Source organism: Haliea sp. E1-2-M8, assembly GCF_030649675.1.
Classification (GTDB): domain Bacteria; phylum Pseudomonadota; class Gammaproteobacteria; order Pseudomonadales; family Halieaceae; genus Haliea.
This window is the reverse complement of record NZ_JAUTDR010000004.1, coordinates 1-115,343: the sequence shown is the minus strand read 5'-3', so window position 1 is coordinate 115,343 and position 115,343 is coordinate 1. Positions and strand designations below refer to the sequence as shown.

Below are 115,343 nucleotides of genomic sequence, written 5' to 3'. Positions count from 1 at the left end.
CACCAGGCGCAGAGGCTTGAACGGCTTGCGCGGAACTGAATTGACCCCGCTGGACACGAAGGCGTCCACCTTGGCCTGATCATCGGGGTAGAGACGGCTCTGGTTGTCCGCCTCATCCTGCTGCATTTTTTGGTCCGACATAACATCCTCCCGGAAGCCAGGACGATATTGTCCTCGCTCCCGGAGTAAAAGTCACTGCGCGCCCGGCCTCAGCCGGCAACGTCGAACAGGGCTTCGGGCATGGTCATGAGGTTGTCGGAACCTGACAGCAGGGCCTGCTTGTGCGACAGGGTCCGCGGCAGCAGACGCTCGTAATAGAACCGCGCCGTCATCAGCTTGGCCTCGTAAAACGAGGTATCGCCCTCCGCCGCGGCGATTTTCTGCCGTGCGAGTACCGCCATCCGGGCCCAGAAGTAGGCCAGGGTGACATAGCCGCTGTACATCAGGTAATCGACCGCTGCGGCTCCCGCTTCGTCCGGATTCTGCATCGCTTTCTCGCCTATTTTCAGCGACAGTTCCAGCCAGTCGTCCTTGTAGCACTTGAGTACGCTGGTGAATTCGGCGTCAGCTTCACCGGCGTGTTCGTCACAGAAAGCGCCGACCAGATCGGTGAAGCCCATCAGCAGCTTGCCACCGGAGCCGAGCACCTTGCGCCCGATCAGGTCCAGGGCCTGGATGCCGGTGGTCCCTTCGTAGAGCATGGCGATGCGTGCATCGCGCACGATCTGCTCCATGCCCCACTCCTTGATGAAGCCGTGGCCGCCGTAGACCTGCAGGCCGAGGTTCGCCGCCTCGTAGCCAGTCTCGGTGACAAAGGCCTTGGCGATGGGGGTGAGGAAGGCCAGCAGCTCGTCCGCCGCCTTTGCTTCTTTCTCGCTGCCCGCGTCGAGGATGTCACCCTTCTGGGCCAGGTAGTAGAGAAACGCACGGCTGCCTTCAACCAGCGCCTTCTGGGTCAGCAGCATGCGGCGCACGTCCGCGTGCACGATGATCGGGTCGGCGGGGCCGTCGGGGTTCTTGGGCCCGGTCAGGCTGCGCATGGCCAGGCGGTCGCGGGCATAGGCCAGCGCGCCCTGGTAGGACAGCTCTCCGTGGGCGAGACCCTGGATGGCGGTACCGATGCGTGCGGTGTTCATGAAGGTGAACATGGCATTGAGGCCGCGGTTGGGTGGGCCAATCAGATAGCCTGTGGCGCCGTCGAAGTTGAGCACGCAGGTGGCAGAAGCCTTGATGCCCATCTTCTTCTCGATGGAGGCGCAGTGAACGCTGTTGCGCTCGCCCACCGTACCATCGTCCGTCAGCTTGAACTTGGGCACGATGAACAGGGAGATGCCCTTGGTCCCGGGAGGGGCATCGGGGAGGCGGGCCAGAACGATATGAACGATATTCTCCGCCATGTCGTGGTCGCCGGCGCTGATGAAGATCTTGGTTCCGGAGATGGCATAGCTGCCATCCGCCTGCGGTTCGGCCTTGGTGCGCAGCAGGCCCAGGTCGCTGCCGCAGTGGGCCTCGGTAAGGCACATGGTGCCAGTCCAGCTGCCTTCGATCAGCCGGGTCAGGTATTTCTGCTTTTGTTCCTCGTCGCCGTGCTCCTCGATGGTCTTGATCGCACCGTGGCTCAGGCCGGGATACATCAGCCAGGACCAGTTGGCGGTGCCGGCCAGTTCGTTGACGATGATGCCGAGGAGGTTGGGCAGGCCCTGGCCGCCGTATTCGGTGTCAGCGGACAGTGCCGGCCAGCCATTGTCGACAAACTGCTGGTAGGCTTCGGGGAAGCCTTGGGGGGTTGTGACCACACCATCTTTCCAGGTGCAGCCCTCATCGTCGCCGGATTGGTTGAGTGGGGACAGCACGTTTTCTGCGAACTTGGCGCCCTCTTCAACGATGGCGTCCATCAGGTCCTGGCTCGCTTCTTCATAACCGGGCAGGCGCTGGTACAGGGCCTCGGACTCCAGCAATTCGTTCATGACAAACCGGATGTCCCGGAGCGGAGCTTTGTACTGCAGCATGCTGATACCTCGCGGTGCGGTGCACTCATGTTTTCGGTGATTACATTTTGCGCGTTTCGCAACCGAAGTCAAATATCTTTTCACGCGGCGGGCGCCGAAGATGTTGCAGGATATGGTTCTATAGCGAGCACCAGGAGTAGAGAATGTAAGTACTCACTTCGTTAATATCTTATCTAAATCAATATATTGTGACGCAATACCTGCGTCAAACGGGGCAATGAAAGGGACCTCCCCCAGCAGCGGTGCGGGCAGCAGGTGCTGCAATGTGTCCAGGTTTTCCGCGTGGCAAGCCATGGTCGCCCCGGGGGTGTTGGCAACCCAGCCCGCCAGGCGCAGGCCGTCGGCGCGGATTGCCTCCGCCGTCAGCAGGGCGTGATTGATACAACCCAGACGCATCGCCACGACCATGATGACATCGACACCGAGGACGATCGCGACATCCGCGAGGGTTTCCCGTGGCCCCAGTGGCACCCGCCAGCCGCCGGCGCCCTCCACCAGCACCAGGTCCGCACCGCTGTGCATGACACCCCGGCAAAGGCCCGCCAGCCGGTCCGCGCTCAGGCTGCAGCCGGCCCGTGCGGCGGCGATATGGGGCGCAATCGCCGGCTGCAGAGCCACCGGATTGACCTGGGCGTAGGGCAGCGCCAGGGTCATCGCCGCCTGTAGCGCCAGGGCGTCCTCGTTGTGGCCGTTCGCATCGCAGCCCGCGGCCACCGGCTTGACCGCCGCCGTGGTCAGCCCGGCCGCCCTGGCGGCATGCAACAGGGCACAGCTGACCGCGGTCTTGCCCACTTCGGTATCGGTGCCGGTAATAAAAAACGTCGTGCTCATAATTTCTCCAGATGCCCGAACAGCACATCGTAGGTTGCCGGCAATCCCTCCGGCTCGCGCCAGTCCTCATAGGCCTGGATCATGGCCGCCAGCCGCCGCCGGCCGGTCAGGCCCCCGCTGCGGCCAGTATTCATGTTGTGTGCGCCCAGGGTCTTGAGTTCGGCCAGCAGTTCCCCGACCCGTTCATAGCGCATCACGATACGCTCGCTGTGCAGCTGCAGCCGCACCCCCCTGACCGCGCTTGCCGCTGCCTGCAGGGCATCCACCGGAAGGAAGCTGTTGACGTGCTGACTGCTGTCAGCGGCGGCCCAGGACTGACGCAACTCCTGCAAGGTGGCCGGCCCCAGCGAGCTGAAAAAGCAGCTGCCACCGGGCTCCAGCACCCGCCCCAGCTCGGCAAACAGCAGGTCGGGCCGGTAGCACCACTGAAAGGCCAGGCTGCTGTAGACCAGACCGACGGATTCGCAGGCCAGCGGTAACGCCTCGGCATCCCCCGCCACCCAGCTGCCGGCACTCGGGTGGCGACCGCGGGCGTAGGCCAGCATGCCCACGGCGATGTCCATGCCAAGATAACGGCTCTGCGGGAAGCGCGTCCGCAGCTGCGGCTGGATATAACCGGTGCCACAGCCCAGGTCCAGCACGGTGGCAGGCTGTCCCAGCTCGCCAATTCGCCCCAGCAGGCGCTGGCCAACGTCCTGCTGCAGGGCAGCCACGCTGTCGTAGCGCGCTGCCGCGCGGCTGAAGGAGGCGGCAATATCGCCCTTCGCAACCGGGGTTGCTGCGGCAGCCGTTGCTGGGGCAGCCCTCGCTGGGGCAGCCGTTGCTGGGGCAGCCCTTGCTGTGGCAGCCGTCGCCGCGGCTGGCGCTACAAATTCCCGCAGCGCATCTGCCAGCAATAGAGGAGCCGACAAGGGCAGGGCATGACAATCGGCATCGAGAACACGAACCGATGCGCGCGATTTGTCGGCCAGCGTCGCAGCGAGCGCTGTGGCCGCCAGCGCCGGCACCAGGGCATCGGTAGCCGCCAGCAGGTGTAGCTGGGGGCAGCCCAAACCCCGCAACAGGGCCCGGGTATCAAGGCTTTTCAGCCACTGCAGCCCGGCTGCAAGTGCATCGGCAGACCAATGCCCGCCGCTGCGCAGCAGTTGCCGGGCCAGTGTGCGCTCAGCGGCGTCGCCGCTGGCCTGGAGGCTGGCAAAGCGGCGCAGCATCCTGGCGGGATTTGCGGCCAGGTCGTCCGCAAAGGTCTGCAGGGTAGTTGCCGGCAGGCCCGGCCACCCGGGCTGCGCCGTGAAACAGGGATTGCTGGCGATGGTGACGTGTGCGGACACGCGCTCAGGCACAGCGGCCGCCACCGCGGTCGCGACTTGTCCCCCCAGTGACCAACCCACATAGATTGCCTGTTCTGGTGCCACGGCGAGAATGTTCGCGACCAGTGCGTCCAGACCATCAGTCGCCGCCTGCCAATCGATCAGGGTAAGGTTGGCCCAGGGGCGCAGCGCCGGCAGCAGCGGCCGCCAGCAATCGCGCCCCCCGGCCCAACCGTGCAACAGCACCAGATCGCAACGGGCGGTACCGGTGGCTGGCAAGTGCTCGAGGCGCAGCGGATTCTCAGGCACGGGGCCAGATTTCCGCCAGCGTGGCCAGTAACCGCTCCACCTGTTCAGGGGTATGGGCCGCACTCAGGGTAATGCGCAGACGGGAGGTCCCCGCCGGCACGGTGGGCGGCCGGATGGCACTGATCAGGATACCGCGATCCCGCAGTTGCTGGCTCAGCTCAACAGCGCGCGCGGCATCGCCCACCAGCAGGGGCTGGATCGCACTGTCCGCTGCCATGAGCGGCAACCCCAGTTCTGCGGCACCGCGGCGAAACGCGGCGACCAGTGCTGCCAACTGGTCCCGACGCCAGGCCTCCTCCCGCAGCAGGCCCAGCGCGGTGAGGCTGGCGGCGGCCAGTGCGGGCGGCATGGCGGTGGTGTAGATATAGTTGCGGGTACTCTGGATCAGGCCTTCGATCAGCAGCTCGCTGCCGGCGACAAAGGCGCCCGAGGTGCCCAAAGCCTTGCCCAGGGTTGCCATCAATACCGGCACCTCCGCCAGACCCAGGCCCGCGGCCGCCACGCTGCCGGCTCCGTCCGCGCCGGTGATGCCAAAGCCGTGGGCATCGTCGACCATCAGCCAGGCCTGGTGCTGCTCACACACCCGGGCAATTGCCCCCAGCGGTGCGCTGTCGCCGTCCATGCTGAAGACGCCGTCCACGGCTACCAGAGCCGGGCCGGTAGCGCGCGCCAGCTTGCGGGCCAGGTCAGCGCAGTCATTGTGGGCGAAGCGGCGCAGGCGCGCCCCGCTGTGCAGGCCGCCGTCCAGCAGGGAAGCATGATTCAGGCGATCCTGCAGTACGCTGTCGCCAGTTTGCAGCAGTGCGTGCAGGATACCGGTGTTTGCGGCGTAGCCGCTGGAGAACAGTAGTGCCCGGGGCCGCCCGGTAAGCTCCGCCAGCGCTTCCTCCAGCGCCCGGTGGGGCTCGCTGTGGCCGCAGACCAGGTGCGAGGCGCCGCTGCCGACCCCCCAGATGCGGGCGGCCGCGCGCAGGCTCTCGATGACTTTGGGATGGGAGGCGAGGCCGAGGTAATCGTTGCTGCAGAAATTCAGGTACTCGCGCCCGCCGAGACGCACCAGTGGCCCCTGGCCACTTTCCAGGGTCTGGCACTGGCGGTACAGACCGGCCGCACGGCGCTCTTCCAGCACCGCCCGGAGACGCTGCGGGAAGGCCTCCATGAATGCCTGGACGGGGCTAGTGCGCCGCCTGGCGGGCCGGGTGGGTCTCCGCCCCCTGCGCCGCGGCGGCGTCGTAGAACTGGGGCGTGGAAACGGCAGGGGGCTGCGTCACCTGGCGCTGCTCGGGACGGATCCCCAGCCGGCTGAACAGGGTCATGTCCTTGTTCGCCTGCGGGTTCGGGGTGGTCAGCAATTTTTCGCCGTAGAAGATGGAGTTGGCGCCGGCAAAATAGGCCAGGGCGTGCATCTGCTCGTTCATCTCCTCGCGCCCGGCGGACAGCCGCACATGGGAGGCCGGCATCAGGATACGGGCCACGGCGATGGTGCGGATAAAGTCGAAGGGGTCCAGGTCGGCCTCGTCCGCCAGTGGCGTACCCTCCACCCGCACCAGCATGTTGATCGGCACGCTCTCCGGGTGCTCGGGCAGGTTGGCCAGCTGCTGCAACAGTCCGGCCCGGTCGCGCTGGGTCTCACCCATGCCGACGATGCCGCCGCTGCAGATTTTCATGCCCGCGTCACGGACGTGGGACAGGGTGTCGAGGCGGTCCTTGTAGGTCCGGGTGGTAATGACCTCGCCGTAGTATTCCGGCGAGGTGTCCAGATTGTGGTTGTAATAGTCCAGCCCGGCATCCGCCAACTCCTTGGCCTGGGCGTCGGTGAGCATGCCCAGGGTCATGCAGCTCTCCAGCCCCAACTCGCGCACTCCCTTCACCATGGCCACCACGTAGGGCATGTCGCGCTGCTTGGGCGAGCGCCAGGCGGCGCCCATGCAGAAGCGGGTGGCTCCGCTGTCAAGCGCGGCGCGAGCCTGTTCCAGAACCTTTTCCACCTCCATCAGCTTTTCCGCTTCCAGCCCGGTGTCGTAGCGATTGCTTTGAGGGCAGTAGGCGCAGTCCTCGGGGCAGGCGCCGGTTTTGATGGAAAGCAGTGTGCTGACCTGAACTTCATTCGGGTCAAAATAGGCCCGGTGAACACTCTGGGCGCGAAACAGCAAATCGTTGAAGGGGAGGGCGTACAGCGCCTCGATTTCCCCGCGGGACCAGTCGTGGCGAATGTCGGCAGGGGCGGGGGCGGTCATGGCGTAATCTCGGCGAAAAGTGTGCTCACATGATAAGTCCACACCGGCCACTGTCAACCCGGGGGCGCCATGAGGGTTAACAAGATTGCAAACTCCCTGCTCGAGGCGGTATTTCCCCAGTACTGCCTGCTGTGTCGGCTGCGCAGTTGCAGCCCCCTGCCCCTGTGTGCGGACTGCTTCACCCAGTTGCAGGGTAACGAACATGCCTGTCAGCGCTGCGCCCTGCCTCTGGCGACAGCTGCAGACGGATTGTGCAGCCAGTGCATCGCCCAGCCCCCGGCCTTTGACAGCGTCATCGCACCGCTGGTCTATGAGCCGCATATCGCCCTGCTGATTTCGCGCTGGAAGTTCCAGCGGGAACGCCGCCTGACCCGGTTGCTGGCACTGTTATGGCATGCCTGGGTGGTCCCGCCGACGGACCGCGACCTGCTGCTGCCGGTGCCCCTGCACTGGCGGCGCCTGCTCTGGCGCGGTTTCAACCAGGCCGCACTGCTGGGGCTGGCGATCCGCGCCCGGGAGCCGCAACTGGCATCCCTGCCCCTGGGAACGGACACTCTGCAACGGCGGCGGGCGACACCCGCCCAGGCCAGTCTCAACGCGCAGCAGCGGAGTTCCAACCTGGAAACAGCCTTCCGGGTACGCGGGGATGTGCGCGGGCTGCGCGTTGCGGTGATCGATGACGTGATGACTACCGGCGCCACCGCCGACGCGATTGCACGGGCACTGAAAGCAGCCGGCGCCGCCGACGTCCAACTCTGGTGTCTGGCTCGTACACCGGCTCCGGGTAGCTGATACAATGCCGCCGGGGTTCGCGGCACAGGGCGAGGCGGCCCCAGGACCGGAGCACGGCAATGAACCACGCGGAGCACCCTTATGATCGCCTGACCCCGGACCGGGTCATCGATGCGGTGGAGTCCGCCGGGTATCCCTGTGATGCGCGCCTGCTGGCCCTCAACAGTTACGAGAACCGGGTCTACCAGGTGGGCATCGAGGACGGCGAGCCCCTGATCGCCAAGTTCTACCGCCCCGGCCGCTGGCTCGATGAACAGATTGCGGAAGAACACGCCTTCAGCCTGGAACTGCAGGCTGCCGAGATTTCCGTGGTAGCACCGCTGGTGGATGCCGACGGCAACAGCCTGCACAGCTTCGAGGGGTTCCGCTTCGCCCTGTTCCCGCGCCGCGGCGGCTACCCGCCGGAGCTGGACAACATGGACAGCCTGCTGGTGCTGGGCCGCACCCTGGGCCGGATTCATGCGGTCGGCGCCAGCGCCCGCTTCAGCCACCGGCCCACGCTCAACATCGAAGACATGCTGACCCGGAACCGGGACTACCTGCTCGAGAACTTTATTCCCAGGGATCTACAGCCCGCCTACAGCACCCTGACCCGCGACCTGCTGACAGAGGTCACCGCCATTTATGGCAAGGTAAGGGAGCCGGACCTGATCCGGGTTCACGGCGACTGCCATGTGGGCAACATTCTCTGGCGGGATAATTGCGCCCACTTTGTCGATCTCGACGACTGCTGCATGGCACCCGCCATCCAGGACCTGTGGATGTGTTTGAGCGGCGAGCGCCACGAACGCGAGCTGCAGCTGGCGGAGCTGGTGGAGGGCTACAACGAGTTCTTTGACTTCGAACCGCGCCAGCTGCGCTGGATCGAATCACTGCGCACCCTGCGCCTGGTCAACTACGCGGGCTGGCTGGCCAAGCGCTGGAACGACCCGGCTTTCCCCCGCAGTTTCACCTGGTTCAACAGCGAGCGCTACTGGGCCAACCACGTTCTGGAGCTGCGGGAACAGCTGTCCGCCCTGCAGGAAGAGCCGCTGCGGTTACTGTAGTACCCTGCCTCCTAAACATCGACACGTTCTGCGTGGCTGGCCGCGGAGGCCGGGTACAGCAGGGACCACAACCAGCGCAGCAGGCTGTTGTGCTGCAGGACTTCCCGATCGATGGCGTCGTAGAACGCTTGCGCCCCCGCGGGATCGGCGAACAGGCTCATGCGTGTGGTAAAGCCCCGCTCCGGGTCCAGCTCCTTGACCACCCGGGCCGGGTTGCCGGCCACCACCACGTTGGCGGGAACATCCTTGCTGACGACCGCCTGGGCTGCGACCACGCTGTTGACGCCGATGGTCACACCTTTGAGCACAGTGGCATGGTCCCCCAGCCAGACGTTATCGCCAATATGCACCGGTGTCGGTTCCGCTGCGCGGGCCGTGCGATCGTACAGGGTATGCCAGTCGGAATCCGTGACATAGGCGCCATTGGCCAGCATCACGCCGTCACCCAGCACGATCTCGTCGCTGGCGCTGATGCGGGAGCCGGGGCTCATCAGGACACCGTCACCAATGCGGATGCGACCCTGCCCTTCCTCCCGGCCCCAGACCCCGATTTCCACCCTGTGCATGGGCTCGCCAATGGCGGTAAAGCAGCGGCCGATGTGGATGTTGGCTCCGGAGATGTGTACGTACCAGGGCTTCATCACCGTATGCCAGGGGCCGAGATAGGTGCAGCGGGGGCGCAGAAAGTAATCCGTATACCAGCGGCGATAGCGCAGGTAGGCCTTCTTCAGCCAGTAGGGGCGCAGATCCTTGTGCATGGTGGTTTCCGAAGTCTGGTTGTGGTGAGCACGGGGATTTATCATGGCGGCCCCTGCGGCGCCGCTCAAGCGCCGCGCACCACTGTTACAGGAGCGGGCGCCAGGTGCAAGCCTCATCGCGGCAAGTGACCAGCAACCAGCCGGGGCTGCACCCCAGGCTGGCGCGCACCGTGCTGCGCCACCTGCAGCACCCCCATCGCAGCCCCCTGGCGGCGCACAACCAGGCCGCCTGGGACGAACTGCTGTCGCTGCTGCAGGCCGACGACCGGCCGCTGGTACTCGATTCATTCTGCGGCACGGGCATGAGCACCGCCCATCTGGCCAGCCGCCATCCGCAGCATTTGGTGATCGGCATTGACCGATCGGCGCAGCGTTTGCACAGGCACAGCGCTGCACCCGGTGCCAACTACCTGCTGCTGCAGGCCGAATGCGAACCGCTCTGGCAGCAACTGGCCGCCGCCCGCAGGCAGGTAGACCATCACTACCTGCTCTATCCCAATCCCTGGCCCAAATCCCGTCATCTGCAGCGCCGGATTCACGGCCACCCCGGTTTTCGCGACCTGCTCGCCCTGGGCGGCCGGGTTGAGCTGCGCTCCAACTGGAAGTTGTATGTCGAGGAGTTCGGGGTCGCCATGTACCTTGCGGGGGTCCGGGGGCTGGTGCGGCAACTGCCGGAGGCACCGCCCCTGACACGCTTCGAGGACAAGTATCGGCACAGCGGGCAGGTGCTGTGGCAGTATCAGGGGCGGATAGGCTACAGTGAGCGCCCGAACAAGAGGAACTGACATGTCACCGAAAAAACCTGATCCGGTCTGGGACCGGATAGTGCGGGAAACCACCCAGCATGCGGCGGAAGAGCCCATCCTCGCCAGTTTCCTGCACGCCACCATCCTCAACCACAACAACCTGGAATGCGCGCTCAGCTTCCATCTCGCCAGCCAACTGGACAGCCCGACGGCCTCCTCCCTGCTGCTGCGGGAAGTGATTCTGGAAGCCTTCCGGGACGATGCCTGCCTGCGCAAATCCATCCGCGCGGACCTGCTGGCGGTGGAGGATCGCGATTCCGCCTGCCACGAGCTGTACATCCCCTTCCTCTACTTCAAGGGATTCCATGCCCTGGAGACCCACCGCGTGGCGCACTGGTTGTGGCAGCGCGGCCGTCGCTCACTGGCGCTGTTTTTCCAGAACCGTGTCTCCGCCGAATTCGCGGTCGATATTCACCCTGCCGCAAAGCTGGGCCACGGCATTTTGCTGGACCACGCCACCGGGGTGGTGATCGGTGAAACTGCGGTGGTGGGCAATAACGTTTCCATCCTCCAGTCCGTTACCCTGGGTGGCACCGGCAAGGAAGACGGGGACCGCCATCCGAAGATCGGCAACGGCGTATTGATCAGTGCCGGCGCCAAGATTCTGGGAAATATCCGGGTGGGCGATGGCGCCAAGGTCGGCGCCGGCAGCGTGGTGCTGAACGAGGTGCCACCGCATACGACCGTGGCCGGAGTTCCGGCCCGGATTGTGGGGCGGCCCTCCTCCGAATCACCCGCCCTGGAGATGGACCACCACTTCTGCTGCGAGGAAGAGGAACAGAAAACGAAAGCGCAGCAGATGTAGTCAGTCGCTGTGGTACTGCGGCGACAGCTCCTGCACCGCGTCGACAAATGCCGTCACGTGGTCGGGATTCACCCCGGGCGTGATGCCGTGGCCCAGATTGAACACATGCCCGCTGCCGTGGCCATAGCCGGCCAGGATCGCCGCCACCTCTTCCCGGATCCGGGCCGGTGAGGCGAACAGCATCGACGGGTCCATATTGCCCTGCAGGGCCACCCTTTCACCCACCAGTTCACGGGCCACGGAGATATCCGTGGTCCAGTCGATGCCCACCGCCTGCGCCCCGCATTCGGCAATCGCTGGCAGCCACTGGCCACCACCCTTGGTGAACACGATCACCGGCACCTTGCGGCCATCCGCTTCCGTCGGCAGGCGGCTGATGATGCGTTGCATATACTTGAGGGAAAATTCCTTGTAGCCCGCGGCGCTCAGGGAGCCGCCCCAGGTATCGAAAATCTGCAGCGCCTGGGCCCCCGCATTGACCTGTTCGGTGAGGTAGTCCGCCACTGCATCCGCCAGCAGTGCCAGCAATTGGTGCATCAGCTCCGGGCGGTCATAGGCCATGCTCTTGACCTGGCTGAAGTCCCTGGATGAACCCCCTTCCACCATGTAGGTGGCCAGGGTCCAGGGGCTGCCGGAGAAACCGATCAGCGGCACCTGGCCATTCAGTTCGCGGCGAATGGTGCGCACCGCATTCATGACGTAGGAGAGGTCGTCTGCCGCCTTGATCGGATGCAGGCCGGCGAGATCAGCCTCGCTGCGCACAGTCTTGCGGAAGCGCGGCCCTTCGCCTTCCTCGAAATACAGGCCCAGCCCGAGGGCGTCAGGCACCGTGAGGATATCGCTGAACAGGATGGCCGCGTCCATGGGATACCGCCGCAGCGGCTGCATGGTAACTTCACAGGCCAGGTCAGCGTTCTTGCACAGGTCGAGAAAGGAACCCGCCTGCTCCCGGGTCGCGCGGTATTCGGGCAGGTAACGCCCCGCCTGGCGCATCATCCAGATGGGGGTACGATCAACGCTCTGGCGCTGCAGGGCCCGTAGCAAGCGGTCATTCTTCAGTTCAGTCACGGCGACTCCAGTCTTGTGGTTATTGGTACGGCCCTCGCTGCTCAGACCTCGAGAAAATCAAGTATGCCCTCGGCGGCCTGGCGGCCCTCCCAGATAGCGGTCACCACCAGGTCGGAGCCACGCACCATATCACCACCGGCGAACACTTTGGGATTGGATGTCTGGAAGCGGAAGGCCTGCTCCTCGGGCGCGACCACCCCGTCCCAGTCGTTGGTGGCCACCGCCAGTTGCTGCAGCCACTCGGGCGGATCCGGCTGGAAACCAAAGGCAATAATCACCGCATCCGCCTCCATGATCTTCTCACTGCCGGGAATGGGTTCGGGCCGGCGGCGGCCACCGGCGTCGGGAGCCCCGAGTTCAGTCTCGACCATCTTCACACCACAGGCGCGGCCGAAGTACTCCACTATTTCCACCGGTTGGCGGTTGAACAGGAATTCCACGCCCTCCTCGCGGGCGTTGACTACTTCCTTGCGCGAACCGGGCATGTTTTCTTCGTCGCGCCGGTAGGCACAGATCACGTGCCTGGCCTGCTGGCGTACCGCGGTACGCACGCAGTCCATCGCGGTATCGCCGCCGCCGAGTACCACCACCCGCTTGCCCTTGAGGTTGACGTAGGCCTTGGGGTTCTGCTCAAAACCGAGGTTGTGGTTCACGTTGCCGATCAGGTAGGGCAAGGCCTTGTGCACGCCCGGGAGATTCTCGCCGGGGAAATTGCCGCGCATGGGCTTGTAGGTGCCCATACCCAGGAACAGGGCATCGTACTCTTCCATCAACTCGGCAACGCTGACGTCCTTGCCGACCTCGGTATTGAGCTGGAACTCGATACCCATGCCCTCGAAGACTTCCCGGCGCCGCACCATTACTTCCTTTTCCAGCTTGAACTCGGGAATACCGAAGGTCAGCAGGCCACCGATTTCCGGGTAGCGGTCGAATACCACCGGTTTGACCCCGGCGCGCACCAGCACATCGGCGCAGCCAAGCCCGGCGGGACCGGCGCCGATAATGGCAACCTTTTTGCCGGTGGCCACGACTTTGGACATGTCCGGACGCCAGCCCATGGCCAGCGCGGTGTCGGTAATGTACTTCTCCGAGGCGCCGATGGTGACCGCGCCAAAGCCGTCGTTGAGGGTGCAGGCACCCTCGCAGAGCCGGTCCTGGGGGCACACCCGGCCACAGACCTCGGGCAGGGTGTTGGTCTGGTGGCTGAGTTCCGCAGCTTCGAACAGATTGCCCTCACTGACCAGCTTGAGCCAGTTGGGAATGAAGTTGTGTACCGGGCACTTCCACTCGCAATAGGGATTGCCGCACTCGATACAGCGATGCGACTGCTCTGCCGCCTGATCAGCGTTGAAAGACTCATGGATCTCGACGTATTCGGTCTTGCGCTCCGCGATGGTCTTCTTCTCAGGGTCGTTGCGCCCGACGTCGAGAAACTGGAAGTTGTTCGATAAACGATTACTCATAAACGCTCGGGCCTCCCGGCACCTAGTCGGTGTTGCGCAGACGCGACAGCAGCTGGTTGAAATCGGCAGCCTTGGGCTTGACCAGCCAGAACTTGCCCACGTAGTCCTCGAAATTATCCAGCAACTCGGCGCCCCAGGCCGAGCCCGTCTCCGCGGCAAACTCACTGATCATGGTGCGCAGGTAGTAGCGATAGGGCTCCATGTACTCGGAGTTGACCCGGTGGATATCCACCAGTTCACTGTTGTACTTGTCGATGAACGAGCGATCCTGGTCCAGCACGTAGGCAAATCCGCCGGTCATGCCGGCACCGAAGTTGACCCCGGTCGGGCCCAATATGGTGACCGTGCCGCCGGTCATGTATTCACAGCAGTGATCGCCGGCACCCTCGACCACGGCATGGGCGCCGCTGTTGCGCACCGCAAAGCGCTCGCCGGCAATGCCGGCGGCAAACACGCGGCCGCCCGTCGCTCCATAGAGGCAGGTGTTGCCTATGATCACGGTGTCCTGGGAACGGAACTCGGCGTTCCCTGCCGGGTAGACCACCAGTTTGCCACCGGCCATGCCCTTGCCGACGTAATCGTTGGAATCGCCTTCCAGATACATGTGCAGGCCGCCGGCATTCCACACCCCGAAACTCTGCCCCGCGGTGCCACAGAGGCGCACGACCACCGGATCGCTTTCCATGTCCGTGTTGCCGTAGCGGCGTGCAATTTCCCCCGAGAGCCGGGCGCCGATGGAGCGATCACAGTTGGTGACAGTGAAGCTGAACTCCCCGCCGCTGCGCGCCTCGATCGCCGGCAGCATTGCCGCCACCATGGCCTCGGCCTTCTCGCCCTGGTCGAAGGGCTCGTTGGCAGCCACCTGACAGAACTCCGGCTGGCCCTCGGCGTCGGCATGCTTGAACAGCAGTGGCGCCAGGTCCAGCCGCTCCTGCTTGACGGTTTCCCCCGGCAGCCGGGCCAGCAGGTCCGTGCGCCCGATCAGCGCCTCCAGCGACGGTACGCCCAGCCTGGCCAGCCACTCCCGGGTTTCGGTGGCGATAAAGGTGAAGAAGTTGGTCACCATTTCGATAGTGCCGTTGAAATGGTCTTCCCGCAGCTTCTCGTTCTGGGTCGCAACCCCGGTGGCGCAGTTGTTCAGGTGGCAAATGCGCAGGTACTTGCAGCCCAGCGCCACCATCGGGCCGGTTCCGAAGCCGAAACTCTCGGCACCGAGAATGGCCGCCTTGACCACGTCCAGGCCGGTCTTGAGGCCGCCGTCGGTCTGCAGGCGGATAACCCCGCGCAGGCCATTGCCGCGCAGGGTCTGCTGCACTTCGGCCAGCCCCAGTTCCCAGGGCGAGCCCGCGTAACGGATGGAGGTCAGCGGGCTGGCCGCGGTGCCGCCATCGTAGCCGCTGATGGTGATCAGGTCGGCGTAGGCCTTGGCCACGCCGGCGGCAATGGTTCCAACCCCCGGCTCCGACACCAGCTTCACCGACACCAGCGCCTGCGGATTGACCTGCTTGAGGTCGAAAATCAGCTGCGCGAGATCCTCGATCGAGTAGATATCGTGATGCGGCGGCGGCGAAATCAGGGTCACGCCGGGCACCGAGTAGCGCAGGCGGGCGATCAGTTCGTTGACCTTGCCCCCCGGCAGCTGGCCACCCTCGCCGGGCTTGGCGCCCTGGGCAACCTTGATCTGCAGAACCTCGGCATTAACCAGGTAGTGCGGCGTGACCCCGAACCGGCCGGAGGCGATCTGCTTGATCTTGGAGCTGCGTTCGGTGCCAAAGCGGGCGGGGTCTTCGCCGCCCTCACCGGAATTGGAGCGCGCGCCGAGGCGGTTCATCGCCGCCGCCAGGGCCTCGTGAGCTTCCGGGCTCAGGGCGCCGAGAGACATGCCCGCGGAGTCGAAGCGCGGCAGGATGTCCGCGATCGGTTCCACCTGGTCCAGCGCCAGCGGCTGCTCCGCCAACACCGGCGTCAGCAGGTCGCGGAGGGTGGCAACGGGCCGCTTGTTGACCAGGTCGGCATAGCGCTGGTAGGTAGCGTAGTCGCCGGTCGCGACCGCCTGCTGCAAGGTGGTGACCACATCCGGGTTGAAGGCGTGATATTCCTGGCCGTGAACATACTTGAGCAGTCCGCCCAGGGGCAGCGGTTTGCGCGGATTCCAGGCCAGCCTGGCCAAACGCTTCTGGTCGTCTTCCAGCTCGGCAAAGCCGGCGCCTTCGATGCGCGAAGCGACGCCGCGAAAGGCCATGTCCACCACCTCGTGGTCCAGCCCCACGGCCTCGAACAGCTGGGCGCCGCGGTAGGAACTGACCGCAGAAATACCCATCTTGGACATGATCTTGAGCAGGCCCTTGTTTATGCCCTTGCGGTAATTCTTGTAGCAGCTGCTGGGCTCACCCAACAGTTCGCCATCGCGGATGAGGTCTTCCAGCACGCTGTAGGCGAGGTAAGGATAGATCGCGGTGGCGCCAAACCCCAGCAGACAGGCAACCTGATGGGAATCGCGGGCGCTGGCGGTCTCTATCAACAGGTTGGCATCACAGCGCAGGCCCTGCTTGATCAGGTGGTGGTGCACCGCACCGGTGGCAATCAGGCTGTGAATCGGCAGACGCCCCGGGGCGATGCTGCGGTCCGACAGAACCAGAATGGTGGAACCGTCGCGCACCGCCTGCTCGGCAGTTTGGACCAGCGCGGCCACGGCCTGCTGCAGGCTCATGGCCGCCGGGTCGTAGGTGCCGTCGATATCACACACTTCGAAGCCGGGGCGCTCCAGCGCCAGCAGGGTATTGAACTTGCCCTGGGACAGCACCGGGGAACTCAGGATCACCCGGTCCGCGTGCTCGGGACCCTCGTGGAAAATATTCTTTTCGCCGCCGAGGTCAGTCTCCAGCGACATCACAATGGCCTCCCGCAGCGGATCGATGGCGGGGTTGGTGACCTGGGCAAATTTCTGCCGGAAGTAATCGTACAGGGGACGTTCCTGGCGCGAGAGCACTGCCATGGGGGTGTCATCCCCCATCGAGCCAACCGCTTCATTGCCGGACTCGGCGAGGGGCCGCAGCACCTGGTCGCGCTCCTCGAAGGTCACCTGGAACATCTTCTGGAAGGGCATGATCATGTCGCGCTCAATGCCCGGCGCCTGCTCCCCGCCAAAAGTCCCCTCTATCCGCCTCGCGTTTTCCTTCAGCCAGCGCTTGTAGGGATGGCGGTTCTTGAGCCGGTTGTCGATGTCTTTGGTGTGCAGCAGCTCACCGGTCTGGGTATCAACCATCAGGATCTGGCCCGGGCCGACCCGGCCCTTGGCGATGACGTCCTCGCTGCGATAGCCGTGTGTGCCCACTTCCGACGCCAGGGTAATAAACCCGTCCTTGGTCTTGACCCACCGGGCCGGACGCAGGCCGTTGCGATCCAGCAGGCAAACCGCATAGCGGCCGTCGGTCAGGACAATCCCCGCGGGACCATCCCAGGGCTCCATGTGCATGGAGTGGTATTCGTAGAAGGCGCGCAGGTCGGGATCCATGTCCTCCATGTTCTGCCAGGCCGGTGGAATCAGCATGCGCAGGGCGCGCGGCATATCGACGCCGCCGGTCAGCAGCACATCCAGCATGTTGTCGAGGCTGGAGGAATCGGAACCGGTGCGGTTCACCAGCGGTGCGATGTCACGGATATTGGGCAGCTTGTCGGTTTCAAACAGCGCCGTGCGCGCCTCGGCCCAGTTGCGGTTGCCGTCAATGGTGTTGATTTCACCGTTGTGGGCCAGCAGGCGAAACGGCTGGGCCAGTGGCCACTTGGGCATGGTGTTGGTGGAAAAGCGCTGGTGAAACACACAGATCGCGGTCTCCAGGCGCTCGTCCCCCAGGTCGGCGTAGAAGCGCGGCAGGTCCACCGGCATCACCAGGCCCTTGTAGGCGATGACCCGGCCGGAAAGACTGCAGATGTAGAACTCGGGATCGGCCTGGTTGGCGTTCTCGGCGTTGCGACGGCTGACAAACAGCCGGGTCGACAGCTCGTCCTGGGTGAGGTCCGGTGCACTCACGAACACCTGTTCGATACGCGGCAAGGCGGCGAGGGCGATTTCGCCACAGACACTGCTGTCGGTGGGCACTACCCGCCAGCCAACGACTTCGAGACCCTGGTCAGTGAGCGCCCGCTCCATCGCTGCCCGGGCAGCAGCTGCCCGCTCCTCGTCGGGGCTGAGGAAAATCTGTCCCACGGCGAACTGGTCACCGAGCTCGGTGGCAAAAGTTTCGCGCGCAAGAGTGCGCATAAAGGGCCCGGGCATCTGCAGCAACAGGCCGCAGCCATCGCCAGTCTTGCCATCGGCGGCTATACCACCGCGGTGGGTCATGCAGGTCAGGGACTCAATGGCTGTCCGCAGCAGTCGATGACTGGCGTCACCCGCACTGTGGACGATCAGGCCAAAGCCGCAGTTGTCACGAACTTCTTCAGGGCTATACAGTCCTGCACTCATACCGGGTCCAAAATAATTAAAGAAAACAGACGGTTACACCAAACAGCCGCGCGCCTCGACAGCGCTCAGGCAAAAAGGGGAGGTCATTTTACACAGTTGGACTGTTGGGAACAAACTGCCTCAGCAGTCGCTTTTGGCGCGCTCTACCGCCTCCCGGAGCAGCGCCTCCAACTCCCCACTGCTGACGTCATCCACCAGCTGGGCCTCACCGATCGCTCGCAGCAACACCAGCCGCAGGCGGCCGTCGACAACCTTCTTGTCGCGTCCCATCAGGTCCAGAAATACTTCCGGTGTCATGCCTACCGGAATCTGCAGGGGCAAACGGGCCTGCCTGAGCAGCCCTTCCAGCACGGGCACTTCGGCGGCGTCCACCCAGCCCCGCACAACCGACAGTCGTAACGCCAGCAGCATTCCCACCGCCACCGCCTCGCCGTGCAGCCAGTTACCATAGCCCTGGGCGGTTTCAATCGCATGGCCGAAGGTGTGCCCCAGATTGAGAGTGGCCCGCAGCCCACCCTCGCGCTCGTCGGCTGCGACTACCCGGGCCTTGTTGCTGCAGGAGCGCTCGATCGCCTCGGCCAGAGCGCCCTCCTCACGCGCCAGCAGCCGGGGCATGGACGCCTGTAGCCAGATGTAAAACTCAGGATCGCAGATAAGCCCATACTTGATCACCTCGGCCAACCCGGCGGACAACTCCCGGGCGGGGAGGGTGTGCAGGCTATCGGTATCTATCAGCACCGCCCGGGGCTGGTAAAACGCGCCAATCATGTTCTTGCCCAGGGGGTGGTTGACCGCGGTCTTGCCGCCAACCGAGGAGTCCACCTGTGCCAGCAGGGTAGTGGGCACCTGAATGAAACCCACGCCGCGCTGGTAGCAGGCCGCGGCAAAACCGGCAATGTCGCCAACCACGCCGCCACCGACCGCAATGATTGTGGTACTGCGGCTGTGGCGCTCCTGCAGCAGACGCTCCAGGATATGCTCCAGCGATTTCAGGGTTTTGTACTGCTCGCCGTCCGGGAGCACGATTTCGGTGATGCGTCGACCCTCGCCCAGGGCGCGGCGAATTCTTGCCACGTAGAGCGGCGCGATCGTCTCGTTACTGATTATTGCCACCTCGCTGCCGCCGACGTGGCGCCCGAGAACACTGCCGTCGGCGAACAGGTCGCGACCGATATACACCGGGTAGCTGCGCTCGCCCAGTTCGACATGGAGGGTGTGCATGATGACAGACACTGACGGCTCCCCGCTGCGAAAGGCGCTATTCTAGCGCCGAGTTCCCGGCCTTGTCTTTAACTGACGACGAGCGCCTGCAGCAGGCGCTGCGCCACGATGCGCGGGCTGCAGCCGTCGGTGTCGATGACGTGATCGGCGATTTCACGATACAGGGGGTCGCGCAGCGCCATCAGTTCGCGCAGGACCTGCTCGGGATTGCCAGTCTGCAACAGTGGCCGCTTGCGGTCATTGCGGGTGCGGCGCGCCTGCTCCGCCACCGTGGCATGCAGGTAGATCACAAAGCCACGCGAACCCAGCGCCTGGCGGTTTTCCGCCCGCATCACTACCCCGCCACCGGTGGCGAGGACGATGTGGTCCATGCGGGTCATCTCTTCCACCACCTGTTGTTCACGCGCGCGGAAGCCGGCTTCACCCTCGACGTCGAATATCCAGGGAATATCGGCGCCGGTTCGATTTTCGATTTCGGTGTCAGTGTCGGCGAACGCCAGCCCAAGATGGCGCGCCAGAAATTTGCCAATGGTGCTTTTGCCGGCCCCCATGGGACCGACAAGAAAGACGCGCTGCAGATCGGGCATTGGGGAAGCGGTTGGCCCCCTAATCGAGCAGGCTGTCAGCGAGAATTCGCGGGGTGATGAAGATCAGCGTCTCCGTCTTGGTCTTGGAGTTAGACTCATTGCGGAACAGGGCCCCGACGTAGGGGATGTCGCCAAAGAACGGGACCTTGCTCACGGACTGGATATTCTCGGTCCGGAATACGCCGCCCAGAACTACTGTCTCACCGTTGCCCACCAGTACCTGGGTGGTCAGCTCCGTGGTGTCGATGGACGGGATGAAGCCGCCCTGGCCACTGGGCACGAGCTCGCCCACCGAATCCTGGGTAATCTTCAGGTCCAGCAGGATGCGGTCGTCAGGGGTGATGTTGGGAGTCACTTCCAGCTGCAGTACCGCTTCCTTGAAGGAGGTGGTGTTCTGGCCGCTGAGCGAACCTTCCTGATAGGGAATCTCGGCGCCGGACTTGATCACCGCCTGCTGCTTGTCTCCGGTGATCACCTTGGGCTGGGAGACGACCTCACCGGTACCCGCAGCCTCCAGCGCCGACAGCTCCGCGGTCAGAAACAGGTCCTCGCTGGTAAAGCCCACGGCAAAGCCGCCGGCCTTGCCGGACACACCGAGATCCACCATCAGGGCGCCTGGAAAGGTAACGCTGGAGGCGGTGCCGTCGATCACCGACTGGTTGAGCGCGGCGACACTCGTCGTGTCGCCGGAGACTGACAAGGCATTACCGTTGAAGTCGTTCTCCACGAAGCCACCACCCCACTCGATACCCAGCTCCTTCTCCAGGTCGGACTGGGCAATCACGATGCGGGCCTCGATCATGACCTGGCGAATGGGGATGTCCACCAGGTCGATCAGCTCGCGAATCTCCGCCAGCTTGGCTGCCGTCTCGGTCACGATCAGGGAATTGGTGCGCGGTTCGACGATCACCGAGCCGCGGGAGGAGATCAGGCTGCCACCCTCCTCGGAGCCCGCCTCGAACAGATTGACCACGCTGGCGGCGCTGGCATAGCGAATGCGGATGAATTCACTCTGCAGGGGGGCCAGCTCGGCGATCTGCTTGTTGGCTTCAATCTGCTGCCGTTCGCGCTCGGCAATTTCCGCGGCCGGAGCCACCATCAGCACGTTGCCGACCTGGCGCTTGTCCAGACCCTTGGTGCGCAGCACCAGCTCCAGTGCCTGGTCCCAGGGAACATTCTGCAGGCGCAGGGTGATGCGCCCGGAGACGGTATCGCTGGCCACCAGGTTGAGCTCGGTGAAATCGGCGATCAGCTGTAGCACTGCCCGAACCTCAATGTCCTGGAAGTTCAGTGAAATCCGTTCACCCACGTAGTCGAATTCTTCCCGGCGATCCTCCTGTTCCTTTCTCGACAGGGGCTTGACTGCCAGCACGTACTGGTTATCGGTCTGGTAAGCCAGGTAATCAAACTCGCCCGCCGTCTTCAGGGTCAGGATTGCGCCGCGCTCGGTACTGTTGACGTCAACGCTGGTCACCGGCGTGGCGAAGTCAGTCACATCGTAGCGCCGCATCAGGCGCTCCGGGACGCTGGTATCCAGGAATTGCACGCTGATATCCCCGCGCTCGCTGAAGACGTTGACGTCGACCGAGGGGTTGCTCAGCTCGAGAGTCAGCCGACCCTCACCGGCTCCAGTGCGCTGGAACTGCAGATCGGTGATACTGGAGCGTTCCCGGGTTACCTCTTCGACCCGGGAGATCAGGCGGTTGGGGTCACTCGACGGCTTGACGTAATCGCCGCTGTCGCCCTGACCGACCACAAGATACAGGCTGTTCCCTTCCACACGGGTCTCGTAGGGCACCAGTTTGACCAGGTTGAGTACCATGCGGGTGCGATCCCCGGACTCCAGCACCACGACCCCGGTGGCGTTGCCGTAGGGCAGGGAGTAGCTCTTGCGCGGCAGGGCACTGCGGGTGCCGGGGAAATCGATCGCGATCCGGGCCGGCTTCTCAATGGTGTAGGCCTGCATTTCCGGGGGAGTTTCGTCGAAATCCAGACGCACCTCGAACTTGCTGCCGGGGCGGGAGGCAAACTCGATGTCAGTTACCGTCGGAGCCGCGTAAACGGCCTGCGCCAGGAGACTGAAAACCAGCATTGCTGCCAGATGTTGCAGTCCCAACCCGCGTCTGCAAGATCCTTCTGTCACGGTATTCTTCCCCAAATTCGCTGTTATATTCAACATGGCTGTCACCAATGGCCCCTGCGTCAGATACCGCTCAATTCGATTGTCCGCGGGCGCTCGACCCACCCGTCCGCGCTACCGTCACTGACTATTTCCACCACGGCGACGTATGTATCCGTCATCTCGACGACCTTGCCGTGATTGCGCCCCAGGAAATTCCCCAAGCGGACGCGGTGTACGCCACCCTCGGGATCCCTGACCAGGGTCCACTGGGTACCACCGCGCTCCAGGGAGCCAACCATCGCAAGCGAGTCGAAGGTAAACTGCTCCAGAAACTCCTTGGCCCGGTTCTCATCGGGCTCGATCGCGCTGATGGCCTGCATTTGGGTGATATCACGCACCTCCACCGGGCGATCGAAGGGGCTGCGCAGGGCAGTGGCACTATAGGAAAATGCCTCATAGGCCGGGAAGGTCGGGATCGGCGCTATGATCCCGCCGGGACGCGCGCGCTTCTCCGCCATGAACGCGTCGAGGTCGTCGAAATTATCCCCACCACAAGCGCTCAGCAGGGCTGCAGACACCGCCGTCAAGGCCAGACGCCACACCTTGCTCATATCAGCCCTCTCCATCCTTGTAGCGGTAGGTCTTGGCAGTGATGCTCAGGTTGAGAGCATTACTGTTGGCGGACCGCGCAGTGATAGAAAAGTCGTGCAATGTCACGATGCGTGGCAGGCCGGCCATCCCGCTGATGAAAGCTCCAAGGTCATGGTAGGAACCGGTGGCGGTAATGGCTATTGGCAGCTCAACGTAAAACTCGCGCGCCTGCTCTGCCTGGAGGTTGATGCTGTTGATTTCCAAACCATTCATCAGGCCCTTGTTGGTAATGTCCTCCAGCAGGCCAGGAACTTCGGTATCGCTGGGCAGCTGGCTGACCAGGGCGCCGAAGGACTCTTCCATTTCTACCATCTGCTCCTTGTAGGCCTCCAGATTGGCTGCCTCAAAAGCCTTCTTCTCGAAATCCTGGCGCAGGCGGCTCTCTTCCGCCTGCACCCGATCGAACTGCAGCTGCAGCTCCTTGATATGGAAGTAATACCCGGCCACCAGCACGGCGATGAGCAACAGCGCGCAGAGCACCACCTTGACGCCCGTCGGCCAGGAACCGATGTTGTCGAAATCGATGTCGTTGACATCAAATTCCTTCAGCGACCGGAGAGTATCTTCGAGTGCCACAACCTATTCTCCCGCGCCGTTGTCGGATGCAGGCAACTGCACCTTGACCTTCAGGTTGAACGTTGCCGCCTGATCCCCATACTGGGTCGCCGCGCGCACCGAATCGAGGTTGGGCTGCTGCAACCAGTCTGACCCATCCAGCCGTCGCATCAGACTGGAGACCCGGTTGTTGGACTCTGCTATGCCGGTGATACTGATCAGGTTGTCCTTGCTGCCAAGGCTGGTGTAGAAAACGCCATCCGGAACGGTTCGAACCAACTGGTCCAGTACCCGAACAATGATCGGGCGGTTGCCCTGCAGTTCCTGGATCACGCGCATGCGTTCCACCAGCTGGTTGCGCCGCCGCTGCAGATCCTTGATTTCCTCAACTTTCTTGTCCAGCACCCGGATCTCTTGAGTCAGATACTCGTTGCGCGCCTTCTGGTGCTCGATCTGGCCGTTGACGATGCGGTCACCGAGCATTACCAGGCCCGCCCCTACGGCGACCACGAACGCCAGCAGGATCAGGAACTCCTTCTTGCGCTCGGCGCGGCGTTCTTCGCGCCAGGGCAGGAGGTTGATTTGCGCCATTAGTCAAAGCTCCGCAGGGCCAGGCCGCAGGCAATCATCATGGCCGGCGCATCGCTACTCAGGGCAACGGCATTGACCCGCGAGGAAATGGTCATTTCGGCGAAGGGGTTGGCCACAGCCGTCGGTGTCCCCAGCTTGTCCTGCACCAGGTCAACAAGACCTTCCATGGAGGACACGCCACCAGCGAGAATGATGTAATCCACATCGTTGAACTGACTGGAGGAGAAGAAGAACTGCAGGGACCGCGCCACCTGCTGCACCACGGCGTCCTTGAACGGGATCAGCACCTCCGGCTCATAGTCGTCGGGCAACCCACCCTGCTTCTTGGCCAATCCGGCCTCTTCCAGGGGCAGCCCGTAGCGGCGCATGATCTCGTCGGTAAGCTGCTTGCCGCCGAAAAGCTGTTCGCGGGTGTAAATGGTCTGGCCGTTATTGAGCACGCTGAGAGTGGTCATGGTGGCGCCGATATCCACCACCGCAACCATGCTCTCCATTTCCAGGTCAAGCTGGCGTCGGATCAGGCCGTAGGCGCGCTCCATGGCGTAGGCCTCGACATCCATGATCCGGGCCTTAAGCTCGGCGCCCTCGATAGCGTCCACCCGGGAATCGATGGTTTCGCGACGGCAGGCCGCAAGGAGTACTTCTACCTGGTTGGCGCGCTCCGGCGAGGGCCCCTGAATTTCGAAATCAATGGCCACTTCATCCAGCGGGTAGGGAATGTATTGATCCGCTTCCAGGGTGAGCTGGGTTTCCAGTTCATCGTCACTGAGCCCGGCGGGCATGTCGATCACCTTGGTGATGACCGATGAACCGGCAACCGCCGCGGCTGCGGTCTTCAACTTGGTTCGGGACTGGGCCACGACGGTGCGGATGGCGTTGGTCACACCCTCGATGTCATTGACGTTTTTCTCAATGACCGCGTCTACCGGCAGCGATGTCACTGCGTAGCTTTCCACCCGGTAACGACCGCCGGACTGGCTGAGCTCGAGCAGTTTCACGGTGGTGGAGCTAATATCCAACCCCAGCACCGGCGCCGACCTTTTCTTCCCTAGTATCCCCAGCAAAACATTTTCCTATGAGTTTCACTCACTTAGGTTGTTTTTATACTCCACTACATTAATTATAGGTATAGCATAATCAATCCTGCAATCAAAAAGCAAAATAAGCTTATAATTACCAATCGATAGCGCTACCCTTCGAACCTACAGTAATACAAGTCACTGCTTTGTAAAGGGATAAATGAAGTTCCTCCGTTTTTTATTGCGCTGCTCCCTGCTGGGAATTCTTGCGGCCAGCTGGCTTTTGGCCGGCGTCTATCTGTATCTCAATCCCGGATTGCCCGACGTCGCGACTTTGCGGGACGTCAAACTGCAGACCCCGATGCAGGTATTCACCCGTGAAGGCGACCTGATCGGCCAGTTCGGGGAGCAGAAGCGCAACCCGTTGCACTTCGACGAAATCCCGGAACAGTTCATCCAGGCCCTGCTCGCGGCGGAGGACGACCGCTTTTTCCGCCACCGGGGCGTGGACTTTGCCGGTCTCATGCGGGCGGTGTCGGAACTTGCGCTCACCGGTGAGAAGGGCTCGGGCGGCAGTACCCTCACCATGCAGGTGGCGCGCAACTATTTCCTGAGTCTCGAGCGCACCTTCATGCGCAAGTTCAACGAAATCCTGTTGGCAGTCCAGATCGAGCGGACGCTGGAAAAAGAGGAAATCTTTGAGCTCTACTTCAACCGGGTCTTCCTCGGCCACCGCTCCTACGGCTTTGAGGCCGCAGCACAGGTGTACTACGGCACCACCATCCGTGAGCTGAGCCTGGCCCAACATGCAATGCTGGCCGGCATACCCAAGGCGCCGTCGCGCAACAACCCGATCAGCGGCCCCGAGGCGAGCCTGGAGCGGCGCAACTGGATCCTCGGCCGCATGCTCGGCCTCGGCTACATTGATCGCGAGGCCTGGTCCGAAGCCGTGGCAGAGCCGGTCAGCGCAACCCATCACGGAGCAAAACTGAGTTTCGCCGCGCACTATGCGGCGGAAATGGCGCGCCAGGAGATGCTGGATCGCTTCGGCATGGCGGCGTACACCGACGGCTACAATGTCTACACCAGCATCAGCAGTGAACTGCAGCAGCTGGCGCAAGATACTGTCGTGCACGGGCTCATAACCTACGACAAACGTCATGGCTACCGCGGCGCTGAGCGTCAGCTACCGCCACCGGCGGAGGGCAGCGCAGCGGAGGCCATGGCCCTGTGGAAGGTCGCGCTGGCAGAGACGCCGATAGAGGCGGGGCTGACGCCGGTCATTGTGACTGAGCTCGGAGACCAGCAGGCCAGCATCCTGTTCCGCGACGGCAGCAGCGACATCCTGCTCTGGGAGAACGGCCTGCGCCAGGCCAGCCCCTATCTTTCGGAGAATTCGGTGGGCCGGGCCCCGCAAAGCGTGAAGGACGTGGTCAGTGTAGGCGACCTTATCCGGGTCCAGCCACGGGAGGACGGCGGCTGGCAGCTGGCCCAGGTGCCGGCCGCCCAGGCGGCGCTGGTCTCCCTGAACCCGGACAACGGAGCGATTGTCAGCATTGTCGGCGGCATGGGTTTCGAGAACAGCAAGTTCAATCGCGCCACCCAGGCCCGGCGCCAGCCTGGCTCCAACTTCAAGCCATTCGTCTACAGCGCCGCCCTGGACGCCGGTTTTACCGCCGCCAGCATTATCAACGATGCTCCGGTGGTATTACAGGACGCCTCGCTGGAAGATATCTGGCGCCCGGAAAACGACGGCGGCCGCTTCTACGGCCCCACCCGCCTGCGCTGGGCCCTGACCCAGTCCCGCAACCTGGTATCCATCCGCCTGCTGCAGCAGATTGGCGTGCCCAAGCTGTTGAACCATGTACAGCAGTTAGGTATCGACACCAGCGAATTTCCCCGGGACCTGTCTATCGCCCTGGGCACCCACGAGATGACCCCGCTGGAGCTCGCAAGCGCCTACTCGGTACTGGCAAATGGCGGCTATGCAGTCACGCCGTGGCTCGTTGAGCAGGTGGAAGATGTCGATGGCAACACGATTTACCAGGCCATGCCGGCCACCGTGTGCCGGAACTGCGAGGACGCTGTCAGCCCGGCGCAGGATGAGCGGGAGCTGCGGATGGAGGAGATTCTGGCGGGCGTACCCGACAGCACCCAACCACCACAGGCCGAACGGGTCATGGAGGAGCGGATCAACTTCATTCTCAACAGCATCCTGCAGGACGTCATCAAACGCGGCACTGGCCGCCGGGCACTGGCCCTGGGCCGCAACGACCTCGCGGGCAAGACCGGAACCACCAACGGACCCATGGATGCCTGGTTCTCCGGCTACAACAGGGATGTCGTGACCACGGCCTGGGTAGGCTTCGACAACTACACCCCGCTGGGTCGACGGGAATTCGGCGGTACGGCGGCATTGCCGATCTGGATCGACTACATGCGGATTGCGCTGCGCGACAGCCCGGATGCGGAACGCCCACTGCCGCCGGGTGTCGTCCACGTCCGCATCGACCCCGACACCGGACTCCTCGCCCGCCCGGGCCAGGAGAATGCCATCTTTGAGTACTTCCGGGAGGAGCGGGTTCCACCACCGGCAGGTGACGGCGAGCAACCGCGCACGGGTGGCAGAACCAATGATCAGCTGATAAAGGATATCTTCTGAAGGGCGGCGGGGTCGCCGCCCGGCAATCTCAGAGCAGGGTGCCCATGGTGGGCGCGTAGCCCACGGGGTAGGGTATCCGGGAAACGCCGCTGTCCACCGCAGCCCTGGCTACCGCCGGCGCAATGCGCTCCAGCAGCCGCGGGTCCATCGGCTTGGGGATAATGTAACGCGGGCCAAAGGACAGCTCGGTTTCACCGCAGGCGGCCAGCACCGAGGGCGGCACCGGCTCGCGCGCCAGCTCGCTGAGCGCCTTCACCGCAGCTACCTTCATGGCTTCGTTGATGGCACTCGCACGGACGTCCAGGGCACCGCGGAAAATAAACGGGAACCCCAGCACGTTATTGACCTGGTTGGGATAGTCGGAGCGGCCGGTCGCCAGAATCAGGTCGTCGCGGACGCTGTGAGCCAGTTCGGGCCGAATCTCCGGGTCCGGATTGGAGCAGGCAAACACCACCGGCCGATCGGCCATCGACAGCAGCATTTCCGCGCTCAGCAGATCCGCGCCGGACAGGCCGACGAACACGTCTGCCCCCTTGACCGCATCGCTCAGGCTGCGCTTGTCCGTATGATTGACGAACTCCTGCTTGTAGGCGTTGACACCCTCGCGCCCGGCATAGATCACGCCGCGGCGGTCGAGCATGTAGATGTTTTCCTGGCGTGCGCCCATGCTCAGCAGCAGCCGCATGCAGGCTATTGCGGCGGCGCCGGCGCCCAGGCAGGTAATCACCGCATCCTGTAGCCGCTTGCCTTGGACTTCCAGCGCGTTGATCATTCCCGCAGCGGTGACAATAGCAGTGCCATGCTGGTCGTCGTGAAAGATGGGTATGCTGCAGCGCCGCCCCAGCTCCGCTTCGATCTCGAAGCACTCGGGAGCCTTGATGTCCTCAAGGTTGATCCCGCCGAAGGTGTCGGCGATGTTGGCGACCGTGTCAATGAAGCTCGCCGCGTCTTCAGTATTGACCTCGATGTCCACCGAGTTGATTCCGGCGAAGCGCTTGAACAGCAGCGCCTTGCCTTCCATGACCGGCTTGCTCGCCAGTGATCCCAGATTGCCAAGGCCCAGCACTGCAGTGCCGTTGCTGATAACCGCCACGAGATTACCCTTGCCGGTGTAGCGATAGGCAGCCTCCGGGTCGGCGACAATTTCCCTGCAGGGTTCGGCAACTCCCGGGCTGTAGGCAAGGGCAAGATCAGCCTGGGTTTCGGCGGGTTTGGTCAACTCGATGCTGATTTTGCCCGGCACCGGCCCCGAGTGATAGTCAAGTGCTGCCTGTCTGAAATCGTTGCTCATATTCGTGATCGCGCTTTTCGAGGCACCTGCGGGAAAGTCGAACGAGAATATAGAAAAGATCCCGGGCTCACAAGCCGCAACAAAAAAGCCGGGACCCTTGCGGGACCCGGCTTTTTTGTTGGGCTGCGCTTCGCGCAGTAGGGCTCAGGACTCCTGGCGTGTAGCGCCGCGAGCACCGAAGCGCTTTTTGAAGCGATCGACACGGCCACCGGTGTCCATGACTTTCTGCTTGCCAGTGAAGAAAGGGTGACACTGCGAGCACACGTCAACGTGAAAATCTTCGCAACGGGTGGACCGGGTAGTAATGAGATTGCCGCAGCTGCAGGTTGCAGTGACCGCCTCGTATTTGGGGTGAATTTCTGCTTTCATGGTGTTGCTCCTGTGTATTGGTGCCGCCACCCGATCCCGTCGGGCACCGCACCGGACTTGTGGAGATGACGTGAAAAAATAGGCGCGAATAGTACCAGACACAGCGCCGGACGCAAGTCCCCCCGCTACTGTATTATTGCCCGCCCCACGATCACCAGCCCCGCCCCAGAGAGGTGCAATGCCAATACTTCGCCTCGCCATCCCGACTCCGCTGCGCTCCCTGTTCGACTATCTGCCGCCGGCGCAGATGAGCCCGGCCGAGATCGCGGCACTGCAACCGGGGTGTCGTCTGCGCGTCAACTTTGGCCGCCGGCAGCTGCAGGGTTATCTGATTGAGGTCGCCACCAGCTCCGAACTGCCTGCCAGCGCGTTGAAGGAAGCCGGGGAGTTGCTGGATACCGAGGCACTGCTGACACCGACCCTGCTCCAGCTCTGCCTGTGGGCGGCGGACTACTACCAGCATCCTCCGGGCGAGGTACTGGAGCTCGCGTTCCCCCCCGGCCTGCGCGACGGCAAACCACACCAACCCCCCGGCGCCGCTTCCTGGACCCTCAGCCAGCGCGGCAAGGGTCTGCCCGAAGGCGCACTGGGACGCTCGCCGCGCCAGGCCGAGGCACTGCAACTGTTGCAGCAGGGTGGCGCTGTCGCGGGCACGGTGTTCAGGGAAATGGGCATCAGCACGGCGATCCTGCGCCAGCTGGAACAAAAGGGCCTGGCTGAACGCTGCATCCTGCCACCCGCAGCCATGGCGCCACAGCCGGGACCGGGCCTCGCGCTCAACCCGGACCAGGCAGCCGCGGTAAGCGGAATCCTCGCGGATTACGGCAGCTTCGCCAGCCATCTGCTGGAAGGCGTCACCGGCAGCGGCAAAACCGAAGTGTACCTGCAGCTGATCACCCACTGCCTGCAGCAGGGCCAGCAGGCGCTGGTGCTGATTCCGGAAATAGGCCTGACGCCGCAGACCCTGGAGCGGTTCCGCAGCCGCTTTGGCCAGGGCATTGTCGTGCTCCACTCGGGCCTCAATGCCACCGAACGCTATGCGGCCTGGGAAGCGGCCCGCACCGGTGCCGCGGGGATCGTCATCGGCACCCGCTCGGCCATTTTTACCAGCCTGCAGCGCCCGGGACTGATTATCGTGGACGAAGAACACGACAGTTCCTTCAAGCAGCAGGACGGCTTTCGCTATTCCGCCCGCGACCTGGCCGTCAAGCGCGCCCAGATTGAGGACTGCACCGTGGTCCTCGGCAGCGCCACACCTGCGCTGGAGACTCTGCACAACGCGCTGCAGGGGCGCTATGGGCACCAGCAACTGACCCTGCGCGCGGGCAGCGGTGAACTGCCGGCGATCGCCGCCATCGACGTACGCAAGCAGGAATTGCAGGGCGGCATGTCCGCCGCCCTGCGCGACGCCGTGCGCGGCACCCTTGAAGCCGGCCACCAGGTCCTGCTGTTCCTCAACCGGCGCGGCTACGCACCGACCCTGCAGTGCCACGACTGCGGCTGGATTGCCCAGTGCCGGGCCTGCGATGCACGCATGACCGTGCACCGGCGGCAACGCCGCCTGCGCTGTCATCACTGCACCGCGGGCGAGGGCCTGCCCAACCAGTGCCCGCAGTGCCACGGCAACCGTCTGCTGACCAACGGCCTGGGCACCGAGCAGACCGAGGACGTCCTGCGCCTGCAATTCGGCGCCTGGCCGGTGCACCGGGTGGACAGCGACTCCATGCAAAGCCGCGGCGCCATGCAGGCGCTGGTGGATGAAGTCGGCACCGGGCAGCCCTGTATCCTGCTGGGCACCCAGATGCTGACCAAGGGACACCACTTCCCCGGGGTCAACCTGGTGGCGGTGATCGACGCCGACGCGCTGCTGTTCAGCGCGGACTTCCGCGGCGAAGAGCGCATGGCGCAACTGCTGACCCAGGTGGCGGGCAGGGCGGGGCGCGCCGGGGACGCCGGCCGGGTCCTGTTGCAGACCCACTACCCGGACCACCCGGTGATGCTGGCCATGCTGCGGGACAGCTACGCTGCCCAGGCCCGGAGGATGCTCGAGCAGCGTCAGCAGAGCGGCATGCCCCCCTGCGGCCGCCTGCTGCTGCTGCGCACGGACAGCGCGGATGCCACTACCGGAGAGGCGTTCCTCGGCGCCCTGCGGCGCAAGGCCCAGGACCGGCTGCCCGCGGGCTGCCAGCTGATCGGGCCGCTGCCTTCGCCGTTGCAACGCCGGGCCGGCAAGTTTCGCAGCCAACTGCTGCTTGCCGCGACCGATGTGCGCCAGGCGCAACAGGCCGCGAGGCTGCTGGTAGCGGAGGCGACGCAGCTGCCGGCGCGCAACGGCCTCAACTGGTCCATCGACGTCGACCCGCTGGATCTGGGTTGAAACCCGCGGCGGTCTGGCCATGGGCAGCCGTTTACGGCGATAATGCGCGCCTGCCAGGCTGCCCACAGCGGCCCCCGACTCCACCAAGCAGGTACTCTCCCCCGAGATGAAGGAACAACTGTCACAGCTGATCCAACAGGCACTGGATGCGCTGGTCGCCGCGGGTGAACTGCCCGCGGATACCCGGCCGGCTATCAATATCGACCGCACCCGGGACCCGAGCCACGGCGACCTCGCCAGCAATATCGCCCTGACCCTGGCCAAAAGCGCCGGCAAAAAGCCCCGCGACCTGGCCGCCAGGATCTGCGCGGAACTGCCCGCCGCCCCGTTCATCAGCAAGACCGAAATCGCCGGCCCCGGCTTCATCAATTTTTTCCTCTCCAGCAGCAGCAGCCAGGCCGTGGTGCAGCGGGTGCTGGAGCAGGGCAGCCGCTACGGCTGCTCCGAGGTGGGCGCCGGCCGTCGGGTGCAGGTGGAGTTTGTCTCCGCCAATCCCACCGGCCCCCTGCATGTGGGCCACGGCCGCGGCGCCGCGGTCGGCGACAGTATCTGCCGGCTCTTGGCCGCCACCGGCTGGTCGGTCGCCAGCGAGTTCTACTACAACGACGCCGGCGCCCAGATCAGCAATCTGGCGCGGTCGGTGCAGGCGCGCTGTAAGGGGCTGGGGCCCGGAGATCCGGGCTGGCCCGAGGACGGCTACCGCGGCGACTATATCGGCGATGTGGCGAACGCCTACCTCGCCGGGGAACAGATTGACGCGGAGGACCGGCATGTCGCCGGCAGGGGCGACTCCGGGGACCTCGACGCCATCCGCGAGTTTGCGGTGGCCTACCTGCGGCGGGAACAGGATCTCGACCTGAAGGCCTTCGCCGTGCATTTCGACCACTACTTCCTGGAGTCCTCCCTGTATGAGTCCGGCGAGGTCGAGGCCACGGTCGCCAGGTTGATCGCCCAGGGCCACACCTACGAGCAGGACGGCGCGCTCTGGCTGCGTACCACCGCCTTCGGGGATGACAAGGACCGGGTGATGCGCAAGCGGGAGGGCGGCTACACCTATTTCCTGCCCGACGTGGCCTACCACTTCAACAAATGGCAGCGCGGCTTCGAGCGGGTGATCAACGAGCAGGGCGCCGACCACCACAGCACCGTGACCCGGGTGCGGGCCGGCCTGCAGGCGCTGGAATCGGGCATCCCCGAGGGCTGGCCGGACTATGTCCTGCACCAGATGGTCACGGTCATGCGCGATGGCAGCGAGGTCAAGCTGTCCAAGCGCGCCGGCAGCTACGTCACCCTGCGCGACCTGATCGACGAAGTGGGCTGCGACGCCACCCGCTATTTCCTGGTGGCGCGGGCGCCCAGCTCCCAGCTCACCTTCGACATTGATCTGGCCATGTCCCAGAGCAACGACAACCCTGTCTATTACCTCCAGTACGCCCATGCCCGGGCCTGCTCGATGCTGCGCAAACTGGCGGAGCAGGGCTGGGATTGGACGCCGGCGCGCAGCCTGGCGGCGCTGGAGCGGCTGCAGGAGGAGCACGAGAAGGCCCTGCTCAAGCGCCTGGACCAGTACCCGGAGGTGGTCGCGGGCGCTGCGCTGGCCAGTGAACCCCACAGCATCGCCAACTACCTGCGGGAGCTGGCCGGCGAATTTCACTCCTGGTACAACGCGCACAAGGTTCTGGTGGAAGAGCAGGAACTGCGCGATGCCCGCCTGGCGTTGGGCGAAGCAGTGCGGCAGGTCATTGCCAATGGCCTGCAGCTGCTGGGCGTCAGCGCGCCGGAGACCATGTAGCCATGGCCCGGGAATACGCAAAAGGCAGCCGCAGCGGGGCGCGCAAGAAGCCCCAGGCCGCCAGCCGCACCCCCGTCCAGGCGCCCGCCAGTCCCTGGCGCTGGTACGGTACCGGAGTCGCTACGGGGGTTTTCCTCAGCCTTCTCCTCTATCTTGGCACCCTCCCCGCCGGCACAGATCCCGACCCGGGGGCAGGCGCGGAAGTCGTCGCCACGGCAACGGCCGCCGCCGAGAAGACCCCACCGAAGCCGCGCTTCGACTTCTACACCATGCTCCCGGAGCAGCGCATTGCGGTCGACGTGGAGCCCGCCCAGGTGGCAACCCCACGCACCGAGGCGGTGACGCAGGGCGAGACATTCCTCCTGCAGGCCGGCTCGTTCCGCCAGCGCGCGGACGCGGATCGGCGCCGGGCGGAGCTGCTGTTGCTGGGGCTGGAACCCCGGGTAGAGGAAGCCAGCGGCGAACACGGACGCTTTTTCCGGGTCTACCTCGGTCCGTTCCAGACTCACGCCGAGATGAGCCGGGCACGCGGGCTCACGACCGCGCAGAACATCGACACCCTGCTGATGAAGCGGGACCGCCCCTGAGCCGGGCGCCCCTGAGCCGGGCGCCCCTGAGCCGGGCGCCCCTGAGCCGGGCGCCCCTGAGCCGGGCGCCCCTGAAGTCAGCCTGGCCTGCCCTCCGGAGCCACCCCGCCAGCGCGCTTGAATTCCTGCCACCACCCCCCATATCCACCGGAACAGGAGACTATTTGTGGAACAGTACAGAGGCACGACCATTCTCTCGGTGCGGCGCGGCAACAGCGTGGTGATCGGCGGCGACGGCCAGGTATCCCTGGGCAACACCGTGATGAAGGGTAACGCGCGCAAGGTACGCCGGCTGCACAAGAACCAGGTGATCGCAGGCTTTGCCGGCGGCACCGCGGATGCTTTCACCCTGTTTGAGCTGTTCGAGGCCAAGCTGGACAAGCACCAGGGCAATCTGGTGCGCTCCGCGGTGGAGCTGGCCAAGGCCTGGCGCACCGAGCGCTCCCTGCGCCGGCTGGAAGCCCTGCTGGCGGTAGCCGACAAGGAAACCTCCCTGGTCATCACCGGCAACGGCGATGTGATCGAACCGGAAGACAACATGATTGCCATCGGCTCCGGCGGGCCTTACGCCCAGTCCGCGGCCCGTGCGCTGCTGGAAAACACCGACCTGGACGCCCGCAGCATCGTGCAGAAAGGCCTGAATATCGCCGGCGATATCTGCATCTATACCAACCACAACCAGACCATTGAGCAACTCGACTACTAGGCAGCCCGCATAATGTCCAACATGACTCCGCGCGAGATTGTCCATGAACTGGACAAGCATATTATCGGCCAGCAGGACGCCAAGCGCGCGGTGGCAATCGCCCTGCGCAACCGCTGGCGCCGCATGCAGTTGCCGGAGGCACTGCGGGCGGAAATCACCCCCAAGAATATTCTCATGATCGGCCCCACCGGGGTGGGCAAGACCGAGATCGCCCGCCGCCTGGCGAAACTCGCCAATGCGCCTTTCGTCAAGGTCGAAGCCACCAAGTTCACCGAGGTGGGCTACGTCGGCAGGGACGTGGAATCCATCGTCCGCGACCTGGCGGATGTGGCGGTCAAGCTGTATCGGGAGCAGGAAATGGAGCGGGTGCGCTTCCGTGCCGAGGAGGCGGCCGAGGAGCGGCTTCTCGATATTCTGCTGCCCCCGGCCAGGGATGGCGACAATAGCGGAGCCGGCGACGGCACCCGCCAGCTGCTGCGCAAGAAGCTGCGCGAGGGGGAACTGGACGCCAAGGAAGTGGATGTGGAGCTGGCAGCCAGCGGCGCCGGGGTGGAAATCATGGCGCCCCCGGGGATGGAGGAAATGACCAACCAGTTGCAGAGCATGTTCTCCAACATGTCGCGGCAGCAGCGCAAGACCCGGCGCATGCCGGTCAAGGCCGCGTTCAAGGCACTGCGCGACGAAGAGGCCGCCAAGCTGGTCAATGAGGACGAGCTCAAGCAAAAGGCGATCCGCGAGGCGGAGCAGAACGGCATTGTATTTATCGACGAACTGGACAAGGTCGCCAAGCGCGGCGAGACCGGCGGCGCCGACGTCTCCCGGGAGGGGGTGCAGCGGGACCTGCTGCCGCTGATCGAGGGCTCCACCGTGACCACCAAGCACGGTGCGATCAAGACCGACCACATTTTGTTCATCGCCTCCGGCGCCTTCCACCTGGCCAAGCCCTCGGACCTGATTCCCGAGCTGCAGGGCCGGCTCCCGATCCGGGTAGAGCTGGACTCGCTCAACGCCGATGACTTCGAGCGTATCCTCACCGAGCCGGACGCCTCCCTCACCGAACAATACCAGGCCTTGCTGGCCACCGAGGGCCTGCAGATAGAATTCACCCCGGACGGGCTGCGGCGCATTGCCGAGACCGCCTGGCAGGTCAACGAGAAAACCGAGAACATCGGCGCCCGGCGCCTGCATACCATCATGGAACGGCTGCTCGAGGAGGTCTCTTTTGCCGCGGCCGACTCCAGCCTGCAACACGGAGTGCTGAAAATCGACGCCGACTATGTCAATGCGCAACTGCAGGCCCTGAGCGAAGACGAAGACCTGTCCCGCTTCATCCTCTGACGAGACGGACCCGCCATGACCGCCAGCAGCCCACGCCCACTGGACATCCACCTCCACCGCAAGTCGCGGGAGCTGGAGCTGGTGTACCCGGGGGCTGAGCGCTATCGCCTCAGCTGCGAGTTACTCAGGGTCTACTCGCCCTCCGCCGAAGTGAAGGGCCACGGCCCGGGCCAGGAGGTACTGCAGACCGGCAAGGTCGGAGTGAATATCACAGAGATCAAGCCGGTGGGCCACTACGCCCTGCAACTGGTGTTCGACGACGGCCACGACACCGGCCTGTACTCCTGGGATTACCTGCACCAGCTCTGCTCGCAGCAGGAGACCCTGTGGCAGCGGTATCTGGACCGCATGGCCGCCGCCGGCGCCAGCCGCGACCCCCAGGTGCAGGTCATCAACTTCCAGCCCTGACCGGGGCGCCGACAACGCGCTACAATACGCGGTCAGCTGTTCGCCGGCGGAGGCCGCATGAGCAAGAAACGCACCACCCATTTCGGCTACAAGGAAGTCGACGAGGACGCCAAGGCGGGCCTGGTCGCCAACGTCTTCCATTCGGTCGCCGCCCGCTACGATCTGATGAACGACCTCATGTCCGGCGGCGTGCACCGGATCTGGAAGCGCTTCACCATTGAACTGAGCGCCGTGCGCCCGGGTCAATCGGTACTCGATATTGCCGGCGGCACCGGTGACCTGGCGGCAAAGTTTGCCGACATCGTCGGCCCCGAAGGCCGCGTGGTACTGGCGGACATCAACGAATCCATGCTCCAGGTGGGCCGGGACAAGCTGATCGATCACGGCTACCAGGGCAATCTGGAATACGTGCAGGCGGACGCCCAGTACCTGCCCTTTCCCGACGACAGCTTCGACTGTGTCAGCATCGCTTTCGGCCTGCGCAACGTCACCGACAAGGACCTCGCGCTGCGCTCCATGCTGCGGGTACTGAAACCCGGCGGACGCCTGCTGGTGCTGGAGTTCTCCAAACCCGACAACGAATTGCTGGGCAAGGCCTACGACGGCTACTCCTTCCGCGTCCTGCCGCTGATGGGCAGGCTGGTGGCCGGCGACAGTGAAAGCTACCAGTACCTCGCCGAGTCCATTCGCATGCACCCCGACCAAGAAACCCTGCTGGGGATGATGGAGGACGCCGGTTTCGTCAATTGCGAGTACCACAACCTGACCGGGGGCATCGTCGCCCTGCACCGGGGCTGCAAGGCCTGACATGGCCGCCGGCCTCGACCCAACCCTCATTACGGCGGCACTGGCGGCGCTGGAAGCTGCGGTCAATCAGGCCCTGACCCTGGACCCGGCGGCGCAGCGGGCGCTGGCCCGGCTCGCGGACCGCACCTTTGCCATTGAGTGCACGGCGCCGGTGTTTGCCGTTTACCTGCAGCCGGGTGCGGAGCGGGTCCGGCTGCTGGGTTACCACGACGGCCCGGTCACCACCCGGGTGACCGGCACCGCTGCGGATTTTACCGAACTGGCGAGTTCCAGCGACCCGGCAGCGACCCTGATCAACGGCAACCTGGCCCTGCAGGGTGACAGCGCACCGCTGATCGAGCTGCAGCAGATCCTAGGCAACCTGGACCTGGACTGGGAGGCGCCGCTGGTGGATGCCCTCGGCGACGTCACCGGCCACCAGCTGGCGGAATTGCTGCGCGCAGGTTTCAGCGGCGGCCGCGTCGTCAGCCGCAGCCTGCTGCGGCAGCTGGAGGAGTTCATCCACGAGGAGGCCCGGCTGAGCCCGTCGCGGCTGGAAGTCGAAGATTTTTATGCCGATGTGCAGGCCCTTGAGCAGCGGGTCGAGCGCCTGCAATCGCGTCTGACCAGGCTGCGCAAGCGTATCGTGCAGGCAGCCCCGTGATCGCCGGCGCTTTCAGCCGCAGCCGCCGGCTGCTGCGCATTCTGCACATCGCCGGCCGCTACCGCCTGCAGGAGTTCATCGATACGGAAAAGCTGCCCGTCCTGCCACGTATGCTGCTGCGCCTGTCCCCCTGGCGCGCCGGGCGCGGGCCGGACCTCGACCGCGGCGAGCGCCTGCGGCAGGCCCTGGAGGAACTGGGCCCGGTATTCATCAAGTTTGGCCAGCTGCTGTCGACCCGACGCGATCTGCTGCCGCCGGATGTCGCAGACGAGCTGGCGAAACTGCAGGACAAGGTGCCACCTTTCGATGAGACCGAGGCCGCTGCGATCGTCGAGACGGCCCTGGGGCAGCCGGTGAGCACCCTGTTCGCGCGCTTTGAGCAGCTGCCGATGGCCTCCGCATCCGTGGCCCAGGTGCACGGCGCCACCCTGCACGGGGGCGAGGATGTGGTGGTGAAAGTGCTGCGACCGGATATCAAGCCGGTCATCCGCCAGGATCTGGCGTTGCTGTATACCCTGGCGCAACTGGTGCAGCGCTACCTGCCGGACGGCAAGCGGCTGCGCCCGGTGGAAGTGGTCGCCGACTACGAACTGACCATCTTCGACGAGCTGGACCTGCGCCGGGAGGCCGCCAACGCCTCCCAGCTGCGACGCAATTTCGAGGGCAGCAAGCTGGTGTATGTGCCGCAAGTGTACTGGGACTACACCCGCAGCAACGTCATGGTCTCCGAGCGGATCAAGGGCATTCCGGTCACCGATGTCGAGACCCTGCACGCCAGGGGCACCGATCTCAAGCTGCTGGCCGAGCGGGGCGTGGAGATCTTCTTTACCCAGGTGTTCAGGGACAACTTCTTCCACGCCGACATGCACCCCGGCAACATCTTCGTCGATGCCAGCGACCCGGTGGACCCGCGCTACATCGCCGTGGACTGCGCCATTGTCGGCAGCCTCAGCGACGCCGACCAGTACTATCTGGCGCGCAACCTGCTGGCCGTATTCCGGCGCGACTACCGGGAAGTTGCCGAGCTGCACGTGGAGTGCGGCTGGGTGCCGCCGTCCACCCGGGTGCAGGACTTCGAGTCCGCCATGCGCGCTGTTTGCGAACCGGTGTTCGAGCGCCCGATCAGCGAGATCTCCTTCGGCCAGCTGCTGATCTACCTGTTCAGCACCGCCCGCCGGTTTGATATGGAAGTACAGCCCTCGCTGGTGCTGCTACAGAAAACCCTGCTCAACATCGAGGGGCTGGGCCGGCAACTGTATCCAGAGCTAAACCTGTGGGATACGGCACAGCCCTATCTTGAGCGCTGGGTGCAGGAACGCTATTCGCCGCAGTCAGTATTCAAGCGCCTGCAGCGCCACCTGCCCTCCTGGCTGGAGCAGTTGCCCCAGGTGCCCGACGCGGTGCTGGACAACCTGCAGCGCTCGCGCGGCGTTCCCGCTGTGCAGGCACAGCAGCTGCATCAGAGCCGGGAGCTGCAGGCTTTCAGGGACCGGCAGCAGCGCCTGCGCCGGCGTCAGCTGGTGGCCGCGTTGGCAGTGATCCTTGCCGTGTTGCTGGCACTCCCGGATGGCATTGCACAGCTTGTAGAGGCGCCCTGGGCAAGCTGGCTACTGGCCGGCGCGGCGCTGGCACTGCTGTGGCCGCGCAGCGGTGACGGCTGATGTGCCCGCCCTGACCCTGTGCCATAATACCGGCTCATGGAGACCATGACGACTATGGCAGATAATCCACTGACCGCGGCTGTGCACTGGACCGAACAGGGCCTGGTGCCCGCTATTGCCCAGGATTGGCAGACCGGCGAAGTGCTGATGATGGCGTGGATGAACCCGGAGTCACTGGCGCTGTCTGTAGCTGAGGGCCGGGCTGTTTACTGGTCGCGCTCCCGGCAGGCACTCTGGCGCAAAGGCGAAAGTTCGGGCAACGTCCAGTTGCTGAAAGAGCTGCGCCTGGATTGTGATGGCGACACCCTGCTGCTGAAGGTAGAGCAGGTCGGCGACATCGCCTGCCATACGGGCCGCCGGCACTGCTTCTACCAGCGCTGGAACTCCGCCACCTGGCAGGTTACGGACAAGGTCCTGAAATCGCCGGAAGAACTTTACGGGCAACCTGAATGAGCGACATTCTGCAACATTTGGACGGCATGCTGGCGCAACGGAAACTGGCGGATCCCGCCAGCTCCTATGTCGCCAGCCTGCATCACAAGGGTCTCAACAAGATTCTGGAGAAGGTGGGAGAAGAGGCGACCGAGGTGATCCTCGCGGCAAAGGACGCGGGCGATGATCCCCGGGCCCTGGTCGGGGAGGTCGCGGACCTGTGGTTCCACACGCTGGTGATGCTGTCCCATCTCAATCTGGATTCCGCCGCGGTGCTGGAATGCCTGCAGCAGAGAGTCGGGGTATCAGGACTGGAGGAAAAGGCGTCCCGCACTTAGGCGCGGAGCGCCGGCAACGGCACCATCAGAAAATACGGAGACAGAAATGGGTATCGGTGGTATTAGTATCTGGCAACTGCTGATCATTCTGGCAATTGTCATCATGTTGTTCGGCACCAAGCGCCTGCGTACCCTGGGCAGCGATCTCGGCAGTGCGGTCAAGGGCTTTCGCAAGAGCATAAAGGACGACGACAGCACGCCAGACAGCGCAGACATAGAGGCTGAGGACGCCACCCGGACTTCCGGGGACAGCAACGGCAAGCCCTGATCCGCAGCCATGTTTGATATCGGTTTTACCGAGCTGATCATCATTGCGGTGGTGAGCCTGTTGGTGGTGGGCCCGGAAAAGCTGCCCGGCGCCATCCGCACGGGCAGCGCCTGGCTGCACCGGATCCGGCGCGGCTTCAACGACATCCGCCAGGAAGTGGAGCAGGAGCTGCACAACGACGCCGTGCTGCAGGAGCTGCGCAAGACCCGCGATGAGATCAAGACCGGCGTGGAAAATGCCAAGCGCGAGTTCCAGGACGACGACGCTGCGATGACCAAACCGGCCGACGAGGCCGCCAGCGGCACGAAAGCTGGTGCCACTCCTGCACCCGGGCAGGAGCCACCCGGCCAATGAGCGAAGATCCGGCCGACCAGCCGCTGCCACTGGTAGCACACCTGACCGAGCTGCGGGACCGGCTGCTGCGGGCGCTACTGGCGGTGCTGGTGGTGTTTATCTGCCTGTTTCCCTTCGCCAACGAAATCTACAGCTTTGTCTCCGAGCCGCTGCGGGACCTGCTGCCGGCAGGCGCCACCATGATCGCCACCGAGGTGGCCTCCCCCTTCCTGACGCCCTTCAAGCTGACGCTGGTAGCGGCCATCTTCATTGCCATACCCTACGTGCTCTACCAGATCTGGAGCTTTATTGCCCCGGGCATGTACCGGCATGAAAAGCGCCTGGCGATACCGCTGCTCGCATCCAGCGTGCTGCTCTTCTACGCCGGCGCCGCCTTCGCCTACTACGTGGTGTTCCCGCTGATCTTCGGCTTCTTTACCAGCGTGGGGCCTGAAGACATCGCCATCATGACGGACATCAACAGCTACCTGAATTTCGTGCTCAAGCTGTTCTTCGCCTTTGGCATCGCCTTTGAAATCCCGATCGCCGCGGTGATCCTGATCTGGGCCGGCATCACGACACCGGAAGCCCTGGTGCAGAAACGCCCCTACATTATCGTCGGCTGCTTCGTCTTCGGCATGTTGCTGACACCCCCTGACGTCATTTCCCAGGCCCTGCTGGCGGTGCCCATGTGGATTCTGTTCGAGATCGGCGTCTTCTTCGGGCGTTTTATCCAGCGCCGGGGCAGCACTGCGGCAGACACGGAGTAATGGCGCAAGCTGGCACTCGCTCCCTGTCACCGCTGCTGGCCATATTCCGGTTCCTGCTGCCCTACCGCGCGCGCCTGCTGGGTGCCGCCAGTGCGCTGATCTTTACTGCCGGAGCCACCCTGTTCCTGGGCCGGGGCATACAGGTTCTGATCGACGAGGGCTTTGGCGGCGGCACCAGCGCCGACCTGCGCAACGCCATCAGCGTGATCATGGTGATCGCGGGGGCCATGGCCATCGGTACCTTCGTGCGCTTCTATCTGGTGTCCTGGCTGGGAGAGCGGGTCAGCGCCGATATTCGCAAGGCCGTGTTCGACAACATCATCCGCCTGAACCCGGGCTTCTTCGAAACCAATCGCAGCGGCGAAATCATGTCGCGGCTGACCACCGACACCACCCTGCTGCAGACCATCATCGGCTCCTCCCTGAGCATGGCGCTGCGCAGCAGCCTGACCCTGGTCGGCGGCCTGGTGCTGATGTTCGTCACCAACGTCAAGCTGAGCCTGATCATCACCGCGGGAGTACCGCTGGTGCTGCTGCCGATCCTGATCTTCGGGCGCCGGGTGCGGCGACTGTCCACCCAGAGCCAGGACAGTATCGCCAACGTGGGCAGCTATGCGGGTGAGATCATCCAGCATATCCGCACGGTCCAGAGTTACACCAGTGAAGACCGCGAGAGCGCGGCCTTCGCCGGCGAGGTGGAACGCGCCTTTGCCATCGCCCGCCGCCGTATCCGGCAACGGGCGCTGCTGGTCTGTGTCGCCATCCTGCTGCTGTTCGGCGGCATGGCGGCCATGCTCTGGAGCGGCGGCCAGGACGTGATCAGCGGGCGCATGACTGGCGGCGAGCTGGGCGCCTTCGTGTTCTACGCGATCATGGTGGGTTCGGGCTTTGCCACCATTTCCGAAGTCTGGGGTGAAGTGCAACGCGCTGCGGGGGCGTCCGAGCGGCTGCTGGAGTTGCTGCACACCCGCAGCGACCTACCGGACAGCGGCGCTGAACGGGAGCTGCCGACGGCGGAGCTGGCGTTGCGCGACGTGACCTTCTGCTACCCGGCCCGGCCCGGGGAAGCCGCCCTGAAAAACCTGACCCTGGAGATCGCCGCGGGCAAGAGCCTGGCGCTGGTAGGGCCCTCGGGTGGTGGCAAGTCGACCCTGTTTCAGCTGTTGCAGCGCTTCTACGACCCCCAGTCCGGCAGCATCCTGTTTGCCGGGGTGGATATCCGCGAGATTGGTTTACAGAAATTGCGTCAACAGCTGGCGCTGGTGCCGCAGCAGCCGGCACTGTTCACCGCCAGCGTGCGCTACAACATAGCCTACGGCAGGCCCGATGCCACCGAGGAAGAAGTGGTAGCGGCGGCGCAAGCGGCCCATGCCGACGACTTCATCAGCCGCCTGCCCCAGGGCTATGACAGCCATCTGGGCGAGCAGGGTGTGCGCCTGTCCGGGGGCCAGCGCCAGCGTATCGCCCTGGCGCGGGCCATCCTCGCCAATCCCCGTGTGCTATTGCTGGATGAAGCCACCAGCGCGCTGGACAGCGAGAGTGAGCACCAGGTGCAGTTGGCCTTGCATGAGCTGATGCGCGACCGCACCACGGTGATCATTGCCCACCGCCTGTCGACCATCCTGCATGCGGACCTGATTGCGGTGCTGGACAAAGGCACACTGGTGGCAACGGGTACGCACCAGAGCCTGCTGCAGGACTGCCCGCTGTATGCGCGTCTCGCCAGCCTGCAGTTTCGCGAACCGGAAGATTCGCCCGCAGAGCGGGCTCCCACCACTTAAATCGTAGGAGCCCGCTCTGCGGGCTAAACCATCGCGCGGAGACCGCGCTCCTACAGGGAAGCACACCGTGGGAGCCCGCTCCGCGGGCGAAACCATCGCGCGGAGACCGCGCTCCTACGGGGAAGCACACCGTGGGAGCCCGCTCCGCGGGCGAAACCATCGCGCGGAGACCGCGCTCCTACAGGGGAACACACCGTGGGAGCCCGCTCTGCGGGCGATTGCGGGCGATCGCCCGCAGAGCGGGCTCCTACCGGATCAGCTGAACTCGCGCACCAACCCGCCGATGCTCTCTTTGGCATCGCCAAACAGCATGCGGGTATTTTCCTTGTAGAACAGGGGGTTCTCGATGCCGGCAAAGCCGGACGCCATGGAGCGCTTGAGCACGAACACGGTCCGTGCCTTGTCCACATTGATCACCGGCATGCCGTAGATCGGGCTGGATTCCACCTCGCGTGCGGCGGGGTTGACCACGTCGTTGGCGCCGATGACGATTGCCACATCGACCGTTTCCATGCGCGGGTTCACTTCGTCCATTTCCAGCAACTGGTCATAGGGCACGTCCGCTTCCGCCAGCAGCACGTTCATGTGCCCGGGCATGCGGCCTGCGACCGGGTGGATACCGAAGTTGACCACACAACCGTTCTCCTCCAGCAACTCGGCAAGCTCCTTGACCACATGCTGGGCCTGGGCCACGGCCATGCCGTAGCCGGGCACTATCACCACGTTGGTCGCCGCTTCCAGGACATAGAACGCGTCTTCCACCGAGATCGGCTTGATCTCGCCTTCCACCACCGTCTGCTCGGTACTGACGCTGCCGAAGCCGCTGAACAGCACGTTGCTCAGAGAGCGGTTCATGGCCTTGCACATGATCTTGGTCAGGATGATGCCGGCTGCACCCACCAGGGCGCCCGCCACGATAAGAATATTGTTGCCAATGGCAAAGCCTGCTGCGCAGGCCGCGAGACCGGAGTAGGAGTTGAGCAGGGAGATCACCACCGGCATGTCGGCGCCGCCAATGGGGATAACCACCATGACGCCGAACAGCAGTGACAGGCCTATGATCAGATACAGCCACAGGCTGTTCTCCGGCTGCAGGCAGAACATCACTGCGCTGGCAAGAATACCCAGCACAATCAGGCTGTTGACGATCTGCTGGCCGCGGAACGTCACCGCACCGCTGCCTATGGTCTCGCTGAGTTTGCCGTAAGCCACCAGCGAACCGGTGAAGGTCAGGCCGCCGATCAGGATCGACAGGACAATGGTGATCAGCACGAAAGTGCTGCCCGCCGTAGCCAGCGCCGCGGCGCCCACCAGCAAGCTGGCCATGCCGCCGAAGCCGTTGAACAGGGCCACCATCTCCGGCATGGCCGTCATTTGCACCAGGCGCGCGGCGCCGGCGCCGATCACGCCGCCGAGCACGAAGCCCAGCAGGATCCACTGGTACTCGACGATGCCCTGGTCCAGCAGTGCCGCCACGATGGCCAGCAGCATGCCCACGGCAGACAACAGATTGCCCTTGCGCGCGGTGGCTGCCGAGCCGAGCAGTTTGAGGCCGAAAATAAACAGGGCCGCAGAGATTACATAGGCCAATTGAATGGCCAATCCGGTTGCGCCCATGATCACTTACCCCTCTTCTTGAACATTGCCAGCATACGGTCGGTCACCATATAGCCGCCCACCACGTTGATTGATGCCAGCGCTACCGCCGCGGCACCCAGCCAGTTGGACAGGTCCTGCTGGCCGGTGCCGGCGAGGCCGATGGCCCCGACCACGGTAATGCCCGAGATCGCGTTGGCGCCCGACATCAGGGGGGTGTGCAGGGTTGCCGGTACCTTGTTGATCAGCTCGAAGCCGAGGAATATGGCCAACATGAGGATAAAGGTCAGAAATACGGCTTCCATATCAGTTGCCCCCCTCCAGGATTTTCTTGATGGTTTCGTTGGTGACCTCACCGCCATGGGTGATGATGCAGCCCGGCAGGATGTCGTGCTCAAAGTCGATCTTGAAGCTGTTGCTTTCCTCGTCCCAGGCATCCTCAACCAGGTTGAACAGGTTGCTGGCATACATGTGGCTGGCGTCGCGGCAGACTTCGTTGGGCAGGTTACCCTTGCCAATAATGGTGACGCCGTTGATCGTTACCACCTCGTTGGGCACGGATCCTTCCACGTTGCCGCCGGTTTCCGCGGCCATGTCGACAATGACCGAACCCGACTTCATCCCTTCCACCATGTCCCGGGTAACAATCACCGGCGGCTTGCGCCCGAACACCTGCGCGGTGGTGATCACCACATCGGATTCGGCGATGGTGGCCTTCTGGGCCTCGCGCTGCGTCTGGATCTGCTCCGGAGTCAGCTCCTTGGCGTAACCACCGGCGGCCTCGCCGGTTTCGCCCAGGTCGATATCGAGAAAGGTCGCACCCAGGGAGTGCACCTGCTCCGCCACCACCGGCCGGGTGTCAAACGCGGTGACCCGCGCACCCAGACGCTTGGCGGTCGCAATCGCCTGCAGGCCGGCGACACCGGCACCGATCACAAAGACCTTGGCCGGCTTCAGGGTGCCGGCTGGCGTCATCATCATCGGAAAAATGCGCGGCAGGTGGGTTGCCGCCTGCAGTACCATCACGTAACCCGCCAGGTTGGCCTGGGAGCTCAGCGCGTCCATCTTCTGGCTGCGCGTAGTGCGTGGAATCATCTCCATACTGATGGCGGTGACGCCCTGGGCCTGCAGCGCCCGCACCAGCTCGTGCTCGTTGAAGGGGTCGAGGTAACTGATGTGGATACAGCCCTGCTTCAACAGCGGGATTTCCTCAGCCCGCGGCTTGCGCAGGCGCAGCAGCAGGTCGGCCTCGCGCAACAGTGCTTCCCGGTCGGTGCTGAGGGTGGCCCCGGCCTCCGTGTACTCTTCGTCGGTGAATCCTGACCCGAGCCCCATACCGCTCTCAATAACAAGGTCGGCGCCGAGACGGCACAATTTCTTGGCTGTCTCCGGCGTGACCGGCACCCGGTTTTCTCCCGGATGTGTCTCCTTGGGAATTGCGATGCGCATAGTGCTTCCTACCCCGTATGTGTAAGCGTGTCGATTGTGGATCTTGCGTAAACGGCTCCCCTGGCGCTGCTGTTAAAGCGTCTTATAGTGACCGTGATCCCCCGCCGGCGACGGACTTTAGCATAGAGACCGGCAAAGCGTAATTATGCCTGTTATTCACCGGGCCGATATATGCGCGGTAAACATCACCCAAAACTATACCGGATTGCCTCCGCCCTGACCCCGCACGGTGCCGCGGAGCGGAGACCCGGCCGAAAAAAAGCCCCCGTCCGGGGGCTTCCGCTTCAACCCGCCTGGAGCCTGAGGAAGGGGTTTAGCCAGCGGTACTTCCAGCCAGTGAACCTGAGCGGCGCATCCAGTACGGCCAGACAGATACAGTCCTCGGACTGCAGCGCCGTGGGCGCGTGGGTGTCACTCGCCTCGCGGTAGAGAAAGTCGCCTTCATGGTAGCTGCCCGCAGCGTCGGAAAAACCGCCCTGCAGCACCAGGGTCATCTCCGAACCGCGGTGGGTGTGCTCGGGAATCCTGCCACCCGCCTTGATATGGTAGAAAGCAAACTCGTGGCTCGGATCACCCGTTTTCAGGTAGCTGATCCGCAGTGACGAAGTCACCTTCTTCCATACCAGCTCGGAAAAGTCGCCCCGCATCAGCCTCTGCAGCACGGCGGGCATCCGCCCCAGGGAGAGATCGTCGACACGCCGGTAGCTGAGCGGTGGCTCCTCGTCCAGACGCGCCAGCACCGAATCCAGCATGGAGTCGCCCACGGGTACCGGTGTCAGGCCGTCGAACATCACCGCGCCGAGGTCCTGCAGCCGGGCCGTCTGCTGCTGGCACTGCTGGCAATAATTGAGATGAGCCGCAATACACGCGGACTGTGCCAGAGGCAGTATTCCAGCCGTGTATTCGGTGAGTAAGTCCACACTTGGATGAAAGTTGGCCATGATGTCTTCTTGCTTACCTGTCTATCTGAATTTGCAGTTTCTGGATTGCCAGTCGCACCCGTGACTTCACGGTGCCCAGAGGCAGATCCAACTCCGCCGCCGCTTCCGCGTGCGACTTCCCTTCCATGTAAACCTTGGCCAGGATCTGGGCCTGGTCCGGGGGCAGGGTCCCCATCAATTCGTGAATCCTGTCGCGACTGCGCCGACTCTGCAGCATCGCAAACGGCTCTGACGGCTCCTGATCCGGGGTGAAATCATCCGCGGCCAGGGGCGTGTCGAACTTCTGCAGCCGACGGAACATGTCCGTGCGACAGTTGCGCGCGATCGTGTATACCCAGGTACTCGCCGCTGCCTTTTCCGGATCAAACGCCCGGGCTTTTTGCCAGACTTTCAACATGACTTCCTGCACCAGCTCATCGGCGTGGGTCGCGGACAGGCTGGAACCCGACAGTGCAAAGGCCTTGACCAGCGGGGCGAAGTGCCGGAACAGGCGCGTGAATGCTGCGCGGTCCTCATTGGCCGCGATCAGGGTCAGGCACTCGCTCCACTCATCCGTGCGCCGACCCGTGGGCCCCTGCCAGCCGGATGACGCACCCTTGTCCTGTTCTTCCACGGCCCTTCTCCACTACTATTCAATGCAGTCGAGGCAGTATACGCTTGGCTACTGGTAGTGGATCAAATCAGTTCATAAAGAAGCTGCCATGATCCAGCAGCCTGCAGCGGGCGTAACTTGGGCAGTAAACATCAACGCACTCGCGTGCGCCCACAGCGGGCATGCCTCTTTCACAGGCACAGGCCCGGAGGAGATCCGCAGTTGGACATAGCAGTTATCGGAGCAGGCATTTCCGGCCTGGCCTGTGCCCACTACCTCGGCCAGAAGCACACCGTCTCCGTGTTCGAGGCGGGCAGCCAGGTCGGCGGCCACACCGCAACCGTGGACGTCAAGCTGGGCACCCGGCGCTATGCCGTAGACACCGGATTCATCGTCTTCAACGACTGGACCTACCCCAACTTCATTGCCCTGATGGAAGAGCTGGGGGTAAGCAGCACGGCCACTTCCATGGGCTTTAGCGTCAGCGACGAGCACTCCGGTCTCGAATATTCTGGCACCAGCATCGACACCCTGTTCGCCCAGCGCCGGAACCTGCTTTCACCGCATTTTATCGGCATGGTGCGGGACATCCTGCGCTTCAATCGCGAATCCGTTGCCGACCTCGAAGCCGGAGCGCTGGAGGAGGGGGAAACCCTCGGCCATTACCTCCAGCGCAAGGGCTATGGTGAAGCCTTTACCCGGCAATACCTGGTGCCCATGGGCTCAGCCATCTGGTCGGCAGATTGCGCCAGCATCAGCCATTTTCCACTCGAATTCTTCATCCGTTTCTTCCGCAATCACGGCCTGCTGTCAGTCAACGAACGACCCCAGTGGCGGGTCATTGAGGGCGGTTCGAGGGAGTACCTGCGCCCCCTGTGCCGGCGCTTCGAACAGCGAATCCACACTGGCGCCGCGGTTGCCCAACTGCGGCGCAGCCCCCAGGGCGTCGAGATTGTATTGCAGGACGGGCGCAGCTTCCGCTTTGACGAGGTTGTGGTAGCCACCCATTCTGACCAGGCGCTGGCCATGCTCGCTGACCCGAGCACCGAAGAGAAGGCGGTGCTGGGCGCGCTGCCCTACCAGAACAATGAAGTGGTACTGCATACCGACACCCGCCTGCTGCCGAAGAATCGCAAGACCTGGTCGAGCTGGAACTACCGCCTGGGCGTGGACGAGCAGCGGGCCGTGGTGACCTACAACATGAACATTCTGCAGGGGCTGCAGGCGCCGGAAACCTTCTGCGTCACCCTCAACGATACCCGCTCGATCAACCCCAACAAGATCCTGGGCACATTCAATTACGCCCACCCGGTGTTCTCCCTTGAAGGCATTGCCGCCCAGGGCCGCTGGCATGAGATCAACGGCCAGCGCCGCACCTGGTACTGCGGCGCCTACTGGCACAACGGCTTCCATGAAGACGGTGTCGTCAGCGCCCTGCGGGTGGTGGAAGCCATCGCCCAGGCCAGCAAGGCTGCCGCGTGAGATCACGGCTCTACCAGGGATGGCTGCGGCACCGCCGCTTCCTGCCCCGGGCACACGAGTTCAGCTATCGCGTATTCATGCCCTGGATCTGCCTGGACGAACTCCCGGAGCTGTTCCGCGGCAGATGGTTCTGGTCCGCCACCCGCTGGGCGCCTGCCCGCTTCCGTCGCAGCGACTTCCTCGGCGACCCCAACCTGCCGCTGCAGGACGAGGTCCGGCGCCGTATCCGCGAGGAAACCGGTGCCATCCACAAGGGCCCGATCTATCTGCTGGCCAATCTGCGCTACTTCGGCTACCTGATCAATCCGATTGCCTGTTACTACTGCTACAGCGAGGATGAAAGCCGGCTTGAGTACCTTGTGGCCGAGGTCACCAGCACTCCCTGGAATGAGCGCCACAGCTACGTGCTTGCGGGGCCCGAAAGCGGCCGCTGGCTGCAGCAGGATTTTGCCAAGTCCATGCATGTCTCCCCCTTCAACCCGATGGGCATGCAGTACCACTGGCGCAGCAGTACCCCCGACGAACAGCTGTCGATCTACCTGGCCACCACCACTGACGCGGGCAAGATGTTCGATGCCAGCCTGTCCCTGCAGGCACTGCCCATGACCGCCCGCAACCTCAACCTCATTCTCTGGCGCTACCCGCTGATGACCGCAAAGGTAGCGCTGGCGATTTACTGGCAGGCCCTGCGCCTGCTCGTCAAGGGTGTGCCGGTTCACGCCCACCCCGGATCAAAAACCTCTGGAGTACGAAATGAGTGACATGAGCGTCAGCCAGGTTCGGCTGCAGACCAAGGCTCCCAGCCGCTGGTCCAACACCCAACTGGCCCGCACACTGCTGCTGCGGGTTCTGGACAATTTCACTGTGGGAAGCATGACCATCCACGACGGCGGCCAGGTTTTTCGCGTTGGCGACCCGGATCGCGACGGCGAACCGCACGCCGAAGTCTATGTGCACAACCCCAAGGTCTATGGCAAGTTGCTGGCGGGTGGCACTATCGGCTCTGGCGAGGCCTACATAGAAGGTGACTGGACCACACCCGACCTGACCGCGGTGACCCGCCTGTTCAGCGCCAACATGGTCACCATGGAGGCCGTTGAGGCGAAGCAGTCCTGGCCCGTGCGCATGGGCCTGAAAATCGCCCACGGCCTCAACCGCAACACCCACAAGGGGTCGCGCAAGAACATTGCCGCCCACTACGACCTCGGCAATGATTTCTTCCGGCTCTTCCTCGACCCGACCATGATGTATTCGGCGGCGGTGTTCGAGACCGCGGAAGCGACCCTGGAGGACGCCTCGCAGGCCAAGCTCGAGGAACTCTGTCGCCAGCTGGAGCTGACTCCGGAGGATCATCTGTTGGAGATAGGGACCGGTTGGGGAGGCATGGCGATCCACGCGGCCCAGCACTACGGTTGCCGGGTTACCACCACCACTATTTCCCGGGAGCAGTACGAGTACGCCCGCAAGCGCGTGGCGGAGCTGGGCCTGGCCGACCGCATTACCCTGCTGTGCGAGGACTACCGCAATCTAACGGGGGAGTACGACAAGCTGGTGTCCGTGGAGATGATCGAAGCGGTTGGCTACCAGTTCTACAGCAACTATTTTGCCCGCTGCAGCGCACTGCTGAAGCCCAGCGGGAAGATGGTCATCCAGGCCATTACCATCAGCGACCAGCGCTACCGCCAGGCCCGTGACACGGTGGACTTCATCAAACGCTTTATCTTCCCCGGCGGCTGCCTGCCGTCACTGGCGGTCATTGCCGACCACATTGCCCGGGACACGGATATGCAGATCATACACCTGCGGGACATCACCCAGGACTACGCCCGCACCCTGGCCAGCTGGCGTGAGCGTTTCACAAACCAGCTCGAGGCCGTGCGGCGCATGGGCTTTGACGACCATTTCATTCGCATGTGGGAGTTCTACCTGTGCTATTGCGAGGGCGGGTTCCGCGAGCGCATTATCGGTACGGTGCAGCTTTCTTTTGCCAAGCCGGGCTACCGGCTGCCGGGGGCGGCGTAATCGCGGTAGGACCACCAGGGCGGCAACAGGGCACGGCAGGCAGGATCCGCGTAGCGGCTGTCGATCAGCAGTGCCTTGCCGCGGTCGGTCTCCGTGCGCACCACCCGGCCGATGGCCTGGCTGACCTTCTGCAAACCCGGGTACTGGTAGGCATGGGCAAAGCCGGCGCCATAGCGGCGTTGGTATAGCTCGCGCAGACGCTCATTGGCGCTGTTTACCTGGGGCAGGCCCACACCGACCACAACCACGCTGCTGAGCTGGTCCCCCGGCAGGTCGATACCCTCCCCGAACGCGCCGCCGAGAACGCAAAAGGCGGCGACATTGCGTTCCTCCTGCAGCAACTGCAGCAGCTCATCGCGGCCCTGGGGAGCACGGCCCTGAATCCACAGACGGCGTTCTCCCGGCCAGCCATCCGCGTCCATCGCCTGCAGACAGGACTGCAGATACTGGTAGGATGAGAAGTACAGCAGGCAATTGCCGGGCTCCGCTGCCAGCCACTCCCGCAGCAGCAGCGCCAGCTGGCCCAGGCTGGCATTGCGCTGCTGATAGCGGGTATCCACATGCGTTGCCAGCAGCACCTGGAGCTGCTCCCGGGCAAAGGGCGACGGCGCGCGCCAGGCCACCGCCGACGCATCCAGGCCCAGCGAATCCAGCGCCCACTGCTGCGGCGACAGGGTAGCGGAGAATACGACCAGCGCGTGCAGCGCCTGTTGGCGCAGAGCCAGCAGCCGCGCCGGATCCAGACAGTGCAGGAGCAACCGCAGGCTCTGCGGTTCCCGGCTGCGCACCAGCTCCAGGGAGAACTCCTCGCCCCAGAGGTCCAGCACGCGCAGGCACTGCAGTGCGACAAAATAGCTGTCCCGCAGCGCCGGACGGGACTGCAGCAGGAACGGGTCCTGCGCCAGTGCGGCCGCCACCGCCTCGGCGCACTGCTCCAGGCTCTGCCCGAGGGAAGGCGGCACCTTATCCAGCCAGTGGCTTTGCGGCTGCTGCCAGTCCAGTTTCTGCAGTTCCAGCAGGCGCCGATTGAGCCTGTCCAGCGCCGGCTTCAGCACCGCCGGCGCCTCCCGCCGGGCAGCCATGATCGTGGCCTTGGGAAGCTCGGCCCCGTACATCTGCCGGGCCCGGTCCGGCAGGCCGTGGGCCTCATCCAGCAGTACCGTCCAGCGCCGGCCATCCTCACTGAGCCGGTCCGCGAGGTTGGCCGTGGGGCTGAAGACATGATGCACATCCGCCACAATCACATCTGCCCAGGGCGCCAGGTCCAGGCTGAGCTGGTAGGGGCAGACCTCGTGCCCGCGGGCAATGCCCGCCAGCGTTTCCGGATCCAGCAGCGGCTCGGCCAGGGCATCCTCCAGCGCGACCGGCAGGCGGTCGTAGTAGCCGCGGGCATAGGGGCAGTCCTCGCCGTGACAGGCGCGGCCGGGGGACAGGCAAACCTGGTCCTTCGCCATCAGGCTCAGGGCATTGCCGGCATAGCCCGCGTCGGCAAAACGCGCCATTGCCTGCTGCGCCGCCCGCCGCCCGCTGATCCGGGTGGTGGCGAAGACAATGCTGTCATGGCGGCCGGTAGCCAGCGCCTTCAGCGCGGGGTAGAGCACAGCGGCGGTCTTGCCGATCCCGGTAGGCGCCTCCAGCAGCAGACGCCCCGCCTGGTGTATGCACTTGTACACGCGCTCGGACAGTGCGCGCTGGCCGGGACGAAACTGCGGGTGGGGGAAGGGCAGGTCCTGCAAACTCGCGTCACGCGCGGCACGGCGCTGTGCCACCAGTGTCAGCCACGCGCCATAGCGCTCCAGGCTGTCCTCCAGAAAGGCATCCAGTTCGGCCCGCGTGTAGGCCTGCTGCAGGACCTGCTCCTCACCGCTATCGATCTGCAGCCAGGTAAGCTGCACCGTCAGTCCCGGCAGATCCTCCTGCGCCGCAATCATGGCGGCGTAGAGCCGCCCCTGGGCCAGTCCCAGGCGGCTCACCGCTTCTGGAATCCGCGCCGGGTCGATGCGGCAGGTCTTGATCTCCTCCACCAGTTGTTGCTCGCGGTCGTAGCCGTCGGCGCGCCCGCGCAGCCGCAGGGCGGGCGTCCCCGCGGCGGGCGCTCCCGCGGCGGGCGCTCCCGCGCGGCTGAATTCGACCGCGAATTCGCGCTGGTAGGAGGCCGGCCGGGCCCGGTAGATGCGCTGGTGCCCGGCAATACCCTGCAATCCGGTGGGCGCGGGGGTAAAGCGATGATCGATGTCACCGCTGCGGTGGCAGAACCGCGCCAGCTCCCGCACTGTCAGCAGAATTTCAGGCACTGGCCCAGCTCACCCGTGCCACGCAGGCGGGCACCGCCTGTTCCGCAAAGAAACGCAGCCAGCGGCGCTGGCTGTGCTGCAACTGGTCGCCGGGGCCTTTCACCTCGATCAGGCAATAGGCACCGGGGGCGTCGCCCAGCGCAATCAGGTCGGGGAACCCCCGGCGGTTCTCGCCCGGATCAAACAGCATCCGCTGCCAGATCGCCAAAAGGTGCTCCCGGGGCAAGCAGGCCAGCACTTGCTCGAGCAGCGGTGCCGACAGCAGCTGCCAGCTGACCCAGCGGCACTGGTAACCCCAATACCGGTGCAGCGCCGTCAGCAGTTCCGGGTACAGGTCCACGGTCGCGAGCTCGGCCAGACGGGCGTCGAGCAGGGTCTGGCGGCGCTGGTAGAAGCCCTGCAGGTACATATCGGCGGGGACGCTCTGAAAGGCGTTGTGGAAAGCACCGGCAACTGGAGAAAATATCTGCTCCCAGAAAGCGAGGCCAAAGAGGCTGTTGAACAGGGCATTTTCCACATAGTGCACGCCGCGCCAGTCCGCAGCCAGATGTCTGGCCACCGCCAGTTCCACCCCGAACTCCACCCTGGGCAGGGCAAGGTCCAGGGTCCGCACCGCGTCCCTGCGCCTTGCCGGCGACGGCTGCCCCAGCCGGCGGTGCAGCCGGGGCAGGATCCGCTGTGCGGCTTCGCGCTCTTCCTCACACCAGGGCTGGTCCAGCAGTTGTTTACACTGTTGCAGCGCCTGCTCGCAGCTGCCGGAATTCTCCAGTACCCGTATATGGCGTTCCCTTGCGGGATGCAGTTGGCTGCGCGCATACAACTGCGCCGCCAGTGCCAGCTCGCCAATCCGCTCCAGATTGCGCGCCAGACGATTGCACAGTTTCCAGTAGCGCCGCTCACTGGTCGCAAAGCGTGGCGAAGTGGCCAGGGTTTGTTCGGCCAGCGCGGCCAGGCCGCCGGCGTCGCCGGCATCCTGCAACAGCCAGTGGGCGTCCGCCAGCTCCCCCCAGTAGCGGTATTCGTCCACCGCTTCGCGGCAACTGAACCGGCGCCGCTGCCGGTCCAGGGGATAGGGATAGTAGCGGGCGATACCCAGGTCGCTGAGCACAAAGTCCGTCAGCCCCTGCCGCCGGTTGCCAAAAAACAGCAGCTGCAGCAGTTGCACCGTGTCTCCGGCAATGGGAGCCACCAGCTGGTCTCCGGTCACCTCCAGCAGTCGGCCGAGCAGGTCGGCATCGGGCCACTGCAGTGCGGCGATCGCGGCGAGCAGGTCCGGCTTGCTGCGGGGCTGCGCCGCTGGCAGGTCCGCAGCGAACGCCCGGCGCCACTCCGCCACGGTGAACAACCGGGCCAGCTCCTCCAGCCCCAGAGCCCCGGATGTGGCCAGCAGGCCGGCTGCAGACAGTTCGGTCAGGGCCGCTGCGAGGTCGCCGATTTCCGCATACGCAAGCTTGCTCCGGCGGAACCAGGGGCCGACCCGGGAAACCAGGCGCACATACAGGCACTGGGCGGGCTCCGGGAGATCGCGCCAGCGCGCCAGCAGGGCGCGCTCATCGGCGTGCAGCAGATCCCCGTACAGGGCTTCCACCGCGTCACACAGTTGCAGGAAATTGTCCCGGTAGTAGCGCGGCACGAGCGCCACCGGTTCAGTTCGGTCCGGTACCGCCATCCCCACTCAAGCCTCCCGCGCCGGTGCCGGGGAGCCCGCCTGCTGCAGCAGCACCCCGGGGATGATCAGCGCCAGCCCCACCAGAGTGGCCGGGTGTATCTTTTCTCCCAGCACCGTGGCAATCAACACCAGGGAAAACAGGGGCGCGAGAAAAATCAGGTTGCCGATCCGGGCGACGGAGCTGGCCAGGCGCAGGGCGCTGGACCACAGCGCAAAGGTGATGCCCATCTCGAACAGCCCTACGTAGAGCGCCGCAGTCAGACCGCGCCAGCCACCGGTGGCGCCGGTGGAGAGCGTGAAGCAGACCGCCCAGGCCGCGGGCACCGCAAGCAGGAAATTCAGGCACAGGCTGACCACCGGGTCGCCCTTGTTGCGGGTGTTGAGAATCCAGTACAGGGCCCAGACCAGGGTACTCCCCAGAGCCAGGGCCACCCCCGGCAGGCTGGTGAAATTCATCGCCAGAGGCTGCCCTTCGGTGGCGATGATCACCACGCCGCTGTAGCCGAGGGCCGCGGCCAGCAGATCCCGCCAGCCCAGGCGCTGGCTCAGTAGCGGCACCGCCAGCAGGGCCAGGGTAATGGCCCAGGTGTAGTTGATGGTCTGCGCCTGCTGCGCGGGCAGCAGGTCGTAGGCGTGCAGCAATACCAGGTAGTACAGCAGTGGATTGATCGCCCCCAGCAAGAGGAAAAATCCGGGGCGCACGCGCAGTGACGACCACAACAGCCCCTGCCGGCCCTGCAGCCATACAATCGCCAGCAGGGCGGCGGCAGACGCCGTTACCGCCCAGGCCACCAGCTGGAACACGTCCAGCTCCCGCAGCGCAAGCTTGAAGACGGTGGCGGCGGTGGACCAGAGCAGCACTGCGACGAGGCCCAGCAGGAGTGCCTTGCGGTCATTGCTCACAGCGTTCGGATCATGCGGTTGGTCTCCGTTGCGGGCGGCTGGCAACTGTACCCGCCGGGTATTTTAAGGCATCCTGCATTTTTGAACCCGACGCTTCCGCGGCGCGCCGCGCAACCAGAGAGTAACCATACTTGAGTGCCGAGCCGCCATCCCAGCCCCTGACTACCACTCTGGCGCTGGCGCCGGTCGTATTCCTCACCCTGTTACTGGCGACATCGGTCTACCTGTTCGGCGCGGACTCCTCCTACGGTGCCAACCAGATCGCCCTGATCCTGGCCAGCTGCGTCGCGGCCCTGGTGGGGAAGCGGATCGGCCTGTCCTGGTACACCGTGCAGGACGGCATTGTCCACGGCATCGCCACGGGCCTCGGCCCGACCTTGATCCTGCTCGCAGTGGGCATGCTTATCGGCACCTGGATTCTGTCTGGCACGGTGCCCGCCATGATCTACTACGGCGTGCAGATACTCAATCCAGCGCTATTCTACGCCGCCAGCGCGGCCATTTGCGCTGTTGTTGCGGTCAGTATCGGCAGTTCCTGGACCGTGGCAGGAACCCTTGGCATCGGCCTGATGGGTATTGCCGGCAGTTTCGGCCTGTCCCCCGCCATCACCGCCGGTGCCATTATCTCCGGCGCCTATTTTGGCGACAAGCTGTCGCCGATGTCGGATACCACCAACCTCGCCGCCGCGGCTACCGGCGTCGACCTGTTCGACCATATCCGGCACATGCTCTGGACCACGGTGCCCGGCTTCACCCTGGCGCTGGTGATTTTCCTGCTGATCGGCGGCGGCGCGGCGGCAACGCCGGAGGAGATCGCGCTGCTGCAATCCGGCCTGACCGAGGAATTCAACATTGGCCTGCACCTGCTGCTGCCTCTGCTGCTGATGCTGGCCCTGATCTACCGTCGCTTTCCGGCGTTTCCCTCGATTGTTGTCAGCGCGCTGGTCGGCGCGGTGTTTGCCATCCTGTTCCAGCCCGAAGCCGTGCGCCAGCTGGCGGGGAACGCTCCCGGCCTGGCGCAGCCCCTGCTGCTGCTCAAGGGTGTCTGGATCAGCCTGTTCGACGGTTATGTCTCCGACAGCGGCAACGCCTTCCTCGACGACCTGCTGAGCAAGGGCGGCATGAGCAGCATGCTGAATACGGTCTGGCTGATCATCTGCGCGCTGGGGTTTGGCGGTGTGCTGGAGCGCACCGGCATTCTCGATTACCTGTTGCAAATGATCCTGCGGCGGGTACACAGTGCCGCCGGGCTGGTCAGCGCCACCGTTGGCACCTGCATCACCGCCAATATCCTGGCGGCGGACCAGTTTATTTCAGTGGCGTTGCCGGGGCGGATGTTCAAGGACGAGTACCCCCGCCGCGGCCTGTCGCGACTGAACCTGTCCCGCACCCTGGAGGACTCCGCCACTCTGACCTCGGCGCTGATTCCCTGGAATACCTGCGGCGCCTACATGTCTGCGACTCTGGGCGTGGCCACCTTTACCTATGCACCGTTCGCCTTTTTCAACCTGATCTGCCCAGTGCTGGCGATACTCTACGCCATGGCCCACTTTGCCCAGAAACCCCTGGAAACCGCAGCCCCGGCAGGACAGCCGGCGTGAGCGTGAAGCCGGCTGGCTGGGACTACCCGCAGCCCTTTACTCTGGAGACCCGGGTCAGCGCCGACGACATCGACGGCCTGGAACACACCAACAACACGGTCTATGTGAAATGGTGCGAGCAGGTGGCCTGGGCGCACTCGGTCGCCCTGGGCCTGGACCTGGAAGCCTATCGGCGCCTGGACCGGGCGATGGCCATTACTCACAGCGAGTATGACTACCTGCAGGCTTCGCGGGCCGGTGATGAGCTGGTGGCGGGCACCTGGATTGTGAGCTGGGACCGCAAGCTCACCATGGAGCGCCGGTTCCAGATCCTGCGGCCGGCGGACGGCCTCACCCTGCTGCGCGGCATGATGCGTTTCGTCTGTATCGAAATCAGCAGCGGCCGGCCACGGCGGATGCCGCCCGAGTTCGTCGCCGGCTACGGCCCCGCGCTGCTCGATTAACGCTCAACTGCGGTCCCAGGGGAAAGCCAGCAGGCGGCGTATGTCGCTCTCCCCGGTCGCCAGCAGCAATAGCCGGTCCACCCCCAGCGCGACCCCGCTGCATTCCGGCAGCCCTGCCGCCAGCGCCGCCAGCAGGGCCTCGTCCAGTGGCCGTTGCGGCTGGCCGCGGGCCTGGCGGCGGCGGTTGTCGACCTCGAACCGCGCCCGCTGCTCCGCCGGGGCACCGAGTTCGTGATAGCCATTGGCCAGTTCAATACCGTCGACATAGAGCTCGAAGCGCTCGCCCACCTGGCAACCATCGCGTTCGCCCAGGCGGGCCAGGGCGGCCTGGCTGGACGGATAATCGTAGACAAAACAGAGGCCCTGCGCCGTCAGCCAGGGCTCGACCGCATGGGTCAGCAGCAGGTCCAGCCAGAGATCGCGGTCGCCGCTCAGGGCGCCGACGTCGACTATCTGGCGCACCATCTGCTGCAGGGTTTCCAGAGAGTCGGCAAAGGGATCCACGCCGATACTGCGCTGGAACAGATCCCGGTAGCTCAAGGCCTGCCACGGCCGTTCCCCCAGGCAGGCGCACACCAGGGCGGCAACTTCGACCATCAACTGGTGGTGATCCATACCCGGCCGGTACCACTCCAGCAGGGTGAACTCCGGGTTGTGCCTGCTTCCCGCCTCGCCGTCGCGAAAGGCCTTGCAGATCTGGTAGATCGGGCCACTACTCGCGGCCAGCAGGCGCTTCATGGCATATTCGGGGGAAGTTTGCAGGTAGCGGGGGCCGGCGCCAACCGATATGCCACCACTCACCAGCAGCGGTTCGATAGCCGGGTCGGTAATGCCGCGAGAGCACAGCAAGGGCGTTTCCACCTCCAACACGCCGCGCCCGGCAAAGAACGCGCGGATGCTTGCCAGCAGCGCCGCCCGTGCCCGCAGCGCGCCCGGCCCGGCGCCCGGGCGCCAGTCAGTCACAGCGAGGCCTGGCCCGGGGGCTTACTTGCTGACGCGGTTCTGGTATTCACCGGTGCGGGTATCGACCCGAACAACCTCACCGATGGTAACGAACAGGGGCACCTTGACCACGGCACCGGTGCTCAGCTTGGCGGGCTTGGTGCCGCCCTGGGCGGTGTCACCCTTGAGGCCGGGATCGGTTTCGACAATTTCCAGCTCGACAAAATTGGCGGGCGCCACGGCTAGCGGGGTGCCGTTATAGAGGGTAACCTCGCAGTTGTCCTGGTCCTTCAGCCACAGATAGGCGTCACCCACCGCCTTGGCATCGGCCTGGTGCTGCTCGAAGGTGTCGGGCTCCATGAAGTACCAGAATTCGCCGTCGTTATAGAGGTACTGCATGGTGCGGTCGACAACATCAGCGCCTTCCAGGCTTTCGCCAGACTTGAAGGTGCGCTCCCAGACCCGCCCGCTCCTCAGGTTGCGCAGGCGCACCCGGTTGAAGGCCTGGCCCTTGCCCGGCTTTACGAACTCGTTCTCGAGAATGCTGCAGGGATCGCCGTCCATCAAGACCTTGAGGCCGGGCTTGAACTCATTGGTGGAAAAATTCGCCATGATCGCTTTTACGCCAGTTTCCAGAGTGGGTGGCAATGATACCGCACACCTGGGCTTTCAGCGATATTCCGGTGGCGATTGGCGCCCCGGATAGGCTACTCTTGCCGCAAACAGAACCACAATAACGGCACAGGGAGATCTGGGGCATGACAGACAAGGCACCCGTCAAGCTCAAAATTCCGCGCCAGGATCTCGACCAGCACAGCCTGTTTCCCCTGACCCTGGAGGGGGTGCAGTCCTGGAGCAATGCACTGCCGGTCACCAATACGCGCGAGGTCGCGCAGCAGCTGCGCGTCGCCATAGGCGAGCTCAACCGGGTGACCCTGCCCGCCGAACAGCGCTATGCCATTCTGGAGGCGATGCGTCCCAACCTGAAGGTGGCGACAGCCAGTCTCTCCCGACGCTTCATCAATCAACCCCTGGTGCTGCCCGCTGAGCCGCAACAGATGGCGGAACTGGCAGACCAGCTGTTCGGGCTCGCCAGTACGGCCTATACCCTGGTTGCGGTCCACGCCATTCGCCACCGCGAGAGCATCCGCGACGTGAACCCGGCTCGCCTGGTGTGTGAGGCGCTGCAGCGGGCGGTCTACTTTACCGGTTGCAAAATTTTTCAGCGCTTCCAGCTATTCCAACCGGAGGAGAATCGCGCCTGGCAAACCCTCCACCAGCTCTACGCCCTGGCAGAGCGGCAACAGCTGACCCAGTTGCGCATCAACGGGATGCTGCAGGAATCGACCACGATCACCGCAACCTGGCTGCAACCGCTGCTGCTGGCTTGCTGTAAACCGAACCAGCTCCGGCAGGGCGATCTCGCGGCCATTTTCCAGGGCCTGCGGCAATGGAGCGGGCTGGCACCGGTATCCGCCGGAGGCGAGGGCCTGTTTGCCGTGGATCTCAGTGGCGACCAGCCACCGACCTACACCAACAGCGTCAGGGCCACGGCGAGCCGGGACCTGCGCCTGATCGACACCGGGCCGCTGGTCGCGCATCTGGGTGAACTGGCTGAGTCGGGCGAAGACAGTAGCCGCCAGGACATCGTGTTTGCGAACGACGTCCGCCTGCACCACAACATCCTGCAGCACATGATCGTGTCCCTGTCCTCCGTCAGCACGCGCAACTTCAGTCGCCAGAGCCTGCAGCAAAGACTGCATGTAGCCCTGGGGCTGAACAGTACCCACTACTTTGTCGCCGGCGGCCTGACCTTTGCCGAAGTACTGAACGGCAAGGGCTACCGTCCGCCAGTGAGTGAGCGGATGGTGACCAATCCGTTTCTGGTGCAACGCAAGCGCCGCGACCCATGGCTGGAAGCGTACGCGGATGATATTTATAGCGGGGAGCAACAGCCGGATCCCGATGACAGCAGCGATGCAAAAAGTGTCGAGGTTGACGAAGATACGCGGGCGGTGCTGCTTGCAGGCCATGACCAGCCACAACCAGAGCCGCAAGCCCAGGAAGAAGAGCGGCACAGGGAATATCAGGTGACGGCCATCAACGCCAGCCCCGGTGGCTATTGCCTGGAGTGGCAGCAGGACCAGCCGGCCGCCATCCGCAGCGGCGACATTCTCTGCGTGCGTGAGGAAGAGGGCGGTTCATGGGTGATCGCCTCCATTCGCTGGTTGAGTCAGCTCGCAGGCAAGAGCAGCATTCTCGGTATTGAACTGCTGAGCCCGCAGGCAGCGGCCTGGGGAGCGCGCATCCAGAACCCGAAGGGAGGCCTGTCAGAACCGATCCGGGTGCTGCTGCTACCGGGGATCAAGCTGGTGGCGCAGCCGCCAACGCTGATTACCCCGCGCAGCGGCTTTCGCGAAGGCCAGAAACTCACGCTGGTCAGGCACGGTGAAAGCAAGAATATCCGGCTGCAGCGGCAGGTAGCCGCCACCGCAATCTACAGCCAGTTTGAGTTTCTTGAGGCCGGCAGTCCGGCACAGGCCAAACCCAGGGAAGAACGCGAATTGCCGGGCTCCGCGTTCCGCTCACTGTGGTCAGAGATCTAGTGTAGTTACTACACCAGACGCTCGGCGCCGGGCTGGTAGCGATCGGATATTCCCAGCAGATAGAGGATCGCGTCCAGCCCCAGCGTGGAAATGGACTGCTCCGCTGATTGCTGCACCAGCGGCTTGGCGCGAAACGCTATTCCGAGCCCCGCAATACTGAGCATGGGCAGGTCATTGGCGCCGTCTCCCACCGCAATCACCTGCTGTAAGTCTATGCCCTCACGGGAAGCGAGCTGACGCAGCAGGGCGGCCTTGCGCTCACCGTCCACTATCACGCCACTTACCTCTCCGGTGACGGCACCGTGGGCGATCTCGAGCACGTTGGCATGCACATAGTCGATCCCCAACTCGCGCTGCAGCCGCTCGGCGAAATAGGTGAAGCCGCCGGAGAGGATGGCCGTCTTGTAGCCCAGCGCGCGCAGGGTGGCGACAAGGTGCCGGGCCCCCTCGGTAATGCGCAGGTTCGCCGCCACTTCCTCCAGGGCGGATTCGGGCAGCCCCTGCAATAGCGCCACGCGCTGGCGAAAGCTGGCGCTGAAATCCAGCTCGCCGCGCATGGCGCGCGCAGTGATCGCGCTGACCTGGTCGCCCACCCCCGCCAGCTCTGCGAGTTCGTCGATGACTTCCGCCTCGATCAGCGTGGAGTCCATGTCAAAGGCCACCAGGCGCCGGTTGCGGCGGTACATGTTGTCTTCCTGGAAGGCGAGGTCCACCTCCAGGGCACTGGCCACCTCCAGCAGTTCCTTGCGGAACGCGGCGCTATCGGGCAACGGACCGCGCAGGGAAAACTCGACACAGGCCTTGCTCAGTGGCGGCAGCTCTCCCAACGGTATGCGTCCCGACAGGCGCGATATGCCGTCGATCCCCAGGCCGTGGCGCGAGAACACGGCGCTGACCCGCGCCAGCTGATCGGCAGTAATCTTGCGCGCCAACAGGGTGGTGATGTAGCGGGCCCTGCCCTGGGCAGCCACCCAATCGCCATAACTCTCCTTGCTCACTGCCTCCCAGCGCAGCTGCAGGCGGTGTTCCGCGGCAAACGCCTGCAGGGCCTGTTCCAGACCGCCCCGGCCAGCATCCTCGGGTATTTCCAGCAGCAGTCCCATGGAAAGAGTTGCGTGAATAACGGCCTGGCCGATATCGAGGACGTTCACCGCACACTCTGCCAGCAGCCCGGTTACGCCGGCGGTGATGCCCGGGCGATCCTCACCGGAAAGGGTTATCAGGACGATGTCGTTCACGGAATGCAGTGTCCAGCAGGCGGCAAAGCCGCGTATTCTACCCCCGCGCCCGTTGCAGCGAAACATTTCGGCCGGACAGGTCGGGCCGCGCAGGTCGGGCCGCGCAGCCTCGGCCGGACAGGTCGGGGCGCGCAGCCTCAATCGGGCAGCGCCCGCCGACCGCGCAGCGGGGTCTGCCATGGTTTATACTCAACCGCTTTGATCACAGGGAAGCCCACCGGCGTGAGCAACAGTTTCCGCGACTCCAGTTTGAGCCACCAACTGGCGCTCATCGCCGCCCTGGCCTGCCTCCTTATCAGTCTCGCCCTGGTCGGTCTTGCGGCCACTTCCAGCCGGCACATGCAGGAAGTACAGCAAGCCAGCTTCGGCAATGCCCTGGCGCAGCAGATCGCCCGGCGCATCAGTGTCGCGCTGGAAACCGGCGATTTGCTCAACGTGGCGGCGTCCCTGCACCGTTTCGTGGAATCCTCGTCCGCCGGCAGGGTGGCGATCTTCGATGTGGAGGGCCGGGCTCTGGGCCAGGCCGGCACAGTCGAGGGCGAGTACCAGCGCGAGTATCGCGCGCCGGTACTTATCGAGAATGATCTGGCCGGGGAGGTGGTAATCACTATCGGCACAGACCTGGTGGAAACCGCGCGCATGCGGTTTTTGCTCAGCCTGCTGGGACTGGCGGTCCTGTTGAGCCTGGCCGTCTATGGCGCCACCCGCCACCTGAGCCAGCGGCTGCTGGCCAACCGTTTGCAGCGACAGGCGAAGGCGATTGCCCTGGACGACAACCGCGCCACCAGCCTGCCTCCCAATGAACTGATGCAACTGCAGTATCACATTGATGCGCTGCCCATGGACCTGCTGCGGGCCCGGACCGGCACCGGGCCGAAAGAGGAAAATTATCGCGACACGGCAGTGCTGTACCTGCACCTGATCAGCCTGACCGCCTACCTCGACACCCTCGATGAACGCTCCCTGCACCGCTATACCGACCGCCTGCATCAGATCGTCTACGCCGCCGCGGGTTTTTACGGCGGCCAGCTGCAGGTGGTGCGGCAGTTTGGGTTGGCGGTATTCTTCAGCGGCGACACCAGCGGCGGCAGCGCCGCTTTCCGCGCGGCTTCCTGCGCCTGGCTGGTCCGCGCCATCAGCAAGGAAATGGAAAAGGAGATGACCCTGTCCCTGAACATCGCCATGGCGGTAGCCCAGAGCGAGCTGGGGCGCGGGGATGAAACAGATATCTACCCGGGGCTGTACATCCAGCCCACCCTGGACGAACTGCAGACCCTGTGCGCCAGCAAGCCGCCGCAAGTCATGCTCTCAGCCGGGGTCTGCGAGGACATCGACGTCAGCAGCCGCCTCGAGCAGCGGCCCAGCGAACTGGGCGATTACTGCATCCTGGAAGAGTTTCTCAACCCCTGGGACGACCTCCTTGAGCGGCAGCTGCGGCTGACACTCAGGCGCCTGACGGCGCCGCTGTAGCAGCGCCATCCCCGGAAATCAGGCCGCCGCCGGAGCCAGCATGGTGCCTGGGCGGGCGCCGGTGCCCTGCTGACCGTCGAAGGTCACCTCCCCGTTCACCATGGTCAGGCGCATCGGCGCCGGGTCCCGGCTCCAGCGCCAGGTAAAGCCGCCGTTGCCGTCGGGCACGTCGAAAACACGCTTCATGTCCCGCTCCTGCACCTCGTCCAGACTGAACACCGTAATATCCGCACGCTTGCCCACTGCCAGGGTACCCCGGTCGCGGAAGCCGAAATGGTCGGCCAGCTTGCCGGTCTGGATGTACACGGCCTCCTCCGGAGTCAGCTCGCCCGCGCGTACAAAATCGGTGAACAGCTTGATGTTCTCGCCGGCACCGCAGAGCATCTGGCCGTGGGCCCCCGCGTCGCTGATGTTGCCCACCGTCCAGGGGTCGCGCATCAATTGCAACACCATATCCCGATCCCGCTCGAAGGGCGGCATGGTTACCGTAGACTGCAGGCCGTTGGCCAGCAGCCACTCCGCCATCGCGTCGGAGGGGTGCGCGGCGCCGATCTTATGCTGGTACTCGCCCAGGGTCAGGTGAGTGGGGCCGACGCCATTGTCCGTATTCATCAGCAGCAGGTGCTCAGCCCGACCCTCGGGGAAGGGCGAAAACTCGAAGGTCTTGGTATCCCAGGATTCGCGCGCGCGCAGGCGCCAGTCCTCATCCCGCAGCAGGACCGCCTTGGCGGCATCGCCCTCGGCCGTCACCACTTCGTGCCAGACGTAGTCATTGGATTGAGCGAAGATCAGCGAACTCTGCACGCTCAGGGTCGAAGTCACGGCCACGTGGGCATAGCCGGTCCAGAAGTCGCGACCCTCGCGCTTGAACTGCTCGTGAATCTCCACCAGCGGCGCCTGGATACCCATCATGTCGCGCTGGAATAGCAGCGTGGGCAGGCCCGCCCACTGCACGCGGATAGGCATACCCTCCGCCAGGCGGCCGATGCGGCGCATGGTTTCGGGCGCGGTCATGTTACGGAAGGTATCCACGATCACCTGCAGGCTCGCGCCCGGGTGGCGGCTGATCACTTCCATCAGCGCCTGCAGCTCGGCGTCATCGGCCTGCAGGGAAGGCACCGGCCGGTCGCGGCCATCGTGATCGAACAGGTTGGAGGACATCCCCAGGGCACCGGCCGCCAGCGCTTCGTCCAGCAAATGGCACATGCCTTCGACTTCGGCCGGGGTAGCCGCGCGGTCCCAGGCGTCCATGCCCATCACCGCGAGGCGCAGGGCGATATGGCCGCAGAAAGCCGCGTAGTTGGCGGGCAGTTTCACATTGCGGACCATGGACTCCTTGTACTCCGGCCAGCTGCGCCAGTCCCAGGGCAGGGAGCTGAAAAAGGGCTGTTCCGGGATGTCCTCGAAAAAGGAAAAAATGCCCACGACTTCCCGCCGCGCAGCCTCGTCATCGGATACCGGGGCGATGGAGAAGCCGCAGTTGCCCATGACCACCGAGGTCACACCATAGCCCGGCAGCGGGTCCAGCTCCTGGTCCCACCACATGGCGCCATCAAAGTGGGTGTGGCTTTCGATAAACCCCGGCGCGACGTAGCAGCCGCTGGCGTCTACCACATCCTCGCCCGGCTCCGGCTGCAGGCCCGGCGCAACCGCCGTAATCACGCCGTCGCGGATGCGCACATCCGCGGAAAATGCGGGGGCACCAGTGCCATCGACCACCATGCCATTGCGAATTACCGTCTTGTTCATCGGTCGCTACCTCGTAGGTTCGGTTCTTATTGACCCGGGACAGGCGGCCGGGTTGCCCCGGCGCGCCCCACTGAGTTTCAGTGTAGGTATTTATAATAAGTATTTCCATAATTATTTCGAGAGACGCTGCAGGTGCTGCTCGAGTCCGTCAACCATGGCCTGGAAACCCAGCTCCAGCACCTGCTGCCGCTGGACCTCCGGCAGGCGCTGGTTGAGTGTAGCCAGGTAGGGCGCGTCCTCGCCGAGTGCCGCCGCGGTCAGCGGCGCCAGGCGTCGGGCCGGGTCCGCAAACTCCTCGATGTAGATCAGGCCCAGGGCCTGGCTGGTGATCCAGGCCAGCAGCAGGGCCGCATGCTGATCGTCCGCTCCGGTGCCCTGCAGCACCTCCAGCAGGGGCGAGAGTATGCGCCGCCAGGCCGGCGTGGCACGCCCCTCGATGGACATGATCCGCAGCGCCACCGGGTGCCGGTCACAGTGCCGGGCCAGCTCGCGCAGCCAGTCCCGCAGCACGGTCTGCCAGGCAGCGTCCGCTGCGGTGCGCGGGATCCTGAACTGGCTGAAGGAATGATCCGCAACTGCCTGCAGCAGGACGCTGGTATTGGGGTAATGGTTGTACAGGGACATGACCGGGATGTTCAGCTTGGCGGCCACCTCCGCCATGCTGATTTCCTCAGGGGCCTTGTCCTCCAGCAGTGACATGGTCGCCTCGACCACGCGCTCGCGGGTGATCTTCGGCGGCCGGCCGCGGCTGCGGCGGGGGGGTGGCACGGGTCTGTGGCTGTGCATGGCGTCTCCCGGCTTCTTCTGTGCGTCAATTGCCCCGCATGTCTTCGTAGGCCCAGGCCCACTCTCCATCCGCCGGTGCATCGAGAATATTCAGGTCCTCGCGAATCTCTGCAATACTGCAATCGAAGTAATCTTCCCAGCGTACCTGGAACAGTGGCCTGCGGATCTCGCGCGCCATGCGCCGTGCCAGGGCCATGGCATCCAGCAGCAGGGGCATCGTGCGCGGGTAATGCAGGGTGGAGCGCATGAGGCCGCAGCTCACGCCGAAGGTCGGCTGCTGGGACAACTGCGCCGCCAGTTCCGGTGTGAGGTGGTCGAAGTACTGCTGGGTATTCAGCTGGATGAGCGCGTATTCGCCGATCGGCGTGACATCCAGACCGGTGACCATGTGCTGGATATCGTGGCTCTGCACAAAGCGCTTCAACCAGTACTGGAAGTCATCTTCCGGAGCTCCCTTGAACATGAAGTCGATATCCAGGCCACTCTCCGCGACAAAACGGTAGACCTGCTCACCGAGGGTGCCCGGGCGATGGTCGCGCAGGTTCTCCGCGGAGAAGTCCGACAGGTAGCGGGCGTCCAACCAGGCGGCGAATTCCGGATTAATGGAACGTTGCGCAGCAAACAGCCCGAGCACCTCGGGGTAATCAGTCACCTCGGCAAAAGCGGCCATGGTCTCGGGAATGAAATACGCCGGCGGCAGATCCGCGCCGTACTTACGCAGCATTTCCTGGGCGACCAGCGTGCGCATGGCTGCGCTGTTCAGGTACTTCGAGGAACTGATCAGGATGCTGCTGTCGGTGGTCAGGGGCATGACACCCCCTTTCAGGTAGGCGGCTTCGTTCTGGTCCACGCTTTTCTCCTCGTTATTGGTTAGTCTGCTCACGCCCATGGCGCTCTTCCTGCGCAAACCCTGCGCATGGCTTACTCCACCCGCATCCCGTCAACCTTCTGAAAACCTCGCGGCAGCTTGTTGCCACGGCGGCCGCGCTCGCCACGGTAATGTTCCAGTTCGCTGAACTTGAGGGTGAGGTGGCGCTTGCCCGCCAGGATTACCAGGGACTGCACCTCGCTGATCACCCGCACAGCGACCAGGAATTCGTCGCGGCTCAGCACCCTCGCCGAGGGAATGCCCATGATCTTGTTGCCCTTGCCGCGGGCGAGCTGGGGCAGGTCCACCAACGGGAACACCAGCAGGCGGCCCTCGTTGGAAACCGCCGCCACCCAGGCGCCCTCGTCCTGCGCGGGAACCGGCGCCGGCTGCAGCACCTGGCCGCCCTTGGGCAGCGAGAGCACGCCCTTGCCGGCCCGATTCTTCCCCTGCAGGTCGGCAAACAGCGCGACAAAACCGTAGCCGGCATCGCTGGCGAGCAGGAAGCGCTGACTGTCGTCCGCCAGCAACAGACCCTCAAAGGTGGCGCCGGAGGGGGGACTGATGCGCCCCGTTACCGGCTCCCCCTGGCCCCTCGCCGAAGGCAGGTTGTGTGAGGGCAGGGTATAGGCCCGGCCCGTGGAATCCAGGATTACCGTGGGCTGGTTGCTGCGGCCGCGGGCCTCCAGCTTGAAGCCGTCGCCGGATTTGTAGCTCAGGCTGCCCGAGTCGATATCGTGACCCTTGGCGGCGCGAATCCAGCCCTTTGCGGAGAGCACGACAGTGATCGGGTCGGCGCTCATCAACTCCAGTTCGCTGAAGGCCCGGGCCTCCTCGCGCTCCGCGATCGGTGAGCGGCGGTCGTCGCCGAACTGCTCTGCCACTGCCTGCAGTTCCTTGCGGATCAGGGTTTTCAGGCGTGTCTCACTGCCCAGGATTAGCTGAAGGTGGTCCCGTTCCCGGGCCAGCTCGTCCTGCTCGCCACGGATCTTCATTTCCTCCAGCTTGGCGAGGTTGCGCAGCTTCAGTTCCAGGATCGCCTCGGCCTGGGTGTCGGTCAGGGCGAAGCGCGCCATCAGCGCGGCCTTGGGCTTGTCCTCGGTGCGGATGATGTGGATCACCTCGTCGATATTGAGGTATGCGACCAAATAGCCTTCGAGAATGTGCAGGCGTTTCAGTACCCGATCGAGGCGGTACTCCAGGCGCCGGCGCACGGTGACGGTCCGGAACTGCAGCCACTCGCGCAGGATCCGGTCCAGGGACTTGACCCCCGGGCGGCCATCGGTCCCGATCATGTTGAGATTGACCCGGTAGGTCTTCTCCAGGTCGGTAGTGGCGAACAGGTGGCTCATCACCGCCTCGAGATCGACCCGGTAGGAACGCGGCACGATCACCAGGCGGGTGGGGTTCTCGTGATCCGATTCGTCCCGCAGGTCAGCCACCATTGGCAGTTTTTTCGCCTGCATCTGCTGCGCAATCTGCTCCAGCACCCGGGAACCGGACACCTGGTAGGGCAGGGCGCGGACGATGATATCGCCGCCCTCGCGCTCCCACACCGCGCGCATGCGCAGGCCGCCGCGGCCAGTTTCATACAGGGCGCGGATCTCCGCGCGCGGAGTGATGATCTCCGCCTCGGTGGGGAAATCCGGGCCCTGGACATGCTCACAGAGTTCGGCAACGGTTGCCCGGGGCGACTCCAGCAGGCGGATCGCCGCCGTTACCACCTCGCGCAGGTTGTGCGGCGGGATATCGGTGGCCATACCCACCGCGATGCCGGTGGTGCCGTTGAGCAGCACATTGGGCACCTGGGCCGGCAGCACCGAAGGCTCCTCCAGGGTACCGTCGAAGTTGGGCACCCAATCGGCGGTGCCCTGGCCCAACTCCCCCAGCAGAACGTCCGCATAGGCGGTGAGGCGGGATTCGGTATAGCGCATGGCGGCAAAGGACTTGGGATCGTCCGGGGAGCCCCAGTTGCCCTGGCCGTCCACCAGCGGGTAGCGATAGCTGAAATTCTGGGCCATCAACACCATGGCCTCGTAGGCGGCGCTGTCGCCGTGGGGGTGGAACTTGCCGATCACATCGCCCACCGTGCGGGCGGACTTCTTGAACTTGGCGCTGGCCTTGAGGCCCAGCTCGCTCATGGCATAGATGATGCGCCGTTGTACCGGCTTCAGACCATCACCTATGTGGGGCAGGGCGCGGTCGAGAATGACGTACATGGAATAATCCAGATACGCCTTTTCCGTGTACTTCTGCATCGATACCTGCTCGATGCCATCGCTGTCGATTTCCACTATTTCAGACATGCAAAAAGAACCTGTTTCTGTTTGTGATTGCCGGGAACAACGGCGCTGCTACTGCCGTGCGGGGCGCCCGGCCAGGGGTGCCCGACCAGGGGCGCGTAGCCAGGGGTAAGCGCTCAGCTGCCGCCGGGCTGGTTACGCAAGCCTACCAGCTGCTCGTTGAGATTGACGATGGAGTTGGCCATATCCACCAACAGGCTGTGGATAGTGGCCGGGTTGCTCCTGATCAGGTCGGTAAACTGCTCGTTCGGGACCTTCACCACGGAACAGCGGGTCCGCGCCCGCACCGTGGCACTGCGATCGGATTGGGTGAGCGCAGCCATGGCACCAAAAATCTCGCCCTCGTTGATGCGACCGACAATCACCTCATCGACTATCACTTCCGCGGTACCGGCGGAAAGATTGAACACATATTCGGCCCGCTCACCCTGGTGGATGATGATTTCCCCTGGCTGATACTCTTCAAAACCGGGGGTAGCCACCGCGTCTTCCCGGGTATTGGCTGCGGTAATCCGCAACATGAGGCCTGCGTAGGTGATCAGCAGGCGGGTCCAGACCTTGACCGCGCTGGGCTCGCTGAACAAGCACTGCATGAACTCCAGGCCGGAATAGCCGTACAGGCTGGCACCGGCCTCACTGCCATAAAATACCGCCATGCCGGCGTGGCTGGTGCCGGCGATGTCGGGCAGGAGCAAATCCCCTTCATCGAGAATATAGACAGTGCGGTCCTGGTAGCGGGCCGAAAGGGAGCCGCTATCGACGAGATAGAACCGGTTGCTGTCAAAGCCGCGGAAGTTGCCCTGCCGGACTGCTTCCACCTCCATCCTGACCGGCGGCAAGTTGACCATGTCGATGAGCGCTGACACCAGCTCCTTGAACTGTTTGTTCAAGCGGGAGAAGTCCTGCGAAAGTTCTGCGTTAACCAGCATCACTGTGCTCTTTGTAGTTGCGACGGGGACTCTGGCGGTCCCCTTGCCCCGGCGGCGAGCGTTATGTACGACCTGTCCGCCCGCGCGCGATCCGTCCGGAATAGTAGCAACTAATCCCCTGCCGGAGAATCGCCAAGCCGGCTTAATTGCACTTTACCCGGGCGCACTGCAGCGGCTCGCATGATAAAATTTCACTTTCCGACCAAGGGGCCCGAGAACGTGAAAATCAGCAATCAGACCGTCGCCAGCTTCCACTACACGCTCCGCAACAGCAGCGGAGAGGATCTTGAAACCTCCCGGGACGGGGAAGCCACCGCCTACCTGCACGGTGCCAACAATATTATCCCGGCGCTGGAGACGGCCCTGGAAGGGCTTGAGGCCGGCGCCCATCTGGAGATAACGCTTACCCCGGAGCAGGCCTATGGCGAGCGTCGCGAAGACCGGGTACAGAAGGTGCCGGTCAAGCACCTGGTCTACCGCGGGGCCCTAAAACCCGGCATGACCGTGCAACTCAACACCGCCGAGGGGCGCCACCCGGTGACGGTGACCAAGGTCGGGCGCCACAGCGCCGAGATCGACACCAATCACCCGCTGGCAGGCCAGACCCTGATATTTGATATCGACATCGTCGAGGTACGCGCAGCGACTCCCGAGGAAATCACCCACGGCCACGCCCACGGCGTCGGCGGCCACCACCACTGACGATGACCCAGCACTGGCTGAATACCCCGTTTGCCTCTCTGGACGCGGCGCAATTGTACGCCCTGCTGCAGCTGCGCCAGGATGTGTTTGTAGTGGAACAGAACTGTGCCTACCCGGACCTCGACGGCCTCGACCGGCACGCCTGGCACATGCGCTGCCTGGAGGGGGATACGCTGCTGGCCTACCAGCGCTGCCTGCCGCCCGGGCTGGCCTATGCGGAAAGCTCGCTGGGCCGCATCGTGGTGAACCCGGCCGCCAGAGGCACGGGGCTGGGGCGGGACCTGGTACAGCACGGCATCGACTTCAATCGCCAGCAGTGGCCGCAGACCGACATCTACATCGGCGCCCAGGCCTATTTGCAGGCGTTTTACTCAAGCCTTGGTTTTGTCGGCGAGGGCGAACCCTACCTGGAGGACGGTATTCTCCACCTGCACATGCGGCTGCGGCTCAGCTGAGCTCCAGCAGGAAAGTGACCGGGCCGTCGTTGACCAGGCTCACCTGCATGTCGGCGCCAAATTCACCGGCGGCCACCCGCGGGTGGCGCTGCCACAGCTCGGCCAGCATCCAGTCATAGAGGGGTTCGGCCTCGGCCGGCGGCAGCGCACTGGAGAAACCCGGCCGCAGCCCTTTGCGGGTATCGGCGGACAGGGTGAACTGGGACACCAGCAGCACCCCACCCTCCACGTCCGCCACACTGCTGTTCATGCGCCCCTGGTTATCGGCAAACATGCGATAGGCCAGCAGCCTCTGGAGCAGGCGGGTGCCCAGCTCGCGGCTGTCGTCCCGGTCCAGGCCCAGAAACACCAGCAACCCGGGGCCGATCTCGCCGACACAGCGGCCCTGCACCTGGACGCTCGCGCGCGCCACTCGCTGCAGCAGGGCCCTCACGCTGGCGGCCGCGGTGCAGCCGGTCGCGACTGCGGCCGTTCAGGAACGGCTGGCGCGGCGGCGCTCATGCTCAAGCAGGAACTTCTTGCGCAGACGGATGCTTTCCGGGGTCACTTCCACCAGCTCGTCGTCCTCAACAAACTCCAGCGCCTGCTCCAGGCTGTGACGGACATGGGGCGTCAGGGTCAGGGCCTCGTCCGTGCCCGAGGCGCGGACGTTGGTCAGCTGCTTGCCCTTGATCGGGTTTACAGTGAGGTCGTTGTTGCGGCTGTGCAGGCCGATGATCTGGCCCTCATACACTTCCACGTTGGGGCCGATGAACAGGCGCCCGCGATCCTGCAGGGTAAACAGGGAGTAGGCCAGGGTCTTGCCCTTGACCATGGACACCAGCACGCCGTTGCTGCGCTTGGCAATTTCCTGGTTCTTCACCGGACCGTAGTGGTCGAACACGTGGGTGAGAATACCGCTGCCTGAGGTCATGGTCATGAACATGCCGCGGAAGCCGATAAGGCCGCGGGCGGGAATGATAAACTCCAGCCGTATCCGGCCCTTGCCGTCGGGAGACATGTTCTCCAGCGAGGCGCGGCGCAGGCCCAGCTCTTCCATGATTGCGCCCTGGTGTGGCTCTTCACAGTCAATCACCAGCTGCTCATAAGGCTCCTGCATCACCCCGTCGATTTCCTTCTGGATCACTTCCGGGCGGGAGACCCCCAGCTCAAAGCCCTCGCGGCGCATATTTTCGATCAACACCGACAGGTGCAGTTCGCCGCGCCCGGAAACCTTGAACTTGTCCGGCGTATCGCCCGGCTCCACCCGCAGCGCCACGTTGTGGATGAGCTCCCGCTCCAGGCGCTCCTTGATATTGCGGGTGGTGACAAACTTGCCCTCGCGACCGGCGAAGGGCGAGTCGTTGACCTGGAAGGTCATGCTGACGGTGGGCTCATCCACGGTCAGCGGCGGCAGGGCCTCCACCGTGGCGGGGTCGCACAGGGTATCGGAGATATTCAGGCCCTCGATTCCAGTAACGCAGACGATATCTCCCGCCTCCGCCACGGGCACTTCGATACGCTCCAGCCCCATGTAGCCCATGACCTGCTGAATCCGGCCGTTGCGGGTCTTGCCATCGGCGCCGATAACCGTGACCTGGGTATTGGGCTTGAGGGTGCCACGGGTAATGCGGCCCACGCCGATGACCCCGACATAGCTGTTGTAGTCCAGGGCACTGATCTGCAGCTGCAGGGGGCCGTCCCGATTCACCGCCGGTGCCGGCACCTTGTCGATCACGGTCTGAAACAGCGGCTCCATGTCCGTCGCCATGTCCTCGTGGTCCAGGCCGGAAATGCCCTGGATCGCGGAAGCGAAGACAATGGGGAAGTCCAGCTGCTCATCGGTGGCGCCGAGGCGGACGAACAGGTCGAACACCTGGTCCACCACCCAGTCCGGGCGCGCGCCGGGGCGGTCGACCTTGTTCACCACCACAATCGGGTTCAGGCCCTGCTCGAAGGCCTTGGAAGTCACGAAGCGGGTCTGGGGCATGGGACCGTCCACCGCATCCACCAGCAGCAGCACCGAGTCCACCATGGACAGTACCCGCTCCACTTCGCCGCCGAAGTCGGCGTGTCCGGGGGTATCGACGATGTTGATCTGGTAGTCGTGCCACTTGATCGCGGTATTCTTGGCGAGGATGGTGATGCCGCGTTCACGCTCCTGGTCATTGGAGTCCATGATCCGCTCCGCGCCCTCGGACCGGCGATCGAGGGTGCCTGACTGGTTCAACAGACAATCCACCAGGGTGGTTTTGCCATGGTCAACGTGGGCGATGATGGCGATGTTGCGAAGCTTCTCGATCAAGGGAATTCCTCGGTCCGGGGACACGACAGTAAAAAAGGCGGCGGATTATACCCCGGCAGGGGCAGCAGTTGCAGTGAGGGATTGTGGTTATAGTGCTGTATTTCGCTTAGGCGGGACCAGTCGCTGCGCGCCGGCCCGGCAACCGGAGCTGCCCGCTGAACCCGGGCTACCTGCTATCCTCCTTGCCGGCGCCCGCCGCGCACCATAATAAGGCGCTTATGCTCCATTGTGGTGCACCACAATCGCGCATCCATTCCGAGGTGGTGATAACATACCAAAAATCAGCTGCTTAAGCGATTCCACTATTGGCACGGGTTTTGCTGACAGTTAAGGTGCCAAGATTCTCTGGCCGCTGTCGGGGCGCTCGCAAGCAACCGCTGCACCAGGAACACGCACTGCGCCGTATTGTGGCACGACTTTATATCCCATGGAGGACAACCAATGTCAGAGCATACTCTGAACCTGATCAACGAAAGCGAAGCCCGCTGGGTAGACCTGCGATTCACCGACACCAAGGGCAAAGAGCAGCACGTCACCATACCCGCAACGGCAGTCAACGAGGACTTCTTCGAAGATGGCCAGATGTTTGACGGCTCCTCCATCGCCGGCTGGAAGGGCATCAATGAATCTGACATGATCCTGATGCCGGACGACAGCAGCAGCGTGCTGGACCCCTTCACCGATGACAGCACTGTCATCCTGCGCTGCGATATTGTCGAGCCCAGCACCATGCAGGGCTACGAACGGGACCCGCGCTCCGTCGCCCACCGCGCCCAGGAATACCTGAAATCCACGGGCATTGGCGACACCGCTTTCTTCGGTCCGGAACCCGAATTTTTCGTCTTTGACGACATCAAGTGGCATGCCGATATCTCCGGTGCCGGCTACGCCATCAGCTCATCAGAGGCCGCATGGTCCTCCAACCTGCATCAGGAAGACGGCAACACCGGCCACCGTCCGCGGGTCAAGGGCGGCTACTTCCCGGTCCCGCCGGTAGACTCGCTGCACGATATTCGTGCCGCCATGTGCACCGCCATGGAACAGATGGGCCTGGACATCGAAGTGCATCACCACGAAGTCGGTACTGCCGGCCAGTGCGAGATCGGGGTCAAGTTCAACACCCTGGTCAAGAAGGCAGACGAGGTACAGATCCTCAAATACTGTGTGCACAATGTGGCTCACGCCTACGGCAAGACCGCGACCTTCATGCCCAAGCCGTTGGTCGGCGACAACGGTTCCGGCATGCACGTGCACATGTCCATCTCCAAGGACGGCGTCAATACATTTGCCGGTGACGGCTACTCCGGCCTGTCCGAGACTGCGCTGTACTACATTGGCGGTATAATCAAGCATGCCAAGGCGCTGAACGCCTTCACCAACCCGGGAACCAACTCCTACAAGCGCCTGGTACCCGGCTTTGAAGCGCCAGTGATGCTGGCCTACTCGGCCCGCAACCGCTCCGCCTCCATCCGCATCCCCTACGTGGCCAGCCCCAAGGGCAAGCGCATTGAAGTACGCTTCCCCGACCCGTCGGCCAACCCCTACCTGGCTTTCGCAGCATTGCTGATGGCCGGCCTGGACGGCATCCAGAACAAGCTCCACCCCGGCGACGCCGCGGACAAGGACCTGTACGACCTGCCGCCCGAGGAAGGCAAGGCCATCCCCACCGTGTGCTCCAGCCTGCCCGAGGCTCTGGACGCACTGGATGCGGACCGCAGCTTCCTGACCGCCGGTGGCGTGTTCACCGACGACATGATCGACGGCTACATCGAACTCAGGCAGGCTGACGTGCAGCGCCTGAACATGACCACCCACCCGGTCGAGTTCGACATGTACTACTCCGTGTAACAGATCCAACTGCAAGTTTCCGGCCCGACCTACGCGGCCCGCCCAGTGCGGGCTTTTTTTTGCGTATTTCCCCCGGACAGTCGGCCGCGTAGGTCGCTGCGCCCTTTTCTGCTATCTTCATTGCTGCTGCCACCGGGAAAGAGGACTACCACCATGAGGTACTGCCTGCTGTCGTTGCTCCTGCTGCTGCCGTGGGCTGCCGAGGCACAACCAATCTATAAATCCACCGATGCCAAGGGCAACGTCGTGTACACGGACAGGCCGCCCGCCGAGGGCGTGGCGAGCGAAGAGGTCAAGCTGAAACGGTTGAACACCGCACCGGCGCCCGAGCTGCAGCCTGAGCGCCCGGCGGAAGCCGATAGCAAGGCATCAGTAAAACCCACGGTCAGCATGGTCGCGCCGACAGACCAGACCGTTATCCCCATGGGGGCGGTCGGTAATTTTGACGTCCAGGCCAGTGTCACGCCTCCACTTGCACCCGGTGAGCGGCTGCAACTGCGCATCGACGGCACGGCGAGCGGCGCCCCCCAGACCCAGACCAGCTGGTCGCTGCGCAATGTCTTCCGCGGTGGCCACAACCTGACCATTGAGCGCCTAGATGAGGATGGCAAGGTAATCGCAGAGTCGGACTCCGTGCACGTCCAGGTGATGCGCCCCTTCAATATCCAGAACCGCAACTGAGCGTTTCGGAAACCGCGTTTCGTAGACCGCGTTCCGGGAGCGCCCCGGCTACGCGGGCTGGACAGCAGCACACCCTCCGTGCACCATGTTGGTGCAGACAGGGTGCAGTCCTTGCCGGTTTGGCACCAGCGCCGCCCGAGGCCCTTCCCGCAAGCCTGATTTTCAGCCTCAGCGTGCGCGCCCCTGGCCGGTAACAGCCTTGAAAGCGGGTTCTATCCGGGAATCACGACGGTATCGGAATCTGGCTTGGTTCTTGCTTCGGCAAAGGGCATGCCGCGCTACCGCGGTCGATCATGGGGCAGACATGCTGCACACACCCGACATTCTGGAACACATCAGCACCGGCATCGTCGCCCTGGATGCGGATCTTTGCGTACTCTCGATCAACTCCGCGGCGGAGGTGTTGCTGGAGGCATCCGCCACCCGGACCCTGGGCGCGCACGCGCGCCAGCTGGTGCTGCAGTCGCGGGAATTCCTGCAGACACTGGAGCAGGCCAGGGACACCCGGGCCACCCTGGCGCGCCGCGGCCTGAACCTGACCACGCACACCGGACAGCAAATCCAGATTGACCTGATCGTTACCGCGATGACGGGGGAGAACGGGGAGAACCTCCTGCTGGAGCTGATTCCGGTGGATCGGCTGCAGCGGATCAGCCGGGAAGAGAATATGCTGCACGCCCAGGAAACAACCCGGGCGGTGATTCGCGGCCTCGCCCACGAAATCAAGAACCCCCTCGGCGGGGTCCGCGGCGCGGCGCAACTGCTGGCCAAGGAGTTGCCCAACGAAGAGCTGGTGGAGTACACCCGCATCATCATTCGCGAAGCGGACCGCCTGCGGGACCTGGTGGACCGCCTGCTTGGGCCCAACCACCGGCTGGTCATTGAACAGTCCAACATCCATGAGATCCTGGAACATGTGCGCAACCTGATCTCCGCGGAGGTCGACAACAAGGTCACTATCAGCCGCGACTACGACCCCAGCCTGCCGACACTGCCCGCGGACCGGTCCCAGCTGATCCAGGCGGTGCTCAACATCATGCGCAACGCCCTGCAGGCGGCGCCGGAACCCGGGACCTGCCAGATACTTTTGCGCACCCGCTCCCAGCGCCAGTTCACCATCAGCGGCCTGCGCCACCGGCTGGTGTGCCGCGTGGACATCATCGACAACGGCCCGGGGATACCCCAGGAGCTGCAGCAGGCCATCTTCATGCCCATGGTCACAGGCCGCCCGGACGGTACCGGGCTGGGCCTGTCCATCGCCCAATCCATCGTCAATCGCCATGGCGGCCTGCTGGAGTGCGCCAGCGAACCGGGCACCACCCGGTTCACCCTCTACCTACCCATGGAACCAAGTCATGCAGAGACACGCTAAAGTCTGGATTGTCGACGACGACAGCTCCATTCGCTGGGTGCTGGAACGCGCCCTCAGCCAGGCCGGCATCGACAATGAGAGTTTCGCCGACGGCGACCAGATGCTGGAGCGCATGGCTTCGGAACAGCCCGATGTGATTATCAGCGACATCCGCATGCCCGGCATCGATGGCCTCGACCTGCTGTCGCGAATCAACCAGGAGTACCCGGAGCTGCCGGTCATCATCACCACCGCCCACTCCGACCTGGACAGCGCGGTCGCCTCCTACCAGCGCGGCGCCTTCGAATACCTGCCCAAACCCTTCGACATCGACGAAGTGGTCGCCATCACCGAGCGTGCACTGGCTCAGGCCCGGGAAAAACGCGGCGAAATGGCGCTCCCGGAATCCCTGCCGGAGACCGAGATTATTGGCGAGGCGCCGGCCATGCAGGAGGTCTTCCGGGCCATCGGCAGGCTCGCCCAAAGCAATATCACGGTGCTCATCAACGGCGAGTCGGGAACCGGCAAGGAGCTGGTCGCGCGGGCGCTGCACCGCCACAGCCCGCGCGCCCAGCAGCCTTTCATCGCCCTGAACATGGCGGCCATTCCCCGGGACCTAATGGAATCCGAGCTGTTCGGGCACGAGAAGGGCGCCTTCACCGGCGCCAACAGCAAGCGCGAGGGCCGCTTCGAGCAGGCCAATGGCGGCACCCTGTTCCTGGATGAAATTGGCGACATGCCGGCGGAGACCCAGACCCGGCTGCTGCGGGTGCTGGCGGACGGCGAGTTCTACCGGGTCGGCGGCCACACCCCGGTCAAGGTGGACGTGCGTATTATCGCCGCCACCCACCAGGACCTTGAGGACCGGGTACAGAAGGGGGATTTCCGCGAGGACCTGTTCCATCGCCTGAATGTCATCCGCATCCACATCCCGCGCCTGGCTGAACGGCGCGAGGACATCCCCCGGCTGATGAAATTCTTTTTCCGCAAGGCCGCCGAGGAGCTGGGCGGCGAACCCAAGATCCTGCTCCCGGAGACCGAGCGTTTTCTTACCACCCTGTCCTGGCCCGGCAACGTGCGCCAGCTGGAGAACACCTGCCGCTGGCTCACCGTCATGGCATCGGGGCGGGAAATCCACCAGCGGGACCTGCCACCGGAGCTGGGCAAGGTTACCGCGCCCGCCACGACAGGGGCATCTACCCAGTGGGACGAACTGTTATGCCATTGGGCCCGTAACCAACTGGTGCAGGGCAAACACCACATACTGCGCCAGGCGGTGCCGCTGTTTGAACGGGCGATGATCGAAGTGGCTCTGGAGCACACCCAGGGCCGCAAGCGCGAAGCAGCGGAACTACTGGGCTGGGGGCGCAACACCCTGACCCGGAAGATGAAAGACCTCGACATGAGGGATTGAAGGCGCCACCGCGCTTCCCCCGGGGAGCGGATGCCCCGATAATCCGCCCATGCTGAATATCGTCCTGTACCAGCCGGAGATTCCCCCCAACACCGGCAACATCATCCGCCTCTGCGCCAACACCGGCTGCCAGCTGCACCTGGTTGAGCCACTGGGATTCGCCCTGGACGACAAACGCCTGCGCCGGGCGGGGCTGGACTACCGTGAATTTGCCCCGGTCAAGGTGCACCCGGACATGGCGAGCCTGCTGGCGGCGTTGCCAGAATCCAGACTGCTCGCAGTCAGCACCCGGGGCAGCACGCCCTATCACGAAGTCGCCTACCGCGCCGACGACGCCATCCTGCTGGGCCCGGAAACCCGCGGATTGCCCACAACCCTGCTCGACTCCCTGCCGCCGGAGCAAGTCGTGCGCATCCCCATGCAGGAAAACAGCCGCAGCCTGAACCTCAGCAATGCGGCCGCCATACTTTGCTATGAAGCATTGCGTCAGTTGGGGTTTCCGGGGTTGAAGTAGCGCGCTGCGCCCGGAGGTACTGCCCCACCCAGCCCGGAGGGACTGGCAGGGGTTGGCCGGACCGTATGCGACAGGGATGTCGCATCCGAGCCCCCATGGATGGGTTCACGGCGTGTCCGGCCGGCCCCTGCCAGTACCTCCGGGCGACGACCCTGGGCACCAAAACCACGGAGAGCCAAAACGAAAAAAGGGGCCGAAGCCCCTTCTAGACCAGCCTGAAAGTCAGTCTCAGTGGCTGACGTCCTGCTCGCCCGCCGGTGCATCTGCGGCCTGCGCTCCGGCTTGCTCCTGGGACTGGGCCACCGCCTGCTGGTAGAGCCCGTCGAAATTGACCGGCGCCAGCATGATCGGCGGGAAGCCGCCCTTGACGCAGAGGGAGTCGAGATTCTCGCGGGCGTAGGGGAAGAGGATGGTGGGAGCCGCGGTTGCCAGTACCCGGCGCAGGTTGTCGCCTTCGATACCGGTAATCATGAAAATACCCGCCTGCTGGACTTCCACCAGAAACGCTGTTTCTTCTTCCAGTTTGGCGGTCACGGTTATGGTCAGCACCACCTCGAAGTTGCCTTGCTCGTCGACCCGGTCACTCTTGGTGTTCAGATCCACATTGACCTTGGGCTGCCACTGTTTGCGGAACACATCGGGGCTGGCCGGGGACTCAAAAGACACGTCCTTGGTGTAGATGCGCTGCATTGCAAACTGCTGCTGCACCTGGTCCTGTGCGGTTCCTGCTGCTGGTGCTTGTTCGTCGGCCATCGAGCCGTCCTCCATTGGTTGCGTTATCGGGTTGGCGCCTGTTGCGCCGCTGTCAGTAAAGCGTCGAGGCGGCCCTGCCGGTCCAGCGCCGCCAGCTCGTCGTATCCGCCGACATGGACGTCTCCTATCCAAATCTGGGGAACCGTGTGCTGCCCGCTCAGGCGCGTCAGCTCGGCACGTTTTTCGCGGTCGCCATCAACGGCAATTTCGGTGAATTCCACTTGCTTGCTTTTAAGCAGCTGCTTGGCCGCAACACAGTAGGGGCAAAAGCGCGTGGTATAGAGAGTGACGTTTGAGCTCATGCCGGCTGAGGCCCTATTTGACGGTGGGCAACTGCAGGTTGCCCCACTCCATCATGCCGCCGCCCATCTTGTAGACCTTTTCAAAGCCCGCGGCCTTGAGCTGCTTGCTGGCGGCACCGGCAGTCTGGCCCATTTTGCACACCAGGATCACCGGGCGCTGCTTGTACTTGCCCAGTTCATCGATGCGCGCGCCGAGTTTGGTGGCGGGGATGTGTACCGCGTCGACAATATGCCCTGTCTTGTATTCCCCCGCATCGCGCAGGTCGACAAAGACGCCGTCTTCCGCATTCGCCAGGGTGATCGCCTGCTGCGGGGTCAGGGAGGGCCCGGCCTTGCGCGTCTCGTGCAGCACAAGCATGACAACAACGGCCAGCAGCGCGGTGAACAGCACCCACTGCTGCGCAAAAAATTCCAGAAACAGGGCCATGGTTGGGCTTTGCTCTCACCTTCACGAATTGGGACAGGTACGACTACCGGCACAGGGCTGCAACCCTGCGACCGGAGGCAGCTCGGAAAAGGGCGCAAGTATACAGGCTTCCACTACAGGCAGCCAGCCCGCGTCTTGCCGACCGCGTCTTGCCGGCCGCGCCTTGCCGGCCGCGCCTTGCGGTCCCGCGGGCGGGCGACCAAACTAACTACACATAAGAGCGGGCCCCGTGCCCGACAGGAGGCCGCAATGAACGCAGGCAACCATCCCGGCGGCGCCGGACCCCTGGAGGCCTTTTTCGAGAAGGTCCAGAGCCTCTCCGCCGATGTCGCCATGGTTCAGCCGCTCGGCGGCGGCAGGCTACAGCAGCACAGCTGGGCGCTGATGTCGAAGAACTGTGCGGAATGGATCCTGGCCGACCTGGCGATCTGGGCGGCGGGGCATGTGAGTGTCCCGCTGTATCCGAACCTGACCTCCACCACAGTACGCCAGATCATGGAGCACTCGGAAAGCCGGCTGCTGTTCGTCGGCAAGCTCGATACCTGGGACGAGGCCCGGCAGGGGGTACCCGATTCGATTCCGAAAATCGCCCTCTCGCTGGCGCCAGCCAGTGCGCTGAAGGACTACCCCAGCTGGGCGGACGCAATAGCCGCCACCTCGGCCCTGGACCTTGCCGATACCGCGAAACCGACCGCCGGGGATCTGGCAACCATCATCTACACCTCCGGCACGACCGGAACGCCCAAGGGCGTCATGCACAGCTTCGGCACGCTGACTCTCATGGGGGAGAAACTGCCGGATGTCTACGACATCAGCCACCGGGACCGGATGATCTCCTACCTTCCCCTGTCCCACGTCGCGGAGCGAGTGGCCGTGGAATTGGCGATGCTCTATGTCGGCCAGACAGTTTACTTCGCCGAATCCCTGGAGACTTTCGCCGAGGACATCAAACGGGCACGCCCCACGCTGTTCTTCGCCGTCCCGAGAATCTGGACCAAATTTTACCAGAAGGCCAGCCAGGCACTACCCCCGCGCAAGCTGGAAATGCTGCTCAAGGTCCCGCTGCTGAACCGCATGGTGCAAAAAAAGATTTTGGGCGCGATGGGTCTGGATGAATGTCGTATTGCCCTGTCGGGGGCGTCAGCCCTGTCACCCGAGGTCATTGAGTGGTTCCGGAAAATCGGGCTCGAGATTCTCGAAGTCTACGGCATGACTGAAAACATGGCCTGGTCCCATGCCACCCGCGTCGGTGACCAGCGCATCGGCCGGGTCGGTACCAACCACGATGGCGTGGAGTGCCGCATCGCGGGCAGCGGCGAGATCCTGGTGCGCAGCGTGGCGAACATGGTGGGATACTACAAGGATCCCGGGAAAACCCGGGAAGACCTCACCGACGACGGCTGGCTCCATACCGGTGACAAAGGCGAGATAGATGAGCAGGGGCGCCTGAAGATCATCGGCCGGGTCAAGGAAATCTTCAAGACCGAAAAAGGCAAGTATGTGGCGCCGGCGCCGATTGAAGGCAGGTTCGTCGCGTTCTCCGGTATCGACCAGGCCTGTGTCATGGGCAGCAATCTGCCCCAGCCGCTGGTACTGCTGTGCATCGGCATGGCAGTGCACTGGCGGGCTGGGCGAAGCAGGGCGGCGTCATCTGGGAGTCCTGATCACGCCAGCTAACGCCGCGGGCACGAGGTCGCCCGGGAGCCCGGACCAGAGCCCGGAGGGCGCTCTCCTCCTTAGCTGCCCGGTGAGCGCCTGGGCACAACCTTCTTTCCGGCGGGGGCCTTGCCAGGGCCCTGCTTCGCAGCAGCGCGGGCCGCAGCCGCCTGTACCTTCTCCAGGCGATCGCTGAAGCGCTGCAGGATCTCTTCCAGGATCTCGACCTTTTTCGCCGTGCGGTCATTGGCACTGCCACTGACACCGCCCTTGGTCCCGGTCCGCTCCCGGGTCGCGAGCGTCTGACGCTGGAGCAGATCGCGTTGTTTGTCGCGCAAGGTTCGGGCGCGCTTGACCTTGCCGGCCAGGCGGGCAGCGCTAAGCTGCGTGATGGCGGGAGCCCTGCTGGCGTTGAAAACCTCCATCTCCGCGGAGGCAAGAAGTTTGGCTGCCTGAGTTTTGCTGATGGCCACGTTGGTCTCCTTCAATACATGCTGGCTACGGGGTCAAACCCTGGGGAAGCAACGGACAGGCAAAATATACGACCTTTGCCCCTGATTACCAACTGTTGATCTCAAGCTCGCAGGCAGGCAACGATGCGATCACCGGCCGGAAGGGGTAAAATGCGCCGCTGCGGCCCAACGCCAACCCACAGACTGCTGGATTGCCCATGAGCGAAACCCCCAAGACGCCCACCGTCCTGATTGTGCTGGATGGCTGGGGCCACCGCGAGGATCCCCGCGACAACGCCATTGCCCAGGCCAACACCCCGGTCTGGGACCGGCTCTGGGCCGAGGCGCCGCACACCCTGGTGTCCGGATCTGGCCTGGATGTGGGGCTACCCGAGGGCCAGATGGGCAACTCCGAGGTGGGGCACATGAGCCTGGGTTCGGGGCGGGTCATCTATCAGAGCATTACCAAGATCGACCAGGCCATCGCCGATGGCAGCTTCAACCGCAACCCCGCCTATACCGCCGCCGTCGACCGGGCAGTCGCCGGCGGCGGCGCGGTGCACCTGTTCGGGCTGCTGTCCCCGGGCGGTGTCCACAGCCATGAGCAGCAGATATTTGCCGCAATCAGGCTGGCGGCGGCGCGGGGCGCCACGCGGGTTTACCTGCACGCCTTCCTCGACGGCCGCGATACGCCGCCGCGCAGCGCCGCCGAGTCCCTGCGCCAGGCCGAGGCCGTGTTTACCGAGCTTGGCTGCGGCCGGGTTGCCAGCATCGTCGGCCGCTACTACGCCATGGACCGGGACAACCGCTGGGACCGCATCGAACTGGCCTGGCGGATGCTGACCGAAGGCGCGGCAGACTATCGTGCCGCGAGCGCGCTGGAAGCACTGGAGGCCGCCTATGCCCGGGACGAGAACGACGAGTTCGTTCTGCCCACGATTGTCGCCGCGCCCGGGCAGGAGCCCGCATTGGTCGGGGATGGGGATGCCGTACTGTTCATGAACTTCCGTGCCGACCGGGCACGGCAGCTGACCCGCGCCTTCACCGATCCCGGCTTCAGCGACTTCGAGCGACGCCGGCGCCCGGCCCTGGCCGGCTTCGTGACCACCACCGAATATGCCGCCGATATCGACGCCGCCTGCGCCTTCCCCCCGGACAGCGTCGACAACGTCCTCGGCGACTGGCTGGCACAGCAGGGCAAGACCCAGCTGCGGCTGGCGGAGACCGAGAAATACGCTCACGTCACCTTTTTCTTCAGCGGTGGCCGGGAGGACACATTTCCCGGGGAGAAACGCATCATGGTGCCCTCACCCGACGTCGCCACCTACGACCTGAAACCGGAAATGAGCGCGCCGGAGGTCACCGATGAACTGGTCGCCGCCATCCGTTCAGGCGAATACGACCTGATCGTCTGCAACTACGCCAACGGTGACATGGTCGGACACTCCGGTATATTCGAGGCCGCGGTAAAAGCCGTGGAGACTCTGGACCATTGCCTCGGCCGGGTGGAGGCGGCCTTGCTGGAGGTCGGCGGCCAGGCCCTGGTCACCGCCGATCATGGCAACTGTGAACAAATGCAGGACTACGAATCCGGCCAGCTCCACACCCAGCACACCACGGAGCATGTACCCCTGGTCTACATCGGCCGGCACGACTGCCAGCTGGATCCTGCGGGCGGCATCCTCGCGGATATCGCCCCCAGCCTGCTGACCCTGATGCAGTTGCCACAGCCGCGGGAAATGACGGGCCACAGCCTGGTCAGCTGCCGGGACTGACGCCGATGCCGCGCTCGCGTGCCAGCGCAGGCCTGTTCTGGATTCTCCTCTGCGCCGCCGGCCTGCTGCCAGGAGGTGGCGCCGGAGCGCAGACCGAGGAGGAGCAGGCGCGGGCTGAGCTGGAGCAGTTGCAGCAGCAGATCGAGCTGGTCAGCCGGGAACTGGCCAGCGCCCGCACCCAGTTGAGCGACCAGCAGGAGCAGCTGCGGTCCGCCGAGCTGCGTCTGGGCCAGCTGCAGCAGGAGATCAGTGCGAATCTCGCGGCGATCGCCGCCACCGAGGCAGAGCTCGAGACTCTGGGAGAACGTCAGCTGGAACTGGAGCAGGCCCGCGATGCCCAGCAGGTGCGCATTGGCACGGAACTGCGCGCGGCATGGCAGATGGGGCAGCAGGGCACCCTGAAAGTACTGTTGAACCAGGAAAGCCCGCATACCGTGGCCCGGGCGATGGCTTACTACCGCTATTTTTTCCATGCCCGCAATAACCTGGTGGCAGAATATCGCACCACCCTGGAGGAACTGGCGGCGGTGCGCGCGCAGAGCGAAACCGCCGCTGCCGAGCTGCTGGCGCAGCAGGCCACCCTGGAAGCGCAGCAGCGGGAAGTCCTTGCCTCGCGCCAGGAGCGGGAGCAGCTTATCGCCGCCCTGGCGGCCAGCATCAGCAGTCAGGATGAAGAGTTGGCGCAGCTGCAGCGCGACCGGCAGGAACTGGAAGAGCTGCTGCAGGCCATCGAACAGGCAATGGTCGAACTGCAGCTCCCGGAGAGCTACCAGCCGTTCGCCAGTACCAGGGGGACACTCGCCTGGCCGGTCGACGGCCGTCGCGGCAACAGCTTTGGCTCCAGCCGCGGCGCCGGCGGCATGCGTTGGCACGGTATAAACCTGGCCGCGGACGAAGGTACCGCGGTCCGCGCCATTCACCACGGCAGGGTGGTCTATGCCGATTGGCTGCGCGGCTCGGGCCTGCTCCTGATCCTGGATCACGGCGACGGCTACATGAGCCTGTATGCGCACAACCAGAGCCTGCTCAAAGAGGTGGGGCAGTGGGTCGCACCCGGCACCCCGATCAGCACCGTCGGCAACAGCGGCGGGCTGGACCAGGCCGGTCTGTATTTCGAGATTCGCAAGGACGGCAAACCCGTGGATCCAGTGGTTTGGTGCCGCTGACAGGGTTACACTTGCGCACTCAACCTGGCAATGGCGACAGCGCCGATGGCGGTACTCATGCACACAGTGTCTTTCCCCTTTCCGGGCCTGAAAGCGGCCCTGCTGGCTCTCGCCCTGGTCGCACCACCGGCGCTCTCACAGGAGAGTGAAGAGGGGCGCCTGCCGCTGGACGAACTGCGCACTTTTGCCGATGTCTTCAACCAGATCCGGCTGGGCTACGTGGAGGAGGTTGACGACAGCACCCTGCTGGAATACGCCATCCAGGGCATGCTGATGAACCTCGATCCGCACTCCGCCTACCTGAGCAAGGACGCATTCGAGGACCTGCAGACCAACACCAGCGGCGAATTCAGTGGCCTCGGGCTGGAGGTCGGCATGGAGGACGGCTACGTCAAGATCATCGCACCCATCGACGGCTCACCGGCCGCCGAGGCGGGCCTGATGACCGGGGATGTGATCCTCAGACTGGACGACAAACCGGTCAAGGGCATGTCCCTGAACGAGGCTATTGAACTGATGCGCGGTCCCAAGGGCAGCCCCATCAAACTGCAGATCGGCCGCCCCGGCGACCCCCAGCCCTTTGACCTCACCCTCACTCGCGACACCATCACCGTGGCCAGCGTGCGCGAGCGCTTTCTCGAGCCCGGCTTTGGCTATATTCGCGTCGCGCAGTTCCAGAACCGCACCGGCCAGGATGTCGGCGACGCCCTCAAGCGCCTGCTGGACAAGGAGGAACTCAAGGGGCTGGTTCTCGACCTGCGCAACAACCCGGGCGGCATCCTGGGCGCGAGTGTGGATGTGGCCGGGCTGTTCCTCGACGGCGAGCTGGTAGTCTATACCGAGGGCCGGCTGACAAACTCCGACATGCGCTATTCGGCAGACCCGGGGGATGCCAGTGACGGCACGCCCATCGTGGTGTTGATCAACGGTGGCTCCGCCAGCGCCTCGGAAATTGTCGCCGGCGCACTGCAGGACCACAAGCGCGCGGTGATCATGGGCACCGCCAGCTTCGGTAAAGGCTCGGTGCAGACGGTGATGCCGATTTCCGAGTCGCGCGCGGTGAAACTGACCACGGCGCTGTACTTCACCCCTGGCGGGCGCTCTATCCAGGCCGCCGGCATCGCCCCGGACATCACTGTCGAGCGCGCCCAGGTCACTGCCTACGACACCTCCCGCCAGCTCAGCGAAGCCGATCTGGCCCGGCGTCTGGAAAACGTCAACGGCGACAAACCTCGGGCGCCGCAAGTCTCGGACGGCCTGCTTGGTACCGACAACCAGCTTTACGAAGCGCTCACCCTGCTCAAGGGGGTGCATATCCTGGGTATGCGCGAGCGCGGGCCGACAGCAAAGGTCCCAGCGGACAGCAGCGGCGGCTGACCGCATGCGCTGGCTGCTACTTGCGCTGTGCCTGCCCCTGGCGGCCGCGGCGATGCAGCCGTTCGAGGCCCGCGAGGCGTTTTTCGGAGACAACCCTGTGGCAGTGGGAGCCTCGTCTGCTGTGGGAGCCTCGTCTGCTGTGGGAGCCTCGTCTGCTGTGGGAGCCTCATCTGCTGTGGGAGCGCAGTCCCTGCGCGATCCAGCCCCGGACATAATCGCCCGCGGAGCGGGCTCCCACAGGGATGGAGCGGGCTCCAACTCTCCTGTAGGAGCGCAGTCCCTGCGCGATCCAGCGGGCTCCAACTCTCCTGTAGGAGCGCAGTCTCTGCGCGATACGGCCCCGGACCCAATCGCCCGCGGAGCGGGCTCCCACAGGGATGGAGCGGGCTCCAACTCTCATGTAGGAGCGCAGTCCCTGCGCGCTACGGCCCCGGACCCAATCGCCCGCGGAGCGGGCTCCCACAGGGATGGAGCGGGCTCCTACGGGGATATTGCGACCCTGGTCATCATCATTGACGACCTGGGCAACGGCTTGACCGAGGGCGAGGCCACCATCGGCTTGCCCGGCCGGATCAGCGTCGCCGTACTGCCCCATACCACCCACGCCCGCCATCTGGCCAGGCAGGCGCACCGCGCCGGCAAAGAGGTTCTGCTGCACGCCCCCATGAGCGCCCTGGGCCAGCAGCCGCTGGGGCCGGGCGCGCTGACTGCGGAGCTGTCGGAAGCGGAGTTCCGCACCACCCTGCAGCGGGCCCTGGCGGGCGTGCCCCACGCGGTGGGCGTCAACAACCATATGGGCAGCGAGCTGACCGGGCAGCGCAAACAGATGCAATGGTTGATGACGCTGCTGGCGGAACAGAACCTGTACTTCGTCGATTCCCGCACCAACAAGGATACCATTGCGGCCACGGTCGCTGCGGAGGCCGGCCTGCCGCACCTGTCGCGCCAGGTCTTCCTCGACAACGTTCCCCGCCGGGAGGCGATCGCCGAACGCTTTGCGGTAGTTATAGAGCGAGCTCGGCGGGAGGGCCTCGGGGTCGCGATCGGCCACCCCTACCCGGAAACCATCGCCTACCTGCGGGACGTGCTGCCGACCCTGGAGGCTCAGGGCCTGCGGCTGGCGACCGTGTCGGAAGTGCTGGCGACCGCGACAGGGGCGGCCGGCGCGCCCTGACTGGCAGCGCCAGCGGTGGGGTCAGGATTGACATGCAACTTATAACCAGTTTCTATCAGCTCATCTCCATATATTATTTTCTAATAAGAATCACGCCGTGTAGGCTGCGTTCCACTATAAACAAGGGGTAGATCAAGGTCATGGATTGGCAGGGCTGGTTATCTCTGGCGCTGGTTGCGGGCGTCCTCGGAACGCTGACGCTGACCCGTCTCAAACCCCATGTGGTGATGATGGGCGCACTGACCGTGCTGATCACGTTCGGGGTGCTGACCGGACCCGAGGCCCTTGCAGGCTTCGCCAACGAAGGCCTGATCACCGTGGCCGCCATGTTTGTCGTAGCCGCCGGCATCAACGCTTCCGGCGGCGCGGAACTGATCGTCACCCGCTTGCTGGGCCGGCCGAAGAAGGTGCGCGCCGCCATGTGGCGCATGTTCAGCCCGGTGGCAGTCCTGAGCGGGTTTCTCAACAATACCCCCGTGGTCGCCACCATGATACCGGCAGTCAACAGCTGGTCGCGCAAAACCGGGATTGCGCCCTCCAAGCTGATGATCCCCCTGAGCTACGCTTCCATACTCGGCGGCACCACCACGCTTATCGGCACCAGCACCAACCTGGTGCTCAACGGCCAGTACCGGGCGCTGACGGGAGAGGACGGCTTCTCCCTGTTCTCCATCACCGCGGTGGGCCTGCCGGTGGCCCTGCTTGGCCTGCTGTTCATGTGGCTGTTCTTCCCCCGCTTGCTGCCCGATCGCAAGCAGAACGAACCGTTCGCCAATATGCGCGAGTTCACCCTGGAAGTTGCGGTCGCCACGGGCGGGCCGCTGGTAGACAAGACCATTGAAGAGGCCGGTCTGCGCCACCTGGTGCGGGTCTACCTGGTGGAGATCGAGCGCGACGGCACGATCATCACCGCAGTGCCGAGCGAGGAGCGACTGCGGGGCGGCGACCGCCTCGTGTTCGCCGGCGATACCGACGCCATCTCGGACCTGCTGCGGATCAACGGCATCGTGCCCTCCGAGGAGAGCGACGCCTCGCAGCCGCTGCTGACAGACCGGGCGGAGCGCCGGCTGGTCGAGGCGGTGGTGTCACCCCATTGTGAAGCCGTCGGTCACGCCATCCGCGACGCCCGCTTCCGGGATCGCTACGGCGCCGCGGTGCTGGCAGTAGCCCGCAACGGCGAGCGCATCAAGGGCAATCTGGGCACCATCGAGTTGGAGGCGGGCGATACCCTGCTGCTGGAGGCGCGCCCCGCCTTCGTCACCCGCCAGCGCTACAACAAGGATTTTTTGCTGATCAATGACCTCGATACCGAGCAGCCGCGCCACGACCATATGTACATGGCCTGGGCTATTCTGCTGGGATTGGTGCTGGCGGCAGGTTTCGGCCTGATCAGCATGCTGAACGCGGCGCTGCTGGGCGCGGCAATGATGTTGGTCACCGGTTGTTGCTCGGTCCACCAGGCCGAAAAGAGCCTGGACCTGACCGTGCTGATCACCATCGGTGCGTCCTTCGCCCTGGGCGCGGCCCTGGACAAGTCCGGTGCGGCAGTATTTCTCGCCACCAACATCATCGACCTGAGCGGGGGCCGGCCCTGGCTGATTCTGGTGCTGACCTACATGACCGTGTCGCTGCTCACGGAAACCATTACCAACAACGCCGCAGCGATCCTGATGCTGCCAGTGGTGCTCGGAATCACCGCCAGCGCCGGCCTGAATCCGACGCCGTTTATCTTCGCCATCATGATGGGGGCCTCCGCAAGCTTCGCCACCCCCCTGGGCTACCAGACCAACCTGATGGTGTATGGGCCGGGAGGCTACACCTTTCTCGAGTTCATGCGCGTAGGCATACCGATGAACATTTTCATCGGCTGCTGCACCCTGACGGTGTTGATGATCGGCTGGCCACTGGAAAAGCTCGCCTGAGCCCGGGGCCGAGCGCTACGACAACCAACGCCCCAGCCGTGTCTTGCGCCACATGAAGTCCATCAGCTTGCGCATGCCCTCGGCGTTCTTGACCGTGTTGGGGTAGGCGTTCTGCATCTTGCCGCCGAACCGGTCGATAACGATAGGCATCTCGTGGCAGTAGCCGCGCAGGCCCTTCTTGCCGTTGACCTGGCCAATCCCCGAGTTCTTGCGCCCGCCGAAGGGCGCGGCGGGAATGCCGTAGCTGAGGGCCATGTCGTTGACGCTGCAGGAGCCGGTGTCGATCGCCGCGGCGAGGCGGAGGCCTTTTTCCTTGTCTTTGGTCCAGACGTTGCCGTTGAGGCCGAATTCGGAATCGTTGGCCAGGCGCAGTGCCTCCTCTTCATCCGCTACCCGCTGAATGCAGAGAACGGGGCCAAAGGTCTCGTGCAGCATGATGTCCATGCTGTTGTCGACCTCGGTCATGACGGTGGGCTCGTAGTACAGGCCCGCCAGATTCGGGTTGCGGCGCCCGCCCAGGTGGATGGTGGCACCCTTGGCCCGGGCGTCCTCCACGTGGGCCTCGATAATCGCCAGCTGCCGGTCCCAGAACACCGCGCCGACATCCTCCGCAAAACCGTGTTCCGGCCCCTGCTTCAGGTGCTTGCCCTTTGCCAGTACCAGGCGCAGGAATTCGTCGTAGACCTCACTCACCACGTAGATGCGCTCGGTGCCGCAGCAGTAGTGGCCAGTGTTCATGCAGGAGCCCAGCCAGGCGCCGTCGGCGGCGCGGTCCAGGTCCGCGTCCGCGCAGACGATCATGGCATCGTTGCCACCCAGTTCCAGGGTGCAGGGAATGAGTTGTTCGGCACAGGCTGCCGCCACCTTGCGTCCGGTGGCGACGCTGCCGGTGAAGGAGACCTTGTCGACGCCGCCGCGCACGATGGCAGCGCCGGTATCGCCATCCCCCAGCAGCACCTGCAGCACCCCCGGCGGCAGGCCCGCGTCCTCGAGTATGCTTTGGGCCAGTTTCGCGGAAAAGGGCGTGACCTCGGAGCCCTTGGCCACTACTGCGTTACCCGCGAGCAGTGCCTGCACCGCCTGATTCATTACCAATACAAAGGGACCGTTCCAGGGCGTGATCAGACCGATCACCCCCAGCGGCTTGTACACAATGCGCAGCTGCTTGGCGATCCCGATCACGCCGTGCACCCGGCGTTTGCGCGGCTTGAGGAAGGCTTCCGCGTGCTTGGCGTAGTAGCAGAGGGAATCCGCCACCGAGAAAATCTCCATGCTCATGGCATCGGTGCGGGCCTTGCCCGTTTCCGCGACCACCGTGTCGATGATCTCGTCCTGGCGTTCCAGCACCAGTTGCAGGGCGCGCTCGGCGACCTTCACCCGCTCCCGCATCGGGGTGGCCGCCCAGGCCGGTTGGGCGGCGCGCGCAGTCGCTATGGCCGCCGCCACATCGTCGGCGTTGGCACAGACCAGTTCGCCGCAGGGCTCCAGGGTAACCGGACTGCGCAATTGCAGGTGGCGGCGGGCATCGGCGGATTCAATTGGTTCATACAGGGCCATGGCGGGAGTCTCCGGGGGCGGCGTGGGCATCCAAACTAATAACCATTAGCACCGGTGTCAATAGCGGTGCCGCATTGCATCGCCCTGAGCCAGGGCGCAGGCGGCACATTGCAGAACCCGCTACACTCAACCCGATGACCAGCCACCTGCGGACCTGAGGGCTCTCCTCCTTGCTTATCCTGGTACTGAACAGCGGCAGCTCGACCCTCAAGTACAGCGTGGTGGACTCGTGCAGCAAGCGCAGTTTGCGCCACGAGGTGGCTGAGTGGACAGTGGCCGACGGCCAGGCGCCACCTCCGCTGCCTGACCTGGACTTCGCTGACGCCGGGGCGCCTGTCGCCGCTGTCGCCCACCGGGTAGTGCACGGCGGCCCCGGGTCTAGCGGCCCTGCGGAGCTGACCGAGGCCACCCTTCGGGCCATAGAGCAGGCCACCGTCCTCGCCCCCCTGCACAACGAACCCGCCTTGGCCGTGATTCGCCATGCCTTCGCGCGCTACCCGGGCCTGCCCCAGGTGGCGGTCTTCGACACCGCCTTTCACCACGACCTGCCCGAGCACGCCCGCCGCTACGCCGTCCCCGAACACTGGTATCAGCAGCATGGCCTGCACCGCTACGGTTTCCACGGCATCTCCCACGCCAGCGTGGCGCAGCAGGCGGCCGCTTTCCTGCAACGGCCCCCGGCGGACCTGCGCCTCATCACCCTGCACCTGGGCAACGGCGCCAGCGCCAGCGCCATCGCCGGCGGCCGCAGCATCGACACCTCCATGGGCATGACGCCCCTGGAAGGCCTGGTCATGGGCACCCGCGGCGGCGACCTGGACATTGGTGCCGCCCTCCACGTGGCCCGCCGCGAAGGCCTGAACCCGAACCAGCTGGAACAGGTTCTCACCCGCGACAGCGGCCTCGCCGGCCTCTGCGGCGACAGCGACATGCGCGCAATTCTTGCGCGCTGTGAACAGGGCGATTCCCGGGCACAGCTGGCCCTGTCCGTGTACTGCTACCGCATTCGCAAATACATCGGCGCCTACTTCGCCGCCCTGGGCGGCCTCGACGCCCTGGTCTTCACCGGCGGCGTCGGCGAAAACGCCGCCGCCGTCCGCGCGAGTGCCTGCGAGGGCCTCACCGCCCTCGGCATTGCTGTCGACAGTCAAAAAAATGCACTAACATCAACTGACCGGCCCAGAGCCATCCAGGCAGAGGAATCAGCCGTCGCCGTCCTCGTCATCCCCTCCCACGAGGACCTGGAGATCGCGCGGCAGACCCAGGATTTCCTCGCCCAGCGGTGACTGCGATCGTCGGCCAAATGTGGGGGCTGCGACCGCCTGCCACAGTGAGGCGACTGCGAGCGGAAGCCGGTTGCAGAACCGTCGGCGCCCATGGACGGGCGCCGCCGAGCGTACAGGGACGTATTTACAGCGTGTTCTGCAACCGGCTTCCGGTCGCAGTGGCCGCATTCCGGAGCACTCCCGGAAAGGATCAGCACCAATGACCACAAAAACACCAAGTAGCGAAAAGCCCCTGACAGCCGACGAATTGCAGTCCATCGACGCCTACTGGCGCGCCTGCAACTACCTCGCCGCCGGCATGATCTACTTGCGCGAGAATCCGCTCCTGCGCCAGCCCCTGGAAAGCAGCCACATCAAGCAGCGCCTGCTGGGCCACTGGGGCGCCAGCCCGGGGCTGGCGTTCATGTATGTGCACAGTAACCGGCTTATCCTCAGGCACGACCTCGACGCCATCTTCATTGCCGGGCCCGGCCACGGTGCTCCCGGCGTGCTGGCGCCGGTGTATCTGGAGGGCAGCTACTCCGCGGTGTATCCGGACATGAGCGAGGACGAGGAGGGCATGGAGCTGCTGTTCCGGCAGTTCTCCTTCCCCGGCGGTTTCGGCAGCCACTGCACGCCGGAGCTGCCCGGCTCGATTCACGAAGGGGGGGAACTCGGCTACAGCCTGTCGCACGCATTTGGTGCCGCTTTCGACAATCCCGACCTGGTCGTGGTTACCGCGGTCGGTGACGGCGAGGCTGAAACCGGGCCGCTGGCGACTGCCTGGCACTCCAACAAGTTCCTCAACCCGATCCGCGACGGGGCCGTCCTGCCGATCCTTCACCTCAACGGCTACAAGATCAACAACCCCACCCTGCTGGCCCGGATCCCACGGCAGGAGCTTGAACAGCTGTTCCTGGGCTATGGCTGGACACCCATCTTCGTCGAGGGCGACGAGCCGCAGCTGATGCACCAGCAGATGGCCGCGGCCATGGATCGCAGCATCGCCATGATCCAGGATTTCCAGCAGCAAGCCCGCGCCAGCGGCACTGCCAGCCGTCCGCCCTGGCCGATGATCGTGTTGCGTTCTCCCAAGGGCTGGACCGGCCCGCGGGAAGTCGACGGCCACAAGGTAGAAGGCAGCTGGCGGGCGCACCAGGTGCCGCTGGCTGACGTCCACGACAATCCCGACAAGCTGCAGCAGCTCGAAGAGTGGCTGCGCAGCTACCGCCCGGAAGAGCTGTTCGATGAGCGCGGCACCCTGCGGCCGGAACTACGGGCGCTGGCGCCAGCCGGGACGCGGCGCATGGGCTCCAACCCCCACGCCAACGGCGGCCTGCTGCGGCGGGACCTGCGCCTGCCTGACTTCCGCGACTACGCCATCCAAGTGGCCAGCCACGGCGCCCGGCGGGCCATGAACACCCGGCCCCTGGGCGCCCTGCTGCGCGACACCATGGCCCGGAACGCAAGCAATTTCCGGGTGTTTGGTCCCGACGAGACCACCTCCAACAAGCTCGATGCCATCTACGAGGTGAGCCCCAAGCTGTGGCTGGCGGAGCGGCTGCCGGAGGATGATGACGGGGGCCAGCTGGGCCCGGATGGCCGGGTGCTGGAAATGCTCTCCGAGCACACCCTGGAGGGCTGGTTCGAGGGCTATGTGCTGACCGGGCGCCACGGCTTCTTCGCCACCTATGAAGCCTTCGCCCATGTCATTGATTCCATGTACAACCAGCACGCCAAGTGGCTGGCCATCTGCGAGGACCTGCCCTGGCGGGCGCCAATCGCCTCCATCAACCTGCTGATCACCTCCACCGTCTGGCGCCAGGACCACAATGGCTTCACCCACCAGGACCCGGGATTTATCGACATCGTGGTCAACAAGAGCCCGCAGATCACCCGCGTCTACCTGCCCCCGGATGCCAACTGCCTGCTGTCCACGGCGGACCACTGCCTGCGCAGCCACAACGACATCAATGTGATCGTTTGCGACAAGCAGAATCACCTGCAGTATCTGGATATGGAGTCCGCCATTCGCCACTGCACCAAGGGCATCGGCATCTGGGACTGGGCCAGCACCGACCAGGGCGGCGAGCCCGATCTGGTGATGGCGGGCTGCGGCGACATTGCCACCCAGGAGGCCCTGGCCGCCACCGCCCTGCTGCTGGAGCATTTCCCGGAGCTGAAAATCCGCTTCGTCAATGTGGTAGACCTGTTCCGCATGACCCCGGAGGAGGAGCATCCCCACGGTCTCAGCCAGCGCGACTTCGACAGCCTGTTCACGCTGGACAAGCCGATCATTTTCAACTTCCACGGCTACCCCTGGCTGATCCACCGCCTGGCCTACCGGCGCAACAACCACCGCAACCTGCACGTGCGCGGTTACAAGGAAAAGGGCAGCATCAATACCCCGCTGGAGCTGGCCATCGAAAACAATGTGGACCGCTTTAGCCTGGCCATCGACGCCATTGACCGGGTACCGAAGCTGCAGGTTATAGGCGCACATGCCAAGGAACAGCTGCGCAACCTGCAGATCGACTGCCGTCACTACGCCCACGAACATGGCGTGGACATGCCCGAAATCAGCAACTGGAGCTGGCCGGGAAAGTCTGGCCGGGGAGACCGTCCCGGTGAATACAAGAGTGAACCCTGACATGGACGTGCGCCAGGCCGATATCGTGATCGTGGGCGGCGGCGGCGCGGGTTTGCGGGCCGCCATTGCCGCGGCCGAGGCGAACCCGCAACTGGACATCCTGCTGCTGTCCAAGGTGTATCCCATGCGCAGCCACACGGTGGCGGCGGAGGGTGGCTGCGCCGGCGTGATCCAGCCCCATGACAGCCTCGATGCGCACTTCGATGACACGGTCTCCGGCGGCGACTGGCTCTGTGACCAGGACGTGGTGGACTATTTCGTGCGCCACGCCACCGAGGAAAACCTGCGCCTGGAGCACTGGGGCTGCCCCTGGAGCCGCAAGCCCGACGGCAGCATCAATGTGCGCGCCTTCGGCGGCATGAAGATCGAGCGCACCTGGTTTGCCGCCGACAAGAGCGGCTTCCACATCCTCCACACCCTGTTCCAGACCTCGCTAAAATACCCGTCGATCCGCCGCTGCGATGAGTACTTCTGCACCGACCTGCTGCTGGAGGGCGGGGCCTGCGCCGGCATCCAGGCCATCGACATGCGCACTGGCAGCCACACCCTGATCGCAGCCTCCGCGGTCATCCTGGCCACCGGCGGCGCCGCCCGGGTCTACCGCTACAACACCAACGGCGGCATCGTTACCGGCGACGGCATGGCCCTGGCCTATCGGCAGGGGGTACCGCTGCGGGACATGGAATTTGTGCAGTACCATCCCACCGGCCTGCCCGGCTCCGGCATCCTGATCACCGAAGCCGCCCGCGGCGAGGGCGGGGTACTGACCAACCGCGACGGCTACCGCTATCTACAGGACTACGGTCTGGGCCCGGAGACGCCGCTGGGAGAACCCAAAAACAAGCACATGGAACTGGGTCCGCGGGACCGCCTCAGCCAGGCTTTCTGGCACGAGGCGCAGGCGGGCCGGGCGCTGGCCACCAGCCGCGGCGAGGCGGTGAACCTGGACCTGCGCCACCTGGGCGAGGCGCGGATCAATGAACGCCTGCCATTTATCCGCGACCTGGCGCGCACCTATGTCAATGTCGATGCGGTCCACGAACCGATCCCGGTGCGGCCCACCGCCCATTACACCATGGGCGGGATCCAGACCGACCGCTACACCGCCACCGCCCTGTCGGGGCTGTTCGCCGCCGGCGAATGTGCCAGCGTCGGGCTGCACGGCGCCAACCGGCTGGGCTCCAATTCCCTGGCGGAGCTGAGCGTGTTTGGCCGGGTGGCGGGAGAACAGGCGGCCGCGCGTGCGAGCCAGGGCCCCTCAGTGGATCCGCAACGCCTGCTGGCCCGGGCGCAGGACAATGCCGCGGTCTGGGAGGCCCTGCGCGAGTCCACGGGCAATGAGCGCCTGGCCACAATCCGTGACGAAATGGCCCGGGCCATGGAAGACGGCGCCGGGATTTTCCGCCTGCCGGGGCAGATGCGGCAGACCTGCACCAAGGTTGCCGAACTCAAGGACCGCTATAGCGACCTGGGCCTGGTGGACCGCAGCCGCGCCTTCAACACCGAGTGGCTGAACGCAATTGAGCTGGGCTATCTGCTGGATGTGGCGGAGGCTATGGCCCATGCGGCACTGGCCCGCCAGGAATCCCGCGGCAGCCACCAGCGCCCCGAGGATTTCCCGCAACGGGATGATGCGCAGTTCCTCAAGCACAGCCTGGTGTACCGCGCGGCCGATGCGCCGCGACTGGACTGGCAGGATGTGGTGATCACCCGCTCACAGCCGGCGGAGCGCCACTACGGCGCCGCCGGCCAGCAGGAGAACAAATCGTGACCGAGACCGTGACCGTGCGGGTGCAGCGCTACCGGCCCGAAGAGGATACGGCACCCTGGGAGCAGAGCTTCGAAGTGCCCTACAGCGAAGACCTCTCCATCCTCGACGCGCTGAACCAGATCAAGGACCAGCAGGACCCGACCCTCAGCCACCGCTGGTCCTGCCGCATGGCAATATGCGGCAGCTGCGGGGTGATGGTGAACAACGAGCCGAAGCTGTCCTGCAAGACCTTCCTGCGGGATTACCGGGAGCAGGCCGCGGTGACCGTGCGGGCGCTGGACAATTTTCCCATCGAACGCGACCTGGTGTCCGATATCAGCGGTTTTATCGACCACCTGGAGACGGTGCAGCCCTGGCTGATCCGCAGCGAGGAACAGCCTGTCAGCGCCGGCGCCTATCCTCAGACCCCGGAGCAGATGCAGCGCTACGCCGCTTTCAGCCAGTGCATCAACTGCGGCCTGTGCTACGCCGCCTGCCCCCAGTTCGGCCGCGATCCGGCCTTCCTCGGCCCGGGGGCGCTGGCCCTGGCCCAGCGCTACAATCTGGATTCCCGGGACGAGGGCGCAGCACAGCGAATGCAGTGGCTGAACGCCGGGGAGGGCGTGTGGAGCTGCACCTTTGTCGGCTACTGTTCGGAAGTGTGCCCCAAGGATGTCGACCCGGCCGCGGCCATCAATCGGGGCAAGGTGGCCTCGGACATCAACTACGCGGTGAACCTGCTCAATATCCTGCGAGGCAAGGACGATGCATAAACCCTACATTCAGCGCCAGCGCGCCGACTGGTGGCTGCGCAACCCCGCCTACCGGCGCTACATGCTGCGCGAGGCCACGGCCCTGCCCCTGTTCCTGTATACCCTGCTGCTGATGAGCGGCCTGTTCCAGTTCACCCGCGGCGAGGCGGCGTTTCTGCAGTGGCTGGAAATGCTGCGCAGTCCCTGGCTGCTGGCCCTGCACGGGCTGGCGCTGGCGGCGGCGCTGTTCCACGCGGTCACCTGGATCGCCCTGGTGCCGAAAATCCTGGTGATCGACACGGACCGGCTGCGGGTCAGCCCGGCGGCGGTGAAACTCGCCCACCAGGTGGGCGCCGTGGTCTGCAACGCCGGCTTGCTGCTGCTGGCAGTGCTGTTACTGCGCGCGGCGGCAGGCAATTGAGCATGCGCCGCTCTCACGAACCGGTCGCCTGGTCCCTGTTCGGCGCCGGTGGCATGCTGCTGGCGTTTATCGGTCCGGGGCTGGTGCTGACCACCGCCCTGCTGCCCTGGCTGGCGGCGGACGATCCGCAGGCGACCCATGCCGCCATCGGCGCGCTGCTCGCGCACCCGCTGGGAAAACTGCTGGTATTGGCCTGCGTGGCGCTGCCCCTGTTCCACACCCTGCACCGGATCTATCACGGCCTGCACGACCTGCACCTGCCGGCACCACGGCTGCCCCTGCAGCTGCTCTGCTACGGCGGCGCGACGCTGCTGAGTGCCGTGACCGGCTGGTGGCTACTGCAGGTCTGACGGCTGGTCAGGGATGGGTCAGCTGGCGCAGGCCCCGGCTGAGGCTGGCCACCTGCTCGTAACCCGCATCCTTGAGGATAGTTACCGCCAGCGCCGAGCGGCGACCCGAACGGCACAGCGCTACCACTGGCTTGTCCCGGGGGATCTCGTCCACCCGGGCCTGCAGTTGATCCAGGGGGATGTGGATATCCACCAGGCGCCCGCTGAAGGGACAGTCCCTCACTTCCTCGCCCAGGCGTACATCCAGGACCGTCACCTCTTCCAGGTGCTGCTCCAGCCACTCCGCGTCAATCTCCGGCACCCCGGCGTAGGTCAGGCGGATATCCGCCCAGTCCGGCCGCGGCGGCAGCCGGCCGTCCTCGGGACATCCGCTGCGCAGGTTGGCCGGTACCGCCTCGTCGATTTTCTTGGGATGGGGCAGCTTCATCGCGTTCATGTACTCGACGAAGTCGGTTTCATTGGCACCGCCGCCGACCCGGGCATTGAAAGCCTTTTCTTCGCCAATGGAGCTGACTGTCCTGCCGTTGTAGTCGTGGGCGGGGTACACCAGACAGTCATCCGGCAGGCTGAACAGCCGTGTGGTGATGGACTCGTACAGCTTGCGGGCGCTGCCCTGCTGAAAATCGCTGCGGCCGCAGCCCCGGATCAGCAGGGTGTCGCCGGTAAAGACCATGGACTGGTCGGCGAGCACATAGCTCATGCAGCCGTCGGTGTGGCCCGGTGTGGCCATCGCCCTGAGGCTCACGCCCGCGACGCCAAATTCCTGGCCGTCATCCAGCGGCAGATCCACGTGCACCGCGTTGATGAGCCGGGCCGAGGCAATGCGGCAGCCGGTTTCCTGCTGCAGCAGCCACGCGGCGGTGATGTGATCGGCGTGGGCGTGGGTGTCGACCACCAGGGCAAGCGTCAGGCCCAGCTCCTCCAGCAGCGCCAGATCGCGGCTGGCCTGGCCGAATACCGGGTCGATGAGCAGCGCCTCGCGCTGTTGTCCGTCCGCGAGTAAATAGGTGTAAGTTGATGAGCTGCTGTCAAAAAGCTGGCGAAAAATCATGTTGGCTCCTCCCTCAGTTGCCTGCACCACCCTGACCGGCAGCCCGCTGCGCCGCGGCATCTTCCTTGGCTGCATACATACGCTTGTCCGCGTGCCGCAACAGAGCCGCCGGAGTGGTCCCATCCAGGGGATACAGGGCCATCCCGATACTGATAGGCGATGGTACTGAATTCTGGTCCACCTCGAAGGGAAGGGCAAACGCGTTCTGGATCTTGTGCACCAGGGCCTGTGCCTGATCGGTGACTGCCAGCCCTTCGAGAACGATAATGAACTCGTCCCCTCCCAGCCGCGCCACGGTGTCGGAAGCGCGCACATTCGCCAGCAGACGCTGCGCGGTAAGCTGCAACAGCCAGTCGCCGGCAGCGTGGCCCAGCGTGTCGTTGACGCGCTTGAAGTCATCCATGTCGACAAACAGCAGCGCCAACATGCTGGACTCGCGCTCGGCGACGCTGATCGCCTTTTGCAGGCGATCATCTAGCAGCACCCGATTGGGCAAGCCGGTCAGGGCATCGTACTGGGCCCGTTGCTGCAGCTGCGCCAGCATGCGCTGCTGGCTGATGGCGACAGCCACCTGGTCCGCCACGAACTCCAGCAGCTGCTGGTCCTCTTCGTTGAAGTGGACACCCGGGGAATAGCTCTTGACCACCAGTGCACCGATAACGTCCTGCTCGCTGGCCAGCGGCGTGCCCAACCAGTAGCGCGGCTGCCTGCCACTGGCGCCCGCACCCCCGGGCGCCAGCGCCTCAGGCCCCAGAAACAGCGTCCGCTGCTCGCTGCGCACCCGCTCGCAGAACGACTCCACCTCCTCTGGCGGAGCAACCCCCGGGCCGCCTTCATCCCGAGAATAGGGAACATTCCAGCGCCCATCGCGGTCGTCCCGCAGGACCACATAGAAGCCCTCGCAGGGCACCAGGGTGACGACGATGTCGCGGATCTGGTCCAGCAGGGTGCCCAGGTCATGCGCCCGATGGGTCGCCTGGGAGATGCGGAACAGAGCGGACTGCACCAGCTCGGCCTGCTTGCGCCGGGTAATGTCGCGGGCGACGCCAATCCGCACCTGGCCCTGCTCGGACCAGCGTGCGCTCCACATGATGTGGACCACTTCGCCATCCTTGCGCAGGTAGCGATTCTCGAACTGGGTGCTGTCGGTGCCGGCCATTATCTGGTTGGCAGAATTCAGGGTACGTTCCCGGTCCTCAGGGTGCACCAGATCCCGCACGTTCTTGCCCATCATCTCTTCCTGGGTGAACCCGAACACCTGCTCGCATGCCACGGAAACGTACTGAAAGTGGCCATCGGCATCGACTACACAGACGACATCCAGCAGCAGATCCAGAAACTGCGTGAGCGTCAGATCGGAGAGATGGTCGACCACTGGCGGTACCTCCCTTCGCGTCAAGCGCTTCACACTCGCACCTCAATGCCCTGCGCCGCCAGGTAAGCCTTGGCCTGGGGTACCGTGAACTCCCCGAAATGAAAGATGCTCGCCGCCAGTACCGCGTCGGCACCGCCGAGGAGGATACCGTCCGCCAGGTGCTGCAGGTTACCGACGCCGCCGGAGGCAATCACCGGGATATCCACCGCATCGGTGATGGCGCGGGTGACGCCAAGCTCGAAGCCGTTTCTGGTGCCATCGCGGTCCATGCTGGTGAGGAGGATTTCCCCCGCGCCCAATTGGGCCATTTTCACCGCCCAGGCCACCGCGTCAATACCGGTGGGCTTGCGCCCGCCGTGGGTGAATATCTCCCAGCGCGGCTGGCCATCCACATCGGCCACGCGCTTGGCGTCGATGGCGACCACGATGCACTGGGCGCCGAAGCGCTCGGAGGCCTCGCGTACCAGCTCCGGGTTGTGAATGGCGGCGGTATTGATGCTGACCTTGTCGGCACCGGCGTTGAGCATGGCGCGGATATCCTGCAGGGAGCGGATACCGCCGCCCACGGTGAGCGGGATAAAGACCTGCTCGGCGATCTGCTCGACGGTGTGAACGGTGGTGTCGCGGTCTTCGTGGCTGGCGGTGATATCGAGGAAGGTGATCTCGTCGGCGCCCTGTTCATTGTAGCGACGGGCAATCTCCACCGGGTCGCCGGCGTCGCGGATGCCGACAAAATTGACGCCCTTGACCACCCTGCCGTTGTCCACATCCAGACAGGGAATAATGCGCTTGGCGAGGCCCATGCCTCAGGCGCCCTGGTCGCAGAGGCGCTGGGCCTCGGCCACATCCAGGGTGCCTTCGTAGATGGCGCGGCCGGTGATAGCGCCGCAGATACCGGCGTCGGCCACGGCATTAAGGGCGCGGATATCATCGAGGTTGGTGATGCCGCCGGAGGCGATAACCGGAATGCTGGAAGCGCGGGCCATGGCCACCGTGGCCTCCACGTTCACCCCCTGCATCATGCCGTCGCGGGCGATATCGGTGTAGACGATGGCGGAGACACCGTCGGCCTCAAAGCGTTTGGCCAGGTCCGTGGCCAGCAAGGTGGACACTTCCGCCCAGCCGTCGGTGGCCACCAGGCCGTCCTTTGCGTCCAGGCCGACGATCACCTTGCCCGGAAAGGCTTTGCATGCCTCCGCCACAAACGCGGGTTCCTTCACCGCCTGGGTGCCGATAATCACGTAGCTGACCCCGGCGCGAACATAGTGCTCGACGGTTTCCAGATTGCGGATACCGCCGCCGATCTGCACCGGCAGGCCCGGCCAGGCCGCCGCAATCGCAGTGACCACCTCGCCGTTTACCGGCTCACCGGCGAAGGCCCCGTTCAGGTCCACCAGGTGCAGGCGCCGACAGCCGGCGTCCACCCAGCGTTTGGCCACGGCCACCGGATCGTCGGAGAACACGGTGCTGTCCTCCATGAGGCCCTGGCGCAAGCGTACACACTGGCCGTCCTTGAGGTCGATGGCGGGAATTATCAGCATGCGGGGTTCCAGTGGAGAAAGTTGCGCAGCAGCTGCAGCCCGGCGGTATGACTTTTTTCCGGGTGAAACTGGGTAGCGAAAAGGTTGTCGCGAGCCAGCGCCGCATCGGCACTGACGCCGTAGTCCACCGTGCCGGTGACCAGGGCCCGATCCTCGACAGTAGCATAGTAGCTGTGCACAAAATAGAATCGGGTGCCGTCGGCAATGCCATTCCAGAGTGGGTGGTCACTTACTTTGTGAACCCTGTTCCAGCCCATGTGTGGCACCTTGAGCCGGGAGCCATCGGCGTCGAGCAGGGGGTGGCCGAAGTGGCGCACCGTACCCGGGATGATGCCCAGGCAGGGCACGCCGCCGTTCTCCTCGGAGCTGTCCAGCAGGGCCTGCATGCCGACACAGATCGCCAGCACCGGCTTGCGCTGCTCGGTCAGGGCCAGCTGCAGCAGTTCGTCGCAGTGCAGGCGGCGAATCTCGGCCATGCAGTCGCGGATGGCGCCCACGCCGGGAAACACCACCCGGTCGGCGGCACGGATCTGCGCGGCATCGTGGGTGACCACCACCTTGTCGGCACCGACGTGGGCCAGAGCGCTGGCCACCGAGTGCAGGTTGCCCATGCCATAGTCGATAACTGCAACGGTGCCGCTCACGGCCTTACAGCACACCCTTGGTGGAGGGGGTGATACCCGCCATGGCAGGGTCCGCGGCCAGGGCCATGCGCAGGGCACGGCCGAAGGCCTTGAACACGGTCTCGATCTGGTGGTGGCTGTTGTCGCCACGCAGGTTGTCGATATGCAGGCTGACCTGGGCGTGGTTGACGAAGCCCTGGAAGAATTCCTGGAACAGGTCCACGTCGAAGCCGCCGACCTGGGCGCGGGTGAAGGGGATGTGGTAGACCAGCCCGGGGCGGCCGGAGAAATCCACCACCACCCGGGACAGGGCCTCGTCCAGCGGCACGTAGCTGTGGCCGTAACGGACGATACCCTTCTTGTCGCCCACGGCTTTGGTAAAGGCCTGGCCCAGGGTAATGCCGATGTCCTCCACCGTGTGGTGGTCGTCGATGTGCAGGTCGCCCTTGGCGACGATATCCAGATCCATCATGCCGTGGCGGGCAATCTGGTCCAGCATGTGTTCCAGGAAGGGAATGCCGGTGTCGAATTGCGCCTGCCCGGAACCGTCCAGGTTCACCGTGGCGGTGATCCGGGTTTCCAGGGTATTGCGGGTAACGCTGGCCTTGCGCTCGGACATGCTGTGCTCCAGAACCTGCACTGGCGAATGGGAACCGGGGCCGGGCCCGGAAAAGCGCGCCATTATAGAAGAAAGCGGACGGGAATTCACCGCCGGAAACCCGGCATTACTGGCCTACTGGCTCTGCTCCTGGCCGCCGGCAGTGGGCACCGACAGGGGCTGGGTCAACAGGTGATCGAAGCGGGAGTCGCGCGGCTGGCGCAAGTATTCAAGGCCCAGCTCCATGGTCTCGTGCTCGCTGTAGGGCCGGTGGCGGGCGGTGCCGAAAATATAGTCAAACCAGGGTACCAGCGAGCCGTAGTTGCTGTTGGTGTAGCGGCGGTCGGAACTGTGGTGCACCCGGTGGAAGTCTGGCGTCAGCAGCAGCCAGCGCAGGCGGCGCTCCAGGCCTTCGGGGACCCGCGCGTTGCTGTGGCTGAGCACATTCGCCAGCACCGCGAACAGGCGGTAGGCGGCGACCGCTTCCAGGGACACGCCGAGCAGGAATACCAGCGGCGCGGCGATGGGCAGCATAAGCAGCGGCTCCAGGGGGTGGTGCCGATAGCTGGTGGACACGTCGACCGCGGTGTCCGAGTGATGCACCGCATGAATACGCCACAGCGCGGGGATGCGGTGAAAGGCCACGTGCAGCCAGTAGGACAGCAACTGGGTCGAGGCCAGCAAAATCAGGAATTCCGCCACCGGGCCCCAACCCAGCACCGGCATAAGCCCGATTTCACGCTGGTCGGTCCAGTCCGCCACCCACAGCACCAGCAGGGTGTTGGCTACCGCGGTGAGGTACCAGCTCACCAGGCCGATGGAAAAGTTGTTACCCCAGCGCCAGGCCACGCCCGCGGTCTCCGTGCGCCGGGGGGCAAACATCTCCCACAGCATGCAGACTCCAAACACCGCAAAGGTGAAGGTGTAGACCGCGGTGGCGGATGAACTGACGACGATGTCGGATTCCACGGTGACCCTCCGTCTGCAAACCGCTATTCTAGCAAACAGTGGTGAAACTGCGGCAAGCGCCACCCGATCTGGTCCAACAAGTCGCGCCCGACCGTAACATTCCCACAACGTCGGCATCATAGTGCCTCTATCAACACCCCGGGCAGAAAAGGATTCCACCGTATGCACGCTACGCTACCCCTGCTGGAAGCGACCGATTTCCCACGACTCACCCGGGGCGAGCTGCAAACCCTGCAGGTAAACCTGGGCTACCTGTGCAACCAGAGCTGCGTGCACTGCCACGTCAACGCCGGCCCCACCCGCACCGAGATGATGGACGATAAGCACATTGACCTGATCCCGCGGGTGCTCAGGGCCCGCAATATCCAGCTGCTGGACCTGACCGGCGGTGCCCCGGAGATGCACCCCCGCTTCCGCGACCTGGTGGCGGCGGCCAGCGCGCTGGGGGTGAAGGTGATGGACCGCTGCAACCTGACCATCCTGCGGGAGCCGGGCTACGAGACCATGGCCGGGTTCCTGGCGCAGCACCGGGTGGAGATCATCGCCTCCATGCCCTGCTACTCCCCGGCCAATGTCGACCAGCAGCGGGGCGACGGCGTGTTCGACAAGAGTATCGCTGCGCTGCAGGAGCTGAATGCCCTCGGCTATGGCAGGGCCGGCAGCAACCTGACCCTGAACCTGGTCTACAACCCGCTGGGACCCAGCCTGCCACCGGACCAGCAGGCGCTCGAAGCGGACTACAAGCGCGAGCTGTACCAGCACTTCGGGATCGAATTCAACGCCCTGTTCACCCTCGCCAATATGCCGATCAAGCGCTTCGGCAGTACCCTGATCTCCAAGGGCCAGTTCGGCGCCTACATGCAGCTGCTGAAAGACGCCTACCAGCCCCACAACCTGGAGTCGGTCATGTGCCGGTCACTGGTGAGTGTGGACTGGCAGGGTTATCTCTACGACTGCGATTTCAACCAGCAGCTTGACCTGCCGCTGCCGGCGGGCGCGGGCCCCCACCCCCATCTGCGCAGCCTGCTGGACACCGATATCGATGGCCGGGAAATCCGCATTGCGGACCACTGCTACGGCTGCACCGCCGGCCAGGGGAGCAGCTGCGGCGGCGCCCTGAGCTCATGAACAGGAAACTGGTACTGATCATTGCGGTAGGCGCCGCGGTGCTGGGCTTTTTCGCCCTGGGCCTGAACGACTATCTGACCCTGGACCAGCTCAAGGCCAGCCAGGCCCGCTTCGGCGAGCTGCTGGCGCAATACCCGGTGCTGGTGCCGGCAGCTTACTTTGTCATCTATGTCATCGTCACCGCTCTGTCGCTGCCCGGCGCCGCAATCATGACCCTGGCCGGTGGAGCCCTGTTCGGGCTCTGGCAGGGCCTGCTGCTGGTCTCCTTTGCCTCCAGCATCGGCGCCACCCTGGCCTTCCTGGTGGCGCGCTTCCTGCTGCGCGATACCGTGGAGCGGCGCTTTGGCGAGCGCCTAAAGGCCATCGATCGGGGTATCGAGCGCGACGGCGCCTTCTATCTCTTCACCCTGCGCCTGGTGCCGCTTTTCCCCTTTTTCATTATCAACCTGGTGATGGGCCTGACCCGGCTGCGCATCTGGACCTTCTACTGGATCAGCCAGGTCGGCATGCTGGCGGGCACCGCGGTGTACGTCAATGCCGGCACCCAGCTGGCGGCGATCGAGCGGGTCGGGGATATCCTGTCGCTGGAACTGCTGCTGTCCTTCGTGCTGCTGGGCATTTTTCCCTGGATTGCCAGGGCCATCGTCGCGCTGGTGCAGAAGCGGCGGGTGTACAAGCCCTGGCAAAAGCCGAAAAGCTTTGATCGCAACCTGGTGGTGATCGGTGCCGGTGCCGGTGGCCTGGTCTCCGCCTATATTGCCGCGGCGGTGAAGGCGAAAGTCACCCTGGTGGAAGCCCACAAGATGGGCGGTGACTGCCTCAATTATGGCTGCGTGCCCAGCAAGGCCCTGATCAAGAGCGCGAAGGTGGCCCAGCAGATGCGCCACGCCGACCAGTACGGGCTGGAGCCGGCAACGCCGCAGTTCAGCTTCCGCGCGGTGATGGCGCGGGTACACCGGATCATCGCCGAGGTGGAGCCCCACGACAGCGTGGAGCGCTACACCGGCCTCGGCGTGGAAGTCCTGCAGGGCTACGCGAAGATCATCGACCCCTGGACCGTGGACATCGCCCTCAACGACGGTGGCAGCCAGCGCCTGACCACCCGGGCAATTGTCATTGCCGCCGGCGCAGCGCCGCTGATACCGGACCTGCCGGGCCTGGCGGACGTGGGCTACGTCACCAGCGACACCCTGTGGGACGTCTTTGCGGGACTGGACGCTCCACCCCGCCGCCTGGTGGTGCTGGGCGGCGGCCCGATCGGCTGCGAGCTGGCCCAGGCCTTTGCCCGTCTGGGCAGCGAGGTTAGCCAGATCCAGCGCGGTGACCGCATCCTGCACAAGGAGGACCCGGAAGTCTCCGAACTGGCACGGCAGGCACTGGAGCGGGACGGGGTAAAGGTGCTGACCGAGCGTGCGGCGCTGCGCTGCGAGCGCGACGGCGACCGCAAACTGCTGGTGGTGGCCCACGCGGGGGAGGAAAAAACCATAGAGTTCGACCAGCTGCTGGTGTGCGTCGGGCGCAGGGCGCGCCTCACCGGCTATGGCCTGGAGGAGCTGGGCATACCGACTACGAAAACCGTGGCGACCAACGAGTATCTGGAAACCCTGTACCCGAACATCTACGCCGCCGGCGACGTCGCCGGCCCCTACCAGTTCACCCATACCGCCTCCCACATGGCCTGGTACGCGGCAGTGAACGCCCTGTTCGGCCAGTTCAAGCGCTTCAAGGTGGACTACTCGGTGATTCCCTGGACCACCTTTATCGACCCGGAAGTGGCGCGGGTGGGCCTGAGTGAAGAGGAGGCGCGGGAGCGCGGCATCGCCTGTGAGGTGACCCGCTTCGAGCTGGCGGAACTTGACCGGGCCATTGCCGACAGCGCCACCAGCGGCTTCGTCAAGGTACTGACCGTGCCGGGCCGCGACCGCATCCTCGGCGCCACCATCGTCGGCACCCAGGGCGGCGACCTGCTGGCGGAGTTCGTGCTGGCGATGCGCCACGGCCTGGGGCTGAACAAGATTCTCGGCACTATCCACACCTACCCAACGCTGGCGGAGGCCAACAAGTACGTCGCCGGGGAGTGGAAGAGGGCCCACGCTCCCGAGCGCGTGCTGCGCTGGCTGGCGCGCTACCACCAGTGGCGCCGCGGGGGCACGGCGTGAGGCTGAAGGCACTGGCGGCGGTCGCTGCCTTGTTGCTGATGACCCGGCAGGCGCTCGCCTTCGACTACAGCCACCAACAGTTCGCCGGAGTGCTTTCCAGCCATGTGCAATGGCAGGAGGACGGCGGCAACAGCGTTGTGGACTACGCCGCGCTGCAGGCGGCGCCGGAGGAACTGGAGCGCTATCTCGAACAGCTGAGTGCGGTGGAGGCCGCGGAATTCAAGCGCTGGCCGACGAACGAGCAGCTCGCGTTCCTGATCAATGCCTACAACGCCTTCACCCTCAAGCTGATCGTCGACCACTACCCGGTAGACTCCATCCGCGATATCGGCCGCTTCTGGCAGAGCCCCTGGAAACTTCGCTTCTTTACCCTGCTGGGCGAGCAGATGCACCTGGACCAAGTCGAGCACGAGATCATCAGGGAGCCCGGGCGCTACGACGAACCGCGCATTCACTTCGCAGTGAACTGCGCCTCCATCGGCTGCCCGGCCCTGCGCCCGGAGCCCTTTACCGCGGAAGATCTGGAAGCCCAGCTCGAGGACAGCAGCAAACGCTTCCTCAGTGATGCCAGCCGCAACCGCTACCGCGACGGCAGGCTGGAGGTGTCATCCATCTTCAAGTGGTACCGGGAGGACTTCGAGCGCGGCTGGCGCGGAGCGGAAACGCTGGGTGCGTTCCTCGCCCTGTACACCGACGCGCTGGGCCTGGACGCCGAGACCCGGGAACAGCTGGCCGGGGGCGCCGTGCAGATCCGCTTCCTCAACTACGACTGGAACCTCAACCGTCTGAAGGCCCAACCGTGAACAATGCCACCCACATCGGCAACGAGATTGCCGACACCCACAGCAGCGTCCAAGACTAGTATGGCACATGGAATCCACTGCTCCTATCAATCTTCTGGCGCCAGGATCTCCGCGGAGGTGCTATTGAGACGAATATCAAAGCACCCGCGGTGCAACTGCCGGTGGTGGAACCGACACAGCGTCACCAGGTTATCCAGCCGTGTTTCCCCTCCCTCCGCCCAGTGCTGGACATGGTGGGCATCCACATACTCTGATTCCTGGCAGCCGGGGTACTGGCAGACGCCGTCCCGCTCGCGCAGTGCGCGGCGGATACGTTCCGGCACAATGCGCGACTTTCTACCCACGTTCAGCACCTTGCCCGCGTCATCCTCCAGCACGGTGACCAAGGACGCATCGCAACTCAGCCGCCGCGCGGTGGATGGCGACAGCCACGGCTTATCCTCGAAATGCGCCCGCCCATGCGTGCAACACACCCCCGAGCGCTGTTCGCGCAGGGTGTTAATGTCCACGTGCATCACAACCTGGCATCGCTCCGCCCCTTTCAGCCCCTGCAGGCCCTGATAATCTGGCCCCGAGGCCAGAAAGTGTTCCACCATGGCCACCAGCGCATCGGCTCGCACCTGGTTCATGTGCTGCGAAAAAGTTTCCGCAGAGATTTTCTCCTCCGCCCGTGCGTAAGCAAGATGGTCCGGCAGGGCTTCCCCGGCACCGTTTTTTGAGGTCTCTCTCACGCTTGCACCACCGGAGGGGGCCTCTGTGTGCAGTTCCCGGCTTGCACCGCCTTCTGCGCCCACATCTGGCTCTGCCTGCCCCGCCCCGCCTTCCGAGCTCGCGTCTGTCCCTTTGCCCCTGCGCTGCAAAATCTTGCGCGCCACCGCTTGCATGCGCGCCTTCTGCTTTGCCTGCCACTCCTCCTTGCGTTCTTCTTCCAGCGGCCGAGCCACTGCCTGCAGGGCCTTCATGACCAGCTGCCCCTGTTCCGGTGGCAGTCTGGCATGAATAATCCACATGCCATCCTCGTCCTGGAACCAGTGCAGTTCGCGGGCCAGTTCGCGCATTGCTTCGGAGTCCAACTCGGGAGGCGGGGCGCCACTGTTGGCCGCCTCGCCTGATGCCCCGACATCCGCACCCTCTGCAGACTCCCACTCCAGCAACCCCGCCAACCCCGGTTCCGCAACGGGCTCATATCGGCTCACCAGCTTATCCAGGTGCCCCGCGCTGTTCTGCTGTGCCAGGTGCACCATAAAGCCCTCGTTCTCCGGCGTAGCTACGCGGGTGATGGCGCGCACCTTGGAATAGGAGATGCCGCCCTCCGAGAAGGCTTCATTGACCTCCGGCAGTGCCTCTAACTGCCGTGCCACCCGCACTTTCTCCCTTGCGGCGCCCAGCGTGATGCCGCAGTGGGCCACTAGCCAGTGGGCACAGGAGCGCATCGTTCCCTCTTCGCGCCAACCGCCACAGCGGTCAAACTCGGCAATCAACCGCAACAGGCGATCATTCGCTGCATTGATCTGCGCAGAGAGGAGAGTTATCGCCTGACCCAACTGCGCTCCCGTCAGCTGTTGCGGCCAATCTTCCACAATCGCCGGCATGCCCATGACAAAGCCCCCGAAACTGTATGCATATACAGTATATTAGCCAATGCGCTTCGCCACCCCAAGGATCGCGTTTCATCAAATTCAGCCATCCAGCACGGGAGATCAAACAGAATGACGGACTACACTAGCCCGGTCCGCCGAGATGGCGCTGCAGGAAAGCGTCTGCCTCCGGCAGCGCCGTGCCCACCGTGAGAAAGGTCAGAATATGGCCGCGGCCCGCTTGGCGCTCCAACGTGACCGGGACATCCTCGGCGGCAAGAGCGGCGACGAAGTCCTCCGCGTGGTCGATCGTCACCAGAGTGTCGCGGGTGCCATGAAACAGCATGAAAGGCGGTGCCTCCGGGTGCACGCGGGTTACTGGGGAGGCCGCGGCGAAGGTTTCCGGAATCTCGGTGATGCGCCCGCCGAGGAACTGGGGCACCAGCCTGCCGCCGGGGTATTTGCGCAGGTCCATCGGCGCCCCGCCCGCGACCACCGCGGCGGGCCGGGTATCTTCACCGCCCCAGGGCCGGTCGAGCTCGTCGCCGGTACCGGCCACCAGCGCCATCAGGCTTACCAGGTGCGCACCGGCCGAATAGCCGAAGGCGGCGATGCGATCCCGGTCCAGGCTCAGGCGCTCGGCCTCCCGATGCAGCCAGTGCATGGCCTGCTGCAAATCGTGCACCTGGGCGGGGTAGAGCGCCTCCGGGGCGAAACGGTAGCTGACATTCATGACCACATAGCCCAGGCCCACGTAGTAGCTGGCCAGGCGGTCCATATCCTCCCGGCTGCGGCCCTCCCAGCCGCCCCCGTGCACCAGCAACATGCCCGGGAATGGCCCCTCGCCCCGGGGCTGGTAGACATCCGCCCGCAGCGGTTCAGGCCACTCCGCGGGCGTATACACAAGGGTGTTTACCGCTTCGGGCGGCTGCTTCTGTCCCAACACCACGCCGCAGCCGGAGAGGGTCATAGATGCTACCGCGACCACCGCCGCTAAAGCCCTTTTCATATTTGCCTGCCTCTACTACTTTCTGCTTGCCTGCACATTTTACGCACGGCGGATTCATTCGGGCTTTTGTTGCCCGGCTTGCGCAGCCCGTCCTGCGCGGCCCGTCCTGCGCGGCCCGTCCTACACATGCAGCTTCGCCCGCCGCCCCGAGCTGCAGTACACTAGCGCGCCATGGCCCCCACGCAAACATTTTCCCGCCGCCTCCTGCGCTGGTTCGACCAGCACGGGCGCAAGGACCTGCCCTGGCAACGGGACACCAGCCCCTACCGGGTCTGGGTCTCCGAGATCATGCTGCAGCAGACCCAGGTGCGCACCGTAATCCCCTATTACGAGCGCTTTATGACCCGCTTCCCGGACGTCGAGGCCCTGGCCGCGGCGCCCACCGACGAAGTCCTGCACCTGTGGACCGGCCTTGGCTACTACGCCCGCGCCCGCAACCTGCACCGGGCCGCGCAGCAAGTGTGTGAGCAGCACGGCGGCGAATTCCCCGCCAGTGTCGAGGCGCTGGAAACCCTGCCCGGCATCGGCCGCTCCACCGCCGGCGCCATCGCCAGCATCGCCTTCCAGCAGCGGGCACCTATCCTCGACGGCAACGTCAAGCGGGTGCTCGCGCGCCACCAGGGCGTGGCGGGCTGGCCCGGCGAAACTGCGGTGCATCGGGCCCTGTGGCAGCTGGCAGAGCAGTACACGCCAAAAACGCGGGTGGCGGACTACACCCAGGCGATCATGGACCTGGGCGCCACCCTCTGCACCCGCAGCCGCCCGCGCTGCGAGCAGTGCCCGCTGCAGGCGGATTGCAGCGCCAGGGCCGAGGGCCGCCAGGCGGACTTTCCGGGCAAGAAGCCGCGCAAGGTACTGCCCGTGCGGGACACCGTGTTCCTTATTGTGCGCGACGCCGCCGGCGACGTGTTGCTGCAAAAGCGCCCCCCCAGCGGTATCTGGGGCGGCCTGTGGTGCTTCCCGGAACTGGCGGATGCCGCCGACGCCGGCAACTGGTGCCTGGACCGCTTCGGCCGCGAGCCGGCCACTATCTGCGCCGGCACAGCCTTTCGCCACACCTTCAGCCACTATCATCTGGATATCCAGCCGCTGCAGGCGCAGCTTGACGCCACACCCGCCGCCATCATGGCCGCGAGCGACCAGCTCTGGTATAAGATGGCCCAACCCCCACAAATCGGCCTCGCCGCGCCCGTCGCCCGGCTGCTGGCGACCCTCTGAACCGGGAGCAACCAATGACACGCACTGTATTCTGCAAGCGCTACCAGCAGGAACTGGAGGGCCTGATGGCCCCGCCATACCCCGGCCCCAAGGGCCAGGACATCTACGAGAACGTCTCGAAAAAGGCCTGGGAAGAGTGGCAGGCCCAGCAGACCATGCTGATCAACGAGAAACAGCTCAGCCTGATCGACCCCGATACCCGCAAGTACCTGCAGCAGGAAATGGACAAGTTCCTGTCCGGCCAGGAGCACGACAAGGCCGAGGGCTACGTCCCCCCGGAAAAGTAGCCCGCCCCCCCGGCGGCTGCTTGACTCCCGCCGCGACTACGGTTTTAATACGCACCCTTCGCCATCACGGCACACGCCCGGATAGCTCAGTTGGTAGAGCAGGGGATTGAAAATCCCCGTGTCGGCAGTTCGATTCTGTCTCCGGGCACCATTTAAAATCAAAGACTTACGCCACTTTCCCCAGCCTCGAAAAAACCAGAAAAACTCCCATGTAGCCACCATGTAGCCACCAGTACAGGGTTACGGCTGGAACTGCGGAATCTGCCCCCAACTTTCGCCCCCCAGCGGGCCATGCCAGGCTGAAACGTCCGGGCCAGGGAAGCCACCCTAGCGCGCCCCATTTTGCGGAAACAAAAATTGTTCCCCCACTACGGTCCCCCAGCATAGGGGTACAGGTATTTGCCAGGCATACCCCCTATGCCGCCCTCGCGTAAAGATGTTGGAAAAACCCCGGGGTGCCTCGCGCGCGCACGCGTAAAGATGTCAGAAAAGTAATCGGGGGCGACTCGCGCGCGTACTGGTCTTAAAAACCCAACCTGCACGGGCGCAATGTCAGGTTTTATCAGGTTCCCAGCGCCAGCACCTCCACCAGAGAAAAACGATTTAGCGATAAACGGACAGTAACCCGACGGTGTTGTCAGGCTTTGCCCCCGCTTTTACCTGCCCCCCGTACCCGGCGCCAACTATGACAGCGCCAGCCCGGTACGGTGTCATAGTGCAGGATAGGCAAGCGGGGAGAATGGCGTATACGCTGTATCTGTAGGGGTTTCCGGCGGTCGGCTCGATACATGATGATGACCAACCCCCACCCCGGGAAAACTTCGCAAGTAGTCAGACTGTGCGCAGCTTGCCACCCGTGCCGCCAGGACAGCGGATAGTACCTTGACGGGGGGTAGGGGTGCCGGGCTGCCTTTTT

103 protein-coding genes and 1 tRNA gene (1 of these 104 running past the window's edge) are annotated in these 115,343 nt (G+C 64.5%); 52 read left to right on the top strand and 52 right to left on the bottom strand.

Annotation, left to right across the window (positions count from 1 at the left end; all coding sequences use genetic code 11):
* The 6 genes from Q6D67_RS04705 to bioB form a co-directional block, all read right to left on the bottom strand.
* On the bottom strand, positions 1-141 hold the 5' portion of the coding sequence (locus Q6D67_RS04705; RefSeq protein ID WP_304704425.1) for a DUF3094 family protein. 75 nt of this gene lie to the left of the window's left edge; only the first 141 of its 216 coding nucleotides appear in the window; the start codon lies at positions 139-141; its stop codon lies beyond the left edge, outside the window.
* Positions 142-209: 68 nt separating this feature from the next.
* Positions 210-2,009, bottom strand: coding sequence for an acyl-CoA dehydrogenase C-terminal domain-containing protein (locus Q6D67_RS04700; protein ID WP_304704424.1), 1,800 nt, complete (start codon positions 2,007-2,009; stop codon positions 210-212).
* Between the two features lie 153 nt (positions 2,010-2,162).
* Positions 2,163-2,840, bottom strand: a complete 678-nt coding sequence (gene bioD / locus Q6D67_RS04695) for a dethiobiotin synthase (RefSeq protein ID WP_304704423.1) — start codon at positions 2,838-2,840, stop codon at positions 2,163-2,165.
* Positions 2,837-4,459 (bottom strand): malonyl-ACP O-methyltransferase BioC, encoded by a 1,623-nt coding sequence (bioC, locus tag Q6D67_RS04690; protein ID WP_304704422.1) that lies wholly within the window; start codon positions 4,457-4,459, stop codon positions 2,837-2,839. Before bioC ends, bioD begins: the two co-directional genes overlap by 4 nt.
* A complete protein-coding gene (bioF, locus tag Q6D67_RS04685) occupies positions 4,452-5,618 on the bottom strand; it encodes an 8-amino-7-oxononanoate synthase (protein ID WP_304704421.1) in 1,167 nt (388 codons plus the stop codon). The genes bioC and bioF overlap by 8 nt, the downstream gene beginning before the upstream one ends.
* Before the next feature lie 16 nt (positions 5,619-5,634).
* Positions 5,635-6,696, bottom strand: coding sequence for a biotin synthase BioB (bioB, locus tag Q6D67_RS04680; protein ID WP_304704420.1), 1,062 nt, complete (start codon positions 6,694-6,696; stop codon positions 5,635-5,637).
* A gap of 69 nt (positions 6,697-6,765) precedes the next feature.
* On the opposite strand from bioB, the gene Q6D67_RS04675 reads away from it, so the two are divergent.
* A complete protein-coding gene (locus Q6D67_RS04675; RefSeq protein WP_304704419.1) occupies positions 6,766-7,488 on the top strand; it encodes a ComF family protein in 723 nt (240 codons plus the stop codon).
* Positions 7,489-7,547: 59 nt separating this feature from the next.
* Positions 7,548-8,534: a serine/threonine protein kinase gene (locus tag Q6D67_RS04670; protein WP_304704418.1), complete on the top strand. Its 987-nt coding sequence runs from the start codon at positions 7,548-7,550 to the stop codon at positions 8,532-8,534.
* An 11-nt stretch (positions 8,535-8,545) separates the two neighbouring features.
* Here the strand turns inward: Q6D67_RS04670 and Q6D67_RS04665 are convergent, their stop codons facing one another.
* A complete protein-coding gene (locus Q6D67_RS04665) occupies positions 8,546-9,337 on the bottom strand; it encodes a DapH/DapD/GlmU-related protein (protein WP_370551920.1) in 792 nt (263 codons plus the stop codon).
* Positions 9,338-9,396: 59 nt separating this feature from the next.
* Here Q6D67_RS04665 and Q6D67_RS04660 point away from each other — a divergent pair, with 59 nt between their 5' ends.
* Together Q6D67_RS04660 and cysE are read left to right on the top strand one after the other, a co-directional pair.
* Positions 9,397-10,077 carry a tRNA (guanosine(46)-N(7))-methyltransferase TrmB gene (locus tag Q6D67_RS04660; protein ID WP_304704417.1) on the top strand — a complete coding sequence of 227 codons (681 nt, stop codon included), beginning with the start codon at positions 9,397-9,399 and terminating at the stop codon, positions 10,075-10,077.
* A 1-nt stretch (position 10,078) separates the two neighbouring features.
* Positions 10,079-10,903, top strand: coding sequence for a serine O-acetyltransferase (gene cysE / locus Q6D67_RS04655; RefSeq protein WP_304704416.1), 825 nt, complete (start codon positions 10,079-10,081; stop codon positions 10,901-10,903).
* On the opposite strand, the gene hemE is transcribed toward cysE, so the two are convergent.
* The 10 genes from hemE to Q6D67_RS04605 all read right to left on the bottom strand — a co-directional run bounded on the left by hemE (position 10,904) and on the right by Q6D67_RS04605 (position 24,687).
* Positions 10,904-11,971 carry a uroporphyrinogen decarboxylase gene (gene hemE, locus Q6D67_RS04650; RefSeq protein ID WP_304704415.1) on the bottom strand — a complete coding sequence of 356 codons (1,068 nt, stop codon included), beginning with the start codon at positions 11,969-11,971 and terminating at the stop codon, positions 10,904-10,906.
* Positions 11,972-12,012: 41 nt separating this feature from the next.
* On the bottom strand, positions 12,013-13,434 hold the full coding sequence (locus tag Q6D67_RS04645; RefSeq protein ID WP_304704414.1) for an FAD-dependent oxidoreductase: 1,422 nt from the start codon (positions 13,432-13,434) through the stop codon (positions 12,013-12,015).
* Between the two features lie 22 nt (positions 13,435-13,456).
* On the bottom strand, positions 13,457-17,899 hold the full coding sequence (gene gltB, locus Q6D67_RS04640; protein WP_304704413.1) for a glutamate synthase large subunit: 4,443 nt from the start codon (positions 17,897-17,899) through the stop codon (positions 13,457-13,459).
* Between the two features lie 120 nt (positions 17,900-18,019).
* A complete protein-coding gene (aroB, locus tag Q6D67_RS04635; RefSeq protein WP_304704544.1) occupies positions 18,020-19,120 on the bottom strand; it encodes a 3-dehydroquinate synthase in 1,101 nt (366 codons plus the stop codon).
* 68 nt (positions 19,121-19,188) lie between these two features.
* The gene (gene aroK / locus Q6D67_RS04630) at positions 19,189-19,707 is read right to left on the bottom strand and encodes a shikimate kinase AroK (protein ID WP_304704412.1); all 519 of its coding nucleotides are present in this window, start codon (positions 19,705-19,707) and stop codon (positions 19,189-19,191) included.
* 19 nt (positions 19,708-19,726) lie between these two features.
* Positions 19,727-21,799, bottom strand: a complete 2,073-nt coding sequence (gene pilQ / locus Q6D67_RS04625; protein ID WP_304704543.1) for a type IV pilus secretin PilQ — start codon at positions 21,797-21,799, stop codon at positions 19,727-19,729.
* 110 nt (positions 21,800-21,909) lie between these two features.
* The gene (locus Q6D67_RS04620) at positions 21,910-22,440 is read right to left on the bottom strand and encodes a pilus assembly protein PilP (RefSeq protein ID WP_304704411.1); all 531 of its coding nucleotides are present in this window, start codon (positions 22,438-22,440) and stop codon (positions 21,910-21,912) included.
* Position 22,441: 1 nt separating this feature from the next.
* Complete coding sequence (locus Q6D67_RS04615; protein WP_304704410.1) at positions 22,442-23,056, bottom strand: type 4a pilus biogenesis protein PilO; 615 nt, start codon at positions 23,054-23,056, stop codon at positions 22,442-22,444.
* A gap of 3 nt (positions 23,057-23,059) precedes the next feature.
* Positions 23,060-23,626, bottom strand: coding sequence for a PilN domain-containing protein (locus tag Q6D67_RS04610; protein ID WP_304704409.1), 567 nt, complete (start codon positions 23,624-23,626; stop codon positions 23,060-23,062).
* Positions 23,626-24,687, bottom strand: coding sequence for a pilus assembly protein PilM (locus Q6D67_RS04605; protein WP_304704542.1), 1,062 nt, complete (start codon positions 24,685-24,687; stop codon positions 23,626-23,628). Before Q6D67_RS04605 ends, Q6D67_RS04610 begins: the two co-directional genes overlap by 1 nt.
* A gap of 178 nt (positions 24,688-24,865) precedes the next feature.
* Here Q6D67_RS04605 and Q6D67_RS04600 point away from each other — a divergent pair, with 178 nt between their 5' ends.
* A complete protein-coding gene (locus Q6D67_RS04600) occupies positions 24,866-27,307 on the top strand; it encodes a penicillin-binding protein 1A (RefSeq protein ID WP_304704408.1) in 2,442 nt (813 codons plus the stop codon).
* 28 nt (positions 27,308-27,335) lie between these two features.
* On the opposite strand, the gene Q6D67_RS04595 is transcribed toward Q6D67_RS04600, so the two are convergent.
* Positions 27,336-28,598, bottom strand: coding sequence for a malic enzyme-like NAD(P)-binding protein (locus Q6D67_RS04595; RefSeq protein WP_304704407.1), 1,263 nt, complete (start codon positions 28,596-28,598; stop codon positions 27,336-27,338).
* A 144-nt stretch (positions 28,599-28,742) separates the two neighbouring features.
* A complete protein-coding gene (rpmE, locus tag Q6D67_RS04590; protein ID WP_304704406.1) occupies positions 28,743-28,967 on the bottom strand; it encodes a 50S ribosomal protein L31 in 225 nt (74 codons plus the stop codon).
* Positions 28,968-29,145: 178 nt separating this feature from the next.
* Here rpmE and Q6D67_RS04585 point away from each other — a divergent pair, with 178 nt between their 5' ends.
* The 3 genes from Q6D67_RS04585 (at position 29,146) to Q6D67_RS04575 (ending at position 33,723) form a co-directional block, all read left to right on the top strand.
* Positions 29,146-31,344: a primosomal protein N' gene (locus Q6D67_RS04585; protein WP_304704405.1), complete on the top strand. Its 2,199-nt coding sequence runs from the start codon at positions 29,146-29,148 to the stop codon at positions 31,342-31,344.
* A gap of 106 nt (positions 31,345-31,450) precedes the next feature.
* Positions 31,451-33,136 carry an arginine--tRNA ligase gene (gene argS / locus Q6D67_RS04580; RefSeq protein ID WP_304704404.1) on the top strand — a complete coding sequence of 562 codons (1,686 nt, stop codon included), beginning with the start codon at positions 31,451-31,453 and terminating at the stop codon, positions 33,134-33,136.
* A 2-nt stretch (positions 33,137-33,138) separates the two neighbouring features.
* Positions 33,139-33,723, top strand: coding sequence for an SPOR domain-containing protein (locus tag Q6D67_RS04575; protein WP_304704403.1), 585 nt, complete (start codon positions 33,139-33,141; stop codon positions 33,721-33,723).
* Here Q6D67_RS04575 and Q6D67_RS21725 read toward each other — a convergent pair.
* Entirely contained in the window at positions 33,671-33,865 is a 195-nt protein-coding gene (locus tag Q6D67_RS21725) for a pentapeptide repeat-containing protein (protein WP_370551919.1), read from the bottom strand. The two genes, Q6D67_RS04575 and Q6D67_RS21725, sit on opposite strands and share 53 nt — an antisense overlap.
* 24 nt (positions 33,866-33,889) lie before the next feature.
* Here Q6D67_RS21725 and hslV point away from each other — a divergent pair, with 24 nt between their 5' ends.
* From hslV to Q6D67_RS04515, 12 genes are read left to right on the top strand one after another with little or no spacing between them, the layout of a single operon-like run.
* On the top strand, positions 33,890-34,429 hold the full coding sequence (gene hslV, locus Q6D67_RS04570) for an ATP-dependent protease subunit HslV (protein ID WP_304704402.1): 540 nt from the start codon (positions 33,890-33,892) through the stop codon (positions 34,427-34,429).
* Positions 34,430-34,441: 12 nt separating this feature from the next.
* A complete protein-coding gene (hslU, locus tag Q6D67_RS04565; protein WP_304704401.1) occupies positions 34,442-35,767 on the top strand; it encodes an ATP-dependent protease ATPase subunit HslU in 1,326 nt (441 codons plus the stop codon).
* Positions 35,768-35,782: 15 nt separating this feature from the next.
* The gene (locus tag Q6D67_RS04560; protein WP_304704400.1) at positions 35,783-36,175 is read left to right on the top strand and encodes a DUF971 domain-containing protein; all 393 of its coding nucleotides are present in this window, start codon (positions 35,783-35,785) and stop codon (positions 36,173-36,175) included.
* 57 nt (positions 36,176-36,232) lie between these two features.
* Positions 36,233-36,982 carry a bifunctional demethylmenaquinone methyltransferase/2-methoxy-6-polyprenyl-1,4-benzoquinol methylase UbiE gene (gene ubiE, locus Q6D67_RS04555; RefSeq protein ID WP_304704399.1) on the top strand — a complete coding sequence of 250 codons (750 nt, stop codon included), beginning with the start codon at positions 36,233-36,235 and terminating at the stop codon, positions 36,980-36,982.
* A gap of 1 nt (position 36,983) precedes the next feature.
* Positions 36,984-37,625, top strand: a complete 642-nt coding sequence (locus tag Q6D67_RS04550) for an SCP2 domain-containing protein (protein ID WP_304704398.1) — start codon at positions 36,984-36,986, stop codon at positions 37,623-37,625.
* On the top strand, positions 37,622-39,286 hold the full coding sequence (gene ubiB / locus Q6D67_RS04545; RefSeq protein WP_304704397.1) for a ubiquinone biosynthesis regulatory protein kinase UbiB: 1,665 nt from the start codon (positions 37,622-37,624) through the stop codon (positions 39,284-39,286). Before Q6D67_RS04550 ends, ubiB begins: the two co-directional genes overlap by 4 nt.
* Positions 39,287-39,340: 54 nt before the next feature.
* Positions 39,341-39,739: a phosphoribosyl-AMP cyclohydrolase gene (gene hisI, locus Q6D67_RS04540; RefSeq protein WP_304704396.1), complete on the top strand. Its 399-nt coding sequence runs from the start codon at positions 39,341-39,343 to the stop codon at positions 39,737-39,739.
* Complete coding sequence (locus Q6D67_RS04535; protein WP_304704395.1) at positions 39,736-40,056, top strand: phosphoribosyl-ATP diphosphatase; 321 nt, start codon at positions 39,736-39,738, stop codon at positions 40,054-40,056. Before hisI ends, Q6D67_RS04535 begins: the two co-directional genes overlap by 4 nt.
* A 46-nt stretch (positions 40,057-40,102) precedes the next feature.
* Complete coding sequence (tatA, locus tag Q6D67_RS04530; protein WP_304704394.1) at positions 40,103-40,324, top strand: twin-arginine translocase TatA/TatE family subunit; 222 nt, start codon at positions 40,103-40,105, stop codon at positions 40,322-40,324.
* A gap of 9 nt (positions 40,325-40,333) precedes the next feature.
* Complete coding sequence (gene tatB, locus Q6D67_RS04525) at positions 40,334-40,678, top strand: Sec-independent protein translocase protein TatB (RefSeq protein WP_304704393.1); 345 nt, start codon at positions 40,334-40,336, stop codon at positions 40,676-40,678.
* Positions 40,675-41,427, top strand: coding sequence for a twin-arginine translocase subunit TatC (gene tatC / locus Q6D67_RS04520; RefSeq protein WP_304704392.1), 753 nt, complete (start codon positions 40,675-40,677; stop codon positions 41,425-41,427). The genes tatB and tatC overlap by 4 nt, the downstream gene beginning before the upstream one ends.
* Positions 41,427-43,208 carry an ABC transporter transmembrane domain-containing protein gene (locus tag Q6D67_RS04515; RefSeq protein WP_304704391.1) on the top strand — a complete coding sequence of 594 codons (1,782 nt, stop codon included), beginning with the start codon at positions 41,427-41,429 and terminating at the stop codon, positions 43,206-43,208. The genes tatC and Q6D67_RS04515 overlap by 1 nt, the downstream gene beginning before the upstream one ends.
* 255 nt (positions 43,209-43,463) lie before the next feature.
* Here the strand turns inward: Q6D67_RS04515 and Q6D67_RS04510 are convergent, their stop codons facing one another.
* The 5 genes from Q6D67_RS04510 to Q6D67_RS04490 all read right to left on the bottom strand — a co-directional run bounded on the left by Q6D67_RS04510 (position 43,464) and on the right by Q6D67_RS04490 (position 47,807).
* Positions 43,464-44,825, bottom strand: a complete 1,362-nt coding sequence (locus Q6D67_RS04510) for an NAD(P)(+) transhydrogenase (Re/Si-specific) subunit beta (protein WP_304704390.1) — start codon at positions 44,823-44,825, stop codon at positions 43,464-43,466.
* Positions 44,826-44,827: 2 nt separating this feature from the next.
* A complete protein-coding gene (locus tag Q6D67_RS04505; protein ID WP_304704389.1) occupies positions 44,828-45,109 on the bottom strand; it encodes an NAD(P) transhydrogenase subunit alpha in 282 nt (93 codons plus the stop codon).
* A 1-nt stretch (position 45,110) separates the two neighbouring features.
* On the bottom strand, positions 45,111-46,253 hold the full coding sequence (locus tag Q6D67_RS04500) for a Re/Si-specific NAD(P)(+) transhydrogenase subunit alpha (RefSeq protein WP_304704388.1): 1,143 nt from the start codon (positions 46,251-46,253) through the stop codon (positions 45,111-45,113).
* Between the two features lie 284 nt (positions 46,254-46,537).
* Positions 46,538-47,194 carry a ChrR family anti-sigma-E factor gene (locus tag Q6D67_RS04495; protein ID WP_304704387.1) on the bottom strand — a complete coding sequence of 219 codons (657 nt, stop codon included), beginning with the start codon at positions 47,192-47,194 and terminating at the stop codon, positions 46,538-46,540.
* Between the two features lie 13 nt (positions 47,195-47,207).
* Positions 47,208-47,807 carry a sigma-70 family RNA polymerase sigma factor gene (locus tag Q6D67_RS04490; protein WP_304704386.1) on the bottom strand — a complete coding sequence of 200 codons (600 nt, stop codon included), beginning with the start codon at positions 47,805-47,807 and terminating at the stop codon, positions 47,208-47,210.
* A gap of 201 nt (positions 47,808-48,008) precedes the next feature.
* On the opposite strand from Q6D67_RS04490, the gene Q6D67_RS04485 reads away from it, so the two are divergent.
* Genes Q6D67_RS04485 through Q6D67_RS04475 form a run of 3 tightly spaced genes read left to right on the top strand, consistent with a single transcriptional unit; the run spans position 48,009 to position 51,290 of the window.
* Positions 48,009-49,268 carry an NAD(P)/FAD-dependent oxidoreductase gene (locus Q6D67_RS04485; protein ID WP_304704385.1) on the top strand — a complete coding sequence of 420 codons (1,260 nt, stop codon included), beginning with the start codon at positions 48,009-48,011 and terminating at the stop codon, positions 49,266-49,268.
* A complete protein-coding gene (locus Q6D67_RS04480) occupies positions 49,265-50,029 on the top strand; it encodes a DUF1365 domain-containing protein (RefSeq protein ID WP_304704384.1) in 765 nt (254 codons plus the stop codon). The genes Q6D67_RS04485 and Q6D67_RS04480 overlap by 4 nt, the downstream gene beginning before the upstream one ends.
* Positions 50,022-51,290 carry a cyclopropane-fatty-acyl-phospholipid synthase family protein gene (locus Q6D67_RS04475; protein WP_304704383.1) on the top strand — a complete coding sequence of 423 codons (1,269 nt, stop codon included), beginning with the start codon at positions 50,022-50,024 and terminating at the stop codon, positions 51,288-51,290. Before Q6D67_RS04480 ends, Q6D67_RS04475 begins: the two co-directional genes overlap by 8 nt.
* Here the strand turns inward: Q6D67_RS04475 and Q6D67_RS04470 are convergent.
* The 3 genes from Q6D67_RS04470 to Q6D67_RS04460 are packed head-to-tail and all read right to left on the bottom strand — an operon-like array spanning position 51,266 to position 56,156.
* A complete protein-coding gene (locus Q6D67_RS04470; RefSeq protein ID WP_304704382.1) occupies positions 51,266-53,584 on the bottom strand; it encodes an ATP-dependent DNA helicase in 2,319 nt (772 codons plus the stop codon). The genes Q6D67_RS04475 and Q6D67_RS04470 overlap by 25 nt on opposite strands.
* Positions 53,577-55,253: a VRR-NUC domain-containing protein gene (locus tag Q6D67_RS04465; protein WP_304704381.1), complete on the bottom strand. Its 1,677-nt coding sequence runs from the start codon at positions 55,251-55,253 to the stop codon at positions 53,577-53,579. The genes Q6D67_RS04470 and Q6D67_RS04465 overlap by 8 nt, the downstream gene beginning before the upstream one ends.
* Positions 55,254-55,259: 6 nt before the next feature.
* Positions 55,260-56,156 carry a DMT family transporter gene (locus Q6D67_RS04460; RefSeq protein WP_304704380.1) on the bottom strand — a complete coding sequence of 299 codons (897 nt, stop codon included), beginning with the start codon at positions 56,154-56,156 and terminating at the stop codon, positions 55,260-55,262.
* A gap of 131 nt (positions 56,157-56,287) precedes the next feature.
* Here Q6D67_RS04460 and nhaC point away from each other — a divergent pair, with 131 nt between their 5' ends.
* Both nhaC and Q6D67_RS04450 read left to right on the top strand, forming a co-directional pair.
* Complete coding sequence (gene nhaC, locus Q6D67_RS04455; RefSeq protein ID WP_304704379.1) at positions 56,288-57,757, top strand: Na+/H+ antiporter NhaC; 1,470 nt, start codon at positions 56,288-56,290, stop codon at positions 57,755-57,757.
* Entirely contained in the window at positions 57,754-58,200 is a 447-nt protein-coding gene (locus Q6D67_RS04450) for an acyl-CoA thioesterase (RefSeq protein ID WP_370551918.1), read from the top strand. The genes nhaC and Q6D67_RS04450 overlap by 4 nt, the downstream gene beginning before the upstream one ends.
* A 3-nt stretch (positions 58,201-58,203) precedes the next feature.
* Here the strand turns inward: Q6D67_RS04450 and epmA are convergent, their stop codons facing one another.
* Positions 58,204-59,163, bottom strand: coding sequence for an EF-P lysine aminoacylase EpmA (epmA, locus tag Q6D67_RS04445; RefSeq protein ID WP_304704378.1), 960 nt, complete (start codon positions 59,161-59,163; stop codon positions 58,204-58,206).
* Positions 59,164-59,184: 21 nt separating this feature from the next.
* Positions 59,185-59,754: an elongation factor P gene (gene efp, locus Q6D67_RS04440; protein ID WP_304704377.1), complete on the bottom strand. Its 570-nt coding sequence runs from the start codon at positions 59,752-59,754 to the stop codon at positions 59,185-59,187.
* A gap of 146 nt (positions 59,755-59,900) precedes the next feature.
* On the opposite strand from efp, the gene Q6D67_RS04435 reads away from it, so the two are divergent.
* A complete protein-coding gene (locus Q6D67_RS04435; protein ID WP_304704376.1) occupies positions 59,901-61,748 on the top strand; it encodes a hypothetical protein in 1,848 nt (615 codons plus the stop codon).
* A gap of 8 nt (positions 61,749-61,756) precedes the next feature.
* Here Q6D67_RS04435 and serB read toward each other — a convergent pair whose 3' ends face one another.
* A complete protein-coding gene (gene serB, locus Q6D67_RS04430) occupies positions 61,757-62,986 on the bottom strand; it encodes a phosphoserine phosphatase SerB (RefSeq protein WP_304704375.1) in 1,230 nt (409 codons plus the stop codon).
* A 222-nt stretch (positions 62,987-63,208) separates the two neighbouring features.
* On the opposite strand from serB, the gene Q6D67_RS04425 reads away from it, so the two are divergent.
* Positions 63,209-64,456 (top strand): hypothetical protein, encoded by a 1,248-nt coding sequence (locus tag Q6D67_RS04425; protein ID WP_304704374.1) that lies wholly within the window; start codon positions 63,209-63,211, stop codon positions 64,454-64,456.
* An 18-nt stretch (positions 64,457-64,474) separates the two neighbouring features.
* Here the strand turns inward: Q6D67_RS04425 and Q6D67_RS04420 are convergent, their stop codons facing one another.
* The 5 genes from Q6D67_RS04420 to Q6D67_RS04400 all read right to left on the bottom strand — a co-directional run bounded on the left by Q6D67_RS04420 (position 64,475) and on the right by Q6D67_RS04400 (position 71,052).
* A complete protein-coding gene (locus Q6D67_RS04420; RefSeq protein ID WP_304704373.1) occupies positions 64,475-66,205 on the bottom strand; it encodes an amidohydrolase family protein in 1,731 nt (576 codons plus the stop codon).
* A gap of 111 nt (positions 66,206-66,316) precedes the next feature.
* Positions 66,317-66,991, bottom strand: a complete 675-nt coding sequence (locus Q6D67_RS04415; protein WP_304704372.1) for a TetR/AcrR family transcriptional regulator — start codon at positions 66,989-66,991, stop codon at positions 66,317-66,319.
* 25 nt (positions 66,992-67,016) lie between these two features.
* Positions 67,017-67,874 (bottom strand): Coq4 family protein, encoded by an 858-nt coding sequence (locus Q6D67_RS04410; RefSeq protein ID WP_304704371.1) that lies wholly within the window; start codon positions 67,872-67,874, stop codon positions 67,017-67,019.
* 38 nt (positions 67,875-67,912) lie between these two features.
* Positions 67,913-70,165 carry a DNA topoisomerase IV subunit A gene (gene parC, locus Q6D67_RS04405; protein ID WP_304704370.1) on the bottom strand — a complete coding sequence of 751 codons (2,253 nt, stop codon included), beginning with the start codon at positions 70,163-70,165 and terminating at the stop codon, positions 67,913-67,915.
* A gap of 113 nt (positions 70,166-70,278) precedes the next feature.
* Complete coding sequence (locus tag Q6D67_RS04400) at positions 70,279-71,052, bottom strand: cyclic nucleotide-binding domain-containing protein (protein ID WP_304704369.1); 774 nt, start codon at positions 71,050-71,052, stop codon at positions 70,279-70,281.
* 258 nt (positions 71,053-71,310) lie between these two features.
* Here Q6D67_RS04400 and Q6D67_RS04395 point away from each other — a divergent pair, with 258 nt between their 5' ends.
* Both Q6D67_RS04395 and Q6D67_RS04390 read left to right on the top strand, forming a co-directional pair.
* On the top strand, positions 71,311-71,793 hold the full coding sequence (locus Q6D67_RS04395; protein WP_304704368.1) for a peptidylprolyl isomerase: 483 nt from the start codon (positions 71,311-71,313) through the stop codon (positions 71,791-71,793).
* Between the two features lie 2 nt (positions 71,794-71,795).
* Positions 71,796-72,248, top strand: coding sequence for a GNAT family N-acetyltransferase (locus Q6D67_RS04390; RefSeq protein WP_304704367.1), 453 nt, complete (start codon positions 71,796-71,798; stop codon positions 72,246-72,248).
* Here Q6D67_RS04390 and dtd read toward each other — a convergent pair.
* Both dtd and typA read right to left on the bottom strand, forming a co-directional pair.
* A complete protein-coding gene (dtd, locus tag Q6D67_RS04385; protein ID WP_304704366.1) occupies positions 72,241-72,681 on the bottom strand; it encodes a D-aminoacyl-tRNA deacylase in 441 nt (146 codons plus the stop codon). The genes Q6D67_RS04390 and dtd overlap by 8 nt on opposite strands.
* Before the next feature lie 39 nt (positions 72,682-72,720).
* On the bottom strand, positions 72,721-74,532 hold the full coding sequence (gene typA / locus Q6D67_RS04380; protein ID WP_304704365.1) for a translational GTPase TypA: 1,812 nt from the start codon (positions 74,530-74,532) through the stop codon (positions 72,721-72,723).
* 441 nt (positions 74,533-74,973) lie between these two features.
* Here typA and glnA point away from each other — a divergent pair, with 441 nt between their 5' ends.
* The 5 genes from glnA (at position 74,974) to trmL (ending at position 80,340) form a co-directional block, all read left to right on the top strand.
* Complete coding sequence (gene glnA, locus Q6D67_RS04375) at positions 74,974-76,380, top strand: glutamate--ammonia ligase (protein WP_304704364.1); 1,407 nt, start codon at positions 74,974-74,976, stop codon at positions 76,378-76,380.
* 153 nt (positions 76,381-76,533) lie between these two features.
* Positions 76,534-77,061: a DUF4124 domain-containing protein gene (locus tag Q6D67_RS04370; RefSeq protein WP_304704363.1), complete on the top strand. Its 528-nt coding sequence runs from the start codon at positions 76,534-76,536 to the stop codon at positions 77,059-77,061.
* Positions 77,062-77,365: 304 nt separating this feature from the next.
* On the top strand, positions 77,366-78,433 hold the full coding sequence (gene glnL / locus Q6D67_RS04365; protein WP_304704362.1) for a nitrogen regulation protein NR(II): 1,068 nt from the start codon (positions 77,366-77,368) through the stop codon (positions 78,431-78,433).
* Entirely contained in the window at positions 78,417-79,826 is a 1,410-nt protein-coding gene (gene glnG, locus Q6D67_RS04360; RefSeq protein WP_304704361.1) for a nitrogen regulation protein NR(I), read from the top strand. Before glnL ends, glnG begins: the two co-directional genes overlap by 17 nt.
* A 49-nt stretch (positions 79,827-79,875) precedes the next feature.
* Positions 79,876-80,340, top strand: a complete 465-nt coding sequence (trmL, locus tag Q6D67_RS04355; protein WP_304704360.1) for a tRNA (uridine(34)/cytosine(34)/5-carboxymethylaminomethyluridine(34)-2'-O)-methyltransferase TrmL — start codon at positions 79,876-79,878, stop codon at positions 80,338-80,340.
* A 228-nt stretch (positions 80,341-80,568) separates the two neighbouring features.
* Here trmL and secB read toward each other — a convergent pair whose 3' ends face one another.
* From secB to Q6D67_RS04340, 3 genes are read right to left on the bottom strand one after another with little or no spacing between them, the layout of a single operon-like run.
* Positions 80,569-81,093: a protein-export chaperone SecB gene (gene secB / locus Q6D67_RS04350; protein ID WP_304704359.1), complete on the bottom strand. Its 525-nt coding sequence runs from the start codon at positions 81,091-81,093 to the stop codon at positions 80,569-80,571.
* Between the two features lie 23 nt (positions 81,094-81,116).
* Positions 81,117-81,395, bottom strand: a complete 279-nt coding sequence (grxC, locus tag Q6D67_RS04345; protein ID WP_304704358.1) for a glutaredoxin 3 — start codon at positions 81,393-81,395, stop codon at positions 81,117-81,119.
* A 13-nt stretch (positions 81,396-81,408) separates the two neighbouring features.
* Positions 81,409-81,822: a rhodanese-like domain-containing protein gene (locus Q6D67_RS04340; protein WP_304704357.1), complete on the bottom strand. Its 414-nt coding sequence runs from the start codon at positions 81,820-81,822 to the stop codon at positions 81,409-81,411.
* Between the two features lie 249 nt (positions 81,823-82,071).
* Here Q6D67_RS04340 and Q6D67_RS04335 point away from each other — a divergent pair, with 249 nt between their 5' ends.
* Complete coding sequence (locus Q6D67_RS04335) at positions 82,072-83,499, top strand: AMP-binding protein (RefSeq protein WP_304704356.1); 1,428 nt, start codon at positions 82,072-82,074, stop codon at positions 83,497-83,499.
* Positions 83,500-83,558: 59 nt separating this feature from the next.
* On the opposite strand, the gene Q6D67_RS04330 is transcribed toward Q6D67_RS04335, so the two are convergent.
* Positions 83,559-83,951, bottom strand: coding sequence for a hypothetical protein (locus tag Q6D67_RS04330; RefSeq protein ID WP_304704355.1), 393 nt, complete (start codon positions 83,949-83,951; stop codon positions 83,559-83,561).
* A 197-nt stretch (positions 83,952-84,148) separates the two neighbouring features.
* On the opposite strand from Q6D67_RS04330, the gene gpmI reads away from it, so the two are divergent.
* The 5 genes from gpmI to Q6D67_RS04305 all read left to right on the top strand — a co-directional run bounded on the left by gpmI (position 84,149) and on the right by Q6D67_RS04305 (position 91,344).
* Positions 84,149-85,705: a 2,3-bisphosphoglycerate-independent phosphoglycerate mutase gene (gpmI, locus tag Q6D67_RS04325; protein WP_304704354.1), complete on the top strand. Its 1,557-nt coding sequence runs from the start codon at positions 84,149-84,151 to the stop codon at positions 85,703-85,705.
* 5 nt (positions 85,706-85,710) lie between these two features.
* Positions 85,711-86,871, top strand: coding sequence for a murein hydrolase activator EnvC (locus Q6D67_RS04320; protein WP_304704353.1), 1,161 nt, complete (start codon positions 85,711-85,713; stop codon positions 86,869-86,871).
* Between the two features lie 57 nt (positions 86,872-86,928).
* Positions 86,929-88,248 (top strand): S41 family peptidase, encoded by a 1,320-nt coding sequence (locus Q6D67_RS04315; protein ID WP_304704352.1) that lies wholly within the window; start codon positions 86,929-86,931, stop codon positions 88,246-88,248.
* Positions 88,249-88,252: 4 nt separating this feature from the next.
* Positions 88,253-89,422, top strand: a complete 1,170-nt coding sequence (locus tag Q6D67_RS04310; protein WP_304704351.1) for a divergent polysaccharide deacetylase family protein — start codon at positions 88,253-88,255, stop codon at positions 89,420-89,422.
* Between the two features lie 140 nt (positions 89,423-89,562).
* Positions 89,563-91,344, top strand: coding sequence for an SLC13 family permease (locus tag Q6D67_RS04305; protein ID WP_304704350.1), 1,782 nt, complete (start codon positions 89,563-89,565; stop codon positions 91,342-91,344).
* A gap of 15 nt (positions 91,345-91,359) precedes the next feature.
* Here Q6D67_RS04305 and Q6D67_RS04300 read toward each other — a convergent pair whose 3' ends face one another.
* Entirely contained in the window at positions 91,360-92,901 is a 1,542-nt protein-coding gene (locus Q6D67_RS04300) for an aldehyde dehydrogenase family protein (RefSeq protein ID WP_304704349.1), read from the bottom strand.
* 170 nt (positions 92,902-93,071) lie between these two features.
* Between Q6D67_RS04300 and Q6D67_RS04295 the strand changes: the two genes are divergently transcribed.
* The 6 genes from Q6D67_RS04295 (at position 93,072) to frdD (ending at position 100,089) form a co-directional block, all read left to right on the top strand.
* The gene (locus Q6D67_RS04295) at positions 93,072-94,187 is read left to right on the top strand and encodes an acetate/propionate family kinase (RefSeq protein WP_304704348.1); all 1,116 of its coding nucleotides are present in this window, start codon (positions 93,072-93,074) and stop codon (positions 94,185-94,187) included.
* Between the two features lie 199 nt (positions 94,188-94,386).
* Entirely contained in the window at positions 94,387-96,816 is a 2,430-nt protein-coding gene (locus Q6D67_RS04290; protein WP_304704347.1) for a phosphoketolase, read from the top strand.
* Complete coding sequence (gene frdA / locus Q6D67_RS04285; RefSeq protein ID WP_304704346.1) at positions 96,794-98,587, top strand: fumarate reductase (quinol) flavoprotein subunit; 1,794 nt, start codon at positions 96,794-96,796, stop codon at positions 98,585-98,587. The genes Q6D67_RS04290 and frdA overlap by 23 nt, the downstream gene beginning before the upstream one ends.
* A complete protein-coding gene (locus Q6D67_RS04280) occupies positions 98,584-99,339 on the top strand; it encodes a succinate dehydrogenase/fumarate reductase iron-sulfur subunit (protein WP_304704345.1) in 756 nt (251 codons plus the stop codon). Before frdA ends, Q6D67_RS04280 begins: the two co-directional genes overlap by 4 nt.
* The gene (locus Q6D67_RS04275) at positions 99,332-99,739 is read left to right on the top strand and encodes a hypothetical protein (protein ID WP_304704344.1); all 408 of its coding nucleotides are present in this window, start codon (positions 99,332-99,334) and stop codon (positions 99,737-99,739) included. Before Q6D67_RS04280 ends, Q6D67_RS04275 begins: the two co-directional genes overlap by 8 nt.
* Positions 99,740-99,741: 2 nt before the next feature.
* On the top strand, positions 99,742-100,089 hold the full coding sequence (frdD, locus tag Q6D67_RS04270; protein ID WP_304704343.1) for a fumarate reductase subunit FrdD: 348 nt from the start codon (positions 99,742-99,744) through the stop codon (positions 100,087-100,089).
* Between the two features lie 7 nt (positions 100,090-100,096).
* Here the strand turns inward: frdD and Q6D67_RS04265 are convergent, their stop codons facing one another.
* From Q6D67_RS04265 to Q6D67_RS04235, 7 genes are all read right to left on the bottom strand, one after another.
* Positions 100,097-101,140, bottom strand: a complete 1,044-nt coding sequence (locus Q6D67_RS04265; RefSeq protein WP_304704342.1) for an MBL fold metallo-hydrolase — start codon at positions 101,138-101,140, stop codon at positions 100,097-100,099.
* 13 nt (positions 101,141-101,153) lie between these two features.
* Complete coding sequence (locus Q6D67_RS04260) at positions 101,154-102,548, bottom strand: sensor domain-containing diguanylate cyclase (RefSeq protein ID WP_304704341.1); 1,395 nt, start codon at positions 102,546-102,548, stop codon at positions 101,154-101,156.
* Positions 102,545-103,318, bottom strand: a complete 774-nt coding sequence (gene hisF / locus Q6D67_RS04255) for an imidazole glycerol phosphate synthase subunit HisF (RefSeq protein ID WP_304704340.1) — start codon at positions 103,316-103,318, stop codon at positions 102,545-102,547. Before hisF ends, Q6D67_RS04260 begins: the two co-directional genes overlap by 4 nt.
* A gap of 3 nt (positions 103,319-103,321) precedes the next feature.
* Positions 103,322-104,056, bottom strand: a complete 735-nt coding sequence (gene hisA, locus Q6D67_RS04250; protein ID WP_304704339.1) for a 1-(5-phosphoribosyl)-5-[(5-phosphoribosylamino)methylideneamino]imidazole-4-carboxamide isomerase — start codon at positions 104,054-104,056, stop codon at positions 103,322-103,324.
* Entirely contained in the window at positions 104,050-104,700 is a 651-nt protein-coding gene (gene hisH / locus Q6D67_RS04245; protein WP_304704338.1) for an imidazole glycerol phosphate synthase subunit HisH, read from the bottom strand. Before hisH ends, hisA begins: the two co-directional genes overlap by 7 nt.
* 4 nt (positions 104,701-104,704) lie before the next feature.
* Entirely contained in the window at positions 104,705-105,298 is a 594-nt protein-coding gene (gene hisB, locus Q6D67_RS04240) for an imidazoleglycerol-phosphate dehydratase HisB (RefSeq protein ID WP_304704337.1), read from the bottom strand.
* 114 nt (positions 105,299-105,412) lie between these two features.
* Complete coding sequence (locus Q6D67_RS04235; protein ID WP_304704336.1) at positions 105,413-106,246, bottom strand: sterol desaturase family protein; 834 nt, start codon at positions 106,244-106,246, stop codon at positions 105,413-105,415.
* 162 nt (positions 106,247-106,408) lie between these two features.
* Between Q6D67_RS04235 and arsS the strand changes: the two genes are divergently transcribed.
* Genes arsS through Q6D67_RS04220 form a run of 3 tightly spaced genes read left to right on the top strand, consistent with a single transcriptional unit; the run spans position 106,409 to position 110,336 of the window.
* Positions 106,409-107,374 carry an arsenosugar biosynthesis radical SAM (seleno)protein ArsS gene (gene arsS / locus Q6D67_RS04230; RefSeq protein ID WP_304704335.1) on the top strand — a complete coding sequence of 322 codons (966 nt, stop codon included), beginning with the start codon at positions 106,409-106,411 and terminating at the stop codon, positions 107,372-107,374.
* A complete protein-coding gene (locus Q6D67_RS04225; protein ID WP_304704334.1) occupies positions 107,371-109,533 on the top strand; it encodes an FAD-dependent oxidoreductase in 2,163 nt (720 codons plus the stop codon). The genes arsS and Q6D67_RS04225 overlap by 4 nt, the downstream gene beginning before the upstream one ends.
* A complete protein-coding gene (locus Q6D67_RS04220; protein WP_304704333.1) occupies positions 109,530-110,336 on the top strand; it encodes a DUF547 domain-containing protein in 807 nt (268 codons plus the stop codon). The genes Q6D67_RS04225 and Q6D67_RS04220 overlap by 4 nt, the downstream gene beginning before the upstream one ends.
* 86 nt (positions 110,337-110,422) lie before the next feature.
* Here Q6D67_RS04220 and Q6D67_RS04215 read toward each other — a convergent pair whose 3' ends face one another.
* Positions 110,423-111,934 (bottom strand): HNH endonuclease signature motif containing protein, encoded by a 1,512-nt coding sequence (locus tag Q6D67_RS04215; RefSeq protein ID WP_304704332.1) that lies wholly within the window; start codon positions 111,932-111,934, stop codon positions 110,423-110,425.
* 124 nt (positions 111,935-112,058) lie between these two features.
* On the bottom strand, positions 112,059-112,922 hold the full coding sequence (locus Q6D67_RS04210; protein ID WP_304704331.1) for an alpha/beta hydrolase: 864 nt from the start codon (positions 112,920-112,922) through the stop codon (positions 112,059-112,061).
* Positions 112,923-113,093: 171 nt separating this feature from the next.
* On the opposite strand from Q6D67_RS04210, the gene mutY reads away from it, so the two are divergent.
* The 3 genes from mutY (at position 113,094) to Q6D67_RS04195 (ending at position 114,578) form a co-directional block, all read left to right on the top strand.
* Complete coding sequence (mutY, locus tag Q6D67_RS04205; protein ID WP_304704330.1) at positions 113,094-114,140, top strand: A/G-specific adenine glycosylase; 1,047 nt, start codon at positions 113,094-113,096, stop codon at positions 114,138-114,140.
* A gap of 14 nt (positions 114,141-114,154) precedes the next feature.
* A complete protein-coding gene (locus tag Q6D67_RS04200) occupies positions 114,155-114,427 on the top strand; it encodes an oxidative damage protection protein (RefSeq protein ID WP_304704329.1) in 273 nt (90 codons plus the stop codon).
* 75 nt (positions 114,428-114,502) lie between these two features.
* A tRNA-Phe gene (locus Q6D67_RS04195) sits at positions 114,503-114,578 on the top strand.
* The last annotated feature ends 765 nt before the right edge of the window (positions 114,579-115,343 follow it).

Bases quoted from the DNA above. Each gene is read 5' to 3' on its own strand.
- Q6D67_RS04700 (WP_304704424.1), bottom strand. From the start codon at position 2,009: ATGCTGCAGTACAAAGCTCCGCTCCGGGACATCCGGTTTGTCATGAAC.
- bioD (WP_304704423.1), bottom strand. From the start codon at position 2,840: ATGAGCACGACGTTTTTTATTACCGGCACCGATACCGAAGTGGGCAAG.
- bioF (WP_304704421.1), bottom strand. From the start codon at position 5,618: ATGGAGGCCTTCCCGCAGCGTCTCCGGGCGGTGCTGGAAGAGCGCCGT.
- bioB (WP_304704420.1), bottom strand. From the start codon at position 6,696: ATGACCGCCCCCGCCCCTGCCGACATTCGCCACGACTGGTCCCGCGGG.
- Q6D67_RS04675 (WP_304704419.1), top strand. From the start codon at position 6,766: ATGAGGGTTAACAAGATTGCAAACTCCCTGCTCGAGGCGGTATTTCCC.
- Q6D67_RS04670 (WP_304704418.1), top strand. From the start codon at position 7,548: ATGAACCACGCGGAGCACCCTTATGATCGCCTGACCCCGGACCGGGTC.
- Q6D67_RS04665 (WP_370551920.1), bottom strand. From the start codon at position 9,337: ATGATAAATCCCCGTGCTCACCACAACCAGACTTCGGAAACCACCATG.
- cysE (WP_304704416.1), top strand. From the start codon at position 10,079: ATGTCACCGAAAAAACCTGATCCGGTCTGGGACCGGATAGTGCGGGAA.
- Q6D67_RS04645 (WP_304704414.1), bottom strand. From the start codon at position 13,434: ATGAGTAATCGTTTATCGAACAACTTCCAGTTTCTCGACGTCGGGCGC.
- gltB (WP_304704413.1), bottom strand. From the start codon at position 17,899: ATGAGTGCAGGACTGTATAGCCCTGAAGAAGTTCGTGACAACTGCGGC.
- aroB (WP_304704544.1), bottom strand. From the start codon at position 19,120: ATGCACACCCTCCATGTCGAACTGGGCGAGCGCAGCTACCCGGTGTAT.
- aroK (WP_304704412.1), bottom strand. From the start codon at position 19,707: ATGCCCGATCTGCAGCGCGTCTTTCTTGTCGGTCCCATGGGGGCCGGC.
- pilQ (WP_304704543.1), bottom strand. From the start codon at position 21,799: ATGCTGGTTTTCAGTCTCCTGGCGCAGGCCGTTTACGCGGCTCCGACG.
- Q6D67_RS04620 (WP_304704411.1), bottom strand. From the start codon at position 22,440: ATGAGCAAGGTGTGGCGTCTGGCCTTGACGGCGGTGTCTGCAGCCCTG.
- Q6D67_RS04610 (WP_304704409.1), bottom strand. From the start codon at position 23,626: ATGGCGCAAATCAACCTCCTGCCCTGGCGCGAAGAACGCCGCGCCGAG.
- Q6D67_RS04600 (WP_304704408.1), top strand. From the start codon at position 24,866: ATGAAGTTCCTCCGTTTTTTATTGCGCTGCTCCCTGCTGGGAATTCTT.
- Q6D67_RS04595 (WP_304704407.1), bottom strand. From the start codon at position 28,598: ATGAGCAACGATTTCAGACAGGCAGCACTTGACTATCACTCGGGGCCG.
- rpmE (WP_304704406.1), bottom strand. From the start codon at position 28,967: ATGAAAGCAGAAATTCACCCCAAATACGAGGCGGTCACTGCAACCTGC.
- Q6D67_RS04585 (WP_304704405.1), top strand. From the start codon at position 29,146: ATGCCAATACTTCGCCTCGCCATCCCGACTCCGCTGCGCTCCCTGTTC.
- argS (WP_304704404.1), top strand. From the start codon at position 31,451: ATGAAGGAACAACTGTCACAGCTGATCCAACAGGCACTGGATGCGCTG.
- Q6D67_RS04575 (WP_304704403.1), top strand. From the start codon at position 33,139: ATGGCCCGGGAATACGCAAAAGGCAGCCGCAGCGGGGCGCGCAAGAAG.
- Q6D67_RS21725 (WP_370551919.1), bottom strand. From the start codon at position 33,865: ATGGGGGGTGGTGGCAGGAATTCAAGCGCGCTGGCGGGGTGGCTCCGG.
- hslU (WP_304704401.1), top strand. From the start codon at position 34,442: ATGTCCAACATGACTCCGCGCGAGATTGTCCATGAACTGGACAAGCAT.
- Q6D67_RS04560 (WP_304704400.1), top strand. From the start codon at position 35,783: ATGACCGCCAGCAGCCCACGCCCACTGGACATCCACCTCCACCGCAAG.
- ubiE (WP_304704399.1), top strand. From the start codon at position 36,233: ATGAGCAAGAAACGCACCACCCATTTCGGCTACAAGGAAGTCGACGAG.
- Q6D67_RS04550 (WP_304704398.1), top strand. From the start codon at position 36,984: ATGGCCGCCGGCCTCGACCCAACCCTCATTACGGCGGCACTGGCGGCG.
- hisI (WP_304704396.1), top strand. From the start codon at position 39,341: ATGGCAGATAATCCACTGACCGCGGCTGTGCACTGGACCGAACAGGGC.
- Q6D67_RS04535 (WP_304704395.1), top strand. From the start codon at position 39,736: ATGAGCGACATTCTGCAACATTTGGACGGCATGCTGGCGCAACGGAAA.
- tatA (WP_304704394.1), top strand. From the start codon at position 40,103: ATGGGTATCGGTGGTATTAGTATCTGGCAACTGCTGATCATTCTGGCA.
- tatB (WP_304704393.1), top strand. From the start codon at position 40,334: ATGTTTGATATCGGTTTTACCGAGCTGATCATCATTGCGGTGGTGAGC.
- tatC (WP_304704392.1), top strand. From the start codon at position 40,675: ATGAGCGAAGATCCGGCCGACCAGCCGCTGCCACTGGTAGCACACCTG.
- Q6D67_RS04515 (WP_304704391.1), top strand. From the start codon at position 41,427: ATGGCGCAAGCTGGCACTCGCTCCCTGTCACCGCTGCTGGCCATATTC.
- Q6D67_RS04510 (WP_304704390.1), bottom strand. From the start codon at position 44,825: ATGGGCGCAACCGGATTGGCCATTCAATTGGCCTATGTAATCTCTGCG.
- Q6D67_RS04505 (WP_304704389.1), bottom strand. From the start codon at position 45,109: ATGGAAGCCGTATTTCTGACCTTTATCCTCATGTTGGCCATATTCCTC.
- Q6D67_RS04500 (WP_304704388.1), bottom strand. From the start codon at position 46,253: ATGCGCATCGCAATTCCCAAGGAGACACATCCGGGAGAAAACCGGGTG.
- Q6D67_RS04495 (WP_304704387.1), bottom strand. From the start codon at position 47,194: ATGGCCAACTTTCATCCAAGTGTGGACTTACTCACCGAATACACGGCT.
- Q6D67_RS04475 (WP_304704383.1), top strand. From the start codon at position 50,022: ATGAGTGACATGAGCGTCAGCCAGGTTCGGCTGCAGACCAAGGCTCCC.
- Q6D67_RS04465 (WP_304704381.1), bottom strand. From the start codon at position 55,253: ATGGCGGTACCGGACCGAACTGAACCGGTGGCGCTCGTGCCGCGCTAC.
- efp (WP_304704377.1), bottom strand. From the start codon at position 59,754: ATGGCGAATTTTTCCACCAATGAGTTCAAGCCCGGCCTCAAGGTCTTG.
- Q6D67_RS04435 (WP_304704376.1), top strand. From the start codon at position 59,901: ATGACAGACAAGGCACCCGTCAAGCTCAAAATTCCGCGCCAGGATCTC.
- Q6D67_RS04420 (WP_304704373.1), bottom strand. From the start codon at position 66,205: ATGAACAAGACGGTAATTCGCAATGGCATGGTGGTCGATGGCACTGGT.
- Q6D67_RS04415 (WP_304704372.1), bottom strand. From the start codon at position 66,991: ATGCACAGCCACAGACCCGTGCCACCCCCCCGCCGCAGCCGCGGCCGG.
- parC (WP_304704370.1), bottom strand. From the start codon at position 70,165: ATGTCTGAAATAGTGGAAATCGACAGCGATGGCATCGAGCAGGTATCG.
- Q6D67_RS04390 (WP_304704367.1), top strand. From the start codon at position 71,796: ATGACCCAGCACTGGCTGAATACCCCGTTTGCCTCTCTGGACGCGGCG.
- glnA (WP_304704364.1), top strand. From the start codon at position 74,974: ATGTCAGAGCATACTCTGAACCTGATCAACGAAAGCGAAGCCCGCTGG.
- Q6D67_RS04370 (WP_304704363.1), top strand. From the start codon at position 76,534: ATGAGGTACTGCCTGCTGTCGTTGCTCCTGCTGCTGCCGTGGGCTGCC.
- glnL (WP_304704362.1), top strand. From the start codon at position 77,366: ATGCTGCACACACCCGACATTCTGGAACACATCAGCACCGGCATCGTC.
- glnG (WP_304704361.1), top strand. From the start codon at position 78,417: ATGCAGAGACACGCTAAAGTCTGGATTGTCGACGACGACAGCTCCATT.
- trmL (WP_304704360.1), top strand. From the start codon at position 79,876: ATGCTGAATATCGTCCTGTACCAGCCGGAGATTCCCCCCAACACCGGC.
- secB (WP_304704359.1), bottom strand. From the start codon at position 81,093: ATGGCCGACGAACAAGCACCAGCAGCAGGAACCGCACAGGACCAGGTG.
- grxC (WP_304704358.1), bottom strand. From the start codon at position 81,395: ATGAGCTCAAACGTCACTCTCTATACCACGCGCTTTTGCCCCTACTGT.
- Q6D67_RS04340 (WP_304704357.1), bottom strand. From the start codon at position 81,822: ATGGCCCTGTTTCTGGAATTTTTTGCGCAGCAGTGGGTGCTGTTCACC.
- Q6D67_RS04335 (WP_304704356.1), top strand. From the start codon at position 82,072: ATGAACGCAGGCAACCATCCCGGCGGCGCCGGACCCCTGGAGGCCTTT.
- gpmI (WP_304704354.1), top strand. From the start codon at position 84,149: ATGAGCGAAACCCCCAAGACGCCCACCGTCCTGATTGTGCTGGATGGC.
- Q6D67_RS04320 (WP_304704353.1), top strand. From the start codon at position 85,711: ATGCCGCGCTCGCGTGCCAGCGCAGGCCTGTTCTGGATTCTCCTCTGC.
- Q6D67_RS04315 (WP_304704352.1), top strand. From the start codon at position 86,929: ATGCACACAGTGTCTTTCCCCTTTCCGGGCCTGAAAGCGGCCCTGCTG.
- Q6D67_RS04310 (WP_304704351.1), top strand. From the start codon at position 88,253: ATGCGCTGGCTGCTACTTGCGCTGTGCCTGCCCCTGGCGGCCGCGGCG.
- Q6D67_RS04305 (WP_304704350.1), top strand. From the start codon at position 89,563: ATGGATTGGCAGGGCTGGTTATCTCTGGCGCTGGTTGCGGGCGTCCTC.
- Q6D67_RS04300 (WP_304704349.1), bottom strand. From the start codon at position 92,901: ATGGCCCTGTATGAACCAATTGAATCCGCCGATGCCCGCCGCCACCTG.
- Q6D67_RS04290 (WP_304704347.1), top strand. From the start codon at position 94,387: ATGACCACAAAAACACCAAGTAGCGAAAAGCCCCTGACAGCCGACGAA.
- Q6D67_RS04275 (WP_304704344.1), top strand. From the start codon at position 99,332: ATGCATAAACCCTACATTCAGCGCCAGCGCGCCGACTGGTGGCTGCGC.
- frdD (WP_304704343.1), top strand. From the start codon at position 99,742: ATGCGCCGCTCTCACGAACCGGTCGCCTGGTCCCTGTTCGGCGCCGGT.
- Q6D67_RS04265 (WP_304704342.1), bottom strand. From the start codon at position 101,140: ATGATTTTTCGCCAGCTTTTTGACAGCAGCTCATCAACTTACACCTAT.
- hisF (WP_304704340.1), bottom strand. From the start codon at position 103,318: ATGGGCCTCGCCAAGCGCATTATTCCCTGTCTGGATGTGGACAACGGC.
- hisA (WP_304704339.1), bottom strand. From the start codon at position 104,056: ATGCTGATAATTCCCGCCATCGACCTCAAGGACGGCCAGTGTGTACGC.
- hisB (WP_304704337.1), bottom strand. From the start codon at position 105,298: ATGTCCGAGCGCAAGGCCAGCGTTACCCGCAATACCCTGGAAACCCGG.
- arsS (WP_304704335.1), top strand. From the start codon at position 106,409: ATGCACGCTACGCTACCCCTGCTGGAAGCGACCGATTTCCCACGACTC.
- Q6D67_RS04225 (WP_304704334.1), top strand. From the start codon at position 107,371: ATGAACAGGAAACTGGTACTGATCATTGCGGTAGGCGCCGCGGTGCTG.
- Q6D67_RS04215 (WP_304704332.1), bottom strand. From the start codon at position 111,934: ATGGGCATGCCGGCGATTGTGGAAGATTGGCCGCAACAGCTGACGGGA.
- Q6D67_RS04210 (WP_304704331.1), bottom strand. From the start codon at position 112,922: ATGAAAAGGGCTTTAGCGGCGGTGGTCGCGGTAGCATCTATGACCCTC.
- mutY (WP_304704330.1), top strand. From the start codon at position 113,094: ATGGCCCCCACGCAAACATTTTCCCGCCGCCTCCTGCGCTGGTTCGAC.
- Q6D67_RS04200 (WP_304704329.1), top strand. From the start codon at position 114,155: ATGACACGCACTGTATTCTGCAAGCGCTACCAGCAGGAACTGGAGGGC.